This is a genomic window from Vaginisenegalia massiliensis (assembly GCF_900604935.1).
Lineage (GTDB): Bacteria > Bacillota > Bacilli > Lactobacillales > Aerococcaceae > Vaginisenegalia > Vaginisenegalia massiliensis.
In genome coordinates this window covers 115,343-230,685 of record NZ_UWPC01000002.1, presented here as the reverse complement: position 1 = coordinate 230,685, position 115,343 = coordinate 115,343, and the positions used below count along the sequence as shown (strand labels likewise).

The 115,343-nt window shown below is 38.5% G+C and carries 108 protein-coding genes, 1 other RNA gene and 2 pseudogenes (2 of these 111 running past the window's edge); 13 read left to right on the top strand and 98 right to left on the bottom strand.

Translation table 11 applies throughout. From position 1 onward, the window contains the following. The 3 genes in view from EIH20_RS02125 to EIH20_RS02115 are tightly spaced (at most 26 nt apart) and all read right to left on the bottom strand, a layout consistent with a single transcriptional unit that may run on beyond the window. On the bottom strand, positions 1-605 hold the 5' portion of the coding sequence (locus tag EIH20_RS02125; RefSeq protein ID WP_420894249.1) for a metal ABC transporter substrate-binding lipoprotein. It extends 319 nt beyond the left edge of the window; the window shows 605 of its 924 coding nt (coding positions 1-605); the start codon lies at positions 603-605; its stop codon lies beyond the left edge, outside the window. A 26-nt stretch (positions 606-631) separates the two neighbouring features. Next, on the bottom strand, positions 632-1,471 hold the full coding sequence (locus EIH20_RS02120; RefSeq protein WP_124057715.1) for a metal ABC transporter permease: 840 nt from the start codon (positions 1,469-1,471) through the stop codon (positions 632-634). Further along, the gene (locus tag EIH20_RS02115; protein WP_124057714.1) at positions 1,468-2,190 is read right to left on the bottom strand and encodes a metal ABC transporter ATP-binding protein; all 723 of its coding nucleotides are present in this window, start codon (positions 2,188-2,190) and stop codon (positions 1,468-1,470) included. Before EIH20_RS02115 ends, EIH20_RS02120 begins: the two co-directional genes overlap by 4 nt. Before the next feature lie 139 nt (positions 2,191-2,329). Between EIH20_RS02115 and EIH20_RS02110 the strand changes: the two genes are divergently transcribed. Together EIH20_RS02110 and EIH20_RS02105 are read left to right on the top strand one after the other, a co-directional pair. Then, positions 2,330-2,971 carry a cytochrome c biogenesis CcdA family protein gene (locus EIH20_RS02110; protein WP_124057713.1) on the top strand — a complete coding sequence of 214 codons (642 nt, stop codon included), beginning with the start codon at positions 2,330-2,332 and terminating at the stop codon, positions 2,969-2,971. A gap of 12 nt (positions 2,972-2,983) precedes the next feature. Continuing rightward, on the top strand, positions 2,984-3,622 hold the full coding sequence (locus tag EIH20_RS02105; protein WP_124057712.1) for a TlpA family protein disulfide reductase: 639 nt from the start codon (positions 2,984-2,986) through the stop codon (positions 3,620-3,622). Between the two features lie 131 nt (positions 3,623-3,753). Here the strand turns inward: EIH20_RS02105 and EIH20_RS02100 are convergent, their stop codons facing one another. Then, positions 3,754-4,635 carry a DMT family transporter gene (locus tag EIH20_RS02100; RefSeq protein ID WP_124057711.1) on the bottom strand — a complete coding sequence of 294 codons (882 nt, stop codon included), beginning with the start codon at positions 4,633-4,635 and terminating at the stop codon, positions 3,754-3,756. Between the two features lie 277 nt (positions 4,636-4,912). Between EIH20_RS02100 and EIH20_RS02095 the strand changes: the two genes are divergently transcribed. Next, on the top strand, positions 4,913-5,116 hold the full coding sequence (locus tag EIH20_RS02095) for a hypothetical protein (protein ID WP_124057710.1): 204 nt from the start codon (positions 4,913-4,915) through the stop codon (positions 5,114-5,116). 122 nt (positions 5,117-5,238) lie between these two features. On the opposite strand, the gene rplS is transcribed toward EIH20_RS02095, so the two are convergent. The 33 genes from rplS to EIH20_RS01930 all read right to left on the bottom strand — a co-directional run bounded on the left by rplS (position 5,239) and on the right by EIH20_RS01930 (position 43,764). Continuing rightward, positions 5,239-5,586 carry a 50S ribosomal protein L19 gene (gene rplS, locus EIH20_RS02090; RefSeq protein ID WP_124057709.1) on the bottom strand — a complete coding sequence of 116 codons (348 nt, stop codon included), beginning with the start codon at positions 5,584-5,586 and terminating at the stop codon, positions 5,239-5,241. Between the two features lie 165 nt (positions 5,587-5,751). After that, complete coding sequence (gene trmD, locus EIH20_RS02085) at positions 5,752-6,483, bottom strand: tRNA (guanosine(37)-N1)-methyltransferase TrmD (protein ID WP_124057708.1); 732 nt, start codon at positions 6,481-6,483, stop codon at positions 5,752-5,754. Continuing rightward, positions 6,473-7,000 (bottom strand): ribosome maturation factor RimM, encoded by a 528-nt coding sequence (gene rimM / locus EIH20_RS02080; protein ID WP_124057707.1) that lies wholly within the window; start codon positions 6,998-7,000, stop codon positions 6,473-6,475. The genes trmD and rimM overlap by 11 nt, the downstream gene beginning before the upstream one ends. A gap of 88 nt (positions 7,001-7,088) precedes the next feature. Then, positions 7,089-7,349, bottom strand: coding sequence for a KH domain-containing protein (locus EIH20_RS02075; protein ID WP_124057706.1), 261 nt, complete (start codon positions 7,347-7,349; stop codon positions 7,089-7,091). A 45-nt stretch (positions 7,350-7,394) separates the two neighbouring features. Then, on the bottom strand, positions 7,395-7,667 hold the full coding sequence (rpsP, locus tag EIH20_RS02070; RefSeq protein WP_124057705.1) for a 30S ribosomal protein S16: 273 nt from the start codon (positions 7,665-7,667) through the stop codon (positions 7,395-7,397). 173 nt (positions 7,668-7,840) lie between these two features. Next, entirely contained in the window at positions 7,841-9,793 is a 1,953-nt protein-coding gene (locus EIH20_RS02065; protein WP_124057704.1) for a PTS fructose transporter subunit IIABC, read from the bottom strand. Between the two features lie 10 nt (positions 9,794-9,803). Continuing rightward, positions 9,804-10,733 carry a 1-phosphofructokinase gene (gene pfkB / locus EIH20_RS02060; protein ID WP_124057703.1) on the bottom strand — a complete coding sequence of 310 codons (930 nt, stop codon included), beginning with the start codon at positions 10,731-10,733 and terminating at the stop codon, positions 9,804-9,806. Further along, positions 10,730-11,482: a DeoR/GlpR family DNA-binding transcription regulator gene (locus EIH20_RS02055; RefSeq protein ID WP_124057702.1), complete on the bottom strand. Its 753-nt coding sequence runs from the start codon at positions 11,480-11,482 to the stop codon at positions 10,730-10,732. The genes pfkB and EIH20_RS02055 overlap by 4 nt, the downstream gene beginning before the upstream one ends. A 134-nt stretch (positions 11,483-11,616) precedes the next feature. Further along, on the bottom strand, positions 11,617-12,327 hold the full coding sequence (locus tag EIH20_RS02050) for a DUF937 domain-containing protein (protein WP_124057701.1): 711 nt from the start codon (positions 12,325-12,327) through the stop codon (positions 11,617-11,619). An 89-nt stretch (positions 12,328-12,416) separates the two neighbouring features. After that, positions 12,417-13,880: a signal recognition particle protein gene (gene ffh / locus EIH20_RS02045; protein WP_124057700.1), complete on the bottom strand. Its 1,464-nt coding sequence runs from the start codon at positions 13,878-13,880 to the stop codon at positions 12,417-12,419. Between the two features lie 12 nt (positions 13,881-13,892). Next, the gene (ylxM, locus tag EIH20_RS02040) at positions 13,893-14,216 is read right to left on the bottom strand and encodes a YlxM family DNA-binding protein (RefSeq protein WP_124057699.1); all 324 of its coding nucleotides are present in this window, start codon (positions 14,214-14,216) and stop codon (positions 13,893-13,895) included. 18 nt (positions 14,217-14,234) lie between these two features. After that, positions 14,235-14,597 carry a metal-dependent transcriptional regulator gene (locus tag EIH20_RS02035; RefSeq protein ID WP_124057698.1) on the bottom strand — a complete coding sequence of 121 codons (363 nt, stop codon included), beginning with the start codon at positions 14,595-14,597 and terminating at the stop codon, positions 14,235-14,237. Between the two features lie 203 nt (positions 14,598-14,800). After that, on the bottom strand, positions 14,801-15,967 hold the full coding sequence (gene purK / locus EIH20_RS02030; RefSeq protein WP_241152362.1) for a 5-(carboxyamino)imidazole ribonucleotide synthase: 1,167 nt from the start codon (positions 15,965-15,967) through the stop codon (positions 14,801-14,803). Continuing rightward, on the bottom strand, positions 15,948-16,442 hold the full coding sequence (purE, locus tag EIH20_RS02025) for a 5-(carboxyamino)imidazole ribonucleotide mutase (RefSeq protein WP_124057696.1): 495 nt from the start codon (positions 16,440-16,442) through the stop codon (positions 15,948-15,950). The genes purK and purE overlap by 20 nt, the downstream gene beginning before the upstream one ends. Continuing rightward, entirely contained in the window at positions 16,443-17,729 is a 1,287-nt protein-coding gene (purD, locus tag EIH20_RS02020; protein WP_124057695.1) for a phosphoribosylamine--glycine ligase, read from the bottom strand. It lies immediately after the preceding gene. A gap of 16 nt (positions 17,730-17,745) precedes the next feature. Next, entirely contained in the window at positions 17,746-19,341 is a 1,596-nt protein-coding gene (gene purH, locus EIH20_RS02015; protein WP_124057694.1) for a bifunctional phosphoribosylaminoimidazolecarboxamide formyltransferase/IMP cyclohydrolase, read from the bottom strand. 32 nt (positions 19,342-19,373) lie between these two features. Then, positions 19,374-19,943 carry a phosphoribosylglycinamide formyltransferase gene (purN, locus tag EIH20_RS02010; protein WP_124057693.1) on the bottom strand — a complete coding sequence of 190 codons (570 nt, stop codon included), beginning with the start codon at positions 19,941-19,943 and terminating at the stop codon, positions 19,374-19,376. Beyond that, on the bottom strand, positions 19,940-20,983 hold the full coding sequence (gene purM, locus EIH20_RS02005) for a phosphoribosylformylglycinamidine cyclo-ligase (RefSeq protein ID WP_124057692.1): 1,044 nt from the start codon (positions 20,981-20,983) through the stop codon (positions 19,940-19,942). Before purM ends, purN begins: the two co-directional genes overlap by 4 nt. Then, the gene (gene purF / locus EIH20_RS02000) at positions 20,976-22,478 is read right to left on the bottom strand and encodes an amidophosphoribosyltransferase (protein WP_124057691.1); all 1,503 of its coding nucleotides are present in this window, start codon (positions 22,476-22,478) and stop codon (positions 20,976-20,978) included. The genes purM and purF overlap by 8 nt, the downstream gene beginning before the upstream one ends. After that, complete coding sequence (gene purL, locus EIH20_RS01995; RefSeq protein ID WP_124057690.1) at positions 22,460-24,679, bottom strand: phosphoribosylformylglycinamidine synthase subunit PurL; 2,220 nt, start codon at positions 24,677-24,679, stop codon at positions 22,460-22,462. Before purL ends, purF begins: the two co-directional genes overlap by 19 nt. Before the next feature lie 17 nt (positions 24,680-24,696). Then, positions 24,697-25,374, bottom strand: a complete 678-nt coding sequence (gene purQ / locus EIH20_RS01990) for a phosphoribosylformylglycinamidine synthase subunit PurQ (RefSeq protein WP_124057689.1) — start codon at positions 25,372-25,374, stop codon at positions 24,697-24,699. A gap of 1 nt (position 25,375) precedes the next feature. Continuing rightward, a complete protein-coding gene (gene purS / locus EIH20_RS01985) occupies positions 25,376-25,624 on the bottom strand; it encodes a phosphoribosylformylglycinamidine synthase subunit PurS (RefSeq protein ID WP_124057688.1) in 249 nt (82 codons plus the stop codon). Between the two features lie 29 nt (positions 25,625-25,653). Then, a complete protein-coding gene (gene purC / locus EIH20_RS01980; RefSeq protein WP_124057687.1) occupies positions 25,654-26,364 on the bottom strand; it encodes a phosphoribosylaminoimidazolesuccinocarboxamide synthase in 711 nt (236 codons plus the stop codon). Positions 26,365-26,578: 214 nt separating this feature from the next. Then, positions 26,579-27,610, bottom strand: coding sequence for a signal recognition particle-docking protein FtsY (gene ftsY, locus EIH20_RS01975; RefSeq protein ID WP_124057686.1), 1,032 nt, complete (start codon positions 27,608-27,610; stop codon positions 26,579-26,581). A 4-nt stretch (positions 27,611-27,614) separates the two neighbouring features. Continuing rightward, positions 27,615-28,439, bottom strand: coding sequence for a Cof-type HAD-IIB family hydrolase (locus EIH20_RS01970; protein ID WP_124057685.1), 825 nt, complete (start codon positions 28,437-28,439; stop codon positions 27,615-27,617). 12 nt (positions 28,440-28,451) lie between these two features. Further along, on the bottom strand, positions 28,452-32,006 hold the full coding sequence (gene smc, locus EIH20_RS01965; RefSeq protein ID WP_420894248.1) for a chromosome segregation protein SMC: 3,555 nt from the start codon (positions 32,004-32,006) through the stop codon (positions 28,452-28,454). Further along, positions 31,987-32,709, bottom strand: a complete 723-nt coding sequence (gene rnc / locus EIH20_RS01960; RefSeq protein WP_124057683.1) for a ribonuclease III — start codon at positions 32,707-32,709, stop codon at positions 31,987-31,989. Before rnc ends, smc begins: the two co-directional genes overlap by 20 nt. A 210-nt stretch (positions 32,710-32,919) precedes the next feature. Beyond that, positions 32,920-34,665 carry an oligopeptide ABC transporter substrate-binding protein gene (locus EIH20_RS01955; protein WP_124057682.1) on the bottom strand — a complete coding sequence of 582 codons (1,746 nt, stop codon included), beginning with the start codon at positions 34,663-34,665 and terminating at the stop codon, positions 32,920-32,922. A 217-nt stretch (positions 34,666-34,882) separates the two neighbouring features. Further along, the gene (locus EIH20_RS01950; protein ID WP_124057681.1) at positions 34,883-36,628 is read right to left on the bottom strand and encodes an oligopeptide ABC transporter substrate-binding protein; all 1,746 of its coding nucleotides are present in this window, start codon (positions 36,626-36,628) and stop codon (positions 34,883-34,885) included. A 250-nt stretch (positions 36,629-36,878) separates the two neighbouring features. Next, positions 36,879-39,554: a YfhO family protein gene (locus tag EIH20_RS01945; protein ID WP_124057680.1), complete on the bottom strand. Its 2,676-nt coding sequence runs from the start codon at positions 39,552-39,554 to the stop codon at positions 36,879-36,881. A 336-nt stretch (positions 39,555-39,890) separates the two neighbouring features. Continuing rightward, the gene (locus tag EIH20_RS01940; protein WP_124057679.1) at positions 39,891-42,509 is read right to left on the bottom strand and encodes a SpaA isopeptide-forming pilin-related protein; all 2,619 of its coding nucleotides are present in this window, start codon (positions 42,507-42,509) and stop codon (positions 39,891-39,893) included. 85 nt (positions 42,510-42,594) lie between these two features. Beyond that, on the bottom strand, positions 42,595-42,834 hold the full coding sequence (locus EIH20_RS01935) for a hypothetical protein (protein ID WP_124057678.1): 240 nt from the start codon (positions 42,832-42,834) through the stop codon (positions 42,595-42,597). A gap of 24 nt (positions 42,835-42,858) precedes the next feature. Continuing rightward, a complete protein-coding gene (locus EIH20_RS01930; protein WP_124057677.1) occupies positions 42,859-43,764 on the bottom strand; it encodes a hypothetical protein in 906 nt (301 codons plus the stop codon). A gap of 521 nt (positions 43,765-44,285) precedes the next feature. Between EIH20_RS01930 and EIH20_RS01925 the strand changes: the two genes are divergently transcribed. Next, positions 44,286-45,809 (top strand): AcpB/EbpR/MafR family transcriptional regulator, encoded by a 1,524-nt coding sequence (locus tag EIH20_RS01925; RefSeq protein WP_124057676.1) that lies wholly within the window; start codon positions 44,286-44,288, stop codon positions 45,807-45,809. Then, positions 45,784-47,301, top strand: coding sequence for an AcpB/EbpR/MafR family transcriptional regulator (locus EIH20_RS01920; protein WP_124057675.1), 1,518 nt, complete (start codon positions 45,784-45,786; stop codon positions 47,299-47,301). The genes EIH20_RS01925 and EIH20_RS01920 overlap by 26 nt, the downstream gene beginning before the upstream one ends. Positions 47,302-47,405: 104 nt before the next feature. On the opposite strand, the gene EIH20_RS01915 is transcribed toward EIH20_RS01920, so the two are convergent. The 15 genes from EIH20_RS01915 to EIH20_RS01850 form a co-directional block, all read right to left on the bottom strand. Next, positions 47,406-49,163: an oligopeptide ABC transporter substrate-binding protein gene (locus tag EIH20_RS01915; protein ID WP_124057674.1), complete on the bottom strand. Its 1,758-nt coding sequence runs from the start codon at positions 49,161-49,163 to the stop codon at positions 47,406-47,408. Positions 49,164-49,385: 222 nt separating this feature from the next. Further along, positions 49,386-50,504, bottom strand: a complete 1,119-nt coding sequence (locus EIH20_RS01910; RefSeq protein WP_124057673.1) for a metal ABC transporter solute-binding protein, Zn/Mn family — start codon at positions 50,502-50,504, stop codon at positions 49,386-49,388. 185 nt (positions 50,505-50,689) lie between these two features. Beyond that, positions 50,690-51,103, bottom strand: coding sequence for a hypothetical protein (locus tag EIH20_RS01905; protein ID WP_124057672.1), 414 nt, complete (start codon positions 51,101-51,103; stop codon positions 50,690-50,692). Further along, entirely contained in the window at positions 51,090-51,263 is a 174-nt protein-coding gene (rpmF, locus tag EIH20_RS01900; protein ID WP_124057671.1) for a 50S ribosomal protein L32, read from the bottom strand. The genes EIH20_RS01905 and rpmF overlap by 14 nt, the downstream gene beginning before the upstream one ends. A gap of 12 nt (positions 51,264-51,275) precedes the next feature. Next, positions 51,276-51,389 (bottom strand): putative metal homeostasis protein, encoded by a 114-nt coding sequence (locus EIH20_RS08530; RefSeq protein WP_164470838.1) that lies wholly within the window; start codon positions 51,387-51,389, stop codon positions 51,276-51,278. Between the two features lie 39 nt (positions 51,390-51,428). Continuing rightward, on the bottom strand, positions 51,429-51,698 hold the full coding sequence (rpsN, locus tag EIH20_RS01895; RefSeq protein ID WP_124057670.1) for a 30S ribosomal protein S14: 270 nt from the start codon (positions 51,696-51,698) through the stop codon (positions 51,429-51,431). Positions 51,699-51,915: 217 nt separating this feature from the next. Further along, positions 51,916-52,842, bottom strand: a complete 927-nt coding sequence (locus EIH20_RS01890; protein WP_124057669.1) for an ABC transporter permease — start codon at positions 52,840-52,842, stop codon at positions 51,916-51,918. Between the two features lie 14 nt (positions 52,843-52,856). Continuing rightward, the gene (gene opp4B / locus EIH20_RS01885; protein ID WP_124057668.1) at positions 52,857-53,819 is read right to left on the bottom strand and encodes an oligopeptide ABC transporter permease; all 963 of its coding nucleotides are present in this window, start codon (positions 53,817-53,819) and stop codon (positions 52,857-52,859) included. A gap of 1 nt (position 53,820) precedes the next feature. Further along, entirely contained in the window at positions 53,821-54,795 is a 975-nt protein-coding gene (locus EIH20_RS01880; RefSeq protein WP_124057667.1) for an ATP-binding cassette domain-containing protein, read from the bottom strand. Between the two features lie 2 nt (positions 54,796-54,797). Next, positions 54,798-55,805 carry an ABC transporter ATP-binding protein gene (locus EIH20_RS01875; RefSeq protein WP_124057666.1) on the bottom strand — a complete coding sequence of 336 codons (1,008 nt, stop codon included), beginning with the start codon at positions 55,803-55,805 and terminating at the stop codon, positions 54,798-54,800. Positions 55,806-55,882: 77 nt separating this feature from the next. Beyond that, positions 55,883-56,125 carry an acyl carrier protein gene (acpP, locus tag EIH20_RS01870; RefSeq protein ID WP_124057665.1) on the bottom strand — a complete coding sequence of 81 codons (243 nt, stop codon included), beginning with the start codon at positions 56,123-56,125 and terminating at the stop codon, positions 55,883-55,885. Positions 56,126-56,266: 141 nt separating this feature from the next. Next, positions 56,267-57,274, bottom strand: a complete 1,008-nt coding sequence (plsX, locus tag EIH20_RS01865) for a phosphate acyltransferase PlsX (protein WP_124057664.1) — start codon at positions 57,272-57,274, stop codon at positions 56,267-56,269. Between the two features lie 13 nt (positions 57,275-57,287). Further along, a complete protein-coding gene (gene recG / locus EIH20_RS01860; RefSeq protein WP_124057663.1) occupies positions 57,288-59,330 on the bottom strand; it encodes an ATP-dependent DNA helicase RecG in 2,043 nt (680 codons plus the stop codon). Positions 59,331-59,398: 68 nt separating this feature from the next. Further along, positions 59,399-61,075, bottom strand: a complete 1,677-nt coding sequence (locus EIH20_RS01855) for a DAK2 domain-containing protein (protein WP_124057662.1) — start codon at positions 61,073-61,075, stop codon at positions 59,399-59,401. A gap of 28 nt (positions 61,076-61,103) precedes the next feature. Beyond that, the gene (locus EIH20_RS01850; protein ID WP_124057661.1) at positions 61,104-61,460 is read right to left on the bottom strand and encodes an Asp23/Gls24 family envelope stress response protein; all 357 of its coding nucleotides are present in this window, start codon (positions 61,458-61,460) and stop codon (positions 61,104-61,106) included. 221 nt (positions 61,461-61,681) lie between these two features. On the opposite strand from EIH20_RS01850, the gene rpmB reads away from it, so the two are divergent. Further along, positions 61,682-61,870: a 50S ribosomal protein L28 gene (gene rpmB / locus EIH20_RS01845; protein ID WP_124057660.1), complete on the top strand. Its 189-nt coding sequence runs from the start codon at positions 61,682-61,684 to the stop codon at positions 61,868-61,870. An 86-nt stretch (positions 61,871-61,956) separates the two neighbouring features. On the opposite strand, the gene EIH20_RS01840 is transcribed toward rpmB, so the two are convergent. From EIH20_RS01840 to EIH20_RS01745, 20 genes are all read right to left on the bottom strand, one after another. Continuing rightward, positions 61,957-62,652 (bottom strand): thiamine diphosphokinase, encoded by a 696-nt coding sequence (locus EIH20_RS01840; RefSeq protein WP_124057659.1) that lies wholly within the window; start codon positions 62,650-62,652, stop codon positions 61,957-61,959. Continuing rightward, a complete protein-coding gene (gene rpe, locus EIH20_RS01835) occupies positions 62,652-63,293 on the bottom strand; it encodes a ribulose-phosphate 3-epimerase (protein ID WP_124057658.1) in 642 nt (213 codons plus the stop codon). The genes EIH20_RS01840 and rpe overlap by 1 nt, the downstream gene beginning before the upstream one ends. Before the next feature lie 19 nt (positions 63,294-63,312). Next, the gene (gene rsgA, locus EIH20_RS01830) at positions 63,313-64,266 is read right to left on the bottom strand and encodes a ribosome small subunit-dependent GTPase A (RefSeq protein WP_124057657.1); all 954 of its coding nucleotides are present in this window, start codon (positions 64,264-64,266) and stop codon (positions 63,313-63,315) included. Between the two features lie 62 nt (positions 64,267-64,328). Continuing rightward, complete coding sequence (gene pknB, locus EIH20_RS01825) at positions 64,329-66,305, bottom strand: Stk1 family PASTA domain-containing Ser/Thr kinase (protein ID WP_241152361.1); 1,977 nt, start codon at positions 66,303-66,305, stop codon at positions 64,329-64,331. Further along, positions 66,305-67,066, bottom strand: coding sequence for a Stp1/IreP family PP2C-type Ser/Thr phosphatase (locus EIH20_RS01820; protein ID WP_124057655.1), 762 nt, complete (start codon positions 67,064-67,066; stop codon positions 66,305-66,307). The genes pknB and EIH20_RS01820 overlap by 1 nt, the downstream gene beginning before the upstream one ends. 20 nt (positions 67,067-67,086) lie before the next feature. Continuing rightward, positions 67,087-68,457, bottom strand: coding sequence for a 16S rRNA (cytosine(967)-C(5))-methyltransferase RsmB (gene rsmB, locus EIH20_RS01815; RefSeq protein WP_124057654.1), 1,371 nt, complete (start codon positions 68,455-68,457; stop codon positions 67,087-67,089). Between the two features lie 11 nt (positions 68,458-68,468). Next, positions 68,469-69,437, bottom strand: coding sequence for a methionyl-tRNA formyltransferase (fmt, locus tag EIH20_RS01810; RefSeq protein WP_124057653.1), 969 nt, complete (start codon positions 69,435-69,437; stop codon positions 68,469-68,471). Positions 69,438-69,448: 11 nt separating this feature from the next. After that, on the bottom strand, positions 69,449-71,863 hold the full coding sequence (gene priA, locus EIH20_RS01805; protein ID WP_124057652.1) for a primosomal protein N': 2,415 nt from the start codon (positions 71,861-71,863) through the stop codon (positions 69,449-69,451). 117 nt (positions 71,864-71,980) lie between these two features. After that, positions 71,981-72,175: a DNA-directed RNA polymerase subunit omega gene (gene rpoZ / locus EIH20_RS01800; protein WP_124057651.1), complete on the bottom strand. Its 195-nt coding sequence runs from the start codon at positions 72,173-72,175 to the stop codon at positions 71,981-71,983. Then, positions 72,175-72,813 (bottom strand): guanylate kinase, encoded by a 639-nt coding sequence (gene gmk, locus EIH20_RS01795; protein WP_124057650.1) that lies wholly within the window; start codon positions 72,811-72,813, stop codon positions 72,175-72,177. Before gmk ends, rpoZ begins: the two co-directional genes overlap by 1 nt. A 112-nt stretch (positions 72,814-72,925) precedes the next feature. Beyond that, positions 72,926-74,020: an LCP family glycopolymer transferase gene (locus tag EIH20_RS01790; RefSeq protein WP_124057649.1), complete on the bottom strand. Its 1,095-nt coding sequence runs from the start codon at positions 74,018-74,020 to the stop codon at positions 72,926-72,928. A 356-nt stretch (positions 74,021-74,376) separates the two neighbouring features. Next, the gene (locus tag EIH20_RS01785) at positions 74,377-75,009 is read right to left on the bottom strand and encodes a V-type ATP synthase subunit D (protein WP_124057648.1); all 633 of its coding nucleotides are present in this window, start codon (positions 75,007-75,009) and stop codon (positions 74,377-74,379) included. Positions 75,010-75,011: 2 nt separating this feature from the next. Continuing rightward, positions 75,012-76,397, bottom strand: a complete 1,386-nt coding sequence (locus EIH20_RS01780) for a V-type ATP synthase subunit B (RefSeq protein WP_124057647.1) — start codon at positions 76,395-76,397, stop codon at positions 75,012-75,014. Beyond that, positions 76,384-78,174, bottom strand: coding sequence for a V-type ATP synthase subunit A (locus EIH20_RS01775; RefSeq protein WP_124057646.1), 1,791 nt, complete (start codon positions 78,172-78,174; stop codon positions 76,384-76,386). Before EIH20_RS01775 ends, EIH20_RS01780 begins: the two co-directional genes overlap by 14 nt. A 17-nt stretch (positions 78,175-78,191) precedes the next feature. Next, a complete protein-coding gene (locus tag EIH20_RS01770) occupies positions 78,192-78,512 on the bottom strand; it encodes a V-type ATP synthase subunit F (protein WP_124057645.1) in 321 nt (106 codons plus the stop codon). After that, entirely contained in the window at positions 78,499-79,512 is a 1,014-nt protein-coding gene (locus EIH20_RS01765) for a V-type ATPase subunit (RefSeq protein ID WP_124057644.1), read from the bottom strand. Before EIH20_RS01765 ends, EIH20_RS01770 begins: the two co-directional genes overlap by 14 nt. Before the next feature lie 14 nt (positions 79,513-79,526). Further along, positions 79,527-80,099 carry a hypothetical protein gene (locus EIH20_RS01760; RefSeq protein ID WP_124057643.1) on the bottom strand — a complete coding sequence of 191 codons (573 nt, stop codon included), beginning with the start codon at positions 80,097-80,099 and terminating at the stop codon, positions 79,527-79,529. A gap of 15 nt (positions 80,100-80,114) precedes the next feature. Continuing rightward, positions 80,115-80,594, bottom strand: a complete 480-nt coding sequence (locus EIH20_RS01755) for a V-type ATP synthase subunit K (protein WP_124057642.1) — start codon at positions 80,592-80,594, stop codon at positions 80,115-80,117. Between the two features lie 4 nt (positions 80,595-80,598). Continuing rightward, a complete protein-coding gene (locus EIH20_RS01750; RefSeq protein WP_124057641.1) occupies positions 80,599-82,602 on the bottom strand; it encodes a V-type ATP synthase subunit I in 2,004 nt (667 codons plus the stop codon). Beyond that, complete coding sequence (locus EIH20_RS01745) at positions 82,592-82,915, bottom strand: hypothetical protein (protein ID WP_124057640.1); 324 nt, start codon at positions 82,913-82,915, stop codon at positions 82,592-82,594. Before EIH20_RS01745 ends, EIH20_RS01750 begins: the two co-directional genes overlap by 11 nt. Positions 82,916-83,221: 306 nt before the next feature. Here EIH20_RS01745 and EIH20_RS01740 point away from each other — a divergent pair, with 306 nt between their 5' ends. Together EIH20_RS01740 and EIH20_RS01735 are read left to right on the top strand one after the other, a co-directional pair. After that, positions 83,222-83,917, top strand: a complete 696-nt coding sequence (locus EIH20_RS01740; protein WP_124057639.1) for a helix-turn-helix transcriptional regulator — start codon at positions 83,222-83,224, stop codon at positions 83,915-83,917. Between the two features lie 192 nt (positions 83,918-84,109). Next, positions 84,110-84,457 (top strand): hypothetical protein, encoded by a 348-nt coding sequence (locus tag EIH20_RS01735; RefSeq protein WP_124057638.1) that lies wholly within the window; start codon positions 84,110-84,112, stop codon positions 84,455-84,457. 49 nt (positions 84,458-84,506) lie between these two features. On the opposite strand, the gene EIH20_RS01730 is transcribed toward EIH20_RS01735, so the two are convergent. From EIH20_RS01730 to uvrB, 6 genes are all read right to left on the bottom strand, one after another. Continuing rightward, entirely contained in the window at positions 84,507-85,106 is a 600-nt protein-coding gene (locus EIH20_RS01730; RefSeq protein ID WP_164470837.1) for an energy-coupled thiamine transporter ThiT, read from the bottom strand. Between the two features lie 11 nt (positions 85,107-85,117). Continuing rightward, on the bottom strand, positions 85,118-86,800 hold the full coding sequence (locus EIH20_RS01725; protein ID WP_124057636.1) for a ribonuclease J: 1,683 nt from the start codon (positions 86,798-86,800) through the stop codon (positions 85,118-85,120). Between the two features lie 244 nt (positions 86,801-87,044). Further along, complete coding sequence (gene pnp, locus EIH20_RS01720; RefSeq protein ID WP_124057635.1) at positions 87,045-89,153, bottom strand: polyribonucleotide nucleotidyltransferase; 2,109 nt, start codon at positions 89,151-89,153, stop codon at positions 87,045-87,047. A 293-nt stretch (positions 89,154-89,446) separates the two neighbouring features. Continuing rightward, positions 89,447-89,716: a 30S ribosomal protein S15 gene (rpsO, locus tag EIH20_RS01715; protein WP_124057634.1), complete on the bottom strand. Its 270-nt coding sequence runs from the start codon at positions 89,714-89,716 to the stop codon at positions 89,447-89,449. Between the two features lie 348 nt (positions 89,717-90,064). Continuing rightward, the gene (locus EIH20_RS01710) at positions 90,065-92,095 is read right to left on the bottom strand and encodes an acyltransferase family protein (RefSeq protein ID WP_124057633.1); all 2,031 of its coding nucleotides are present in this window, start codon (positions 92,093-92,095) and stop codon (positions 90,065-90,067) included. A 112-nt stretch (positions 92,096-92,207) separates the two neighbouring features. Beyond that, entirely contained in the window at positions 92,208-94,199 is a 1,992-nt protein-coding gene (uvrB, locus tag EIH20_RS01705) for an excinuclease ABC subunit UvrB (protein WP_124057632.1), read from the bottom strand. Positions 94,200-94,437: 238 nt separating this feature from the next. Here uvrB and rpsT point away from each other — a divergent pair, with 238 nt between their 5' ends. Then, complete coding sequence (gene rpsT, locus EIH20_RS01700; protein WP_124057631.1) at positions 94,438-94,701, top strand: 30S ribosomal protein S20; 264 nt, start codon at positions 94,438-94,440, stop codon at positions 94,699-94,701. Positions 94,702-94,750: 49 nt separating this feature from the next. Here rpsT and holA read toward each other — a convergent pair whose 3' ends face one another. Further along, positions 94,751-95,767, bottom strand: a complete 1,017-nt coding sequence (gene holA / locus EIH20_RS01695; RefSeq protein WP_124057630.1) for a DNA polymerase III subunit delta — start codon at positions 95,765-95,767, stop codon at positions 94,751-94,753. A gap of 128 nt (positions 95,768-95,895) precedes the next feature. On the opposite strand from holA, the pseudogene EIH20_RS08525 reads away from it, so the two are divergent. Then, positions 95,896-96,621 (top strand): annotated as a pseudogene (locus tag EIH20_RS08525) (gamma-glutamyl-gamma-aminobutyrate hydrolase family protein). Positions 96,622-96,751: 130 nt separating this feature from the next. Here EIH20_RS08525 and EIH20_RS01680 read toward each other — a convergent pair. The 5 genes from EIH20_RS01680 to EIH20_RS01660 all read right to left on the bottom strand — a co-directional run bounded on the left by EIH20_RS01680 (position 96,752) and on the right by EIH20_RS01660 (position 100,931). Further along, positions 96,752-98,026, bottom strand: a complete 1,275-nt coding sequence (locus EIH20_RS01680; RefSeq protein WP_164470836.1) for a sensor histidine kinase — start codon at positions 98,024-98,026, stop codon at positions 96,752-96,754. Positions 98,027-98,094: 68 nt separating this feature from the next. Further along, the gene (locus EIH20_RS01675) at positions 98,095-98,766 is read right to left on the bottom strand and encodes a response regulator transcription factor (RefSeq protein ID WP_124057626.1); all 672 of its coding nucleotides are present in this window, start codon (positions 98,764-98,766) and stop codon (positions 98,095-98,097) included. Positions 98,767-98,768: 2 nt separating this feature from the next. Beyond that, positions 98,769-99,482 (bottom strand): ABC-2 family transporter permease, encoded by a 714-nt coding sequence (locus EIH20_RS01670; RefSeq protein WP_124057625.1) that lies wholly within the window; start codon positions 99,480-99,482, stop codon positions 98,769-98,771. A 4-nt stretch (positions 99,483-99,486) separates the two neighbouring features. Beyond that, complete coding sequence (locus EIH20_RS01665; protein ID WP_124057624.1) at positions 99,487-100,233, bottom strand: lantibiotic immunity ABC transporter MutE/EpiE family permease subunit; 747 nt, start codon at positions 100,231-100,233, stop codon at positions 99,487-99,489. Further along, entirely contained in the window at positions 100,230-100,931 is a 702-nt protein-coding gene (locus tag EIH20_RS01660) for a lantibiotic protection ABC transporter ATP-binding subunit (RefSeq protein WP_124057623.1), read from the bottom strand. The genes EIH20_RS01665 and EIH20_RS01660 overlap by 4 nt, the downstream gene beginning before the upstream one ends. 149 nt (positions 100,932-101,080) lie before the next feature. On the opposite strand from EIH20_RS01660, the pseudogene EIH20_RS08720 reads away from it, so the two are divergent. Next, positions 101,081-101,242: pseudogene (locus EIH20_RS08720) on the top strand (DUF3923 family protein); the annotation flags it as partial. A gap of 206 nt (positions 101,243-101,448) precedes the next feature. Here EIH20_RS08720 and EIH20_RS01650 read toward each other — a convergent pair. From EIH20_RS01650 to EIH20_RS01640, 3 genes are read right to left on the bottom strand one after another with little or no spacing between them, the layout of a single operon-like run. Next, positions 101,449-101,763, bottom strand: coding sequence for a glycine cleavage system H family protein (locus EIH20_RS01650; RefSeq protein WP_124057622.1), 315 nt, complete (start codon positions 101,761-101,763; stop codon positions 101,449-101,451). Positions 101,764-101,777: 14 nt separating this feature from the next. Beyond that, positions 101,778-102,977 carry an FtsW/RodA/SpoVE family cell cycle protein gene (locus tag EIH20_RS01645; RefSeq protein WP_124057621.1) on the bottom strand — a complete coding sequence of 400 codons (1,200 nt, stop codon included), beginning with the start codon at positions 102,975-102,977 and terminating at the stop codon, positions 101,778-101,780. 31 nt (positions 102,978-103,008) lie between these two features. Continuing rightward, complete coding sequence (locus EIH20_RS01640) at positions 103,009-103,965, bottom strand: YihY/virulence factor BrkB family protein (RefSeq protein WP_124057620.1); 957 nt, start codon at positions 103,963-103,965, stop codon at positions 103,009-103,011. Positions 103,966-104,142: 177 nt separating this feature from the next. On the opposite strand from EIH20_RS01640, the gene EIH20_RS01635 reads away from it, so the two are divergent. Beyond that, positions 104,143-104,838: a histidine phosphatase family protein gene (locus EIH20_RS01635; protein ID WP_124057619.1), complete on the top strand. Its 696-nt coding sequence runs from the start codon at positions 104,143-104,145 to the stop codon at positions 104,836-104,838. A 127-nt stretch (positions 104,839-104,965) separates the two neighbouring features. Here the strand turns inward: EIH20_RS01635 and EIH20_RS01630 are convergent, their stop codons facing one another. From EIH20_RS01630 to EIH20_RS01610, 5 genes are all read right to left on the bottom strand, one after another. Beyond that, the gene (locus EIH20_RS01630) at positions 104,966-105,148 is read right to left on the bottom strand and encodes a hypothetical protein (RefSeq protein ID WP_124057618.1); all 183 of its coding nucleotides are present in this window, start codon (positions 105,146-105,148) and stop codon (positions 104,966-104,968) included. Further along, positions 105,141-105,710, bottom strand: a complete 570-nt coding sequence (locus EIH20_RS01625) for a DUF3278 domain-containing protein (RefSeq protein WP_124057617.1) — start codon at positions 105,708-105,710, stop codon at positions 105,141-105,143. Before EIH20_RS01625 ends, EIH20_RS01630 begins: the two co-directional genes overlap by 8 nt. Continuing rightward, positions 105,707-105,901, bottom strand: coding sequence for a helix-turn-helix transcriptional regulator (locus tag EIH20_RS01620; RefSeq protein ID WP_124057616.1), 195 nt, complete (start codon positions 105,899-105,901; stop codon positions 105,707-105,709). The genes EIH20_RS01625 and EIH20_RS01620 overlap by 4 nt, the downstream gene beginning before the upstream one ends. Before the next feature lie 192 nt (positions 105,902-106,093). Beyond that, on the bottom strand, positions 106,094-107,851 hold the full coding sequence (locus EIH20_RS01615; RefSeq protein ID WP_124057615.1) for an ABC transporter ATP-binding protein: 1,758 nt from the start codon (positions 107,849-107,851) through the stop codon (positions 106,094-106,096). Then, positions 107,851-109,599 carry an ABC transporter ATP-binding protein gene (locus EIH20_RS01610; RefSeq protein ID WP_124057614.1) on the bottom strand — a complete coding sequence of 583 codons (1,749 nt, stop codon included), beginning with the start codon at positions 109,597-109,599 and terminating at the stop codon, positions 107,851-107,853. The genes EIH20_RS01615 and EIH20_RS01610 overlap by 1 nt, the downstream gene beginning before the upstream one ends. A gap of 392 nt (positions 109,600-109,991) precedes the next feature. Between EIH20_RS01610 and ssrA the strand changes: the two genes are divergently transcribed. Further along, positions 109,992-110,360, top strand: a transfer-messenger RNA (tmRNA) gene (ssrA, locus tag EIH20_RS01605). A gap of 201 nt (positions 110,361-110,561) precedes the next feature. On the opposite strand, the gene EIH20_RS01600 is transcribed toward ssrA, so the two are convergent. The 6 genes from EIH20_RS01600 to EIH20_RS01575 all read right to left on the bottom strand — a co-directional run. After that, positions 110,562-111,071 carry a hypothetical protein gene (locus tag EIH20_RS01600; RefSeq protein ID WP_124057613.1) on the bottom strand — a complete coding sequence of 170 codons (510 nt, stop codon included), beginning with the start codon at positions 111,069-111,071 and terminating at the stop codon, positions 110,562-110,564. A 134-nt stretch (positions 111,072-111,205) separates the two neighbouring features. Further along, positions 111,206-111,517, bottom strand: a complete 312-nt coding sequence (locus tag EIH20_RS01595; RefSeq protein ID WP_241152360.1) for a type II toxin-antitoxin system HicB family antitoxin — start codon at positions 111,515-111,517, stop codon at positions 111,206-111,208. Between the two features lie 342 nt (positions 111,518-111,859). Further along, the gene (locus EIH20_RS01590) at positions 111,860-112,807 is read right to left on the bottom strand and encodes a hypothetical protein (protein WP_124057612.1); all 948 of its coding nucleotides are present in this window, start codon (positions 112,805-112,807) and stop codon (positions 111,860-111,862) included. Positions 112,808-113,550: 743 nt separating this feature from the next. After that, positions 113,551-114,147, bottom strand: coding sequence for a hypothetical protein (locus EIH20_RS01585; protein ID WP_124057611.1), 597 nt, complete (start codon positions 114,145-114,147; stop codon positions 113,551-113,553). A 130-nt stretch (positions 114,148-114,277) separates the two neighbouring features. Beyond that, positions 114,278-114,970, bottom strand: coding sequence for an SGNH/GDSL hydrolase family protein (locus EIH20_RS01580; protein ID WP_124057610.1), 693 nt, complete (start codon positions 114,968-114,970; stop codon positions 114,278-114,280). A 178-nt stretch (positions 114,971-115,148) separates the two neighbouring features. Continuing rightward, positions 115,149-115,343: the final stretch of a DUF4429 domain-containing protein gene (locus tag EIH20_RS01575; protein ID WP_124057609.1), read on the bottom strand. It continues 252 nt past the right edge of the window; only the last 195 of its 447 coding nucleotides appear in the window; its start codon lies off the right edge, out of view; it ends in the stop codon at positions 115,149-115,151.

The window sequence follows — 115,343 nt, the reverse complement described above, 5'->3', positions numbered from 1 at the left end:
CTCGTTACAATCAGTTTCTTTTCTTGTGGGATAGCGTCAAATTTCCGCTTGGCCTCTTGATCCAGTTTAGCCAACTTAGTCGTATAGTTAGCAAGATTTTTTTCGTAAAAGGCTTTGTTTTTGGGATCTTTAGCCCCTAATTGCTTAGCAATATTACGAGCATAGATAATACCATTCTCAAGATTTAACCAGGCGTGAGGATCTTCTTTGCCTTGCTCATTTTTTCCTTCAAGGTAAATGACCTCAATCCCATCGCTGGCAGCAAAATAATCTTTATTGGCTTTTTTATTAGCATTTTTGACTAATTTAGTAAACCAAGCATTGCCTCCAGTCTCAAGATTGATACCATTATAAAAGATAAGATCCGCTTGACTGGTTTTGGTAATATCTTCCGGAAGGACCTCATATTCATGAGGATCTTGACCCACTGGCACAATGCTATGTAAATCGATTTTATCTTGACCAATATTTTTGGTTATATCAGCCAAAATTGAATTGGTGACAACTACTTTAATTTTGTCGTTTTTTGGGGCAGCGTCAGCCACATCTATTGAACTAACTAAGCCCAAAATTGAAAATAGAGACATAATAAAGGCTAGTTTCATTAAGTTATTCTTCAATAATTTACTCATTAATTATTCACTCTCTTTCTTAAATGTTGTTGTTTGGGAGAAACAAAGAAACTAATAGCAAAACCAAAGGTTGCCGTGAGAACAATACAGGATCCGACAGGAATATTATAAGTGTATCCAATCATCAGACCTAAGATTGAATAGAGGGTTCCTAAACTTGCTGCTAGGATAACCATCCATCTTAAGCTATTCGCATAAAGGTAAGCTGTTGCTGCTGGCGTAATTAACATTGCAACGATTAATATCGTACCTACACTCTGCATAGCTGTTACTGCCACAAGGGTCAAAAGAAACATGAGAAGATAGTGATAAAAACTAACGTTCATTCCTAAGGCTCTAGCCATGATTGGATCAAAAGAAGTTAACAAAAATTCTTTAAAAAACAAGAAAACCACTAGCAAGACTAGACCAGAAACCGCCAATGTAATCCACAAATCGGTATCTTGGACAGCTAAGACATTGCCAAATAAAATATGAAATAAATCAGTCGAGGATTTTGCTACTCCAATCAGGATAACGCCCAAGGCTAAGAAAGATGAAAAGATAATGCCAATAGCAGTATCTCCCTTAATCAAACTATTCCCTTTGATGTATGTTATTAACAAGGAAGCCAAAAGACCAAAAACAATAGCACCTACAAAGAAATTTAAACCTAAGATATAGGAGATGGCGACACCCGGGAGAACGGCATGCGAAATGGCATCCCCCATTAATGACATGCCCCGAAGGATTATAAAGCAACCAATAACCCCCGAAACTAGTCCAATAATTACGGCTGTGATAAATGCATTTTGTAAAAAATGAAAACTCTGCAAGCCTTCAATAAACGGTTGAATCATGCTACATCCCCCTTAACCATAATCTGTTCACCATAGGCTAGAATGAGATTCTTTTGATTAAAAACCGTCTCAGTTAAACCATATGCAATTAATTTATGATTTAAGATTATCAAGTGATCAAAATAGGCTTTCACCTTGCTTAAATCGTGATGAACAATAAGGATGGTTTTACCTTGGCTCTTCAGCTTTTTCAAAGTGTCCATCATAATCGATTCACTAATTGAATCAATTCCCACAAATGGTTCATCTAAAATAATATAATCAGCCTGTTGAACTAAACAACGGGCCAATAATACACGCTGAAATTGACCACCCGACAAGTGACTGATTTGCCGATGAGCATAATCCTGCATCTCTACTAGTTGTAAAGCTTCCGTGACATCTTGCCAATTATGAGGATTTAAGCGATGAAACAAGCCCACACTTGGATAGGTTCCTAAAGCGACACAGTCTTTCACTGTTATTGGAAAAGTCTCATCAATCTCTGCTTTCTGTTGAACATAACCAATATTTGTTAAATATTCCTTTCTTCGTCCCCCTTTTATTTCGATTCGTCCACTATGGTCAACTAAATTAAGTATGGCCTTGATTAACGAAGACTTACCCGCGCCATTTGGACCAATAATGCCTGTAATCGTGGGCCCATTAATTTGTAGATTAATATGCTTTAAAACAGGCTGGCCTTGATACGATATCCCTACATCATGACATTCAATCATATTTCACTCTCCTTTTTAGGTGTGTCTAATTTATGTTGTTAGGTTAACCTAAAAATCATACCCTGTCAAGCCTCTTTCTCTTTCAATATAAAAAAAGGTTTGCCATAATAGACTTAAATACAAATCAAAGGAGGTTAAAATGATCTATTTATTAGTTTTTATTGAGGGTATTATGAGTTTTCTCTCCCCTTGTGTTTTACCATTAGTTCCGCTTTACCTGACATATATTGGATCTAGTGCAAAACACAGAAGACCCACCCTTGGCCTTATTTTGCTCTTTTTCCTCGGTTTCACAAGTGTCTTTGTAAGCATGGCCTTTTTGATTCAAACCTTTGCCCGTTTTTTCCTCCTTCAGCGCCAGTTATTAACCTATCTAGCTGCAGCAATTTTAGCTTTAATAGGCATTGACTTAATGACTGATCATCGACTAGCTAATCACATTCATCCCTTCTTTCATCCTCAACTCAAAACTAATCATCCCTTTATCGTCGGAATGTTATTTTCTCTGACTTGGACCCCTTGTGTTGGACCCTACTTAGCAAGTGTTTTTAGCCTGACTCACCTTAAGTCTCACCAAATTGAAGCAGCTTTGCTTTTACTTATTTACTGTTTAGGCTTGGGCCTTCCCTTCTGTTTATCAGGTTTCATTCTCGATGAATTAATAGGTCTTTTCAAACGTCACCAGCGTTTTCTACATATTACGAACCGCTTGATTGGCCTTATTCTAATGCTGATTGCTTATTTTTTGATAAGTGGCTATTTTGCTCGTATTTTAAATTAAAGGAGGAAACACATGAAGAAATTATGGTATTTAGTTGTAGCTCTAGGTCTCATTTTAGTTGGAAGCGCCTTAGTCTACCCGTTACTATCTCCAAATAGTCCTCAACCAAACCCGATTTTGGAAACTCCCTCTCATGAAACTTCGAAGACTTCGTCAACTAGCTCGCAAGAGTCGCAAGCCAATGATACGAACCAAGTCTTAGAAACGACCCAAACAGCTGCACAAGCAAATCAATTGCCAGACACTCGTATTTGGGATAGTAAAGGAAAATCACATGCTCTAAAGGATCAATTAGATAAACCACTCGTTATTTCCTTTTGGGCCTCTTGGTGCCCACCATGCCAAGAAGAAATGCCTTTATTTCAAGATTATTTTGATCAATACGGTAATCAAATTAACTTTGTTATGTTAAACGCTACTGAGTCAAAACCCAGTGAAACCGTAGAGGTTGCTCAAAAATACATCAACGATCACCAGTTTACCTTTCCAGTCTACTATGATCGTCAACAAGAGAATCAAGTTGCCTATGGTGCGATGGTCCTACCATCCACAATCTTTGTAAATCGTGATGGGCAAGTAACAGCAGCCTATCGCGGACAATTAACAGCAGAAACAATGGATGCTGAACTAAAGAAACTACTAGCAAACTAAACGTTACAAAAGAATGAGGCCAAGCTTTAAGGAAACTCCCTAAAACTTGGCCTCTAAATATTTAACAAAAGCATTAAGCTCTTTCCTACCATGAAAAGCAGTTTATTATGTATAAATGAAATCTAACAAAATTAACGAGGGAGCTTTTCTTTAAGAGGTTTAAGTTCGACAACTAAAATTCCACAGAAAATTAATATTCCCCCAAGAACCATGGTAAATACCACCGGTTCCCCTAGTAAAATTACAGCAGTCAACATGCCAAAGAAGGCTTCAGTTGATAAAATAACAGCAGATTCTCCACTGGTGGTAAATTTTTGAGCCGCTGTTTGTAAACCATATCCCACCAAAGTTGAGATAATTCCAATATAAAGGATAGGCATCAAGGATTCGGCAGTAAAAGTCATATGGGTTTCGCCAAAGATAAAGGCAGCTATCCAGCTTAACAAGGCAGCCGTTCCCATTTGTAAGAGCATAACCACCCAATTTGCCATATCATCGCCATAATGATCGGTATAGAAGATATGAGCACCGAAGAAAACTGCCCCAGCTAATGATAAAACATCCCCAAAGTTAAACGCTAATTCACCAGCTCCACCAGCAAACGAAGTAAAGCCAATTCCAATTAAAGAAATCAAAGCCCCTAATAAAGCATTCTTAGATAAATTTTGTCGTAAAACTAACCAACTAATAAAGGGTACTAAAACGACATTCACAGCGGTTAAGAAAGAGTTTTTAGAAGTTGTCGTAAATTCCAAACCTTTGGTTTGAAAGAAGTAGGCAGAAAAAAGAATGCCACCAATTGTTACACCTTTTATAAAGTCCTGTTTAGAAATTTGTTTAAGACGACCAGCATTCATTAATAAGAGTAAAAAGAAGGCAATCGTAAAACGTAAAGCAATCACCTGAAAGGTTGTAAAATACTGCAAAGCCATTGAAGAAAAGGTAAAACCCGATCCCCAAATAATCGCAGTTAATAAGAGTCCCAATTTACCGATTAAATTTTTATTTTTCATAAATACCTCCATTTATTATGCTTAATTTCATTATAGTAAATAAAAATTTAGCTCACAATTTTCATGCATTAAATGTGAAGAATTTGATATTTGTTAGGCATAATCGGAAAAATAAGTAGTCTATTATCTAAATTTACCTACCGAATGTTCAAATATAAAATAGAAAATTAACGTTGTAATAAGATTAGTAAATATTTTCCGATTTTGATTTTCTTTAAGTATATTGCTTGTGAAATATTCTTTCTCTTTTTATAATGGGCACATGGAAGGTGATAAGATGAAATATAGAGTACAGTTCATTTTTAATAATGGTCGGGGGCCCTTGCAAACTCAAATTCACCACATTCCCAACAGGAACGACTTAATTAAATTAGATGGCTCACTGGGAACAACCTTCATCGTAAAATATATCGAGTATACGGTAAATTCTGAGGAGATTGTCATTTACCTAGAACCTTTTACTCAGGAGTATTTTGCATAAAGCCGACTTATTTGTCCCATACGATTATTTATTCAAAAATATTAATTTAATCACAAAAACTACACAAAAAAAGACTTACAAACAGCTCATTAGAGCCATTTGTAAGTCTTATTTTAATTTGATTATCTACCGCGTTCTTTAATACGAGCCGCTTTACCAGATAGGCTACGGATGTAGTAAAGTTTAGCACGACGTACGCGACCTTTACGAGTCACTTCGATCTTAGCCACACGTGGAGTGTGTACTGGGAAAGTACGTTCAACACCGACACCATTAGAAATCTTACGTACAGTGTAAGTTTCGCTGATTCCAGCGCCACGACGTTTGATAACTAATCCTTCAAAGATTTGAACACGTTCACGTTCGCCTTCGACGATTAACGCGTGAACACGAACTGTATCTCCAGGGCGGAATTCAGGGATATCGTTGCGTAATTGAACTGAAGTAATTTTGTCAATAACGTTACTCATTTTATCTTTCTCCTTCCAACAAACATTCATGCATAGTCTTTCTATACAGCGGAATATCGTTAATTAGGGTCTATTAGACCACTCAAATATTATACCAAAATCAAATCACATGTAAAGGTCTTTTACTTGATTTGATAAATTATTTTTCATTTGCTGTCCGCCAGATTAATTAAGACCTTCTTCTTGCCTAATTTCAATTAAATAAGCTTGGTCCTCTTGCGTAAGCTGAGCCATGGCTAACAAATCAGGCCGTCTTAATAAAGTTCTACGTAGGGCTTCTTTTCGTTGCCAACGCTGAATACGTTCATGGTGGCCAGAAAATAATATTTCTGGAACTTCTTGATCACGAAAAATTCGTGGTCTTGTATATTGAGGATGTTCCAAAAGATTATTTTGATGAGATTCATGGACGATGGATTCGGCATTACCGACCACCTCAGGAATTAAACGGACGGTCGCATCAATCATCACCATTGCCGGTAATTCCCCGTTGGTTAAGACAAAGTCTCCTAATGAAACCTCTTTAGTAACATATGATCGGATTCGTTCGTCAAAGCCTTCATAATGTCCGCAAACAAAAATTAAGTGGTCTTTCTGTGACCAGTCTTCAGCCATAGCTTGATCAAAAGGCTGGCCAGTTGGGTCAACTAAAATAATTTCAGTTTGGGGACTAGGTGCTAACTCTTCCAACATGCGAACGATAGGTTCAACTTGTAAAAGCATCCCTGCCCCACCACCGAAAGGATAATCATCCACATGTCCATGCTTATTAACTGCAAACTGGCGAAAATTATGAGTTGCAAAAGAGAGTAAGTCCTTTTCTTGGGCGCGTTTCATAAATGAATGATTCATCGGTTCAAACATTTCAGGGAATAAAGTCAAAACATCAATTTTCATCGTCGACTAACCCTTCCATTAATTCGACATGGACTTGACCATTTTCAAGATCAACCTGTTTGACAACCTGGCTAATATAAGGTAACAAGATATCTTTGCACTTCGGTTTAGCCGCTTTAACAACCCAGACGTCATTAGAACCTAATTGAATGATATCTTTAATCGTTCCCAATAAGCGATTATTTTCATCAAACACAGACAAGCCAATAATCTGGTGTTGATAAAACTCGTCCTCCTCTAATTCGTGTTGTTGTGTCTCATCAATCGCCAACCACATACCCTTATAGGCTTCAACTAAGTTGATATTATGATAACCAACAAAACTTAACAAATAAGCTCCTTTATGAACTTGAGCTTGGTCTACTGTTACTTGATCCACCAACTGATTTTCTTGGACTATATAAAGTGTTTGACCAGGCTGGAAACGTTCTTCTGCAAAGTCAGTATCCACAAGAACTTTTACTTGTCCTTTAATACCAAAGGTATTCACGATTTTACCAATGCGATAATAGGTCATCTACATCCCTCTTTTCTTATAATCATTCCTAGTATAACAAGTCTAGTCACACTAGACTACAAAAAAACCGAGCAAAGGCTCGGTTCAATTAGTCTTCAACTGTTTCATTCTCATCTGCAATCACAAGACGAACCCGTTTAGGCCCTTTGACACGAACAGAATAGATAATAGTACGAATAGCGCGAGCTACGCGGCCTTTCTTACCAATCACACGGCCAATGTCTTCTGGATTAAGATGTAAATGATATTCAATAAATTCGTCTGACTCAACTTGTTCAATCGTCAAATCTTCTGAATGAATAATTAAAGGTTCCACAATGGTTCTAATTAAAGCTTCGATATTTGGCATAACAGTCATCCTCATTTCAAAGACCTTATTGCAACATCATTGGACTTATTTAGCTGATTTGCTTTCGTGGAATTTCTTCATGATTCCTTTACTTGATAACAAGTTACGAACAGTATCAGATGGTTGAGCACCATTTGCTAACCATTTTAAAGCTAAAGTTTCTTCAACTTCTAAAGTAGCTGGTTCAGTTAATGGGTTATAAGTACCAATTTTTTCGATGATACGTCCATCACGTGGAGAACGTGCATCTGCAACTACAATTCTGTAGAAAGGTGCTTTCTTAGAACCCATCCGTTTTAAACGAATTTTTACTGCCATTTATCATTCACCTCCATCAATTTCTTCAACGTTAGTATCATACCACGCCTTTATTTATGTGTAAAGCCTTTTTCCTTTACAGAATTAAAAATTTTAGTGAATGACGGTGAATTAATTGAATCCATTAGGTCTACAACAAGATAAATAGGTTATAAGTCTCCTTCCTAGCAGACTTAGTCCTTATGACGCATAGTCAAAATTAGCAATCCTGCACCCATTAATCCACCAATTAACCAAGCGAGCACAAACATTAAAGGGTTAGTGACACCCTTAGCCGCTACAGCAAAGATTCCACCGTGAGGAACTAAACTTACGCAACCAAAGACCATGCTTAAAGCACCGGCAACACCTGACCCAAAGGCTAAAGGAGGAATTACTTTTAATGGATTAGAAGCAGCAAATGGGATGGCACCTTCGGTAATAAAGGCCGCACCCATTACATAATTGACCAATGCACTATTACGTTGCTCTTGTGGCCAAAGATTTTTCTTAAGTGTGGCTGATAAAGCGATGGCAAGCGGTGGCACCATTCCGCCGACCATAACGGCTGCCATAACATTTGACCCAGCTCCGTTGGCAGCTGTTACTAAAGCTGTCCCACTAACATAGGCCGCTTTATTAATCGGCCCCCCCATATCAATTGACATCATGGCTGCTACGACAAAACCTAAGACAAAGGTCCATTCACTCGGGATAGAGCTAATTCCTTGCGTTAAACCGTTCATCACTGCTCCCATCGGCCCATTGATAACAAAGAGCATCAAGCTACCCATGATTAATACTCCAAGCACAGGATAGATAAAGATTGGCTTCAATCCTTCTAGCGATTTTGGCAACCAAGCAAAAGCTTTCTTTAAGACATAAACTATGCCTCCAGCTAAGAAACCAGCCACTAAAGCTCCTAGGAAGCCAGATGGCACAGAACCTTTAAAAATACCTACTCCGCCACCAAAATCAGCGATGACACTTGGATTAGCAAAGATACCGCCCATCAAACCAATCACTAAACCAGGACGGTCAGCTAAAGAGTGACCAATATAGCCTGCCAGAATAGGCAGCATCATGGTAAAGCTCAATTTACCCATGGTAAAGATACTTTGAGCTAATGGACTATAGGACTTATCTGCTGGATCAAATGATTTAATACCCCAGAAGAAAGATAAAGCGATCAAGATTCCACCAGCTACCACGAAAGGTAACATATGAGAAATACCATTCATCAGATGTTTATAGAACTGGCGTCCAAGACTTGCCTCTTCATTTTTATCTTGATCTAGCACTTGATCTAATTTGGCATGATAAATGGCTGGTTGACCCGTTGCAGCCCGTTCGATAAGTTCATCCGCTTTATTGATGCCATCCGCTACCTTGGTCATAATAAGTGGTTTCCCATCAAAACGAGCCATTTCAACTTGCTTATCAGCGGCAACAATAATGGCATGAGCTTTTTCAATATCTTCTCGGGTTAACCGGTTGCCGATACCGGATTGACCATTGGTTTCTACTTTAATCTGGTAACCTGCTTTTTGTGCCGCTTGTTTTAATTTTTCTTCGGCCATAAAGGTATGAGCAATACCCGTTGGACAAGCCGTTACAGCTAATAGATAAATCGGCTTTTTCTCTGCACTAACGCTAGGCGTAACCGCCTGGACGGTCGTTTCTTCACTCTTATCATCCTCTTCAAACTCTCGAATAATGTTAAGGACGTCCACGCCATTTTCTGCCTTCAACAAAGCTTTTTTTGCTTCAGGTTTCAGCAACACTTTTGATAAGTTAGCCAAAGCTTCCAAATGTTGTCCTCCTTCTGCAGGAGCAGCAATCATGAAAATTAATTGGGCTGGTTGTCCATCAAATGACTGCCACTCAATTCCCTTTGTCGAACGGCCCATGACGATTGCTGCACGTTGTATACTCATGTCTTGGGCATGTGGTATAGCGATTTGATCACCTACACCAGTCGTTGACTGTTCTTCCCGAGCTTCTAACTTTGCAACATATGCCTCTTTATCACTGACGAGACCTGCTTGAACTAAGTAATCAGCCAGATATCCCAGACATTCCTTTTTACTAAGTGATGGCAAGTTTAACACAATTAATTGCTCATCAAACAACTCAGATAATTTCATTGGTTTACTCCTATCTTTCTCCTTTAATTTCCGATACACTGATTTGATTTTCTAATTGCTGAATGAAATCAGCTTGACCAATTCCTACTGAGAAGGCCGTCGCACTACCAGCGGCGGCTCCGCGGCGTAAAGCTGTTTCAAAATTTTTGGTATCCAAGTAACTAGCCATGAAGCCAGCCAACATGGAATCTCCCGCTCCGACTGAATTAAGTACTTGACCGGTTGGGACCGATGACTGGTACATCAGTCCCTCCTCGGTGATTAAGACTGCTCCTTGTCCACCTCTTGATACCAGTACATGTCGAGCACCTTTCTCTTGTAAAGCCCGACCATAATAGATGATTTCGTCGATTGCCTTGATTTCAACCCCAAAAATCTCACCTAATTCATGATGATTGGGTTTAATAATAAATGGATGGTGTGGCAAACAAGCGGTCAACAAAGCTAAATTTGTATCTAAAATCAAATATGCTTGCCTTTGCCAGCACAAAGCCGCTATTTTTTGATAGGCATCGGCTGCCATCCCCGGTGCGGCATTACCTGCCAAAAAAACTAGGTCCCCGGCTTCTAACCGCTCATTAAAATACTGATAAAAACGATCAAAGTTTTCCGGACTTATCTCTGGTCCATTCCCATTGATTTCCGTTTCAGTATCGGCATGCAATTTACAATTTATGCGAGTAATGCCTTCTATTTGAATAAAGTCAGGTTCAACGCCTTCTTTTCTTAATTCTGATTCAATAAATTGACCGGTAAAACCAGCTAGAAATCCTGTTGCAACAGAATCTTTGCCTAAGCGTTTCAACAAGACAGACATATTAATACCCTTGCCACCGGCTACATAGCCTTCGTGACTTGATCGGTTGAGCTGTCCTAATTGAAAATGTTGACCAGTCAAGACAACATCAACTGCAGGATTGAACGTTATAGTATAAATCATGCCAAAGCCTCCAGTAATGTGGTAAAATGCGAAAATTCTTTCTTCAATTTATTATCCAAATGATCTGTCACAATGGTGACTTCATCTAAATTACCTACCTTACAAAAGTTCACTTTATTGAATTTTGTATGGTCAACTAGCACGATAGCTCGACTAGCATGTTTCAAGGCTGTTTGTTTAATAGCCGCTTCTTCATCGTCAGCTGTCGTTAAGCCAAGTTCTGGATGGATCCCATTCATGCCAAGAAAGGCTTTATCAAAGCGATACTGTTGAATTTGAGCTTGGGCCATATTACCGACAATCGCTTGCGTTCCTTGTTTGACTGTTCCACCAAGTAACAAGGTATGGTAGCCCGCCCTGGACAATATTTCTGCTTGTCGGAGACCATTTGTCACAACTATGCTTGGCTTTTGCTCAAGAAAATCAATGAGACGCAGAGTCGTTGTTCCAGCATCTAAAAATATGACCTCACCATTTTTGATGAAACTTGCGGCTCTTTTCGCAATCATTATTTTTTCTTGATTATTTTGACTGACTTTTTCATCATAACTTGGCTCAGAATCCAAACGATAATTCAATTTCGCCCCGCCGTGAACTCGAGTCAACAAACCTCTTTCCTCTAATTGGGACAGATCTCGACGGATAGTAGATTCAGAAACGTTCATCTCTTCCATCAGCTCTTGTAGTTTAACCGTTCTTTCTTCGTTGAGCTTGCGTAAAATATATTCTTCGCGATCAGGTGTAAGCATTTTCACCCCTCCTTTTTAGTCATGATAACGCAAATGCATAACGGTTTCAATATAAAACGGTCAAAAACATTCAAAAACATGCAAAAAAAAAAAAAAAAAAGAACCTCCATTAAATTGGAGATCCCTAATAAATCTTATTTAAGTAAGTCTAAAATCTTACCTAGCAAGCCACGATTAGTATTGGTTGGTGCTTCTTGACTTGGAATCGGTTGAACAGGAGACTGTACTTGTCCGCCCGCTTGCCCCGGATTAAGACTGGTTGTCCCACCGGTTCCTAACATACTTTCTAAAATACTTCCTAACAAGCCACCTTCATTAATACTTGCATTCGGATCTTGAGCTTTTTGTAGTTTTTCATTTAATTGATCTTTGATTTGATCAGCTTCACGAGCAACTCCATCGTTATCTAAACCTTTTTGTTTTTTGTTTGAAGCAATCATCTTAATAACGACTGGCGCTAATAAAAGTAAAACGCGCTTAACAGCTGCTGGTGTAATTCCTAGGGTATTAGCAATCTGATCAATGATTGAACCTTTATTTTCGCCAAAGATATGACCTAACATTTTGTCACTGTCTTCTGGATCAACTTGATTAGTTAATTCACCCAAGCTTGAAACTTGGCCAGCATCAGTATGTTGATCTAAGGCTTGAGAGAAGCTATTCAAGGCTTGTGGATCTTGATTGCGCTTAGAAATAGCATCAAGGATAAGCGGCAAAGCTAAGCCCATAATTTTACCTACATTACCTTTATCAAGGCCAGTGTGGTTAGCAATAGCATCAAGATCATTTGAATCTGAGTTTTGTAATAAGTCGACTAAACCATTGAAATTATCAAAAATGTTCATCTAAAAAACTCCCTTCTTCAATATACCCAAAGTATACTGACAAGAGAGTTTTATTACAATTTATATGCTTTACAAATGAACAAGTTATCTTAGCGTTTCTTCTTCATTTTCTTCAATTTTCGTTGTAATTTCTTAGCTTCATTGCGCTGGGCTAATTGCTCTGGCGTTAGAAAAGCCGTATCGTTAAAGCTTCCCATACCGCCACCTTGCATCTGGTTCATCTGATTCATCAATTTCTTCATACCGCCCATTTTGCCATTAGAAACTTGACTCATCATATCGCGGGATTGATTAAATTGTTTAATCATACGGTTGACATCTGCCAGAGTTTGCCCACAACCAGCTGCAATCCGTTTGCGCCGATTTTGCGAAATAACATCTGGGTTCTCCCGTTCATAAGGAGTCATAGACTGAACGATCGCACGAACGCGTCGCATATCTTTCTCATCAACATTTAGTTGATCGATTCCTTGGATTTTATTCATACCTGGAATCATTTTGATGATATCTTTGATTGATCCCATCTTATTCATTTGATCTAATTGCTCAATGAAATCATTAAAATCAAAGTTATTGGCTTTAATTTTTTCTGCGACTTCTTGGGCTTTCTTTTCATCAAAATCCTTTTGAGCCTTCTCAATCAAGGTCATCATGTCGCCCATACCAAGAATTCTTGACGACATTCGATCTGGATAGAATGGCTCTAGGGCATCTAATTTTTCACCTTGACCAGTAAATTTGATTGGCTTATCGGTTATAGAACGAATAGATAGGGCGGCCCCGCCACGAGTATCGCCGTCCAATTTGGTCATAATGACACCAGTAATGGACAAAGCTTCATTAAAACTTTGTGCCACATTGACCGCATCTTGACCGGTCATTGCATCAACCGTTAAGAGAATTTCATCGGGCTGAACAGCTGCCTTGATTTGCTTAAGTTCATTCATCAAGACTTCATCAACATGAAGTCGCCCAGCCGTATCAATAATCACTAAATCATGACCATGTAAACGCGCATAATCAACGGCTTCTTTTGCAATATCGACTGGATTCGCTTGCGTCCCACGGCTAAAAACTTCAAAACCAAGTTGTTGACCAATGGTATTTAATTGATCAATGGCAGCTGGACGATACACGTCACCTGCAACTAATAATGGTTTCTTTTTATGTTCTTCATAGATATATTTAGCTAATTTACCGACCGTGGTCGTTTTACCAGCCCCTTGTAAACCGGCCATCATAATGATGGTTGGCGGTTTGGTCGCAAAATTAAGCGGTACTTGTTCACCACCCATTAAGGCCGTTAATTCTTCATCGACTATTTTGAGTACTTGTTGGGCTGGCGTTAAAGAAGCTAAAACGTCCGAACCCAAGGCCCGTTCATTAACTTTCTTAACAAAAGTTTTGACTACTTGGAAATTCACATCGGCTTCGAGTAAGGCTAAGCGAATTTCCCGCATCATTTGTTTTAAGTCGGCTTCTGTAATTGTACCACTAGCCCCGACTTGGCTAATTGCACCTTGTAATCGATCTGATAATCCTTCAAATGCCATGCGTTAATTCTCCTATTCGTCCATTTCTTTTAGCTTACGCCAAATGCTTTCTTGTTCTGAATGATTTAACAAGGGTTTTAATTGATCCAAAAGTTTTTGCCTTTGCAATTGTTTGTTTAAAAGACCTAAAGTTGCTTCATACTCTTCTAATGCCAACTCTGTTCGTTTAATGGTATCGTGAACAGCCTGTCGGCTTATATTAAACTGTTCAGCAATCTCGGCTAATGATTGATCTTCTTCATAATAAAGACTCAAAATTGTCTGCTGTTTGTCCGTCAGTAAGCTTTGATAGAAGGCCAACAATTGGTTCATGCGAATAAATTTTGCTAATGACATGTTGGTCCTCCTCTCTTATTAACCAGGATATTCAATATATGTGGCAATTCGGTCAGCCAATTCGCTCGGCGTTGAGTGTTCGAGGACTTCAGCTAATTCATGCACTTGATCAGCTTGATAGCCCAATTTCTTTTCTAGAAAGTATTCCCAAATTTCATGACGTCTCAATAAATCTTTAGCCATTATTAAGCCTTTGTCAGTTAATTTGGCCCCATGATAAGGTTTATATTCGACTAACTGTTCTAGAGCTAGCTTCGACAGCATCTCACTCACTGATGGCGGAGCCACTTTAAGCCCATTTGCAATCACTTTATTAGCAACAGTCTCTTCTAGACCGGTTTCATAGATAAATTTAACATAATCTTCTCTACTTTGTGACATCCCTATCACCTCATTGGCTAAGATACATACGCCTTATTTTAGCATGTTTATGGTCACTTAACAAATTATCTTTGATAGAGACCCATTAGCCTGAACAATCCCTTGTTTTCCAAAATAAAAAACTACCGAATACCCTAGTCTATGAAGTAAACTTCAGGAAAGAGATAGGATTCGGTAGTAGTCATTCATTCTTATAGAATTAATTATTTGGAATAGTATTTTTGTGACCAATCTTTTAAGAATGGTGATTCATCACGGAGATTTTGAAGTTTCTCCACTTGATCAGCCAAAATGGTGAAGTGACCCATTTTACGCTGAAATTTAGCCTGTCCTTTATTGTATAAATGAAAGACAGCTTGAGGAAATTGATCCATTGTCGTCGCTAATTGTGGCATATGTTGCCCCATAATATTCACCATTAAGGACGGACTTAAGAGTTTTACCGGAACAAGTGGACGTCCAGTAATGGCTAAAATATGTTGATCGTATTGGGATACATTACACGCTTCCATGGTGTAATGGCCCGTATTATGAGGTCTTGGTGCTAGTTCGTTGACGACTATTCGATCGCCTTCAACAAAGAACTCGATTCCAAGAACACCAATTAATTGACTTGCCTGAGCAATCATCTTAGCAACTTCCTGGGCTTTTTGAGCCATCTCACCGGCGATCGGTGCAGGAGCTAGCCCACAAGCCAACACTCCCGCTTCATGTTGGTTTTGTGAAACAGGGAAACACTCACAGTTTCCGTACACGTCGCGGGCAACCATTACCGAAACTTCATAATCAAAGGGACTAAAGGCTTCAAGAATACATTCGGCTTGCAATAACTCATCCAGCTCAGCCCGTTTTTCTAGTAGATCAGTTTGGCTTTGTAACTTCATTTGCCCTTTACCGTCATAACCTAAGCGGGTCGTTTTTAAAATAGCTGGTAAGCCCAAACTAGCTACGGCCTCTTCCAGTTGAGTAAAATCAGATACTAAACGAAAATCAACCACCGGTGCTCCAATAGAAGCTAACCATTCTTTCTCTTTAATACGATGTTGGGCAGTTAAAAGCAACTGAGTCCCTTGAGGTAGATAGGCTTTATCAGCTAATTCAGCTAACAAGGGCCCGTTAATGTTTTCAAATTCATAAGTGACCACATCGACTTGCCCAGCAAAGTCTAAAAGAGCTTGGCGATCATCAAAACTGGCACAAACATGGTCGTGAGAAACAGAAAAAGCACAAGCCTGAGGATTAGGATCAAATGTAACCACACGATAACCCATCTTTTGGGCTGATTGAGCTAACATTTTACCTAATTGTCCAGCGCCAATGATCCCGATACTCGCTCCAGGTAACAATTGTTTATATGCCAAGTTGATCACTACTTTCTTTTGCTAGTTGATTTTGTTCTTGACGGTAAGCTTCAAGATTAGCCTCAATTTGTGAATCATGTAAAGCTAAAATCCGAGCAGCTGTCAGAGCTGCATTCTTAGCACCAGCTGGTCCAATAGCCATGGTTGCTACTGGCACCCCACCCGGCATTTGGACAATCGATAATAAAGAATCAATCCCATTTAAAGTTGAACTTTTGATAGGAACACCAATCACTGGCAAAGTCGTTTTAGCCGCAATCATTCCTGGTAAGTGAGCTGCTCCACCAGCAGCAGCAATGATAACTTCTATGCCTTTATCCCGTGCAGATTCAGCAAAATGGAACATTTCATCGGGCATGCGATGAGCAGACACTACGGCTTTTTGATAGGTCACTTGAAGTTGGTCGAGCATCTGACAACACCCTTGCATCTGTTGCCAATCCGATTGGCTCCCCATCACAACGGCTACTTTTGCTTGAGTCATTTAGTGGTCTCCTTTCAATCTTTGCACCGCTTTAAGGCCAATATCCTTTCGATAGAAGCTTTTATCTACCTTGACTTGTTCTAGCAAGCTATATACTTCTTGGCGACACGCTTCTAAGTCAGCTTGACGTGAAGTAATCATTAAAATTCGGCCTCCATTAGTGACCAGTTTTCCATTGACTTGAGTAACGCCGGCAAAACACACTTGATGTTGAGGAAAATCAGTCGGTAATTCGATGGCCATACCTTTTTCATAAGAACCTGGATACCCTTGGGCAGCCAAGACAACACCTAGGCAAGCATCTGTTGATAATTTAACGTCAAGATCCGCTTTTGCCAAGTGGGCTTCGATTAATTGGTCAAAAGGTGTATCTATTAAAGGTAATAAAATTTGGGTCTCTGGATCACCAAAACGTGCATTAAATTCAATAACTTTAGGACCCTTGGCCGTTTGCATCAAACCTGCATATAAAACGCCGGTATAGGCTACGTCTTCAGCCACCATCTGTTTTAATAATGGTTGAAGCACTTGATTGATGACTTGTTCTTTCAAGGTTGAATCAACCCACGAAACTGGAGAATAAGCCCCCATTCCACCGGTATTCAAGCCTTGATCATTATCGTAAGCTCGTTTAAAGTCTTGAGCTACCCCAACTGGGATGATTTGCTCTTCATTGACTAATGCAAAGAAAGAAAACTCTTCGCCAGTCAGGAATTCTTCAATAACGACTGATGACTGGCCTTCTTGCATCATCGACTGCAAAGTAGATTCAGCCACTTCTAAACTTTCAGCAATAATAACACCCTTACCTGCAGCCAAACCATCTTGTTTAATAACAATCGGTAAATCTTGTTCATATAAATAAGCTAAAGCTTGGTGATATTCTTGAGCTTGAAAGGCTTGATAGCGAGCAGTTGGTACCCCTGCTCGATCCATTAATCCCTTAGCAAAGGCTTTAGAGCCTTCTAATTGAGCCGCTTTTTGTCTAGGACCCACGATATCTAAACCTTCAAAACGAAAATAATCCACGATACCTTGACTTAAAGGAACTTCTGGTCCGACAAAGGTATAGGCTACGTCTTGACTTTTAGCAAATTGAACGAGGCTAGCAAAATCAAGCATGTCTAAAGATTGACAGCTAATTTTAGAAAAATATCCTTCTTTAATTAATTCCATGCCAGGATTACCGGGTACAACAAAGACTTGGTCGACACTGTCACTCTTGGCAAAAGCCAAAGCAAGAGCATGTTCCCGACCTCCTGAACCAATGACCATTACTTTTTTCATAGTAAGTCCACTCCTCTTAATGACGGAAGTGCCGAATGTGCGTTTTCATCATTCGCATTCCATGTTGATTAGCAAAATCAATCGACTCTTGATCACGAACAGAACCACCTGGTTGAGCAATCGCATCAATTTTGGCTTCATGAGCTAGTTCTGCTGTATCAGCCATTGGAAGGAAGGCATCACTGGCCATGACCATGGTCTGACGTAACGACTCATCCTTAGCCAATGCCGCATCAATCGCAATTTTAGCTGAACCTACGCGGTTCATTTGACCAGCACCAATACCTAAAGTCATATATTCATTACAAATAACAATAGCATTGGATTTAACATATTTACATACTTTCATACCAAAGTTCATGGCCCTTAACTCCGCTTGACTAGGGACAGCTTCAGTCATTACTTCCCACGATGATGGTACATGGTCTAATTGATGCGCCTCTAGTTCATTTGAAACATCGGCACTTTGGACTAATAAACCGCCCGCTACTGATACGCAGTCTTCCTGTTCGCCATTTGATGAAGTAAAGTCAACAGTTAATAAGCGTAGGTTTTTCTTACTCTGTAGTAAAGTCAATGCCTCCGCTTCAAACTCTGGTGCAATAATAATTTCTAAGAAAATCCCAGCCATCTTTTGCGCTAGTTCTAGTGTCACTGGTCGGTTGACTACAACTATACCCCCATAAATCGACACGGGATCAGCTTGGAAACAACGGTCGAAAGCTTGTTCAATATTTGAGCCTACAGCCACACCACATGGATTCATATGTTTTACTGCCACCGCACATGGATCAGAGAATTCTTGAGCAATCTTCATCGCCGCATCAGCATCTTTAATATTATTATAGGAAAGTTCTTTACCATTTAACTGATTCGCTTTAGCTAATGAATAGGCTGGAGCAAAAATACTGGTATAGAACGTAGCTTGTTGATGACTATTCTCACCATACCGTAAAGCCTGACTATCAGAATAGGCTAAAGTTTTATGGGACCAATCATAGGCAGTGAAATCTTCGGCCGTTGCTTCTTGACCTAATAGATATTGGCTAATCATAGCATCATATTGAGCCGTAAGCTGATAGACTTTTCGAGCTAAATATTGACGAAAAGCTAAACTGGTCTTGCCTTTTTGATTTAATTGATCGATTAAAGTTGGATAATCACGAGGATCCGTAACGACTGTCACCGACTGATAATTTTTGGCAGCCGATCGTAGCATTGACGGTCCACCGATATCAATGTTCTCGATGGCATCTGCTAAACTCGCTTCCGGTTTAAGAATGGTCTCCTTAAACGGATATAGGTTTACAATGACATAATCAATCGGTTGAATTTCATGCTTTTTCATGGCCGCCATATGGTTGGCATTATCGCGCAAACCCAATAATCCCCCATGAATTTTGGGATGAAGCGTTTTGACCCGACCATCCATCATTTCTGGAAAACCAGTGACTGAATCAACAGATTGAACTGGCAAGCCCGCCTCTTCTAAAACCCGATAGGTTCCTCCTGTTGAAATCAAATGAATACCTTGCTTAATCAAAGCATAGGCTAGCTCTTGAATTCCACTTTTATCGGAGACACTAATTAAGGCATATTTTGGAGAATTCACTTAAACACAACCTTTCACATTACATAAATAAATTAACTTTGTTGACTCATCCTTTGAATCACTTGAGGATATATTCTATGCTCAAGTTGATGAATCTGACTTTCTAGTTGGTCTAATGACCAGGAAGGATCAATACTGAATCGTTCTTGATGAATGATTGGTCCGGAATCGATTCCTTCGTCAACCCAATGAATTGTTATGCCAGTTTCCTTGTCCCCAGCCTTGAATGCATCTTCAATACCATGACGACCTGGATGAAGGGGCAATAAGGAAGGATGGATATTCATAATTTTTTGCGGGTAAGCTGCCAATAAAGTTGGGCCAATGACACGCATATAACCCGCTAAAACTATCATTTCGACCTGTTCTTGTTCTAGGAAATTTAGAATCTTATTTTCATAGTCTTGACGATCTGGACACATTTTAGGTGATAAAACGAGCGTTGGAATCTTTTTGAAAGCCTTTAAACGTTCCAAGACATAGGCTTTGGGATTATCACAGAAAAAGGCTGCCACTTCAACCGTTAATTCTCCTGCTGAGATAGCTTCTAATATCGCTTGAACATTCGACCCATTCCCTGAAGCGAATAGTGCGATTCTCATGCTTCCACCTCAGTGAAATTCAAAACGATATTAGCTTGCTCAGTAGTGGTTTTGCGAGTCATATGACCTAATTTAACGGCTTGAGGCAAGCTAGCTAAGACTGTATCAACATTTTCAGGAGCGACTGCAATCACCATACCCACTCCCATATTAAAGACTTGATACATTTCCTCTTCAGGAATGTTACCAAGTTCTTGCATAGTCGAGAAAATTAAGGGTTTCTCCCATGATGTTACCTGAACATGAGCACAGAGGTCTTCATTGAACATACGAGGAACATTTTCATAAAAACCGCCGCCTGTAATATGAGCCATTCCATGAATCAAGCCTTGTTTAACAAGAGGCATGAGATCTTTAACATAAATTTTTGTTGGAGTTAACAACGCATCAATCAGTTTAGTTCCGTCACTCAAGCATTGATCGAATGACCATTGATGATCTTTAAAGAAAATTTTACGTACCAAAGAGAAGCCATTTGAATGAACACCACTACTAGGTAGACCAATTAAGATGTCCCCCTCTTTGACTCCTTGTCGATCTAAGAGAGCTGATTTGTCAGCAATTCCCACACAAAATCCAGCTAAATCAAACTCATCTTTAGCATAAAGATCAGGCATTTCCGCCGTTTCCCCACCAATTAGGGCCGCTCCAGCTTGAACACATCCTTCAGCCACACCAGCCACTAATTGTTCAATTTGACTTGGATCATTATGACCCACTGCTAAATAATCTAAGAAAAATAAAGGTTCGGCTCCTTGAGCTAAGACATCGTTCACACACATAGCCACACAGTCAATCCCAACCGTATTCAAGATTCCCGCTTGTTGAGCTAACAAGATTTTGGTCCCCACTCCGTCGGTCCCTGATACAAGAACAGGTTCTTTATAAGAATGACTTGCTAACGAGAATAAACCACCAAAGCCACCTACTTGCGACATCACTTCTTGACGCTTAGTACGATCAATATGTTTTTTCATCCGTTCAACAGCTTCATAGCCTTGTTCGATATTTACACCAGATGCTTCATAGGCATTACTCATCAACATTCTCTCCTCTTAATACCCGACGTTGAATGTCGGTTAATTGTTCTTCAAACCGTTCTTGGTAATCACATAAAGGAGCTGGATAATCGCCAGTAAAGGCATCCACGCAAAGGCCCTTATGCGGTGCATCAAATTGAGTTCCAATCGCCTCAACCAAGCCATCAACTGTCATAAAACCAAGTGAGTCACAACCTAAATAGTCGCGCATTTCCGGCACGGTCATATTGGCTGCTAATAATTCACTAGAGGTGGACATATCGATTCCATAGAAATTTGGAAAACGTAACGGTGGACTTGAAATCCGCAAATGAATCTCACGAGCACCTGCTTCCCGTAATAATTTAATTAAACGACGAGAGGTCGTTCCGCGAACGATTGAATCATCAACTAAGACAATGGACTTGTCTTTTACTACTCCGACCACCGCTGATAACTTCTTGCGAACCCCTTGTTCGCGAAGTTCTTGAGTCGGTTCAATAAAAGTCCGAGCTACATATTGATTCTTCACTAAGCCCATTTCATAAGGTAAACCAGACTCTTCTGCATATCCAGAAGCTGCAGATAGGGATGAATTAGGCACTCCGATGACCATATCCGCTTGTGGACATGGTCGCTCTTGAGCTAATTTACGACCTAAAGATTTACGAGCTGAGTGAACATTAATGCCTGCAATATCCGAATCAGGACGGGCAAAATAAATATATTCCATAGATTCTAAAGCTACTTGTGTTTTGGCTGAATATTGGTGCAAAGTATAACCTTCATCGGTAATTGAAACATAATGTCCCGCATGAATATTGCGGACAAATTCTGCCCCAATACTATGTAAAGCACAGGTTTCACTAGAAATAACATAGGCGCCACTACGCATTTGACCTAAAACTAAGGGTCTGAATGAGTTAGGATCTACTACCCCAATTAATTCATCATTAGTCAAAATCACATAGTTAAAGCCGCCTCGTAATTGTCGAAGCGCATCTTCTAATTTGCCATGAAAATCTAAAGCACTCGAGTGACGAATTAAATGGACTAAAACTTCTGAGTCTGAAGAGGACTGGAAGACAGCCCCTTCTTTTTCAAGATGTCGGCGCAAAGTTTTAGCATTCGTTAAATTTCCATTATGAGCCAAGGAAATATCTTGGTCATAAAAGTGGAACATAAATGGTTGAACATTTACCAGACTATTTGTCGCTCCACTGGTTGAATAGCGCACGTGGCCAATAGCCCGATTACCGGTCAAGTTAGCTAAGTTTTCAGGGTTTTTAAAGACCGAATTTAATAAGCCATGACCCCGGTAGTTTTTAAATTCAGTAGCTGTAGCCGTTGTGATACCGGCACCTTCTTGTCCCCGGTGTTGTAAAGCATGAAGACCAAAGTATGTGACAGTATTGGCTTCTGGGTGATTCCAGACCCCAAAGACACCACATTCTTCATTAAGACTTTTCTTTTCTTCTTCAAATTCACGTCTTGGTTTTAACTGTTCAAATGGCATGCTAATGCCCCTTTCCAATCAGCTTCAATCTCAGCCTTATTAAAGCTTAGACTTGAATCGTTTGATTTAACTTGGATTTGACCATCTTTTGTTACATGGCCTAGTTTGGTGCAAGTTACTTCAGACATAGCTGCTTCAAAATCAGCTGCTTGTTCTGCTTTCACAGTGACTAAATAACGACCTTGACTTTCACTAAATAATTGAGCATCGGTCATGTTAAGTTCTACATCGAAGCCAAATTCAGTATCAAAGGCCATTTGCATTAAGCCGACCAAAAGACCACCCTCTGATAAATCATGGGCTGCTGTTAAATAGCCTTGCAAATTAGCTTGGTAAACGGCTTGTTGATGTTGAAATTCAGTTTCTAAATCATAATTCAAAACGCCGGCAATTTGACCCGTTTGGAATTTCTGAATCATCGATCCAGCAAAATCATCACCCGTTTGACCCACTAAGTAGATCAATTCGTCAGCCGCTTTGAAGCCTTGGGTTAAAATGTGGTCAATATCTTTAATTAAGCCGACCATACCGATGGTTGGTGTTGGATATACAGCTCCCGTTTGGTTTTCATTATAAAGAGAGACGTTTCCTGAAATAACTGGAGCATTAAATTTGCGACAAGCTGCAGCAATACCTTTAGCAGATTGCATTAACTCATAGAAAATTTCTGGTTTTTCTGGATTACCAAAGTTCAAGCAGTCGGTAATAGCTAAAGGATAACCACCGGATGCCGTAATATTACGAGCCGCTTCGGCGACAGCAATTTGTCCACCTAATTCTGGATTCAAATAGATATAGCGCGCATTACAGTCAGTCGTCATCGCTAAGGCTTTGCGTGTTCCCCGAACCCGAACGACAGCTGCATCTGAACCTGGTCCAACTACAGTATTGGTCCGAACCATTGAATCATAGGTGCGATAAACAGACGCTTTACTTGCTAAATCTGGTGTTTTTAAGAGATCAAATAGACAGGTTTTTAAATCCGAAATAGTTGGAACAAAAGCTTCTTCTTGAGCGAAACGAGCCAAGCGTTCAGGAGCGATTTGTGGATTTTCATAGACAGGAGCATCCTCAGCCAATGAATCAACTGGTACGTCGCAGACTAACTCGCCCCCTTGGAAAACTTTGTAACGGTGCCCTTCGACAACCTTGCCGCAAACAACAGCATCTAAATCATAACGGTTAAAGAGGGCTTCGACTTCTTTTTCAGAACCTTCTTTCACACAAATAAGCATCCGTTCTTGTGATTCAGACAGCAGAATTTCATATGGTGTCATGTTGGTTTCTCGCTGAGGAACCAAATCTAAATACAATTCAAGCCCTGAATTAGCTTTTGAAGCCATTTCTGAACTTGATGATACTAAACCAGCCGCTCCCATATCTTGGATGCCGACTAACACATCACTATGATTTTGAATTAAGTCTAAGCAAGCTTCCATTAATAATTTTTCCATAAATGGATCGCCGACTTGAATGGCTGAACGTTGACCAGAATTTTCTTCTGAGAATTCAGCCGAAGCAAAGGTTGCCCCATGGATACCATCACGACCTGTTTTAGCTCCCACGTACATGATTGAGTTATTGATTCCTTGAGCGCGACCTTTTTGAATATCCTTATGATCGATTAAGCCTACACACATGGCATTGACTAGCGGATTCCCTTCATAGCAAGCATCAAATTTTGTTTCGCCACCTACAGTAGGAATACCGATACAATTACCATAGCCACCAATACCTTCGACAACACCAGACACAATGTATTTTGTTCGAGCATCATCTAATTGTCCAAAACGCAATGAATCTAGCATCGCAATAGGACGAGCACCCATCGAGAAGATATCCCGAATAATACCGCCAACCCCAGTCGCTGCTCCTTCATAAGGTTCTACCGCTGAAGGGTGATTATGACTTTCCATTTTGAAAACAACGGCTTGTTGATCGCCAATATCGACAATCCCAGCCCCTTCACCAGGCCCTTGAAGGACATGATCTCCTTCCGTATGGAACTGACGAAGAACGGGTTTAGAATTCTTATAAGAACAATGCTCACTCCACATAACAGAGAAAACCCCTAATTCGGTGTAGTTTGGCATCCGACCTAATATTTTACAAATTAAATCATATTCAGAATCTTTAAGACCCCACTCTTGATATAATTTGCCGTCTTTCATTTCTTGAGCTGTTTTTGCTTGTAATTGCATAGTCTTCTCCCTTCGACCTAGGCTTTTTCTTGTAATGATTCGACTAATGATTTAAATAATTTTAAGCCATCTTCGAAACCTAAAATCGCTTCGCTGGCCCGTTCAGGGTGTGGCATCATACCTAAAACATTGCCCGCCTTGTTGGTAATACCAGCAATATTAGCTAAAGAACCATTTGGATTGGTTCCTTCTTGATAACGAAATACAATCTGACCATTGGCTTCCATCTCTGCAAGGGTCGCCTCATCACAATAATAGTTACCCTCAGCATGAGCAATCGGCAAGGTAATTTCTTGGCCTGCTTCATAGAGACGAGTAAAGATAGTTTGATTATTTTCTACTACTAATGGTTGCGGTTGGCAGACAAAGTGTAGACTTTCATTACGACGCAAAGCACCTGGTAAAAGACCCGCTTCGGTCAAAATTTGAAATCCATTACAGGTACCAAAGACGGGTGTCCCTTGGTTGGCCTTCTCGATGATAGTCTCCATAACTGGGGCAAAGCGAGCAATAGCGCCGCAACGCAAATAGTCTCCATAAGAAAAACCACCAGGAATGAGAATAGCATCATAGTCATCTAAATTCGTTTGACGATAATCAACATAGTCGACGGGACACTCTAAGACGGAGTGCATCACTTCGTATAAATCTATGTCACAGTTAGAACCCGGAAATACAATGACTGCGAATTTCACATTAAGCCTCCTCAATTTCGTAACGATAGGTTTCCATAGTCACATTAGCTAATAATTTATCTGAAACTTCTTCGATCGCTGCGGCCACTTTAGTTGGGTCTTGATCTTCGACCATGATTTCAAAATATTTACCAATTCGGACTGATTGAATAGAATCATAACCCATATGATGAATCGCTTTTTTTACAGCTTCCCCTTTTGGATCTAAAATGGACTCTTTATAGGTAACATACACTTTTGCTAAATACATATTATTCGCTCCTTTATTTTATTAATGATTTATTTAGTTAAATAGCTTCTTAAACGTTGGGCCACTTCTTGGTAAACTGGAATGATATCACCTAAGTCGTGACGGAAATTATCTTTATCCATCTTTTGTTGACTAGCTTTATCCCAAATACGGCAGGTGTCAGGAGAAATCTCATCACCTAAAATCAATTGACCTTCTGAATCCCAACCAAACTCAAATTTCATATCGATTAAATCTAAATCAATCGCATCAAACAACTCGATCAATGCTTGATTAATTTTCAAAGCAAAGGCCTCTAATTCGTCTGATGTTTCTAATTCTAAAATACCTAAAGCAGATAATTGACTGGCATTGACAAACGGATCATTTAATTCGTCATTTTTATAGTAATACTCAACCGTTGGATGTTTTAATGGGCTTCCCTCAGCTTGATCAAACTTCTTAGCTAATGACCCAGCCAAACGATTGCGGACAACGACTTCAACTGGAACCATTTTTAGGGCTTTCACTACTTGACTGACTTCATCCACTTGGCGGATAAATTGAGTCGGGATACCTTTCTCATTAAGGTAAGCAAAAATTAGACTTGTAATTTCGTTATTCAAGGCACCTTTACCAGCAATCTGTGATTTCTTCTTACCGTTTAAGGCAGTTGCTTGATTCGAATACACAACTAGAATTTCATTTGCTTGATCGGTCGCATATAAGGCCTTCGCCTTGCCTTCATACAATTTTTCCAAAGAATCGTCCCCTTTAAATATTTTTGACTTCTCCTATACCTTACCACCGGCCTTAAAACTTCTCAACAACTTGTTGAACTTTTGATTAAAAAAATTTTTTATTGTTCGTGTTTTTGTGAATGAACCTTATTTGAAACGGTTATCATCTAAAAATCAGTATGATCCTTTTGTTAAAAACGAATAATAGCAAAAAAAGAATGCTTAACCCTAAAGGTTAACCATTCTTTTGTACTTCAAGAACATCCCGGACCAAATTATACATATATTGTTCCGGATTAAATTGTTGTAAATCAGTCGCTTTTTCACCTAAACCAATATACTTCACTGGCACATCAAGTTCATGACGAATAGAGAGGACAACGCCCCCTTTTGCTGTTCCATCTAATTTAGTAAGAACCAAACCGGTAATTTCTGTAGCCTGATTAAATTGTTTCGCTTGAATCAAAGCATTTTGACCCGTTGTCGCATCTAAAACTAATAAGACTTCTTGAACGCCGTTTGGATTCTCGCGTTCAATTATCCGTTTAATCTTAGCTAATTCATCCATCAAATTCAGCTTAGTTTGTAAACGACCAGCCGTATCCACCAAAAGATAATCATAAGATTGCTCATTCGCTTGTTTAACCGCATCAAATACAACAGCAGCCGGATCTCCTTGATCAGGTCCTGTCACAACAGGAATATCTAAACGCTGACCCCAAACGTTTAATTGCTCAACGGCTCCAGCCCGGAAAGTATCAGCTGCCGCCATAAGCACTTTGTGGCCTTCTTGTTTTAATTGGTAGGCAATTTTTCCCACTGAGGTTGTCTTGCCAACCCCATTCACCCCAACAAAGAGAATGACTGTAGGACCATTGGGATTAGTTTTAAGCTGAGCCAATTGGGTCCCATCTTTTTCGTAGATTTGGACCATCTTTTCGATAACTACTTCTTTAACTTCTTCAGGTTTAAAAATGTGGCGTTCTTCAATTTCATCTCGAATTGCATCGGTTAAAGCCATGGTCATATCGAAGCCAACATCCGCTCCGATAAAAGCTTCTTCCAAATCTTCATAAAAATCTTCATCGACTTCACGAAAACCAGAAAACAACGCATTTAACCGTTGCGAAAAGTTTTGTCGGGTCTTCTCCATCCCTTTATCATAGGTATCAAAGACAATCTTACTCTCTTGATCTTTCGCTTCTAATTGATGAACAACTTCATCTTCACCGGTAAAAGCACGTTTAATACGATCAAATAATCCCATAGTCTTACCTTCTTTCTTTTGGCATAAAATGGTAGATGGCTTGGGCTACCCCATTTTGGTCATTTGTTGTCGTAACATAATCGGCCACCTTTTTTAAGGAATCAATTGCATTTCCCATCGCGACCCCGATACCAGCATACTCGATCATGGTCTGATCATTAGCTTGATCACCGAAGGTCATCATCTCTTCCGCCTTAATTCCTAATAAGTCCCCAAGTTTTGCTAAACCAAAGGCCTTAGTTACGCCAGCAGGCATGATTTCTAATAAGGTATTTTGTGATTTATAAACCGCAAAGTCAGCTTTTAACTGCGGATCAATTAAAGGAATTCGGGCATCCAAATAATCTGGCTCTGCACAGACAACAAATTTATTAAAAAGATGGTCTGGCCTAAAATCCACTTGATAATCAAGGGTACGGGTAGCCAAATCTTTAAATCGACCGACATAGCGTGAAGGACTCGCCTCCGGATAAACTAAGGGCTCATACACATAATCGCCATCGATAATATTTAATGGGAGATCCAAGCGTTTCATCTCTTGATCCCATAATAACATATCCGCTTGCGAAATGGTGGAACGAGCTAAGACTTGGCCGGTATCGGCTTTTTGGACTTGGCCACCATTAAACGTAATGATATAGTCATCGCCAGAATTTAAACCAATAGAGCTAACAAATTCCTTCATAGTGTGATAAGGCCGTCCCGTACATAAGACGATTTTTACACCTAAGTCATGAGCATAGTGCAAGGCCGCTACATTTTCGGCAGAAATTTGTTTATCTGAATTTAGTAAAGTGCCATCTAAATCAATGGCCATTAATTTAATCATGTCTTTCTCCTTTTATTCAACAATGGCTTCACTTAAGCGAACGGATGCCAATTTGGATACGCCTGATTTTTCCATTGTCACCCCGTAAAGGACATCGGCATGTTCCATTGTTCCTTTCCGGTGGGTAATAACGATAAATTGAGTGTTTTCAGTAAAGTTTTGTAGATATTGACCATAGCGATAGACATTAGCATCATCTAGGGCCGCTTCCACCTCATCCAACACACAGAAAGGAACGGGTTTGGTCTCCAGAATGGCAAAGAGTAAGGCAATAGCAGTGAAAGCCCGTTCTCCTCCCGACAAGAGGGCCAAATGTTGTTTTCGTTTACCAGGCGGTTGAGCAATGATATCCACCCCACTGGTGAGCAAATCGTCCGGATCAGTTAATTCCAAGGAAGCTTGACCTCCACCGAATAATTTCTTAAAAGTCAGTTGGAATTGACGATTTATTTGTTCGAAGGTGGTGCTAAAGCGCTTAATGACTTCTTGATCCATTTCTGTCATAGTTTCTTGTAATTCATGAATCGCCGTCAGCAAATCATCTTCCTGTTCTTTCAATAAATCAAACCGGTCAGCTAATACTTGATAGTCTTCAATGGCTGCTAAGTTAATCGGACCTAACTGCTCAATCTCTCGTTTCAAGCTTTTGACCTCTTGCGAGGCTGTTTTTGCTTGTTCAATCGGCAGGGCTTCTTTAACAGCCGCTTCATAGCTCAATTGATATTCCTGATTTAAATAGTCCAAATGGTTATCGATTAAAGCATCAAATTTCTCAATAGTCGCTTCCAACTTGGCTTGTAATTGATAAGCCTGTTGATGGCGCTGATTTAAGTCGCGCTCTTGAGCTTCAAATTGGCGAAGTCCTTGATTGAGTTCTTCACGTTGTTGACGTAAAGTCATAACGGCTTGAGTCAACTGCTCATAGACGGCTTCTTGGTCGGTGATTTGTTGCTTCAATTGCTCAATTTCTTGAGCTAAGTTAGCCAAATCAGTCGCACTAGTGGCTTGATTCTCCTGATAGATTTGGTCATATTCCTTAATCTGTTGGATTTGAGTCTGCAGATTTTCAAGAGTTTCTTGACTTTGCTTACATTCTAATTCTTTAACCGCTAGTTTAGTGGTCAAATCATGAATGGTTTGCGTCAAAAGCTCAGCTTGCGTCTGCCGCTCTTCTTGACTAAGATTCAATTGATTCAAATCATCGGTCAATTGCATAATAGCTGTTTCCGCTTGAGTTAATGCTTGCTCAGCTTGCTTTTGAGCTTCAATCTGGTCCTTCAATCGTTGCTCAAGAGTTAAGCGTTCATCTTCTTGGATGATGGTCTGATTCTGATTCTGCTTCATCTTCTGCTCAACCAAAACTAAATTCTGTTGCGCTTGACGATAATCTTGTTCCAAAACAGCAAAGGCAATACGATGTTTTTCTGCTTGTTCCTTAGAAGATGCTTCTTCTTGCTTAATAACTTGCCAATCAGCTTCCAATTGACTTAACTGTTCTTGAGCTAGCTTTAATTCTTTGGCCAAGTTTTTAAGTTGATTTTGCCGAGCTAACATGGTTGACCCTTGTTGTTTGTTACGCCCACCCGTTAAAGCCCCTCCAGGCATCAAGATTTCACCATCAAGAGTCACGATTTTCACTTGATGCTTGACTTGTTTAGCCATGGCTTGAGCCTGGTCCAAATTGTGGCAGACTACCGTTGTTGCCAAGAGATTGGCCATCACTTCATTCAATTCACTTGAAAAGTCAATCAAGTCAACAGCTAAACCGATATAACCTGGTTGGTTCTCAACTGTATGCGCTAGGGTTGGATTAAGTTGCCGCGCTTTAATATGCGGTAAAGGCAGGAAGGTTGCCCTACCTAAACGATGGTCTTTCAAATATTGAATAGCGGATTTGGCTGCTTGGTCAGACTCGACCACAATATGTTGCAAGGCAGCTCCTAAAGCAATTTCAATAGCGAGTTGATACTTACTAGGTACCTCAATCAAATCAGCGATTGGACCAACGATGCCTCTAAAATCTTGACTCTGCTTCATGATGGCCTTAACGCCCGCATAATAGCCTTCATAATCCTCTTGCATCTGATTCATGGACTGAACTTTTGTTTCGAGGAACTGTGTTTGCCGCTCCTGTTTAAAGATCTGACTTTGTAGATTCTCGCGTTGTAGGCGCAGACTTTCTTCTTGAGTCATTAATTGACTTAGAGATTGCTTATCTTTTTGCCACTGATCAGCCAATTGGTCCACTTTGGCTTTCAGCTCTTGCCATTCCGCTTTGGTGGCGGTCACCTGTCCTTGTTGACTCTTTGCAGCCTGTTCAAGTTGGTCAAGACGAGCTTGCAAGGTCTCGATTTGTTGAAGACTATGCTGAATTTGATTATTGCTAGTCGCTTTTAGTTGATATTGGTCGATGAGTTGCGCGCGCAATTGCTCAATTTGATCGGCCGAAAGATGAACTAACTTGTCCTGTTCTTGCTTTAATTGTCGCAGTTCAATCTTGTATTGATTTAATTCTTGCACTCGTTGACTTAATTCTTGATTTAAATCGTTTTCTTGGGCTGTCAATTGGGTCAGACGACTCTGTTGCCGCTCATATTCAGCTTGCTTATCTTGTTGCGAACTTGCATTAAAGGCTTGGCGCTGTTCAAGCATTTGCACTTGGGCTTTAACTTGCTCGATTTGGCGGCCTAAGCTTTGAGCCTTTTCATTCTTGTCATCCAATTCTTGCACAGTAATATCTAAAGCAGCTTGACTGGCCTTTAAATCGGCTTCTAATTCTTCTAAAGCTTGATCTACTTGACTAATATCTTTTAAAAGACTATCCAAATCATTTTGAGCCTTTTGCCAATCTTGCTGATAGAGTGTAATTTGATAACAGTATAAGGAAATTTCCAATTGACGTAACTGATCATGCTTTTCTTGATAGATTAAAGCGGCTTCTTTTTGCTTTTTAAGCGGTTTTAGTTGTCCTTCTAACTCATGGAGAATATCTTTAACCCGGCTTAAGTGATCAGAAGACCGTACTAATTTACGTTCGGCTTCCACTTTACGATATTGATATTTCTGCACCCCGGCTGCTTCCTCAAAGATTGAACGCCGTTCTTCAGGCTTATTCAAGAAAATGGTCTCAACTTTACCTTGCGAAATCATCGCAAAACTATTCCGACCTAATCCTGAGTCAAGCAAAAGATCAACGATATCTTTCAGGCGAACCGCCTCATTATTAATATAATAGTGACTTTCCCCGTTTCGATTGTAAGAACGGGTAATCGCAATCTCACTAAAATCATAATCTAAATAACGATCTTCGTTATTCAAAACTAAAGTCACTTTAGCCAAATTGACGGCTTTTCGATCTTGTGTCCCATTGAAGATGACATCTTCCATGCGACTTCCCCGTAAACTTTTAGCTGATTGTTCACCTAATACCCAACGAATAGCTTCTGATAAATTACTTTTTCCCGAACCGTTGGGACCGACAACTGCGGTCATTCCTTGGTCAAATTCAATCACCGTTTTATCAGCAAAAGACTTGAACCCTGTCATTTCAATTCTGGCTAGATACATGATAATTACCTTTCTCATCTACAAAATTTAAGGCTGTTTGAGCCGCCTTCATCTCAGCTATTTTTTTACTTCTGCCTTGGCCCTTAGCTAATAGGACTTGATTCACATATAAACCAACGGTAAACAGCTGATCATGAGCAGGTCCCTCTTGATTTTCAACTTGATATTGAATATTGACAGACCCTTTTTGCTGGACACGTTCTTGAAACAAAGTCTTATAGTCTTGATTGACTTGGGTCAAAAGTTGACGATGATTCTTTAACATCAAGTCAAATAGCCAGGTTTGTACACATTCCAAGCCTTGGTCTAAATATATGGCACCTAAGAAAGCTTCAAAACAATCTGAAATGATGGAATCACGTTGTTTGCCACCTGTGGCTAATTCGCCTTTGCCTAGTCGAATATAATCATCAAAATGCACCGATCGAGCTAGATAGGCTAAACTAGGTTCACATACCAATTGGGCACGTAAACGCGTCAATTTGCCTTCTGGATCATTAGGATATTCATGGTATAAAAAGGCACTCACCACCAACTCTAGCACCGCATCGCCAAGAAACTCCAAGCGTTCGTTACTTACCAGTTTTGAATTATGGGCTTCATTAACATACGACGTATGCTGAAAAGCCGTTTCAACGAGTCGAGGGTGATTCAGTTTGATACCTAAAAGGTGTTCAACATGGAATATAATACTTTGTTTCATTGGATTATCCTCGTTTCTTCTAAAAACATCTCATATTTAATATTAGCATAAAATCAAGGCCGTATAAAACATTAATTCTGCTGTCAAAGGCCAATCATGTCCGCAAAACGCTACGCTCTAAAAGTAACCAACTCCTTGCTACAATAATTAGACCAACAAAAAAGATGTATGTACGCAAGCGTACATACACCTTTAGAATTTGCAAATCGATTATTTACTAATTGGTTTATCAGCCAACAATTCGATTTCAGAAAGTGGTAAGTCACTACCTGTTGTGATATCCCATTGTGAAACGCGGTTATTAACAGCGTACACTTCATAGCGGAATAAAGTTGGAATGATTGGTAACTCAGACATAATGAATTTTTGCCAATTGTTATAAGCTTGTTGACGATAAGCGTGGTCGAATGATTTGTCAGACGTAATTTCAGCTAACAACTTATCATTCTCTTTGCTTGCGTAGCGAGCATGGTTGAAGTTAGAATGTGGTCCGAATTGACCAGTAGGGGTTGGGTCACCACCAATACCGATGGCAGCTTGGAAGATATCAATATTCGGATCGTCTGCTTGAACGCGGTCGTAGAATGCATTCATCTCTAAAAGACGACCATCCGTTAATTCAACATTCACGCCAATTTGTTTCCATGATTCCATGTAGTATTGGGCTAGGGCATCGGCTGTTTCGCCACCTGACATAGAGGCAAATTTTAATTTAAATGATTTGCCTTTAGGATCTTCAACAAATCCGTCACCGTCTTTATCCTTGAAACCAGCTTTAGCTAAAATTTGTTGAGCTTTTTCTGGATTATAGGCGTATGGTTTTAAATCCTTATCGTTATACGCCGTAAAGTTTGGTGTGATTGGTGAGTTAGCCGCTTGACGTAAACCATAGTAGAATTTTTCGCCAACCGCTTGATTATCCACCGCATATGCCATCGCTTGACGCAACGCTTTGTTAGCTAATACTTTCTTTGGATCTGGGACAACTTGTCCTGTCTTGCTATCCCATTTACCTAATTTAAAACCAATATAGGTATAGGCTTCAGCCATTTTACCAGCTAACTTAAAGTTTTTTCCTGTTTTAAAAGTATCATATTGGTCAGTCGGCATTTCTGCGATATCATAGTTGCCAGCTTTCATTTCAGCTGCAATAGCATCAGGATTAACCACATCAATTACAACTGAAGAGATTTTTGGTTTGCCCTTATAATAATATTCGTTGGCTTCCAAAGTCACTGATTCACCAGGAGTCACCGATTTCACGCGGAAAGGTCCAAAACCAACTGGATTCTTGCGTACATATGGACTATCTTCTAATTTCGCAATGTCTTCTTTTTCTAACACGTGTTTGGGTTCGATATAACTAGATACTGCCCCACCTGCTTGCAACATACCATTATGGAATTTGTGATAAGAAATGGTGAGTATATGGTCATCAACACGTTTTAAGCCAGAAATTTCTTTCGCTTTGCCTTCGTGATATTCTTTCATACCCACAACGTTTTCAAAATCTTCGTTATAACGTACACCCGTATAGTCTTTTGAACCAATGACATAGTAAGGGTAAATGACATCATCGATCGTGATGGCTTGACCATCATCCCACTTAGCATCACTAGGAATAGTGATGGTTACTTGTTTATTTTCTTTATCGAATTTAACTTTAGCAAAGCCAGAGTCATCGATTAAGTAGTTTTCATCATAGCCATAGAGGCCTTCATTAAAGAATTTGATAATGTTGGCGTCGGGATTATTATCAGATAATAGCGAAGAAAAGACGCCTGAGAAAGGATCTCCAACCAAGGCATACTTCAGTTGCCCACCTTTAATGGCTTTACCTTTATTGGTCACAATTGGATTTAATTTAACCCCTGCTGCAGAAACATGGCCAACTGGTAGTGCCACACTAGATGCAAGTAAGAGTGCTGTTGTTAATTTGATTAACGTTTTTTTCATAAAATTCCCCCTGTTGAGCTAAAGAGTTAGTGTTAGTCTACATTCTAATACGAAATTATTCCTTTTACAATATTTTATTATCTTAATGTAAGGATTTTTTCATAATTTTCTCATAAGTTTCATTATTTAGTGATCTATGCACCCACTTCAGCACAAAAAAAGAGTACATTTAGCCAGATAGGCTAAATGTACTCTTTTTAATATAGACTACGGATTATTATTTAATCGGTTTATCACTTAATAATTCAATTTCACTTAATGGTAAATCAGAACCTGTCTTAACATCCCATTGTGATACCCGGTTGTTAACAGCTGTTAACTCATAACGATATAAGGTAGGGATAACAGGTAATTCTTCCATTACATATTTTTGCCAATCTTGGAAAGCTTTAACACGGAAATCTTTCTCAAACGATTTATCTGACATGATAGCTTCAATCAACTTATCATTTTCTTCAGTTGCCCAACGTGATTGATTGAATTTAGCGCGACGTCCGAATTGTCCTTCTGGATTAGGGTCGCCACCGGTTGTCATAGCTGCTTGGAAGACATCGATTTTAGGATCATCCGCATCTAAACGATCATAGAATGAATTCATTTCTAATAAACGACCGTCGGTTAATTCAACATTCAAGCCAATTTGTTTCCATGATTCCACGAAATATTGAGCTAATGGTTCAGCTGTTTCGCCCCCTTGCATAGCAGCAAAACTTAATTTGAATGGTTTGCCTTTTGGATCTTCGACAAATCCGTCACCGTCTTTATCCTTGAACCCAGCTTTAGCTAAAATTTGTTTAGATTTTTCTGGATCACACTTGAACGGTTTGATTGATTTATCATTATATTCCGTAAAGTTTGGTGTGATTGGTGAGTTAGCTGGTAAACGAAGACCAAAGTAGAATTTTTCACCCATCGCTTTAGTATCAATCGCATAAGCCATGGCTTGACGAACCGCTTTATTTGAAACAGGTTTGTTTGGGTCCATCTTCACTTCTTTGTTCTCAGCATCCCATTTACCCATCATAAAGCCAATGTAAGTGTAGACATTAGCTAAATTACCTGCCACTTTGAAGTTCTTAGCATCCTTAAATGTTTGATATTGATCTGCTGGTAAAGTCGCGATATCGTAATTTCCGGCTTTCATTTCTTGAACAATTGAATCTTGATTGACTACATCAATAACAAGAGAATCCATTTTTGGTTTACCCTTGTAATAGTACTCATTAGCTTCTAAAGTTACCGACTCACCCGGTACAATCGTCTTCACCTTGAATGGTCCAAAACCAACTGGTTTTTTCCGAACCGCTTCACTATCTTGTAAATCCTTCACCGGAATATCTTTCAGGATATGAGCAGGTTCAATAAAGCTACAGATTGAACCCCCTGCTTGGGTCATAGAATTCGAAAAATTCTTATACGTGATTTTTAAAGTATAATCATCGACCCGTTCTAAACCAGAAATTTCTTTGGCTTTACCTGAGTGATATTCATCCATACCTACCACGTTAGCAAAAGCTTCATTGTAGCGCACACCTGTGTAGTCTGGGTGCCCAATGATAAGGTAAGGTTGAATCACATCGTCAATGGTTAATGGTTGTCCGTCATCCCATTTAGTATCTTTGGGAATGGTAATCGTCACTTGTTTATTTTCTTTATCGAAGGCAACTTTACCAAAACCTGAATCATCAATGTGGAAGTTTTCATCATAACCAATTAGGCCTGGATTAAAGAAATCAATAATTCTTCCGTCTGGATCTGCATCATATAAACTTGGGCTTAGGACTCCTGGGAAAGGATCACCAACTAATGCATAGCGTAGTTGTCCTCCCTTGATGGCTTTCCCTTTATTCTCAATTAACGTTTGGAATTTTGGTGTTTCGGCTTTCACAATCGGTGTTAGGCTACCTGCCCCAACCGCTAAAATTGTTGCAGCTGTGGTTAACTTAATTAATCCTTTATTCATAATGACACCCCTAACTAATTTGTGATGCTTTTGCATCCGCTTTCATAATAAACTTATGCGTAATAATTTGCAATTATAATAATAAGTTCTTCTCGAATTCTTACTGTTCTCTCATTCTTTTCACTAACTATTCATTTATTCCTACTCTAAAAATTAACAAAAGGAAACCGAATAATCTACTTTCTGCCTAACAAGAAAATAGATTATTCGGCCTTTTATTGATTCAATATCAGAATTAAGTAAAGAATCCTCACCAAAGTGGATCAGAATCTTCATAAGTCACATACATTTCTTTTTCAAGATAACGCAACAAGAAAAGTAAAGCTAAGGCCACAAGACTCACCACAAGGCCTAAATAAAAGCCGCGAGGGACGAAAGTCATCTTAATCTCATGTTGACCTGCGCTAATTGGGAAAGCTAAAAGACTAGACCAGATCTCTTGAGTCTTAACCGTCTTGCCATCCACTTTTACCTGCCAACCTTTGTCATATGGAATGGATGTATAGAGCCACTTACTATCATCGCTAATTTTAATCTGCCCTTTTAGCGAATTATTGGTCCATTTTTCAAGCTGTAAACCTTGTTTTTGTTTTGCTTGGATTAAAGCATTCACATGGTCTAAATTGAGACTCGTTAATTGCAAACCAGTTAAGTTCAATTCAGTATCGCGATTAATTTCAATTTCTAGAGAGAGATTTTGCCCAGCTTGATTTGCACAGACATTAAATAATTGGGTCGAACCGAATTTCTTACGATACTTTAATTCTTGCTGATTTAAGATTAAGCGTGTGTCGTTGTTAATCGTCGATAGATCTTTAGGTACAGCTAGGTAAATCGGTTGAGGATTATTTACTTTAAAATTAAAGATGATTTTACCTGGACGACTCGCATCTTGGCGCTTGTAAAAGACTTGACGAGCAGTATCTTCCCGCTTGGTTAGATTATCTAACTGCAAGGTAACATTTGGCACCGGCGTGAAGAAGGCCTCTTTATTACTAATCATGGCTTGAGCAATCTTATTCTGATTTTCTACTGGTTCGTTCTTTTTCAATTCAAGCTTAGCCGTTAGGTCATTAATACCAAACGCAATAGGGAGCGTCTGACCCACTTTATATGTTGAAAAACGATCAGTACTTGAAACAAAATGATTATCATTGATTACTTCAGAACGATTAACATCTGATGGGAAAATATAAGTCTTATCAGATTCCTCTGTATCCTTAGGTGTATAAGGATCATTATCGACAAAATATTTAACCGCAAACAAAGCGTCTGTTAACGGCGTTCCATAATAATAGATGGCCGCATCAATCCCTGAGTTACCCAGGTTTTCAAATAATTCCCGTGTACTTACCTCTAAACTTGAAGAAAAGTTCGTTAGACCAGGATAACGGAACATAAGCGGATCATTCTTACTCCGATAGAAGGTCTTAGAAATACGATAAAATTCTTTTTGTTGTGGTCGAATAGGCGCAATGGCTTCATCAATCACATTCAAGGCATTTTGGAAGCGATAGGCATTATTGTGAACAATTCGATTTTGCGAGAGATATGCATTCGTTCCAAGTTCGCCAAATGTTATAGCCAAAATCAAAAGCCAGGTCCATACTTTTTGATTGAATTGATAAATTAGGCAAGCAAATGCAACCAATAAACCTACTGAAACCCATATCTGCCAAGAAGATAAGAAAGAGAAAGTCTTCATCGACACAATAATATACCACAAAGCTGCAAAACAGAGAACAAATGCTAGAGAAGTCGATTTCTTTTCCCAATTTTTTAAACCATCAAAAGCTAAAAGCAACATAAAACACACCATAATCCATGAAAATCGATAAAAGAAGCCCGCTGGATTTTGACCCATATGCCAGATTTTACTTGTAAATTCATGACAAATAGAAAAGAAGAAGACAACAAAAACGCCCAAGGCAGCCCATTTACGCTGACGACTAATTTCTTTAGTTAAAAAGTAAGATAACAAACCAAGCAAACCAATCGTTCCAACATAGATATTTGGTAAATTAGGTCCTGCTGGCCAAGAGGTGTTATCAAAAGCTCCTAACATGAGCTTAGCTAGGATATCAAGCGGTTGAATTTGCAACTTCCAATCAAAAACCATTTTTGCCCCATCAGCCCCTTTGGAGTCTAACAGGTTCATTACGTTTGGTAAGAACAAGAAGCTAATCAAACCTACAGCCAAGATTGAATACAAACCAATCCGAACTAGCTGGCTAAATATATCATAGAATTCCCACTCTTCTTCGCCCTGTTTGCAAGCTAAATAGAAACAAGAATAGATGACGATAAAGAGACAGATCATATAACCCATATAGAATTGAATAAACAAGGTCAAACTTAAAATAAAAATATATCGATAAGGCCGACGTCCATCAATGACTTCTTCCAGTGCAACCAATACTAGCGGTAAAAGCCATAATGCATCATAGAAAATAGGTACCATTTGATAGGAAACGCTAAAACCATTTAAGGCAAATACCGTTGATAAGATAATCACTAATAGTGGGTTATTCATCCCATCACGACGTTTAATCAAATAGTAAGCAAAGGACAAACCAATCGCTCCATAACGAGTTAATAGCGAAAGGAATATAGCCATCGAAGCATATTTAACCGGAAAAACGAGATAAAACAAATTAAATGGACTCAGCATATAGTAAGCCCACGTTCCTGTCATATTGCCTCCAAGTGACTTAGAAAACGAATAAAATAAAGACGCAAAATCGGCTGTAAAAACTGTCTTTCTAAAGTACAAATACATATCAATAAACTGCTGATTAAAATCAATGGTTAACAATGATTTTAAGCCAAAAGGATAATATTCATTAGCAAACCATGATCCTAGCATAATTATTATCGGTGCCATAAAGGCCATTAGATAAACTTTCTTCTTATTAAATTCCCACATCGTTAGTTGATATCCTTCCCTAATCCTATATTTCAATAAGTTGAGCGTTCACTTTCTAGATCGTCTATCCTATCTAAAAGCGAAATCAATCTCGATTATTACCAAGTTTAACATTTCTATTAATACATTCATTATATCATCGGAACAAGGCGCGGGACAATCCCTCCTATTCATTCCCCGATTCAAAATATGTTGCATTTCTTAATCTTCTCGCTTAATCAAGAAAGTTATGCTTTTCAATAAGAACGATTTTCCTTTTATTTGAAGCTTAAAAAAAGACCAGATTCATAAAGAAATCTGGCCTTTAATATTCAAATAATCGAATCTAAATCAGGCTTATTCAGCTTTTTTAGATGATATATTTTTTAAAACAATGATTAGTCCAAGTACCATCATCGTTGATGCAATGGCTACCACTGCATTTTGAGCCGTTTCACCAGTAGATGGTAAGTTAGCTCCACCGCTGCCACCTGATGAAGGTGTGCTTGATTTTTTACTTGGTACTACTGTAGTAGTGGTATCTTCTACTGTTGTCGTAGTAGATTCCTCAGTAGTAGTAGTTTCTTCTGTTGTTGTTGTTTCTTCCGAAGTGGTTGTTGTTTCCTCTACTGTTGTAGTAGTTTCTTCAACAATTTTATCGTTAGTGACAACTAATACATTATTAGATGCTACACCATCTTTGATAGTGAATTCTACAACGGCTGATCCTGTGTATCCTGCTGGTGCTGCTGTTTCGACAAAGCGATATTTACCATCAGGTAAACCGCTAATTTCAATAACACCTGAAGCATCTGTTACTAAACCTGATGCGTAAGTTGTATATGGACCGTATTGTGGTTCTGTCGTTTCAGTTGCACTTGTTTCACTTGCAATTGAAGTTGCTGCCGTTTCAATAACAGTTGTTGCAGCTTCTAAAGCAGCAATTTGATCTTGAATAGTTACGATTTGGTTTTGAAGAGTTGAATAAGCTGGGTTTGGACTTTCAACTGGTGTAGAAATTTCAGTTGAACCAGTTACCGCTTCAGAAATAATTGAACCATCTTCTGAAGTTACAGCTGGTTCAGCAATAAAGGTAGAAATAGTCACTTCATTGCTTGTAATAGTTGCTGGTGTTGAAACTAATTGCGCTTGAAGGTCAGCTAATTGTGCTTTCAAATCAGCCATTTGAGCTGAATTATCTACTACTGTTGCAGCTTCAAAAGTAGTTGCGCTAGTTTCAGAAGCAACAGTTGTATCCACACTCGATGTTGAATCTTCTAGTTTCTTAGCTTGTTCTAAGCTGAAGACAGCGCCTTGTAAAGCTGAACCAGATTGTGAATCTTTCTTAACTAACTTAACTGAAGCATTAGTTGGACCATCATTTGGAGCGACATAGGTTGTTGTTGTCGTCTCTGGAGCAACGGTTGTCGTTGTTGTTTCAGTTGTCGTCGTTGGAGCTTCCGTTGTCGTTGTTGTTTCAGTTGTCGTCGTTGGAGCTTCCGTTGTCGTTGTGGTTTCTGTTGTTGTCGTTGGAGCTTCTGTTGTCGTTGTGGTTTCTGTTGTTGTCGTTGGAGCTTCCGTTGTCGTTGTTGTTTCTGTTGTTGTCGTTGGAGCTTCCGTTGTCGTTGTGGTTTCTGTTGTTGTCGTTGGAGCTTCCGTTGTCGTTGTGGTTTCTGTTGTTGTCGTTGGAGCTTCCGTTGTCGTTGTGGTTTCTGTTGTTGTCGTTGGAGCTTCTGTTGTCGTTGTTGTTTCTGTTGTTGTCGTTGGAACTTCCGTTGTCGTTGTTGTTTCTGTTGTTGTCGTTGTTGAACTTAATTCATCAACCATCGTAATGGTATTACCTTTATCAACAGTTCCATCTGGCAATACCGTGAAAGTAATTGATGATGCAAGATCGTAACCAATTGGTGCCAAGGTTTCAACTAAAGTATAAGTACCTGGTTGTAAAGTCACGTTATATGGAGTACTTGAAGAAACCCAAGACACACTAAATCCATTATCACCTGTTAATGTTAATGACGCACCTGGTAATTCTTGACTATTAGCCGCATCCACTTTCGAAATTGTTACTGACGCTTCTGGAGCAACGGTTGTTGTTGTTGTTTCTGTTGTGGTAGTAGTTTCAGTCGTCGTTGTTGCTTCGGTAGTCGTCGTTGTTTCAGTTGTAGTAGTCGCACTTAATTGGTCAACCATTGTAATGGTATTACCACCTGCAACACTTCCATCTGGAGCTACTGTGAAGGTAATAGAAGAAGCAATTTCATATCCGGCTGGCGCAGCATCCTCTGTTAATGTGTACGTACCTGGTTGTAGTGTCACAACATGTGGCGTTGTTGAAGACGTCCAAGTTTCAGAGAAACCATTATCACCTGTTAAAGTAAGAGTAGCTCCTGGCAATTCTTGACTATTAGCCGCATCGACTTTTGAAATATTAACTGTCACTTCTATTGTTGTGGTAGTCGTTTCAGTTGTGGTCGTTGTTTCTGTTGTTGTTGTAGATTCTGTTGTGGTCGTTGTTTCCGTTGTAGTCGTTGAGTCAGAAGTGGTTGTAATCACTTCACCTGTAACGGCATCGACGAATTTAGCTCCAACTAAGTTTTGATAAGCTTCATCAACTTGTCCAGAAGGAACTGTATATTTAAATAGATCAAGTGTAGCTTGTGCTGGAATATCTTTCACTAAAGATTCAAATTGCGCAGTAGAAGCATCGTATTGGCCGGTTAATAATTTATATGCGACAATGCCATTTCCATCAATAAAAACGTGGTTTGTTTGAGAAGCCTGAGTATAAGTTAGACCGTCTGTAAAGTACCAAACAGCAGCTTGTGTTGCATCTCTCATTTGTTGATCGCTTAAACCTAAGGCCGTTTGTAACTCCTTATTAGTATTTTGATTGTTTAATCCATTATAAATTGCCTTTAATACTCCAGCTTGGAGTTCATCAGCAGTTAAACCATTCGGTATTGGACTTGCCACTACATTATTAGCAAAATTGGCAGCTGTTCCTTGTACCTTTGTATACAGTGGGTAAACTGTATTGGCATCCGCTGCTACTCCTCCATTAATTGGTGTAGGAACCCCCCCTCGTTACATTAAAACAGTATACAATTTTATCTGTGGCAGCATTTGGATCTACACCAGTTTCTTTGACATATAAGGCAATGGATTGATTAGTTCCATCATTTAAATCATACCCCTGATATTCTCCAGCAGCTTCAACTGTTGAGGTACCCACAATTGAAAGGCCTAATAAAATGGCAATCGTGAATAACCATTTGTAAAATCTCCATGATTTTGTCATAATAAATTTTTTCCTCCCCAATTATTAATCTTTGTTTGTTGCAGAATCATCAGACTTATTTTTGTCTTTTTTAGTATCTTCTTTTTCCATTTTATCTTTATTAGTTTCCGACTCGTTTTTATGAATTTTGTAGAATTCATTCGAATCATTAACAAGATAATCATTCATAGCTTCAATGGTAAATGATATTTCATTTTTAGCAGCTTCTGCCATTGCTTTGGTCGTAATATAATCTAATTTACCCTTAACGATGGCAAAATATTCCATTGTTGGATTTTTTATGTCACCGCTCGGCATTGAAATCACACCGTAAGCATGATTATTGACTACTGTTGTTCCAAATCCGGATACAATCACTTCTTTTGTTTTAAGCTGTTTAAAATCAAACGGTTTTTTAACGAGTGATTTAACTACGTTTTGATCCAATAAATTCTTTTCTTTAAATAATGCCGAATTATTATAGACACCAGCAAAAATCAACTGATTTTTTTCATAAAACAAGGCAATTTGTGCTGATCCTGGCTCTTTACTTATTTTTTTATTAAAAGGATCTTTGGTTGTATAGGTATATATCTTAACCAAACTATCCTTACCTAGCTTCTTCTCAATTGCTTTTCCCCGCAATAGCTTAAGACTATCTACTCTCTTAATTGAAGATCCTTTTGCCTTTGGTGTTGGCAAATAATTAAATTCAACTTTATCAATTAAGTTTTTATAGTCTAACCAAGCTGATTTAAAGGCTTGATTAGCAAACATTGGCTTAACAACGGGTTCAAATTGCTGAATATTAAATTGTTGAACCTGGGCTGTTTTAGTTAGCTCTTGTTTAGTCGTGGAGCTAGCACCCCCTTTAGCTGATTCTTGATTAGAACAAGCGCCGAGTAGTGTTACGGTCATAAAAATCATAAGTAATTTAAATAAGTGTTTCACCCTCATCCTCCTTTCCTACGTATTCTTTGCTATGACCTTGCAAAAAAGTGCTTATTGTTTTACTTGAAATTGCTCAATTAATAGTCTTGCTATCAACCACTCCTAATTATCAAAAAACTATCGAATATTTAGAAATCAGTTTGAATTATGATAATCCAAGTAAGAAAGCAATCAGTCTTGTCTGAAATAAAAAAAGAAAGACCGATAAAAGTGGAACCCTTTACACATTATTTAAAAATAATCATTAAAATGTTCAAATTTTCTTATTTCCGTACTATAATAATAGACAAAATTATCCAAGTTATTTTTTAAACATGTTCCAATTCGGATTAAAATCTTAGAAAACAATTTATGAACACGAAAATATGACATTTAAAACCAACAATTGTTTTAAAACAAAATAAAGGTCCGAAATCATTTTAACATTATTCATTTTAATAAATGTTCCAACATTTAATTGATTCTTGAAAAATTTGAAATAGAATGAGAAATCTATGTATATAATTTGAGGAGGTCAGCTCTTGCGTGAATTGCTAACGAAAACAGAACTAAGACAACTGCGGCTTTTAGAAATTTTGTCATCTGATGAACAACATTTTGTTCTTAAGAAAATCGCTAAAGATTTAAAATGTTCTACTCGAATTTTGCTGAATGATTTTGATTTTTTAGCCAAAGAGTTAGACTATATAAACTTGACCAAACGAAATGCTGAATATAGCTTTCGGTTTGCTGATCACATATCCCCAACAACCATTTATCAAAGTTTTATTAAACGTTCCCTTGCTTTTAAATTCTTAGAGGGACTACTCTACTATGAAAATATGTCGATTCAGGATTGGGCTCAAGAATTAAATGTATCTTCTTCAACTCTTTATCGAACATTGAACAAAGTCAGTGAATATTTACAAAATCAATACAGAATTACAATTACAACCAATCCAATTCAGTTAATGGGTGATGAACGCTTAATTCGTAAGCTCTACTACACTTACATAACAGAAACATATACCCCAATGGAATGGCCCTTCTCCACTATTAACTTAGATAAGTTTTACAATAATTGCTTTCAACTCTATTCTTTACTGAGTCCGGACAATGAATTTTCTAATTTTAATTTCTTTATTAAACTTATCGCGGTAAATTATTTACGAATTCAAAATCAACATTTAGTTGCACCCCAAAAAACTAATTCATCATTTAATTCACTAATAAAAAAATTGCCAGACTTATCAACCCTTTTAATCAATACCTTTGATTTAAGTAAAGCGGATTTCTATTATCAGCTATTCTATCCTTATTTTGATCACGGGTTTATTATTGATCGACAGCTTATTGATGAATCCAATATTCTAGCTAAAGAGACGCATAAACAATGTGAGATAATTACCCATTTTCTAAATGATTTACAAACTGATTTAGCGTTTAAACTTGATGATATAGACACTCTCACATTAAAATTATCCAACTTAATATATTGGGAAAATAATAATATTTCCTTGAATACAATCCTTTCACAACAAGAAGATGCCCTTGTTCACTATTTTAGTTTACGTTTCCCTATTGAATATAACCTTTTAAAGAATAAATTAACTAAATTACTTAGTGAATTAAATCTAGATCATAAACCTAATCTTTTAAAGCGTTTTTTCTTTACTCTTCTCTTAAACGGCCACCATTTTTACCGACGTTTATTTGACTTATCTGCTCCGATTAAAGTATTGATTTTTAATAGTGAATCAACTACTACTAACGAATGGTTACTCAACTATTTGAAATATGAATTAACTGATCAATTAGAAATAAGCCTTTATAATTTACCTTATTTTTCTTATGACTCTGCAAAGCTTAAGGAATTTGACATCATCTTAAGTCATTATGACATTCCTGAAATTAATCACCCAAATTTCCGATGTATTAATATTTTACCTACTGACCCTGATATCGAAGAAATTTTAACCCTTATCTATGACATTAATCGATCAGGGCATAGTCAATTATCCTCTAGAAAGGATGACATAAATGAAAAACCTACTCAATCGTTATGAGCGTCGGCAGATTACTATCTGTGAATACTTCTTCAAACTTGATGAGCCTGTTTTTATTGAACAAGTTCTTCAAGATCTTAGTATATCTGAAAAAACATTCCTTGCTGATGTTGATCAATTGCATGAGCAGTTCCCATTTATGGAAATCGAGCGAATCAATCAATATTGCTCTTTGAAAATGGATAGGTCTAATGACTTTAAAAAAATTTACCATTACTTTTTAACTGAGAGCCCTGCTTTTCATTTACTAAATTATTTATTTTTTCAAGTATCTTTGATACTAACCGATATTGAAGAAATGTTACTCATTAGTCGCACTTCTTTATATCGTTTAATCAAAAAGATTAATCAGTATTTCCAAGATAATGGATTCAACTTACAGATTAGTAACAATCCTTGCCAAATTTTAGGCAATGAAGGTCACTATCGCTTATTTTATCAACGCTATTTTTCCGAGATCTTATCACCTACAAATAATCCACTTCAAGAAATCATTCCTTCCAATTTTTATGATTTTTATAATCAATGCCTAAGACAAATCAACTATCAACCCAATTTTAGTCAATATAATCAATTAATGATTGCTATTTTGATTAATGTTCATCGAATTAGTCAAGGATATAATGTTGAAGCTAGTTCTTGGCCTCAAATGAGTACAAGTCGAAAAGATAGACAAAATCTATCTTCAATTAAAGAATATTTTGCTACTCATTATAAGCTTGATCCTAAAAAACTCACTGGCTTTGATATGTTCTTTCCTTATTTTGATAATTATTTTGCTCCTAATAACATCTATCTTACAAAATTATTATCTGATCATGGAAAAATTGCTAAGCAAAATCAATTTATGAAAGAGATTATTCTAGACACTTGTGATGAATTCAAACTAGACTGTCCCAATTTGGAAGACGTACTACTTGCTATTCATAACTCTACCTGCCACCATTATTATTTCCCCGTAAATCAAGACTTCATCTTAAATTATCGTCTACCATATTTTAAAGTCATTCAAACAAACTTCCCTAAATTTTATCATTACATCTATCATAAGGTAGCAGAATATATTAATTTCTGTCAGTTTAATGCTAACGTTCAGCTCATTCACCATTTCATGGATGAAATCTTTACCATATGGAAAGATCTCTATTATCATTTAAATCATTTTAACAAGCCGATAAAATTAATCATTCTAAAAGGCTACCATGACGGCATGATTGATCTTATCCACGACATTTTATCGTGTGAATTCTCCAATCAAATTCAAATTTCTTTTTATGACGGGCCTAACTATTTTGAATCGCTTTATTTACCTGACCGTCTCAAGTCTTATGATTTAGTATTGGCTCCTTTCAGAATGCCTAAAGACTTACACCCTCACTGCATCTCTACTAATTATTTCTTGGACAAAACTGATTACGAAAACATTTTTAATGAAATTGTGAAAATTAGAAAAGAACGTAACGCTAAACGATATCAGTATCAGCTGACATAAATTCAAATTAAATTGATCCACATAAAACACCAAATAACCCCCCGCTTATTAACTTAGTTAATAAACGGGGGGTTATTATGTTTAGGATAAATAGTGTTTTTTAATTATTCAGCTGCTGGTTTATCAGCTAATAATTCTACTGTTTCCCAATCGGTTTCAGAACCGAATTTAATATTGTAGTTAGATACGCGTTTGTTTACTGCTGTTACTTCATAACGGAATAATGTTGGGATAATTGGTAATTCTTCTTGGAAGTAATCTTGCCATTTGAAGAAAGCTTCTTTCTTATAGGCAGGATCAAATGATTTATCAGATGCAATATCCGCTAATAATTGGTCGTTTTCTTTAGAAGAGAAGCGTGAATAGTTGAATTGAGCAATACGACTGTATAAACCAGCTGGATCTGGGTCACCACCAGTAGACCATGCAGCTTGGAAGACATCTACATTTGGATCATCTTTCTCTACACGTTCATAGAAAGCATTCATTTCCATTAAACGGCCATCCACTAATTCAACGTTGATACCCACTTGTTTCCAAGCTTCTAAATAGTATTGCGCTAATGGTTCAGCTGTTTCGCCACCAGACATAGACGCAAATTTAAGTTTGAATGCTTTTCCTTTTGGATCTTCAACGAATCCATCGCCATCTTTATCTTTGAAGCCTGCTTTAGCTAAAACTTGTTTAGCCTTTTCAGGGTCATACTTATAAGCTTTAGCATCTTTATTATAGTAGTCTTTATAAACAGGAACGATAGGAGAGTTAGCAGAGATACGTAAGCCATTATAGAATTTTTCACCTACGGCATTGTTATCAATTGCATAAGCCATCGCTTGACGTAAGGCTTTATTAGCTGTGACTTTCTTAGGATCCATCACGTTTTCGCCTTTTTTAGCGTCCCATTTACCCATTTTGAAACCAATGTAAGTATAAGCATTTGAAACTTGACCTAAGTTAGTAAAATTCTTAGCATCTTTAAATGTTTCATATTCATCCGTTGGTAATTTGGCAATATCATATTTACCAGCCTTCATTTCAGCAACAGCTGAAGTTGGAGACACTACGTCAATGACAACGCCGTCTAATTTAGGTTTACCTTTGTAGTAGTATTCATTAGCAACCAACTCTACTGACTCACCAGGTACAACTGATTTAACTTTAAATGGACCGAAGCCAACTGGGTTCTTACGAACATAAGGGCTGTCTTCTAATTTGGCAATGTCTTCTTTTTCTAAAATATGTTTAGGTGCTACATATTCAGAAACACCACCACCTGCTTGCATCATTGAGTTGTTGAAATTCTTATAGTGAACTTTCAAGGTATAATCATCTACACGCTCTAAACCAGAAATTTCTTTGGCTTCGCCTTTGTGATATTCAGTCATACCTTCAATGTTTTCGAAACGTTCATCATAACGTACTCCAGTATAATCTTTCGAGCCGACTACATAATATGGGAAAATAACATCATCGATTGTTAATGGTTGGCCATCATCCCATTTAGTATTTTCTGGAATTTTGATAGTTGCTGTCTTTTCATCTTTATTGAATTCTACTTTAGCAAAACCAGAATCATCAATTACAAAGTTTTCATCGTAACCATAAAGTGATGGATTAAAGAAAGCTTCAATGTCAGCATCAGGTTTTGAATCTGATAACATTGGACTCATCACACCTTCAAATGGATCGCCTACTAAAGCATATTTTAAGACGCCACCTTTGATGGCTGTCCCTTCATTTTTCACTTCAGTGTTAAATTTAGGGGCTGCAGCGTAGACAGGAGCTAATGACCCAACAGTAGCTGAACCTAGGGTTAAAGTAGCGGCCAATAAGGAAGCACGTTTAATTAAAAGTTTACTCATGATATCCCTCCGAAAATTCATTGATTTTTAATATCTAATCTTATTCTAATAATAATTCATTCCATCTCATAATGCAAGCGTATTCTTGAATTAAATTAAAAATTTAATGAGAGAATTTTGTATTTATGATAATAATTTTTATCTTTGATAATTTTACTATATTGAACGAGGTATTTGAAATCAGAGAAATAAAAAAAGCCATCATAAGATGGCTTTCGCAGATTATTTAGTTAATTGTTCAAGGTTGGCACGCATCACACTTAAGTAATCTTCCCCTTTTGCCATTTCTTCTTGGCTTAAGGTTTCTAAAGTACGAAGTGGGCGAAGTTCAGCACCTGATGCTTGAGCAACTGTTTTAGCAATGGCTTGATCTAAACTTGGTTCAACAAAAATTGTTTTCACTTTATGATCTTTAACAAATTTTTGCATTTCAGCCAATGTCGCAGCACTCGGTTCTTGAGTAGTTGAAATTCCGGTAATGGATTCTTGAGTCAATCCATAAGCATGTGCCATATAACCAAAGGCCGCATGTTGCACAACAATTGTTTTATTGTCCAACTTAGCTAACTTTTCTTTATACTCTTTATCTAATTGAGTTAAATCTTCTACTAATTTTTGGGTATTAGCTTCATAGCTTTTAGCATTATCAGGATCAATTTCCACTAAGGCTTTTTTGATGACTTCCGCTTGTTTAGCATAAGTCATTGGATCTGTCCAAGTATGAGGATCGTATTCATGATGGTGTCCAGCTTCACCTTCTTCATGAGCGTGGTCTTCTCCCTCGTGAGCATGATCTTCGCCTTCATGAGCGTGGTCTTCACCTTCATGAGCGTGGTCTTCACCTTCATGAGCGTGGTCTTCACCTTCGTGAGCGTGGTCTTCACCTTCGTGAGCATGGTCTTCACCTTCGTGAGCGTGATCTTCACCTTCGTGAGCGTGGTCTTCGCCTTCGTGGGCATGATCATGACCGGCTCCTTTTAGTAAGTCAATCCCTTGTGTTGACATGACAACTTTGGTTTTGTTGGTGTCCAATGATTTTGTTACATCTGCTACGAAATGTTCCATTTCATCACTTTGATAAACAAAGGCATCAGCTTCTTGAATTCTAGCAACATCTTTGGCACTTGTTTCATAATCATGAGCATCCTGATTAGCTTCAAGTAACATGGTGACATCCATCTTATCGCCGGCAATACGTTGTGTTAAATAGTAAACAGGATAGAAAGTTGTAACAACTTGCTTCTTATCGCTTGCTTGTACTTTTGCTAATCCATGACCAAAGCTTCCAAAGGTTAAGAAAGCAACAGCCAATAAAATAATATTGAATTTTTTAAACGTCATTCATATTCTCCTTTTGTAATGATTATCTTTAAACCGTATGTAATCATAACGGTTTAATATGAATTTGTCAACTATTCTATTTTCATCCGTCTTTATTATAGAAGAGATCATGATTGGAATTGGCAGCATATTATTTTTCTTTCAAGTGAACAATCCAAACTTAAGGAAAACAATAATATATAAACTTATTCCCCATTAATTTTACGATCTTCAAAGTAAACCTGCAGCTGATAAAGAGCATCATCACTTAATAAGTTGGCTTGAATTTCAAGTTGCAACATCTGATACAAATGTTCATCCATCTCCCAATATCCATTAACATATTCAAAATGACAGGCATCATATTCATTAAAAAAAGGATATAAATTCAAAAATTCAGAAAAAGACATGTTTTCAACTTCTTGATAAACCTTGATGAATTCTTCTTGTATAGCCAATTGAGTTGGCAATCCATTTGATTCAAGAATTCCTTGATCGATCAAATCAGAAAATAATTGACGCCTAGACAATAATGGGTTCTTTCGACTTAACTGGTCATAAATTTGATTGAAAGCTTCCAAATACAATGATTGAGAAACTAAAGCTTTATTCTTTTTCAAGAACCTGACGTCCTTTGTAGGTTCCATCAGTCGAAATATAGTGTGAACGATGATATGCCCCAGTTAAGGCGTCTATGCTAATATTAGGTGTTTTTAATTTTTTATGTGTGCGTCTTGCATTTTTCTTTGCTTTTGATGTTCGGCGCTTTGGCACTGCCATAAAGTTTTCCTCCTATTTCTTTTTATTTCGTTTATAATCTTGGATTATTTTTTTAGCACGGCGTTTAGTTTTGATATTGGTAGATTTCAAACGACGATATGCACTCGAAATATCTTGTTTTTCCATAAAGTAAATTCCCTTTCTATCAATCTTTCATAATTGTAATTACCAACTTGCCTTTTTGACACCTGGTATCAGACCTTTAGCCGCTAATTGACGGAATTTTACCCGTGATAAACCAAATTTACGCATATACGCCCGAGGACGACCGTCTAGTTGGTCACGTAATTTAAGCCGATTTGGATTTGAATCACGAGGCAATTTTCGCAAAGCATCATAATCACCCTTTTCCTTTAATTCACGTCGCAATTCAGCATATTGTTCTACGAGTTTCTTTTGTTTTTCATATTTTACTTTCTTTGATTTCTTTGCCATTATATCTCTCCTCTATCTATAAAATGTAAATGTTACGATTAACATTATGCATGATATCAATTCTAATTAACCTTGTCAAGAATATATTTCTATCTATTCAAATACAGCCGATAATACCATAGCATTATTTCGATATTTTCTTCCCAAAAAGAAAAAGTCGAACTTTATTCTAAATAACATTTAGAATAAAGTTCAACTTTAAATATTGCTTATTTAACTAACCTAGACGGCGCTTAGAATCGGCTGCCCGACCTAAAGCTTGACCAATATAGTTAATACATAACATCATAACTAAAACTAATAAGGCAGCTGGTAACCAAACCCACTTTTTATTTTCAATAATATCTGGACTTGAAGCATAACCGATTAAAGTACCAAGTGATGGTGTTCCTACTGGTAAACCAAAACCTAAGAAACTTAAACCCGTTTCAACCCCAATATTACCAGCAAAGTTTAGAATAAAGTTAGTAATAAAGAGTGAACTCAAATTTGGTAGTAAACCAAAGAACATAATTTTCCAGTCTGGTGTACCCATTGTTTTAGAAGCAGCGATATAGTCTTTCGAGGCTTCACTCAAAGTAGCTGTCCGGAAAAGACGGGTAATTCCTGACCAAGAAAAAGCCGTCAAGACCCAAATCAAAGTCCAAATAGTAAACTTATGAACGATAGTCACAACTACAATGATAATCATAATTACTGGTAATACCATGATGAAGTCAACAATACGCATTAAAATATCGTCAATCACACCACCATAGTAACCAGAGATGATCCCTAATGCTACCCCAATGATAATTGAGAAGATAGTAATACATACACCAATAAAGACTGAATTTCGCGTTCCAACCACTAATAGGGCCAAAATATCACGACCACCTTCATCGGAACCAAGGATGTAACCACCTTGACCTGGTGCTGTATAACGGTTGAAAATATCTACTCTCGTTAACTTATCTAAGTCCATGAAGAAAGGCGCACATACGGCTACAACAAAAATTCCTACTAAGATAATTAAAGCAAATAAAGCAAGCTTATCTTTCATAAACTCACGTTTAATAACTTCAAATCCCATCGGTGGTAGAGATTTTTCTTCTGAGACAATTTCTTCCGTTGTTTGGATGATATCTACTTTATTATTTTCCATTCTCCACTCACCTCCTAATCAATTCTGATCCGTGGATCGACAAATACCATAATGATATCAGATAGTAAGGTACCTAAAAGTGTCATTAAACCAAACAAGAGAACTAAAGCTGTCATAACTGAGTAATCACGCCCAGTAATCGACGTTAAGAATAATTGTCCCATTCCTTGGTAAGTAAAGATACGTTCGGTAATAATTGATCCTGAAATCAAGCCGGTGATTGTATAACCCATGAAGGCCGCAATCGGTAAGAGTGAGTTGCGGAAAATATGACGACGGAAGACAACGTTTTCAGGTACCCCTTTAGCCTTAGCCGTACGCACATAATCTTGTGTCTTAGCATCAATAACACCGGTTCTAAGATATTGAATAATCCCTGTTGTTCCTAAGAATCCTAAGACAAGAGCAGGAAGAATCATATGTTCAAGTCGAGACATCATATATTGAATCGTACCCGGTGTTACGCCTGATCCAACTGTTCCCCGAGTTGGGAATAAGTTTAGTGTGTAACCGAAGAACCATAATGATAATAAACCTAACACGAAGGTTGGAATAGAATACGAGAAGAATGTATAGAAGTTTACCGCTTTATCAAAGAATGAATTTTGATAACGACCAGCAAACAAGCCTAATGGCAAAGCAATTGCATAAGTAATAATAACCGTTAGAAGGGATAACCATAAAGTTGGCCAAATCCGTTGACCAATGATGGATAATACAGGTTGTTTATGCGCCCACGAACGACCAAAGTCACCCACTAAAGCTTTGGAAGCCCAGTCAATGTAACGTTCATGGACGGGTTTATTCAACCCTAATTTTTCCCGCATAGCCGCAATTTGTTCTGGTGAAATGTTTGGGTCAATCATCCCAGTTAAAGCATCCCCTGGCATCAAGCTAGCTAAAGCGAAGACGAGAATACTTAAGATGATAATTTGCGGAATCATGAGTAAAATACGACGTAAGATTGTTTTCCACATATTATTCTGCCCCCTCTACTGCTTTGTGTAATTCTGGAAGTACTTGATCTTTAATGGCCACTTTATGAGTTGGTGAGATTGGCACAAGATCATAAACGCGACCTGTTTCTGAATAATATTTCGCTGAATTTTGTTGGTAATCCTTCTCAACTTTCAAACGAACTAATTTATTTTGGTCACGATTGTTTGGATCCACTTGAGGAATCGCAGATAATAAACGTTTGGTATAGATATGTTGAGGATTAGAATAGATATCTTCACGCGTACCATATTCAGTGAAACGACCGCGATACATAATAGCTAATTCATCACACATATGACGCACAACACCAAGGTCATGAGAGATAAATAAGAATGATGTATTATATTCTGCTTGAATACGTTTCATGAAGTTTAAGACTTGCGCTTGTACTGATAAGTCCAGAGCTGATACAGGTTCATCGGCAATAATCAATTTAGGATTAATTGCCACTGCCCGAGCTACCCCAATCCGTTGACGTTGACCACCGGAGAATTCGTGAGGGAACTTGTTAACAGCTTCTTCACTTAAACCAACAATGCTCAATAACTCATTGATTTTTTTCTTTTCTTCATCTGGTGTGAAGTTAGTGAAATTACGTAAAGGTTCAGCTAAGATATCGCCAATCCGTTTCTTAGGGTTAAAACTTGATAAAGAATCTTGGAAAATCATTTGTACATTCCGTCGATATTCAGAACGACGATTGCGAGCTTCTTTTGAGACTTCTTGTCCTTGATAATAGATATTACCTGAGGTGATTTTTTCTAAACCGATAATGGATTTACCAATCGTTGATTTACCTGATCCAGACTCACCTACTAAACCGTAAGTCTTTCCTTCTTCAAAAGATAAAGAAACGCCATCTACTGCATAAACATAATCCGTAATTCGGTTAAAGAAGCCACTCCGAATGGGATAGTGCACTTTTAAGTCTTCAATTCGAATAAATTCTGACATGACTATTCCTCCCCTTCAAAATGGAAATTCTTGTAACAAGTACAGCGAACGAAGTGACCAGGACTTACTTCATGAAGTTGTGGGTCTTCTTCGTGTTCAGATGCATCAATCCAAGGAATCCGAGGAGCAAAACGGCAGCCCTTGTGTGGCATCTTAGTTAAGGTTGGTACCACCCCTTGAATAACATGAAGTTCACCGCTTTCGTCAGCAATATCATTAGATTGCGGAATCGAACGTAGTAAAGAACGTGTATAAGGGTGTTGTGGATTATTAAAGATTTCATGAACTGGGGCAATTTCAACAAACTGACCTGCATACATTACCGCAACTCGGTCAGCTGTTTCTGCTACAACACCTAAATCGTGGGTAATTAAAATAATACCTGATTCAGTTTCAGTTTGGATTTCATTAAGTAGATCTAAGATTTGAGCTTGAATGGTTACATCCAAAGCCGTTGTTGGTTCATCGGCGATGATAATTGGTGGCTTACAAGCTAGGGCGATAGCGATAATGACCCGTTGACGCATTCCACCTGATAATTCATGTGGATATTGTTTAGCCATCCGTTGAGGATTAGCAATTCCCACTTGATCTAAAAGTTCAAGAACCCGTTCATGACGTTGCTCTTTGTTTAATTTTGTATGATAGAATAATGACTCTTCAATTTGAGCTTCGATGGTCATCAATGGGTTTAAAGATGCCAATGGATCTTGGAAAATCATACCAATCTCATTACCACGAATCTTGGTATACTGTTCTTCGGTTAAATCAACCAAATTTTGCCCTTTATATAAGATTTCACCTGAAATTTTTGTATTCAAACGATTGTGTAAACCTACGATGGCTGTTGCCAAAGTACTTTTACCACATCCTGATTCACCAACAATGGCTAATTTTTCATTCTTAGATAAGGTAAACGATACACCATCAACCGCATCATAGAAATCATCTTTAATTCTAAATGCGGTATGTAAATCATTTACTTCAAGTAAGATTTTATCCGTTTCCATTATATTGCCCCCGTTCATTTCTTAATAAAGCAAAAACACTACTCATAGAAATAAGCAGTGTTAATGCCGTTCATTTCTTAGTTATTCTTGAGTTCATTGATATATGCTACTGCGTCACCGACATTAGTCAATGATTCAATACGGTCATCAGCAAATTGGATATCAAAGGCATCTTCTAATTCCATCACTAGTTCAACTACATCTAATGAATCAGCGCCTAAATCCTCAAAAGTCATCTCTGCTGTTACTTTATCAGCTTGAACTCCAAAACGGTCGACAATCATCTCTTTAACTGTATCGAATGTTGATTTCTCGCTCATCCTGTGCCCTCCGTTCTTGAATTATTGTGTTCTATACCGTCACTCTTCTTATTTTACATACTATTTTGACACTTGTCTATGTTTTTAAAATAAAAAATTACAATATTATGAGAGCTCTTCACCTATTACTCATGTAACCGCTTATTCAAGCGCTTTATTTTCGAAATGCTGAACAACCTCTTCTGTGAATCCGGATTCAACGACTTGACGAGCTTGGCGAATCGCATTGAAAATGGCAATTTCATTAGAAGACCCATGCGCTTTTATGACGGGAGCTTTTACTCCAAGGAGGACAGCTCCGCCGGCTTTCGTATCGTCAAATTTATCCTTCAATTGTTTTAAACTTGGCTTCATGAGGAGAGCTCCTAATTTAGTTAATGGGCCACTCTGCATCACTTGCTCCTTAATCGCTGAAAAAATCATCTTAGCTGTTCCCTCAAGTGTTTTTAAAACAGCGTTACCGGTAAAACCATCGGCCACGGTAATATCTATTTGCCCATTCAACAAGCTTTTAGCTTCCACATTGCCGACAAAGTTTAGCTCATTATCCGCTTCTAACAAACCAAAAGCCGCTTTTGTTAAATCATTCCCTTTGTTAGCTTCAGTCCCATTATTAATCAAGCCAATACGAGGTTGATCTATTTTCATGACCGTTTTAGCGTAATAATTGGCTAAGGTCGCAAATTGATGAAGGTTGAGTGGTTTGCAATCAGCATTGGCTCCCGCATCCATTAGGATTAAATAGGGTTGGTCAGCCCGACCAGTTGGAATAAGTGGCATCAATCCTGGGCGATCGATATGCTTAATGCGTCCTACGACAAGTAAACCACAGGCTAACAAAGCTCCCGTGTTTCCCGCTGAAATAAGGGCATCAAATTCTTGATTTTTTACTGCATTAGCCGCCATAACCATTGAAGCTTCTTTCTTACGGCGGACAGCCATCACAGGTTCGTCATCACTTTGTATTTTCTCATTTGTATGACGGATGGTGATCCGGTCCTCATTGCTTAAATAAGGTCTAATTTGTTCCTGATCACCAAAAAGACAAATCTCGATATCATTAAAGCTTTGAATGGCTAATTGAGCCCCTTTGACCGTGGCTTCAGGGGCATGATCGCCACCCATAGCATCAAGTGCAATTTTAATCATGGTCTAACTCCTTTTATAGTTCGATAATTTCTGTTTGAATCCATTCAGCTAAAGTCTGATTTTCTTGAGGACTCAATTGATTCGGTTGCGACAATAAGGCTTTTACTTCTGCTTGAGCTATTTGTAATACCGTCTGATCTTCTATCGGATTAGCATAATGGAACTGTGGTAGGCCACTTTGTTGACGTCCAAGGACGTCACCCATTCCTCTGATTTTTAAGTCTTCTTGACTGATAAGGAAACCATCTTGATGACGCACCATTATTTCCATCCGTGCTTTGGCTTGTTGTGTAGTAGGATTAGCAATCAAATAACAGTAACTAGGCAAATGGCTTCTTCCTACCCGGCCTCTCAACTGGTGCAGTTGGGCCAAACCAAAACGTTCAGCCGATTGAATCACCATAATGGTTGCGTTTGGCACATCCACCCCAACCTCAACCATGGTTGTCGCAACCAAGATAGATAAATCATGTTCCATAAAGGCTTGCATAACTTCTTGTTGTTGCGCCTTGTCCAATTGACCATGTAAGGTTCCTACTTGAAAATGCGAGAACAAAGAGGTTAACTTCTCCTTTACTTCCATAACATTCTCGATTTGTTCCATATGTTCAGAACTTTCTATGAGGGGTAAGACATAATAGACTTGGTGACCTGCTGCCAATTCGCGCGCCATAGCTTGATAAACCTGGTTAAGTTGATCATCATTCACTAGATAGGTTTGAATCGGCTGACGACCCGACGGTAATTGATCTAAAGTCGATACACTGAGTTCCCCGAACAAGGACAAAGCCAAAGTTCTAGGTATTGGTGTGGCTGTCATCTGGAGCAAATTGAGAGGCTGATCCTTCGTCCCTTTGTTGATGAGAGCCTGCCGTTGACCAACGCCAAAACGGTGTTGTTCATCGATCACAACATAACCCAAATTTTTAAATTGAATGGTCTCTTGAATCAAGGCATGCGTCCCTATCACCAGTCGAATTCGACCACTCACTAATCCTTGAATGACCTCTTGCTTAGCTTTACTTGGCATGGCACTGACTAAAAGTTCTGCATGAAAGCCTTGAGGCTCAAAAAGTCGATTGAAATTATCTTGATGCTGTTTAGCTAATATTTCTGTCGGAACCATCAAGACAGTTTGATAACCGCTAATCACCGCTGCCATCATCGTGATAAAAGCCACCAACGTCTTCCCTGAACCAACATCCCCTTGTAACATCCGTTTCATCGGATAGGGAGCCATCAAATCATAACAAATTTCATTGACTGCTTGTTTTTGAGCAGGTGTGAGTTGATAAGGCAAACCAGCAATGATGGTCTTTAATTGTTCTACATTATAATGAATTCGGAGACCATTAAGCTGATGTTGGCGTTGGCTAGCTAGCTGCAAACGTAACTGATAAAGAAAGAATTCCTGAAAAATTATCTTCCGTTTGGCTTGTTGACTTAGGGCTTCATTGTCAGGAAAATGCATCTGCCTTAAAGATTGATTCAATGGCATTAAACGGTACTTATGATTAAGATAATCAGGGACAACCTCTGGAATAAGAGGGCCATACTGCTCGAGAGCTTGGCGTATTGTTTGAACTAGTGTGGATTGTTTTAGTCCTTTTACGGTTGAATAAACCGGCTCAAAGTGGTCTCCTTCACTTTGAGCTTTGATTAATTTCATTCCCAAAAGGCTTTGGTTGTTGGCTTGCCATTTGCCATAAATGGCTTGAGTTTGGCCAACTTCTAGTTGTTGCTTAAGATAGGGTTGATTAAAGAAAATAACCTGAATAATATCATGATCACTCACTGCTAATTTAAAGGATAGCCGATTCTTCTTACGCCCAAAATAGGCTACCACAGGAGGGGTTACGATTGTCCCCTTCAAGGTCACTTTTTCCTGATCAAGAATCGTCGCCAAATCTCGTTCTTGGATATCTTCATAGCGAAAAGGAAAATGAAATAACAAATCCTTGACTGTGAATAATCCCAACTGTTGAAATAGTCTCAAACGAGCGGGTCCAATACCGCTAAGATTAGCCAGTGAATCTAGCCAAGACTTTTCTGTCATCTTTCCCCTCCTTTCCAGAAATAAGACAGAAAAAAGTGCCACGTGAGTAGGCACTTTTTTAACTCGACTTATTCGACCGAAATGAGATATTGATAAACGGGTTGATCACCTTGAATAAACTCAATCTCAAGATCTTCGTGGTTTTCTTCAAGTTGGTTAGCCACTTCTTGAGCTTGCTCAAGTGATCCATCCTGGCCAACAATGAGAGTAATTAATTCACTATCTTCATCGAGCATCGCTTCTAAAGTGTGTAATAGAGCTGAAGTCAATTCAGGTTCAGACAAAACGATTTTACCATTAACAATTCCCATAAAATCATCTTTTTTAATTTGAACGCCATCGATCTCAGTATCACGAATCGAGTAAGTGATTTGCCCGCTCGTCACGGTATCTTTCATCTCAGTCATGGCCACTTGATTATCTTCAAGAGTCATTTCTGGATTAAAGGCTAACATCGACGCCAATCCTTGAGGAATTGTCGTAGTTGCGACCACTTTAGCGGGTGTTTCGATAACTTGAGTGGCTTGTTCAGCTGCCATGATAATATTTTTATTATTTGGTAAGATCAAAATATTTTCAGCATTTACGCGTTCAATGGCTTTAACAAAGTCCTCTGTCGAAGGATTCATCGTTTGGCCACCTTCTAGCACTTCGTCAACTCCGATTGACTTGAATGTTGAAATAACGCCTTGACCTGCAGCCACAGCAATAATTGCAAAAGGTTTCTTCTCAGCTGGGAGCTTAGTTTGTAGTTGTTTCATAGAAGCTTCTTGGGATTCTAGTCCACGAACTTGTTCGCGCATATTATCCACTTTTATCTTAATGAGCTCACCAAATTCTTGACCCAATTGCATCACCCGACCAGGGTTTTCCGTATGGACATGGACTTTGACAATTTCATCGTCAGCTACAACTAATAAGGAGTCTCCCATTTCATTCAAAGTGTTACGGAAACCATCGTAATCAAATTCATGTTTCACGGTTGGTCCTTGACCAATCCGAACCATAATTTCTGTACAATAACCAAACGTAATATCATCCATCGACATAGGATTTTCATTTAAGTCGTCGAAGATCGCATGTGAATGGGCTTCGTTCTTAGTTGAATGATCTAAAGAGATAACTTTCTCACCAGTTAAAGAAGATAGGAAGCCTTCGTAAATACACAACAACCCTTTACCGCCAGAATCCACTACCCCAACTTGTTTAAGAACAGGCAATAATTCGGGTGTTTTTTCAAGGGCAAGTGACGCTCCTTTAACAATCGACTTCATCACTTCGATAATATCATCGTGTTTTTCAGCCTTCTTCTGACCCCGAATGGCTGATTCGCGCGCAACTGTTAAAATCGTTCCCTCAACTGGTTTCATCACAGCTTTATAGGCTGATTCGACACCGCCATTAAAAGCCGCCGCAAAATCAATGGCTGATAATTCTTCTTTATCCTTTATGGCTTGAGAGAAACCACGGAAAATCTGGGAAAGAATGACTCCTGAATTACCTCGAGCCCCCATCAATAATCCTTTAGCTAAACTAGCAGCTAATTCTCCCACATGATTTGAGTCAGATTTTTTTAGATTTTCAACTCCAGAAACAAAGGTCATATTCATGTTAGTTCCTGTATCTCCATCTGGCACCGGAAATACATTTAAGGAATTAATTAAATCTACATTTTCGGTTAAGCGTTCTGCCCCAGCAATTAACATCTGCTTAAATTCAGCCGCTTGCAAGCTTGTCACTTTCAAATTTTGTCCTCCTCATTAAAGGTTGATTCTAGTCAACCTTTACTCCTTTAACATGTACATTGACATATTTTGTTTCAAAACCTAATAATTGTTCAACTTGGTATTTAACGGCTTGTTGAATATTCTGACAAATCACGGAAATTTTTGTTCCATAAGACACAAGGATGTAAACATCAACCGCCACATCGTCGCCACTTTTACTAATGACAACGCCCTTAGCATAATTTTCTTTCTTTAAAACTTCATTTAAATTATCGCGGAGCAAATTCTTGCTCACCATACCAACTACACCATAGTTATCAGTGACAGCTGCCCCAACGACAGTAGCAATCACATCATTGGTCAAACTAATGATGCCTTCAGGTGTTTGCACTTTAACTGACATATAAATTCCTCCTCATTAAAGTATCATATCTATGATAGTTTAACATAAAAGCGCAAAGCACGCATTAAGAATGTGGGCTCCACCTTCGGTTAGCCAGACCCAACAAAAAAATCCTAAATTTTATTGTAAAGTATCTTGCCTTGTCAGATAAAATATGTTAGATTGTTAAAGTATGAAAAAGCAGAGACAACGGCTCCTGCAAGAAAAAGGAGGAATGGACCATGGCTAAAGAATGTTACTTCACTGAACGTAAAGCTAAATCAGGCAACACTCGTTCAAAAGCAATGAACAAATCAAAACGTACTTTCCGTGCTAACTTACAAAAAGTTCGTATCTTAGTTGACGGCGAACCTAAGAAAGTTTGGGTTTCTGCTCGTGCCCTTAAGAGCGGTAAAGTTGAACGCGTTTAATTCGAACAAGACAAATAAAATAGTCAAAAGTTAAACAGGTATCATGTCCTATGAACTAAGGACATGATACCTGTTTTTTTGTTTTATTATTCTGGTTCTAACACTTTATCTTCTTGTGCTAATATCACCATCATTAAGCCTGAAGTAAAACTCACTTCGACTGGTTGTCCAAGAAATTCATTGCTAATGAGAGCTCGAGGATAAGAATAGTCTGTACTAGCTAATGGGTATTTAGCCCCTCTTATTTGTAAAGCTTGCATGGGTGTCATACTAATTAAAGATAGATAATCATATTTATCATTTGGTTTGAGCTGGTGGAGCCCTGGCTTGAGAAAGGTCACCCGATTATGAGGATGATAGAGGGTCAAACGATCAATAATGTCTTGGTAACGCGGTTGATAAGCCAACCAAATATTCGCTAACAAATGATCCAAACGGCCTACTTGATACCCTACCGCTCCAAATAAGTGAAACTTAGCGTCAGGAGCCGCCATATGAGCCCAAGCTAGAGCGAGTTCCATATCTGTATCATCTTTTGCCGAAGGAAAGGAATGAACCTCGGTCGTATGATGGATAATAAACTCTCGTTCATTCTCTGATACCGAATCAAAATCACCGAAAGCATGGTCCAAATGGTAGCCAGATTGCGTTAAAACTAAACTCCCCCGGTCAACACCTATTAAAAAGAAGGAATCCGCCAATTGATTGATTAATTCAGCTATTTGGTCTAAGGGGGGGTGGCTGGCTCCCCCACACACAATGACATGCTTAATATTATTCATTACCGTAAAGATTCTACCGCTGCTTGACGGTCTTCAGCATTAAATATATAGGAGCCTGCTACTAAGACGTCAGCTCCAGCCTCTATACATTGACGTCCTGACTTATCGTTAACGCCGCCATCTACTTCTATTTCAAAATCTAGGCCTGCTTGATCACGCATTTGTTTTAATTGACTGATTTTCGTCAACATGGATTCAATAAAAGCCTGACCACCAAAACCTGGATTAACCGTCATAATCAAGACCATATCAACCATATCCAAAACGGGTTCCACAGCCGTTAAAGGTGTTCCAGGATTCAAGACTACCCCTGCTTTAACTCCCGCTGCTTTAATTTGTTGTAGGACCCGATGTAAATGTTGGGTCGCTTCCGCATGAACCGTGATAATATCGGCCCCAGCTTTAACAACATCATCAATATAACGCTCTGGATTTTGGACCATCATATGGCAATCAAAAATCAATTGGGATTGCGCACGAATGGCTTTAAAAACCATAGGTCCAAATGAAATATTAGGCACAAAGGTTCCGTCCATAATGTCAATATGAAGATATTCCACTCCATAGGACTCAATTTCTTGAATTTCACTTGCTAAATGCGCAAAATCAGCGCTCAACATCGATGGGGCAATCTTTACCATTGGGGTTTCCTCATTTCTATTATTTTTTCCGATACATCGGTTTACGTTGTTCGATTTTTTCATAAATTTGACAGTAGTTTTGATAGCGACTGGAGGCGATTTGCCCTGACTCCAGGGCCTCTTTGACTTTACAGCCCGGTTCATTTAAATGGCTGCACATGCGAAAACGACAGTGCGGACGCAAGTTGCGCATTTCGGGAAAATAATCGCTCAACTCTTCCTTATCAATGTGATCAAATTCAATGGCTGAGAAACCAGGTGTATCCGCCATTAAGGCTTGATTCAATTGGTATAAAGTAACCTGACGCGTCGTATGCTTACCTCGGTTTAAATAGTCAGAAATTTGGGCCGTTTCTAGATCCAAATCTGGCAATAGTGCATTCAACAGAGTGGACTTACCAACACCGGACTGCCCCATAATGACATACAAACCTTGCGTAATATGTTGCTTTAACTCTTCAAGTCTTTGGCTACTTCCATCTAAAACAAGCACCTCATAATCAAGAGCTTGATAAACTTGTTTGATTTCTGCAATCAGTTTATCAGCTGCTTCTTGGCCTTGTTGTTGAATTAATAGGTCCTCTTTTGTTAAAACAATTAAAGGTTGAATGCCTTTTGCTTCCACCGAAACCAAGAAATAATCCAATAAATTATAGGAAAAATCAGGTTCTACTAGTGCTGTTACAACTAAGGCATGGTCTACATTAGCAATCGTGGGTCGGATTAACTCATTGTGGCGTGGCAAGATCTCTATCATCCGTCCTTCTGAACCCGGATGCTGTGGATCATATTCAAAAACAACTTGATCTCCAACTAATGGTTTAAATTTTTGATGCCGAAAATTTCCACGGGGCTTGGTCACAAAAGACGCGTTTTGAGCCCAAACATAATAAAAACCACTGACGGCATTATGTATGATGCCTCTTTCTTGAACAAATTGGGTTTGCTGTAGATCTTGATCGTGTTTCTTCAACGCTTACCTCCTTATAAGAAAAGACTAAACCTCATATCACTATGAGGGTTAGCCTAGCTGTGTTAATTAGGATACACTTCATTACTTTCGGCAATAATCTCACCGTCACGAAGAATTCGGTATTGGCCAACACCATCGGTCGGGATATACAGCATTAACTGAACAGTACGTGATTCGGTAATTTCAAATTCATCAGCTACATTGGTAATTTTATTCTTCTTATCACCAATAAAGACCTGAATTTTGTTTGGCAACGGCTTTTTCTTTTGTGTATCTTGTTCACTGTATCTTGGTAAATATTCAATCGGAATATTCACTGTTGCACTTGCCACTTGTTCTTTTTCTGGTCCTTTAGAAACCACCACACTAATAGCTTGACCAGCTGTTAGAGGGGTACCACTTTCAGGGGATTGGGAAATGACTTGTCCTTTAGGAATAAAGTCGCTAAATTCATAAGTTGGTTCAACTGTTAAACCATATTCTTCAGCAAAAGTATTCACCATCTCTTCTGAAAGATTGTAAAAATCTTGCATTTGAATCGAATCGCTAGCATTACCCACTGTTAAGGTGATAGGGGTATCACTAGGAACCACTTTTGAACCTGCTGGAACATTCTGATCAAGAATGACACCCACTTTATCTGGTGTGGTCGCCATGCCCCGGCGCTCAACAATAAAACCAGCTTCGGTTAAGGAAGAACGAATCGTTTCATAATCTTTACCTACATAGTTAGCTAATTCAACTTGCTCTTTACCATCACTAACCACGATATCAATTTTTGAATTTTTAGCCACCCGCTTACCGCTTTTCGGATTAGATTCAATTATTTGACCAGGTGTGATGGTATCATGCCATGCTTGCTTAACTGCTCCAACTTGTAAATTGTCCTTAGCCAATAATTCTTTCGCTTCTTGCAAACTTTTGCCTGATAGATCTGGGACAGAAACATGAGAAGTCATCTGAATGACACCAAAGGCAAAGCCGCCGATAACGGCTAAAGTTAGTAAAAGACCCATTAATTTCCAAATCCATGAAAAATGTTGTTTCTTAGGCGTAATCGGCTTAACCGTATCATAACGCGGATACTGATCATCAAGAGGTTCTGGTGCTTGCAAAACAGGTTTCGAACCATTCTTGCTTGGAATCGGCTTAATTGGTTGAAGAATCACGGTATCTTGCAAATCTTTACGTGGTTGAAAAAGTTCTTCATTCATCCGATTAGGATTGAGCGAAGTACTCAAGTCGTTTAGCATCTCTTGAACAGTCTTATAGCGATCTTTAGGATCTTTGGCTGTAGCTTTTAATACCACATTCTCTAAAGCTTGAGGCACATACTCCATCTTAGTCTTAATTCTTGGGAAGGACTCTTGGAAGTGTTTTAGAGCCACTGAAACGGCTGATTCACCATCAAATGGTACTGAACCGGTAATCAACTCAAATAGAACTACACCCAAGGCATAAATATCTGACTTAGTAGTCGCATTTGCTCCCCTAGCTTGTTCAGGTGAAAGATAATGAACCGATCCCAATAAGGTGTTTGTTTGGGTAATCGATGTATCTGTTAAAGCGATCGCAATCCCGAAGTCTGTGATCTTCACTTCATTCTTATCAGTAATCAAAATATTTTGCGGTTTAATATCACGGTGGATAATCCGATGTCTGTGGGCCACTTCGATCGCCGATAGAATCTGACTCATAATTGAAACAACCAGTTCCAAATTCAATGGCGCATTTTCTTTAATATAAGTCTTTAAATCGGTCCCTTTGACATATTCCATTACGATATACTGTTGGTCTTGCTCTTCGTCAACATCATATATTTCAACAATATTATGATGGAGTAATTGACTGGCAGACATGGCTTCACGTTGGAATCGACGAATGGCATCTTGATTGTCTTGGAAGTCAAATCGCAAGACTTTGACGGCTACATCACGATCCAAGATCAAATCATGAGCTAAGAACACATTCGCCATACCGCCTTGACCAATTGTATTGGTAATCTGGTAGCGACCAGATAATTTTTCTCCAATTTCCATTATTCAGCAACCTCCTCAATCTCATCAAGAGTTAAATCAGTTACTAAGACAACGGTGATATTATCTGCCCCGCCGGCTTCATTCGCCGCATCAATTAACAATTGACCAAAGTCACCTTGCTTTCGTGATTGGGCAAAATACTGAATCAAGTCTTCCTCTGAGACCATATTGGTTAATCCATCTGAACATAACATCAAAATTTCAATTTGATCAAGTGAAATCCAATTGAATTCAGCTTCAACTTCATCAGTTCCACCAATTGAACGGGTCACAACATTACGGCGTGGATGATTGACCCCTTCTTCAGGTGTTATTTCTCCCGTCTTGATCAATTCGTTAACCAAAGAATGATCCTCAGTAATTTGGCGCAAATGGCCATCATGATAGACATAAGCCCGGCTATCGCCAACATGACCAATCAAAACTTGATTATCAACTTTAATAGCAACGACTAAAGTCGTTCCCATACCTTCTAAGCTAGCTTTTTCAAGTGATTTTTCATAAATAAAATGGTTAACTTCGACAATAGTTTGGTTCAACCAATTTTGTAAGGTCTCAGCAGTCATTGCCTCAGTAAGAGATGTGAACTTTTGACCAATAAATTCAGTCGTCAATTTGCTTGCTACGTCGCCTGCTTGGTGGCCACCAACTCCATCACATAATACAAAAATAGTTTGCTGGAACTGATTAGTAAAGTAATCAGCATAATCTTGATTGGTTGTTCGCCGTTTACCAATACTAGAATGGATTTTAATCTTCATGCTTTCACCTCAATAAGGGTTCATTTTTCTTTGATTAATCGACAGATAAAGAATCCATCGGTGTGATATTGATGAGGCCACATTCGAATCTGACCCTCTTCATTTAAACAACCCTTGGGGAGAATTTCCTCTTGTGTGATCGGTTCAATATTAAATTCAGGCTCTTCCTTTACAAAGTTAGCAATTAATTCTTCATTTTCTTCGCGAGTCAGAGTACAAGTTGAATAGATAATGCGTCCGCCCGGTTTTACAAATTGGGCTAGGTGACGCAATAAATCTTTTTGGATCGCAACTAAGGCTAAAACATCCTCATAGGATTTTTGATATTTTATTTCTGGTTTACGCCGCATCAAGCCTAATCCTGAACATGGCGCATCTATGTATATAATATCATAAAACACACCAGGCTGCGGCATAAATTTCCGCGCATCAATGGCTTGAAAGCTAAATTTATCCGCTAAAGATAATCGTTCTGCATGCTCTTTAACTTTTTGTAATTTCGCTGCTGAGAGATCTAAGGCTGTCACATAACCTTGAGAGTTTAGTAAAGAAGCAATATGGGTTGCCTTACCTCCTGGCGCTGAACAAGCATCAAGAATCTGTTCATCTCCTTGAATTTTCCCTAGGGGTGCCACCAGCATCGAGGATTCATCTTGGATTGTTAACCAGCCAGCCTCAAAAGCATGACTATTCACGACATTCTGGTTGACACAGCGAATAGCTGATGGAGAGATAGCCCCTTCTTCCACTACAAATCCTTCTAATTCTAAGGATCGTAAAATCGCCTCTTTTGTTGTGTGCCCAGTGTTTAAGCGAGCGGATACGATAGGATTCCACAGAAGACTTTCCAATACGGCCTTGGTTTTTTCGTGGGACTGGTGACAAGCTGTAAAGATTGTCTCAACAATCCATTCTTGGAGGCTATATAAAATAGCATAGCGTTTAATTGGATCATCAATGGCTAAAATATTACGTTGCCCCTGACGTTGGAGCGATCGCAAAACGGCATTTACAAAACCACCCAATTTATCATGGCCATTCCATTTAGCGATGCTCACGGCTTCATTGATAATAGCGTGTTCTGGTATCCGATCTAAATAAAACATCTGATAAGCTGATAGGCGCAACAATGAAGCGACCCAATCTTCCAATTTCTTGCCTCTGATTAAGTCAGCCAAATGATAATCCAATTGTTTCCGATATTGGATCGTTCCATAGACCAGTTGGACCAAGAGACGATTGTCCTGTTCGTTAAGTTCTGATTGATTCATAAAGCGATCAATTAATACATTTGAATATTCTGCTTGATATTCAACCTGATTTATAATTTTTAAAGCTTGCCAACGTACATTGCTAGCTAATTTTTTTGCCGCTATATTTTTTATCTTCATCTTTTCTTCCTTTAATTAGCTTGATCAGTGGCCGAACAAAACCGTTGACCAATCAAGTGCTGGCCTGATTGCGTCTTCAAATAGTCAGACAAGAGGGTTCTTTTTTTACCGCTTTCTTGCCATTCTAGAACAGCATAGAAGCTATCTTGACCACATTGAACAATAAGGGTTTGGTCTTTAATCGCTACAATCGTTCCGGGTAATTGACCCTGTGCGTCACGATAATGTACGGGATGTCCTTGCCAAATTTTTACCCGTTCCTGATTCAAATAGGTATGAGTTGAAGGAAACGGACAAAAAGCACGCACATGCCGATCGACTGCTTGGGCTGATAATTGCCAATTAATTTCTTCTTGTTCCCGCGTAATGACAGGGGCAAAAGACACCTGTTCAGGGTCTTGACTCGTAGCCACGATTTGATTTTCGATAAAGCGCGGAAGGATATCTAACAAGAGCCGTCGGCCTAGTAAGGCTAGTTTGTCAAATAAATCTTGAACATTATCTGTCGCTTGAATTGGGATACTCCGTTGAGCCAACACATCACCGGCATCCATTTCATCGGTCATATACATTATTGAAACTCCTGTTTCACTTTCCCCTTGCCAGATTGCATAATGAATCGGCGCTCCTCCACGATATTTTGGGAGTAAGGAAGCATGGACATTAATCGCTTTACCATCGACTGCGGTTAATAAGCTATTGGGTACAAATTGACCATAGGCAGCCGTAATAATCATATCCGCATCCAAATCAATTAAAGTCTGCAAATCAGGTGATTGACTTAATTTTTCGGGTTGGTAAACCGGGATACCTTTACTTTGCGCCAGAACTTTTACCGGTGGTGGTGTGAGCACCCTTTTACGTCCAACCGGACGATCTGGCTGGGTAACGACTGCTACTACCTGATAGTCGCTTGCCAGTAGACCCTCTAATATTTCAACAGCAAAATAAGGTGTTCCCATAAAGATGATATCCGTCATTGTCATCCTCCTTAAATTATAAATAGCGGTTCGTGGTCTATAGTTAAATAGACGCCTTGTTTAGCCAGCTGTTGTCCTAGTGTCATCAAGTCCAGAATCTCCTCTTTAACAGCCACTTTATCTTTATATTTTAACATGATTTGAAAATAATACTTGTTATTAATTTTAGCTATCGCCGCTTGACTCGGTCCTAGGATAATAAGCCGGCCGGCTTTAGTTTCTATGCTATCACTTAATTTAGCTTTGAGATCATAAATAACACGATGAGCCAGAGCTTGCTTATTAGATGCGACACTGAGTTGAGTCGTAAAGAAATAAGGCGGATAATTGGCCGCGTGTCGCTGCTGCATCTCGCGATAAAAGAATTGCTCATAGTCCTGTGTTTTTGCCAATTGCATGACATAGTGATCTGGATTATAGGTTTGAATAATCACTTCCCCTTTCAAAGCTCCCCGACCTGTTCGTCCTGCGACTTGGGTTAGGAGTTGAAAGGTTTTCTCACTGGCTCTAAAGTCAGGTAGATTAAGAGAAGTATCAGCATTGATCACCCCTACTAAGGTCACTCGTTCAAAGTCTAAACCTTTAGCAATCATCTGCGTTCCTAAGAGAATATCAGCTTCTTGGCGACCAAAGGCTGATAACAAGTGTTCATGTTGCCCTTTACGCCGTGTCGTGTCGACATCCATCCGTAGTATGCGGGCTTGCGGGAAGAATTCAGACAGACTTTCGCTCACCTTCTGCGTTCCTAAACCAAAAGACCGTAGGTGATTCCCCTGACAGTGAGGACATTGGCTCGGAACAGGTGCTTGAAAATCACAGTAGTGACACTTCATCCGCTTATCTGCTTTATGGTAAGTTAAGGAAATATCACAGCGTGGGCACTGTAAGACAGATCCACACTCGCGACACATCATGTAGGATGCATAGCCGCGCCGATTTAAAAGTAAGACGACTTGTTCTTGCCGATCTAGTCGAGTTTGAATCGCCGCTAATAACTGTGGCGAAAAGATAGTTTGCTCTTGATTAGTAGCTACTTGAGTCATGTCCACAATCTCCACCGGTGGCAGAGCTTGCTGATTGACCCGTTGATCTAAGCGAATCAAATGGTAACGACCAACTTGAGCCCGAGCCCGGCTTTCCAATGAAGGTGTCGCTGACCCAAGAATGAGTGGACATGAGTGATAATGACTCCGCCACAAAGCTACTTCGCGTGCATGGTAACGCGGATTATCACTTTGTTTGTAAGTGGTTTCGTGCTCTTCATCCATAATAATTAAGCCTAAATTGGCGACGGGCGCAAAAATAGAAGACCTTGCCCCAACAACTATTTGTGCTTGGCCACGTGCAATTCTTCGCCATTCATCATATTTTTCAGCAGTCGATAGTCCTGAGTGTAGGACCGCCACTCCAGTCTGAAAACGCCCCTTAACTCGGTTGACCATTTGAGGAGTTAGAGCAATTTCAGGCACTAAAAGAATGGCCCCTTTGCCCATTTGCAAAGCTTGGGCCATTAATTGTAAGTAAATTTCTGTTTTGCCTGACCCCGTCACTCCTTCTAATAAAAACGTGTCTTCTCTGGCTTCTTGAACAGCAGGTAAAATACGTTGATAAGCTTCAGACTGAGCATCTTTTAGAGTTTTGATTGGTTGCAAAGGTACCGATTGTCCTTGGAACGGATCGCGATAAACGGCTTGTTCAAAACTTGTTAACCACCCCTTATCAATGGCAGTCATAATGGTTGCGCGACTAACCTGGCTAGCCTCCATTACCTGTTTTTGTGAGGCAGTAAGCGGTAAATTATTTTGACATAACCACTCAAGCAAACGTCGTTGTTGATGACTTCGTGCTGAAAGTTTAGTAAGAAGTTCTTGATATTGGCTAAGAGATAACGTCGTTTTAAGCATTTTAATGACCTTATTACTTGTCTGATCAATCAGTCGATAATCTAAACGAAGAATATCTTGGTCAAGCAATTCTTTAATTTCACCGACACTCAATTGATCCTCTAAATATACCTTGTCAAATTCATTAGCCTGGCCTAGTGCAGGATAACGCTCTTGCCACAAGTTCAGTTTCTGAACCGTAAAAAGAGTCAGATATTTTACTTTCAGCATGTTAGGCAACATGGTCTGTAAGATTGAAATTTGAAAGGCTTGTAAATCCTCCGCTAAAAAAGCACTCAATTCTATTAACTCCTGATTGAGAAAGGATTCATAATCTAACACTTGGCTGATGGGCTTTAGATTACCTGAATAGGTGCTTGTTTGTTCAATCCCAACCACAAAAGCCAGTAATTGACGCGTTCCGAAGGGAACTTTAACCCGAGAACCTAAAGCGATGAGGGATTGCCAAGATTCAGGAACAAGATAATCAAATGGCCGATTTACCTGTGAACTTGGAATATCGACAATAACTTTAACAATCATAGGATCCCTCCTTTAACTTAGCTATATTATAAGCTATTTTAACATGCTTGCGCCTGTATTAAACAAAGAAAAACTCTTTTGAAAATTGAATGCAATCTTCAAAAGAGTCTATTCAGCTTATTCTTCAATCTTTAAAAGGCCATCGGCTACTTCTTCTAAAGCTTTACCAACGGATTTTACAGATTGGTATTTATCTAATTGGTAGTTCTTATTCAACTGCATATCGTGTGAACGTTTGCTAGCTAAAACAATTAAACTGTACTTAGAAGGTACTTTTTCAATCAATTTGTCAATTGATGGATATAACATCATTATTCTTCATCTCCCTTTTGAAAGTAATTATGGATATCAGCATTAATTTGGTCGATGACACGGTCCACTTTTAAATGTTCGCTTAAAATAATGGAATTAATTTTAGCTACAGCTTGTTCAACTTGATCGTTCACCACAACATAATCATAATGTTGCATTAAGTTGATTTCTTCACGAGCCATTTGCATACGCTCGAAGATAATCGCATCATCGTCAGTTCCCCGACCACAAATTCGCGATTCAAGCTCTTGCAAACTAGGAGGCGCAAGAAAAATGAAGATACCCTCTGGCATGGCTTGACGAACTTTTAAAGCACCTTGGACTTCAATTTCAAGGAAAACATCATTACCTTTAGCTAAATTTTCTTCAATTCTTGCAATAGGTGTCCCATAATAATTGCCTACATACTCTGCATACTCTAACAAGGCATCAGTTTCAATTAGCTTCTCAAACTCTTCTCGCGAGACAAAATAATAGTCTTTACCATCAATTTCACCAGGCCGACTTTGCCGAGTTGTAGCTGAGACAGAGTAGACGTAATTAAACGGATTATTTTTAAATATGGCACTGCGAACTGTTCCTTTACCTACGCCTGATGGCCCAGATAGGACAATTAATAATCCTCTCGTTGCTACCATTTTCACTCTCCCTCACTTTATTTCCACTGATTTATATAGGCATTATCTTATCACACTATGGCATATCTTAAAAGTGATATTTAATATTCTAATACTATCTTAATCTAAAACCTTAGTTTAATTCCAATTCATTTTTCAATTGACTCTTGATCATATTCAATGATGATTCATCAATCAATTCAACTGAACCCGCTTCATTATTAGCCGTCGTTCCTTGTAATTGATAGGTCTCTAAATTATTAAGAGCCGAACGATAATTTTGGGCCATAGCCACAATTTCATCGAATGACATATCGGTAGTCACATTACCTTCTAAAGATTCTAAAACACCTTTATAACTTACTAAGGATTCAATATCAGAGGCTGATTTAAGGATGGCTTTAATTAATTCACGTTGTCGTTCTTGACGTCCATAGTCGCCACCAGTGTCATAACGGTTACGAGAATAAGCTAAGGCCATCGGTCCATCCATTCTCGTTTCTTGTCCGGCAACGAAACTATATTGATCTTGAGTAAATGATTCTGGTGGAATAACAGTTATCCCACCTACTGCATCAACAATTTGTTCAAATCCTTGCATATTAACACAAACTGTATAGTCAATCGGCACGTCAATTAATTCCTGAATGGTATTAACCGCCATAGAAGTGCCTCCGTAGGCATAAGCGGCATTAATTTTCTCAGTCGTTCCATGTCCAGCAATTTCAGTATACGTATCACGTGGAATCGATGTTAAGGTCGTACGATTCGTATTCGGATTGACCGTAGCGATCACAATCGTGTCTGACCGTCCTTGTTCTACGCGTCCTAGCTCACCCGTATCAATTCCTAATAATAAAACAGTAAACGGTTCTTTCCCCTTCTTAACGTCGACTTGCTTACCACGCAAATTCACTTGATCAGCAGAACGATCCATATGAAGGGAGTCAGTAATGGTCCGTTGTGCATCATTGAATACTAAATAGGCAAAGGCTCCCCCTGCCATTAAAAGCAAGATAAGTGGAACCAATATAAAGAAAAGACAGCCGCGCTTTTTTTTCTTACGGCGCTTATGTTTTTTCTTAGCTGGTTGCTCATCATATTCAACATATTCTGCTTCACGGAAAACGGGCTCTTGAATTGGAGCTGATTCCATTCGTTCTCTCTTAGATTTATTTTTGCCGAATTTTTCTCTGCGCGTCATGCGTGGAGTTTCGTTTTCAGTCACACTGATTCCCCCTATGTTTCATTAGAAAAAAGTTAATAATATATAAATAATACATTCTATATAATAGCAAATATTAACTCTAAACAGCAAGCTAATATCACAAAAGTCTTGATTCCTTCAAATATACACACATTAAAATAGAAAGGCGCACTAAACTAAAGCAAAACCTGTCACAAAAAAATCCGCAACCTGATTTCAGACTGACCTTTACCCAAAATATAATGAGATATAGGACGGATTCACTGGACAAAGTCACGACAATCAAGTAAATCCTTTTCATCAATCAAGTTACGGCATCTTTTAATTTGTTCGAAACTAGAAAATTGAACTATGTTTTAGCAAATAAGAAGTAGCGACTAGGCGCCACCCATATCTTTAACTTTCATTATTCGAATGACACTCGCCCGTTCGGCTTCTTCTAATTTCATTTCAATATAGTAAATGGTTTCTTCTAATTGTGGAATGATGCGATATTCTAATCCGTTCACCCGTCGACGGGTTTTTTCGATTTCATCAGCAAGTAACTGGCAAGTTTTTTCGATTTCCGCTAGGCGCAACATGTCGGCTAAAGCACCTTCATAAGCTTGAATCGATTGGTCCATCCTGCTATTGGAACTTAGATAAGAATAGGGAATTTCTGAGCCCGCATTATACTCGGTGATTTCGGTATGCATCTTAGGGACTCTTACTGACATTATATTGTCTACTCGAATACGTAAATCAACTTGCTTTGATGGAACAGCAAAGAGTTCCTGCACCATCGCATCATTTTCTGTTGATTTAGCTAAGACAAATTGTTGCATCCCCGCTACCAAATGATCTTCAACTTGCTTACGTAAATTATTATTTTCCCGGATTAAGGCGATAAATTGGCGCATCAATTCATCTTGTTTATCCTTAAGTAATTTGTGACCCCGAGTCGCAGTTGTCAAGCGCGCTTTAAGGTTGCTCAACTCCATCCGCGTCGGTTTAACGTTTAGACGAGTCATGCTTATCCCTCCTTATTAGGGAGATATTCATTGATCATGTCATCTTTAATCCGTTTTAATTCAGTCCGTGGCAAGATATTCAAGAGCTCCCAACCTAAGTCAAGCGTTTCTTGAATAGTACGGTTGGTATAGAAACCTTGGTTAATATACTCTTCCTCGAAACGATTGGTAAATTCTAAGTAAAGTTTATCGGTATCCGATAAAGCCGATTCACCGAGTACGACCGCTAATTCTTTAGCTTGTTTACCTTGCGCATAGGCCGCAAACAATTGGTTCATGGTTGGGGCATGGTCTTTCCGCGTCTTACCTTCACCAGAACCTTTATCCTTCAACCGGGATAAGGACGGCAACACATTAATCGGTGGACGATAACCTGAATTATACAACTCACGAGATAGAATAATTTGACCTTCGGTAATATAGCCGGTTAAGTCGGGAATTGGATGAGTAATATCGTCTTCTGGCATCGTTAAAATTGGAATTTGGGTGACTGATCCCGTCTTACCAATTAAACGCCCTGCCCGTTCATAAATCGTCGATAAGTTAGTGTAGAGGTAACCCGGATAACCCCGGCGTCCTGGCACTTCACGACGAGCAGCAGATACTTCCCGTAAAGCTTCACAATAGTTAGTCATGTCCGTCATAATAACTAAGACATGCATACCTTTTTCATAAGCTAAGTATTCAGCTGTTGTTAAAGCAATCTTAGGTGTCGCAATCCGTTCGATAGCTGGATCGTTAGCTAAGTTAATGAATAAAACGGACCGATCAATAGCTCCAGATTGTTTCAAATCATTCATAAAGAATTCAGCTTCTTCGAAAGTGATTCCCATAGCTGCGAAGACAACCGCGAACTTCTCATCCGAATTCAATACGGTCGCTTGACGAGCAATTTGCGCCGCTAATTCCTTGTGTGGTAAACCAGAACCAGAAAAAATCGGTAATTTTTGTCCACGAACTAAGGTATTGAGATGGTCAATAGCAGAGATTCCCGTCTGAATGAATTCATCCGGATAGTCCCTTGCCACGGGATTAATCGGCTGCCCATCGACATCTAAATATTTTTGGGCAATGATTTCCGGTCCTCCGTCTATTACTTTACCCATTCCATTAAAGATACGGCCAACCATATCTTCAGATACAGCAAGTTGAAGAGGACGACCTGTAAAGCGAACTTTGGTCTTTTCAAGGTTAATTCCTGAAGACCCTTCAAACAATTGAACCATAGCCCGGTCTTCTTGAACCTCTAAAACCTGACCTTGACGCACTTGACCATCGTGCATTTGAATTTCAACTAATTCGTTATATTGAACGCCCTCAACGTCTTCAACCATCATTAAGGGACCCACTACTTCACCAACGGTTCGATACTCTTTAATGACTGCCATGTGCTTCACCCCCATTGGCTAAAACAGTTTTCATTTGTTGATCAATTTGGCCATACAAGTCTTTGATTTGGCTTAAATTTTCTTCAGCAACGAACTTACTCCGGGCAATCTTATCGCGGAGTTCCACAGTGCCGTCAATGATTTCATTATAGTAAGCACCTAACTTAAGAGCTTCCATCGCTTGTTCTTCAAAATGTAAAATATTATTTAACATAGCTACTTGCTTAGTAAATGACGTATAAGTGTCCACTTCATCGAAAGCATTCTGTTGTAAGTAATCCTCACGGATCATCTTAGCCGCATTCATCGTCACCCGATCACGATCAGATAAAGAGTCAATACCGACTAAACGAACAATTTCGTCTAGTTCACTTTCTTTTTGCAGAATATTCATCGCACGAATCACTTTATCTGCCCATTCAATTTTTTCTTGTTGATTAATATATTGACCCACTTCATCCGAATATAGGGAATAAGAAGATAGCCAGTTAATCGATGGGAAGTGACGTTTTTGAGCAAGTTGAGCATCTAAGCCCCAGAAAACTTTAACAATACGTAAGGTATTTTGAGTAACAGGTTCTGAAGTATCTCCACCTGGCGGTGATACAGCCCCAATTGCCGTAATGGTCCCTTCTAAGCCTTCGCTACCTAATACTTCAACTCGACCTGACCGTTCATAATATTCTGCAATACGCGAACCTAAATAAGCTGGATAACCTTCATCACCCGGCATTTCTTCTAAACGACCCGACATTTCCCGCAAAGCCTCAGCCCAACGAGAAGTCGAATCCGCCATAATGGCCACTGAGTAGCCCATGTCACGGAAGTACTCAGCAATCGTAATCCCTGTATAAATCGACGCTTCCCGAGCAGCTACTGGCATATTAGATGTATTAGCGATTAACACCGTTCGTTCCATAATCGATTGGCCCGTATTCGGATCAATTAATTCAGGAAATTCATTCAGAACGTCGGTCATTTCGTTACCCCGTTCACCACAACCAACATAGACTACAATATCCACATTGGCAAACTTGGCGATTTGGTGTTGAACCACGGTTTTACCTGCACCGAAAGGTCCTGGTACAGCTGCTGCTCCCCCTTTAGTTACTGGGAAGAAGGTATCAATAACTCGTTGACCAGTTACTAGTGGTTCTTGAGGTGCTAATTTACGTTTAAATGGTCGTCCTTTACGAACAGGCCATAATTGCATTAACTTTCCTTGATAAACCTGGCCATCTTCAAGTTCTAACTCATAGGCTACCGCATCTACGGTAAAGTTTCCCGATTCAATTTTGGTTAATTTACCTTCAACGCCATTAGGAACCATAATCCGGTGCTCAACCACTGATGTTTCTTGCACCACTCCGACCACATCGCCGGTAGTAACCCAATCCCCAACTTGTTTACGAGCTTCGAAAGCCCACTCTTTTTGTCGATCAAGGACATCGACATTGGTCCCCCGAACTAAGAAATCACTCTGGGTAGCTGTCTTAAAGGTATCCAACGGCCGTTGAATTCCATCAAACATTTGCGAAATAATACCCGGTCCTAGTTCAACAGATAAAGGATGTCCTGTTGTTACGACAGGTTCTCCTGGTGCAATTCCTGATGTTTCTTCATAAACTTGAATGGAGGCCTTGTCTTGACGCATCTCGATGATTTCCCCAATCAGACCCAAATGGCCAACATGACAAATGTCTTGAATATTAGCCTCTTGCATACCAGATGCTACTACAAGGGGACCCGATACTTTAATAATTTTACCTTGACTCAATCCATTCCCTCCTTATCTTATAAAATATTTTGTCCAACCGCTTTTTCGACATTATCTTGCACGCGCTGTAAGCCTATCCCTAGGGATCCATGATGCGTCGGAATCAAGATTAAAGCCGGTGTTGGAACCGTATCATAATAGGCAATCGTTTCAGGTATTAATTGGGCATAATCTTCAGTCAAATAGATTATGCCATAGTCTTCTTTGGCTAGGCGATCAATGGTCGTCCGCGCTTCTTGGCCCGTCGTAACCGGATGAATCTGTAGGCCAACCAAACGGAATGGCAAGATAGCATCGCGATTGCCGACCACGCCTATTTTAAGCTCATGATTCGCCATAAACAGGTTTCATCCTTTCTATTAATTGGTCTTGACTTAAACTATTGGCCTTGCCGGTTAAAATCAAACGTAAATTGCTGACTTCCATCTCTTTACCATAAAGATAGCGTAAAAGCGGCATAGGCCCCATGCTATCGAGTTTAGAACGGTCCAACAAGGCTTGCAAGAAGCGATCACGAACTCGTTCTAGTTCACTAGCCGTTACAGTTGCTTGTTTCATTCGATTAATCGACTCATCAAATTGATGGCCAAAATCAATCAAGTTCATTGGACTAAACCAAGTGGCTAACAGATCATCTTGAACAAAACGGTTTAAGTCGGCCATCTCTTGTTGAGAACTATTTGACATCACTTTGTAGGTAAAAGAATTAGGTTTACCTTGTTCATTTGCGCGTTTGGCAGCAATGATATTATAAAAGTCAATCATGGCATTGACTAATTCACTAATAGGCGGATGGTCTATTGCCTGTTCAATCTTTCTTAAATGATGGAAATAAGCGTAATCCATTCCTAAATCAATGGCTTTTAGATCTCGATATTCTTGGTAATCCCGCCAAGCATCCTGAACTTCATCAACGAGAATTGGATCACAAGCTGATGATTGTAAAGACGAGACTAAATAGGTTAAATCTGCCATGTCATATGCTCCAATTGGAATGAGCAACGAAGACAAATCGAAATCAGTTGCCCGAGCTTTCAATAAGCATTTCAAATTATGGTAGGTGTATTTTAAAGCGAAAATATCCACTACCCTCTTATCAGGTGCCTCTTGATAAGCAAATTGATATTCTTGGGCTAATGCCGTCATTAAAGCTTTTTCAATTTGGTCGGGTTTACTTAAATCAGCCGCTGAAATATGATAGTTTGAATTAGCTAGTTGCAAGGATAATGTCTCATTGTCGCTCGCTGCTAACATCTGCTTCAACTGTTCACCCGTTAAGAAAGTTCGTTCTCTGACGCTAATTGAGGTGTTTACCTGTGAAAATTCACTAGCGTTCATATTCGTCCCCTCCTTTAGGCTTCTTCAAATACTTGATTGGCTAATTTCAAGCTTGTATCTTGTCGTGTATCATTAATTAAACTTTGATATAGATAGTTGTACTCGACTTTACCATCACTTAAGACAAATCCGGCTTGACCTTTAATCGGTTCCGGATTCACGCTTAAATGTGGATATCGACTTAAATCTATGTCAGTAAAGGCATCTTTTGTCTGCTCACCTAGGATTAAATCTAGGGGCTGATCTTTATATTGAGATATCACACGCTCAAAGAAGGCTATATGTTCTGAAGAACTCCACTCAGTCATCATCGTTAAAGCGCCCTCGAACAATTGGTTCAAGACTTCTTGTTTGCTTTTTAGCGAAGATTGACGCTCTTGATTCTTTAATTGTTGAAGTTGACGTTGATGTTGATTAGTGACTTCATTCAATTGATGTTGACGCCGATTAGCCCGTTCAGCAAGTAAGTCATGCTCTTGTTGTTGGAAAGCAAGTTCATGTTCTTTGACAGCTGCTGCTAATTTAGCTTGGCCTTGCTCACGAGCTTGCGCTAAAAGAGTTTCTTTTAAGGCATTTAAATCGCTCATGCTTACTGGTCCTTTCTATTTAATGGCTGCTTGTAACATGAAGGAAATAACAAAGGCTAAGATAGCGTAGGTTTCAACCATGGCTGCTAAGATAATCCCTTTGGTATTATGCTCTGGGCGTTTAGCCAAGATTTGTAAACCTGATAAGGCTACTTGACCTTGATATTTAGCTGACCACAAACCAACAAAACCAACTGGTAATGCAGCAAATAAGCACGCTAAGCCGTTATTTACTGTCATTTCAGGAGTAATTTTTAAGAATAATAAGAAACCAATTACGAAACCATATAAACCTTGCGTACCAGGTAGAAGTTGTAAGATTAAGGCTTGGGCGAATTTATCGGGTTCTTCTTTCAAGAGCGAAGCGGCTCCTTGTCCGACAATTCCTACACCCATAGCTGAACCGATTCCTGAAAAAGTCACAGCTACAGCAACACCTAACAAACCAAAGAATGCACCACCAAATTGTGAAAAATATCCTGCTAATTGTTCCATATTTTTATTCCTCCATCGCTTTATTTTGAATGACATTAATATATTTATCTGATGATCGAAGCGGAGAAAAGGCATGTCCGCCTCCTTCATAGAATTTACCAAAGAATTCGACAAACATTAACCGAGCTCCATGAACATAACCTGACAAGATTGATAGGAAGATGTTCAAGAGATGTAAAATAATAAAAAGAATAATCCCAAGAGTCAAACGTGGAATGGGCGGCAAGAATTGAATAATCATATTAAAGGCTGCCCCAATCGATCCACCGGATAAGCCTAAAGCCATCAATCGCGTATAGGATACAATATCCCCTACGTAGGAACTAATTCCATAAAGACTATATAAACCTGTCCCCAAGCCGATAGGTCCTTTTGCTTGAATCACTGACGCAATCAAGATGCCAATCGCATTTAAAATAGCTAACCATTTACCGATTGGACCCATAAAGCCATACTGTGGGAATTGCTTAGCTAACACTAATAAGAGAAGGCCTACAAGGATAAAAATCCAAGAGAACCCATCTAAATAGGCGGGAACATAGTCTTTGTGTTTTACTTTTTGGTAACCGTTCAGGAAGAGCCCTGTCAAGATTTGAATAAAACCGAAGGTAACCGAAAGGACTAGGACCGTTGTGACGTCTTTACTTGGGTCAATTAATTGAACCGGTAGCACTGTCCCAAAGAAGGAGCCATAAATTAAACCCCAAACCATAGTCGAAACACCTAAAATAGCAAAGAATCGAGCATATTTTTTAGCCTTAGCATCTAATTTAAAAAGCTTCAGAGCCAAGAGCGGTAAAAGAGTCATTAGAATACCATACCCTAAATCCGCCACCATCATCCCAAAGAAAGTAATGTAAAAAGGAGTTAAAAACGGCGTTGGATCTAATTCAGAATATTTAGGTAAGGCATACATTTCTGTCACCAATTCAAACGGTTCCACTAAAGGATGATTCTTCAATTTAATAGGAACTTGATCAGTCTGACTCTCTTCAACGGGAGTCAAACGAATAGTCACGGCTTCCTTAAATTGAGCTTGAATCGATTGGACAAAGGTTTGGCTTTCTGATTCTTCTATCCATCCTTCAACAGCTACTAGATGTTGAGTCCGCCCCACCATTTGTTTGACACTTTGGCGTGAGTATAAGTTGGTAACATACTCCACTTGCAATTTAAGTGCTTGCAAATCTTGTTGGGCTGCTTGTAATTGTCCCTCAATTTGTTTGACCTCTGCTTTAAGATCTTGACTACGTTGATCAATTTCTTTGACGCGTTGAGCAGGCAATATCGGTAAATCATACTTAAATAGCTCAAATTCATGATCTTGCAATTCTTTGAGCAAAGCATCGCTTTGACCGCCTCTAAAGAAAACAACTAAGCCATACTCTTTATCATCAACATAGATAACCTTGTGATCGAGGTCAGGATGTTCCTTAATGAATTTAATATAAGGATCCTCTTGCGTAGAAGGAACTTTACCAATCACAGCTTGAATATGTTTAAAATTCTTCAAGGCTTGAGGCGTCACATCAAGCGTCCGCCATTTTACTAAAATATCACGCTCTTCTTGCAAATGAACCTTCTCTTCAGCAAGATTTTGTAATTGTTTAGTGAGTTGATTGGCCTTTTCAACAATCGGCTCTTCATCGTAACTTAAACCATGGGCTTCAATTTGATCAAAGGAATAATCAGGCTTTCCTTGTTTTAGTTGTTGCCACATACTTGGTTTGGGTACATAGGCTTCGAATTGTTGAATAGCACTTTCAAGGCGACTCTGACGTTTAAGCAGATAATGCAAAGCCTCCTCATCAGTCAGTTCAATACCTTGGCGGTCATCTTTTTGCTTAATCCGTGGTTCTGCCAGAGTTTGATCTATGGCTTGCCATTCATCTTCTTGGGCCAAGTTCATCACTTGGACCCGTTCTAAGACTTGCACGGCTTTAAGCAGGGCTTCAAGATGGTCTTTAGGCGCAATCATGGTCACTTTCATCATCGGACTAATTGCCATATTTCTCTACCACCTCTTCCACTATTTGACGTATCAAATCTGCTTTGCGATCTGTTAAGGCCGCATCAATCTTTGCTTGATTGTCTGCGATGGTTTGATCCACCTTCATTTGCAAGTCCTGACGTTCTTGCTGATAGTTCACTTCTAAGTTTGCTACTTGCACTTGCGTTTCTTGATCATATTGGTCAGCGACCTTGGTCAATTTCTCTTGAATTGATGCTTGCGATGCTGCAATCTGTTGATCGTAATCTTGCAAAATGTGATTAACTTCTTCTTCAATTAATTGCATCTCATCTAATGTTGTATTGGCCATCGTTTCAACACCTCCTTGCAAATCAAAGTACTCCTTCAGTATAACAAAGTATGCCCTTTTCCAACAGTCAAACCCCTTGTTATTTTCAGTAGAAAGGAGTAAAGCTGACTAGCTTTTTAAATTAAATATTTAAAATAAATTATATACCTTTATATTCCCCATTCAATAATTTTCTGCAATATTCTAATAAATAAACTAGGTAAATTTAGCATAATGAAAAGGTTTGCTAAATTTTAAGTGATTTTTCTCTCATATTATGATAAATTGATTATAAATAACTGAAAATAATGAATGGAGGATCCTTCCATGGACAAATATCGTTTAGAGAATTACATAAATTTAACTAAATTTCTCGGTGCAACCTTGGGACCCAATTATGAGATTATTCTCCATATTTTAGAAGGCAACGAGTCTCATATTGCTTCCATCGTTAATAATCATATCAGTGGCCGGACGACGGATTCTCCACTCACCGGTTTCGCTTTAGAATTAATGCGTAACAAAGCTTATTACGACAATGACTATATTGCGAACTATAAAGCCAAGGTAAAAGGACACGATGCTATTTTAGGATCTACCTTTTACTTAAAAGATGAAGAAGGCAACTTAGAAGGAATGCTTTGTATTAACAATGACTATTCAAAATATCAGCAACTTTCTAAAGACATCATGAACTTAATTAATTCTCAAGCTCCAGTGACAAGTAGCGGACCAGGTGAAATTCCTCAATTCCATACTGAAGGTCAAGCGGAAGGCGAAGAAGAGTTTGTTGAAATTTTATCGAATAGTATGAAAGATATTATCGGCGAAGTAATCGATCCCGATATTCTTGAAGGAACCCTTAGTTTAAGCCAAGAAGCTAAAATAGATATCGTTGAAAAACTAGAACGTAAAGGTATCTTCCAATTAAAAGGGGCCGTATCCCAAGTAGCCGAAATGTTAAACGTATCTGAACCAAGTATCTACCGTTACTTAAAGATTGTTAATAAACGAAACAAATAAAATTTATCCAATTCAAATCAAATTTTTATTTACGCAGTTTCTTTGCCCTAGCTTATGCTAGGGCTTTTTTGTGCTTATCAAAAAAATTTGAATTCACTTGTTGACAAACGGAACATTTGTTCGTATACTATAAACACAAACAGATGTTCGCCTGTAATAATATATACTCATTATATAAAGGAGCTTGATCATATGGAATTGCCTGTTAACTTTTCTTCCTCTAATCGCCTTGTCAAACATATTCATCATGCCTTCAAACCCTTCTTTCAAGAGGAGGAAGAAAGTAAAGTTCAACGCTTCATCATGCCCCTTCATCAAGTTGAGCAAAAACTTCATCACCACTATGTTTCTCAAAAGCCTTTAAAAATTTGTTTTGAATTCTATGAAGATGATAATCAGATTCAACAATCTCATCGGCTTGTCACCGTCGTTTCTACTGTTCAAGCTGATCGACGCATTGCGGTAAAAGAGCTAGACTCTAACCGCCATTATTTACTTTTGTTAGACCAAATACTAAGTGTATCTGCCAATATTGCTTAGTATCTAAAAAGAATAGCCAACCCGTCCTATCCGGGTTGGCTATTCTTTTTTAATCATTTAATAAAGAAGACGTTTCACGTCGTGATAAGTATTTACTGCGTTTAGGTATTAATAAACTCGCTTTAGCTTTAGCCATCATACATAAGATTAGCGTCCCTATAACAAAAGACAGACCCATCTGGATCCATAAATTAGGATCTGACCAATTGAAGGCTTCCGTTTGAGCGAGTGATAAGCGGCTAATGGGGCCTTTAACTACTCCTGCTAAAAGACTTGCCAAGAACGAACCTGTTCCGATATTCAAGAATGTGGATGAATAACGACGGTTATTCAGCGTCTTTTGCGTATATTTAGCAAAGAGACCTGCCACTCCCGCCAACATGAGCGGAAGGATGGTGCTAATCACCCAAATTTGCCAATGAGTGGCCTGTCCTTGAAATAACCCTACCACTAGACCCGATAGTCCTCCTAGGAAGACACCAGTAGCCCAACCATGGCGGAGGGCCACCCAGATAACGGGTAGAATAGAAATTAACCCTAGATAATTGGACACGTGCTTATCAGCAAGTTGAGTCACATATGACAGTATCACTACACAGAAAAGACTTATTACAATATCAATCATCAAACGTTTGCTTCTAGCATTCATCGACATTCCTCCTATTGTTCTTGGGGTTTGTAGTTAGAAGCCTCCATGATAATCGGCAATACTACAGGACGTCGTTTGGTTTCTTTGAACAAATATTTTCCAATCTGTTCACGTAAATCAGCTTTTAGTTCAGACCAATCAAAGGCATCACTCGCCAAATGTTTTTCAAGAACTTCTAAGGTCATGTCCGAGCAAGCTTCAATTAAGTCAGTCGAAGCTTTCATATAAACAAAACCACGTGATGTAATTTGCGGTCCCACTAAGACGGTCTTTAAACGACGTGAAATCGTTGCGACCACCACGAAAATACCATCTTCACTTAAGATGCGGCGATCACGTAAAACAACATTACCGATATCACCCACACCAATACCATCAACAAGCACATTGCCGGCAACAACTTTATTAGTCATCGTCATTTGACCTTTATGATAATCAATCACATCACCTAAGGCTGGTAAAAAGATCTGATCCGCTTGGTAGCCCACTTGACTAGCTAATTCAGCATGGGCTGCTAGCATACGATATTCCCCATTGACAGGAATAAAGTATTTAGGCTTCATAAAGTTCAGCATTAATTTCAAATCATGAGGCGTTCCGTGACCCGATGTTTTATAGTTATCGGTAATGGTTTGAACCGAAGCCCCTACCCGATAAATCATATCCTTAGTGCGGGCCATGGTTGTTTCCATGGCAATCGATGGAGTAGAAGCAAAGAGAACCAAGTCCCCTTCTTTCAAAGCTACTTGTGGATGACGGTTAGTCGCCATCAATTGTAAACTCTTAATCGGTTCACCAGTATTACCTGTCTCTAAAACGATGACTTTATCATCTGCCATTGTCTTCAATTTGGCAATATCGCCAATGACATTCTTACTAGGTATGCGAATCTTATCAAGTTTGATGGCCGTGTCAACAATATCATATAGCTCTTCACCAGCGATAAAAATAGTTCGACCAGAAGCATGAGCTGCATCAAGGACTTGTTGGATACGAATAATATTTGAACCCACACAAGCTACAATAATTCGGCCTTCTGCATTACGGAATATTTCAGTCATATCTTCGGAAATCTTCAAGTCACTCACATTTTCTACGGGACTTTCCGCTTCAGCAGAATCACTTAATAATGCTAAGACACCCGCTTCACCAATATCGGTTAAACGACCAAAATCCGTTTGATATAAATCATTGGAACTTGGATCAAACTTAAAGTCACCTGTATAGACGATGGCTCCTTTACTGGTATTCAAAACAATACCGACGGAATCAGGAATGGTATGGGTCGTTTTGAAGAAACTTACCGTAACATTATCAAACTCAATTTCAGTTTCTTCATCAATTTTGTAGAAATTCTCTAAGCGGTCTTCCAAGCCTTGTGACTTAGCCGAGATACTAGCTAATTGAATGGTCAATTCTGTACCAAAAACGGGTACATCTACTAACTCTAACAAATAAGGTAAAGCTCCGACTGCATCTGCATGTCCATGGGTTAAGAAAATACCCACTACTCGCTCAGCATTCTCTTCTAAATAAGAAAAATCAGGAATGACAACATCAATACCTAATAATTCATCTTCGGGAAAGACTAAACCACAATCCAAAACAAAGATTGACTCATCAACCTCTACTACAAACAAATTTTTGCCGTTTTCACGGACACCCCCTAAAGGGATAATCTTTATATCAGTCATTTTACACCTCAATTTAATCTCTTGTCGCTTGATATCGACATATTCTCTGATATTATAGCATAGTTTCCCTCTAATAAAAAACCAGAGTTCTTCGTCCTTGTCCTAGTTTAAGCTTAAACCATTAATACAATAAAGTAATCATTTTCAGGTTACTGAAAGATTCTTTGCGGGCCATTTCTAACAACAAAGACCGTTTTGCTTTTGCAAAACGGTCTTTCTACACTTAGACACTTATCGTTCAATCTTAAGCTTGTTCTTTTTCAATAAGAGCTTTGCGTGATAAGTTAATCCGCCCTTGTTTGTCAATCTCAATCACTTTGACTTGGACTTTATCGCCTAATTTCAGAACATCTTCCACCTGGTTAACCCGGCGGTGTTCCAACTCAGAAATATGCACTAGGCCATCTTTACCTGGTAAAATTTCTACGAACGCGCCAAATTTTTCAATTCGTTTCACAACGCCTTCATATACTTCGCCAACCTTAGCTTCTTTAACTAAAGCTTCAATCATCGCTTTGGCTTTGTCAATCATGACTTGATCTGTTGAAGCGATGCTTACGATACCTGTTTGGTCAATGTCAATCTTCACACCTGTTTGGTCAATGATTGAGTTGATAGTTTCCCCACCACGGCCAATGACTACTTTGATTTTCTCTGGATCAATCATAATAAGGTCGATTTTCGGTGCATATGGGCTTAACTCTTTGCGAGGTTCAGGTAAGACATCGGTAATGACTTTAAGGATTTCAAGACGTGCTTTTTGCGCTTGATCCAAAGCTTCAGTCAAGATAGCTTCCGTAATTCCTTGAATCTTAATGTCCATTTGTAAAGCCGTAATCCCTTCAGTGGTCCCCGCTACTTTAAAGTCCATATCCCCTAGATGGTCTTCTAGACCTTGAATATCGGTTAATACAGTATAGTCTAGGCCTTCCATCACTAAGCCCATAGCGATACCGGCTACAGGAGCCTTAATTGGCACACCTGCATCCATCAAGGCCAAAGTTCCTGCACAGATAGAAGCTTGCGAAGACGAACCATTCGATTCCAAAACTTCGGAAACTAAACGAATCATATATGGGAAATCTTCTGGAGATGGAATAACTTGTTTTAAAGCCCGTTCGCCAAGCGCTCCATGACCAATCTCACGGCGACCTGGACTTCCTACCCGTCCAGTTTCACCAACAGAGAAGTTAGGGAAATTGTAATGATGAATAAAGCGTTTCTTGTCTTCGCTACCTAAGCCATCAATCACTTGATATTCGCCTAAAGGAGCTAAAGTTGCTGCGGTCAAGGCTTGGGTTTGTCCACGAGTGAATAAACCAGAACCATGAACCCGTGGAAGTAAACCAGCCTCCGCATCTAATGGCCGAATCTCATCGATTTTACGACCATCAGGACGCACACGTTCCTTGGTAATTAAACGACGGACTTCATCTTTCTCTAAATCATGTAAAGCTGCTGAAACATCTTTAAGGAAAGCTTCTTTCTCTGCTTCATCTTGGAATTTTTCTTCAAAGTAGGTCATCGCTTCAGCCATCACTTCTTCAACCGCCGCTTCACGAGCCTTTTTCTCAACTGTTTGAATAGCTGTTACCATCTTCATCTTGTATAGTTCTTGCACTTGAGCTTGAATTTCAGGACGGATGGCAGCAATGGTTAATTCGAATTTTTCTTTACCGACGGCAGCAACTACTTCGTTTTGGAATGCCACTAATTCTTTAATCGCTTCATGCCCAAATAATAAAGCTTCCAACATATCTTTTTCAGACACTTCTTTAGCCGAAGACTCAACCATGTTGATGGCTGTTGCCGTACCCGCTACAGTTAATTCAATATCGGTTAACTCCATTTGTTCTTCGCTCGGGTTGATGATTAACTGACCATCCACACGACCCACATTTACACCTGCAACTGGACCATCAAAAGGAATATCTGAAACGGCTAAAGCCAATGAAGCCCCTAACATAGCTGCCATTTCAGGTGAATTATTAGGATCAACCGAAAGAACCGTATTGGTTACTTGAATTTCATTTCGAACTCCCTCAGGGAACATCGGACGTAATGGTCGGTCAATTAAACGGCTAGTTAATGTCGCATTCTCAGACGGACGCCCTTCTCGCTTAATAAAACCACCAGGAACTTTTCCTACCGCGTACATTTTCTCTACATAATGCACTGTTAACGGGAAGAAATCACCTGTTGTTGGATTTTTTGAGGCAACAGCAGCTGATAATACAACGGTATCCCCATAACGTACCAAGACCGCACCATTGGCTTGCTTAGCTAATTGGCCAATCTCAACTGATAAAGGACGACCACCTAAAGTCGTCGAAAAAACTTGCTTACTTGACATAAAAACGCTCCTTTTATCATTAAATTCACGGAGTACTACTAAACAAATATCAACCAACAAAGTGATAACGTGCGGTTAGCTTCGAATCACTTCTCCAAAAGACGTAAAGCAAGCAAACGCTTGGTGCGTACTTTTGGAAAGTGGAGGTTGAAGCTGCACGTTAGAACTGGACTCCAAACAAAGTGAGGAAGCTCGTTCTTATTCTTGGCTCATACTTGTATAGTAGCAGTCTCCTTACCCTATCATACCACAAAAAAATAAGGATGGCAGTCTGCCATCCTTAATTGACGGAATTAACGACGTAAACCTAAACGTTGAATTAATTCACGATAACGTTGAATATCTTTGTCACGCAAGTATGCTAACAAATTACGACGGTGACCTACTTTTTTCATAAGTCCACGGTATGAATGGAAATCTTTCTTGTGTGTACGAATGTGATCGTTTAACACATTGATTTCTTCAGTCAAAACAGCAATTTGTACTTCTGGAGAACCAGTATCTCCTTCGTGGGTAGCATATTCACGAATAATTTCGTTTTTGCGTTCTTTTGATAATGACATTCCCTTCACCTCTTTCTTAAAGATATGCCTGCTGCCTAGTAAAACGTTGGTGACTCGTCAAACAAAGCACAGGTCAGATTTGTGTAGCCGAACATCGATAAAAGCAACAAACGACCACTGGTCATTAATATACCGCAATCCCCTCGTTATTTCAAGAAGATTTTGCGCAAATTTGAGCATAATAAAAATTTTTTCTAACAGCTGTTCCATTTTCAACATAACAGGGGCCAAATAAGCAAAATGATCTATGAATTAAATAATGACTCATCGAAAACAATAGCAAGAAAACTTAAAAACGGATCACCCTTCCCTTTTTGGAATGTGATCCGAATTTATAGTTGTTCTTATTTATTGTTGTTTTTGGTTGAGAGCTTCCATCATAGTCCGGGCTACTAAACCAACGAACTCGTTACAGCCTTCAACACTAAAGTGAATGTCGTCTTCCGCATACCACTCTGGATGACCTTGTGAGTAGGAGTACCAATCTACCACGTGGGCATTCGAATATTTATCCGCTGTATCTTGGATAATCTTATTCACACTGGCAAGATGATCAACAGCCGAGTTAGTATTGACCCAGAAGACTTGACGGTCACCAGCGATTTTCATAAATTCATCGACTGATTCTTGGTCTAGGCCGAGATTGGTACCAAGGATAACCACCACGTTTTCAGCCACTTGACCTGATTGCACATATTCTTGGAAAATCGGTAAGGCATCCCAGATCTGCAAGCTCACCTTGCCATAGAAGTCACCTTTAGTAAAGGCCGTCACCAAGAAGTCGCCCGTCCGTCTTGCCTGTGAGTCACCGAAAAGAAAGACCGGTGTCTTAGCGGCAAAGGCAATTTCATATGGTGACATGACAGCTGCCATTTCAGGGCTTTTCTCACGTAAAGCATCTACTTCTTGACGATTCTCTTCAATCGCTCTCTGTAACTCAGCCATATTACTTTCGCTTGCTGACAACATGTTATCGATTAATTGGCGCCCCGTTTGTTGTTCTTTCTGAATAAAACTTGATTGATATTTCTTATCCAAACCAGCCAATTGATCATGAACTTCGATTAACGGAACTGCTTGCGGAAAAACTTTCTCCATCTTATGACTGGTCAAATATTCTTGATATTCTAATTGGAACAAGGCTGGTCGTTGATGATTACGCAAATTAGCCGCCCCAGCTAGGAAAAGAATAAAAATCACACAAGAAACAAGAAATTTACCAAAATCGGCATCCATTTTAAAATTTGGCTTAATATGGTCTTTCAACTTAGCCCAGTCTTGTTTGAAATTCAAAGAAGGACCAAACCAGATTCCCCACTGGTCTTTCTCAACTAAACGATAGAATAAATCGCCTATAAGCCAAATTAGGACCAATGCAATCAAGACAGCCAAACGATTATCCTGGATGAGTCGAATATTCTTCGATACAAAGACTGTCACCGGATAATACCAAAGATAATATGAGTAAGATCGTTTGCCGAGATAGGTCAAAGGCTTGAAACTCAAGCCTTTACGAATAATGGGAATTCCAATTACGATCGCAAAGACCACTAATAAACTCAACATATTAAAGGTTGGCATCCAGACTAAATACGTAAAAGCTTCCTTATCTAAGGCATTCAAACAAAGCCATAACATACTTATAAAGGACAAGGTACCCATAATCGTATAGAACATGAGTTTGTTGACCATGTTATGAAAGAAATTGAGTACCGTCGGTGTAAAATAAGCCACCGAAATACCGGCTGCAAATGAAGCAAAACGTGTTTCCAATCCATAGTAAACCCGAGATGGATCTTGACCTGGTTTGAAGAGAAAGGCTACTAGAACATGCGAAGCAAACATCAACAAGAGCCAAAAAATGGCCTTTTGGGGCACATTCATTTTTAGTCGTTTGGTCAAATAGAATAAGGGAATGGCCACTAGGAAGAACTGAAGATACAAGGCACTATACCACAGGTGGGTAAATGGCGAGGCATCAGCCATCTTCACAAAATAAGATCGACCGGCTAAAATTTGATAGAAATTATTCACAAATAAGCTACTCGACCAGACATCATTGCCAATAAAATGCAATTCCACGGGATTAAAGACAAACAAGCCCGCTAATAAAATCATCATAAAGAAAACGAGCGGCACAAATAAACGAATAAAGGTATGACGGAGATAGTGACCTAGTTTAGCCCAGTCAAATGTATCGGTTCCTGCCCCAATGGCTTCTAATTTCCGCACATAAAAATAACCGGCCAACACGAAAAAGGTGTTCACCATTAAGAAACCACCTGGCACCTGTTTAGGTAGCAAATGGTACAATACAACTAATAGGATAGCTAAGCCTTTTAAGCCATCAAAACTGCTGATCCGTTTCTTTTGCTTCATCTTCTCACTCTTTCATGCATTACATGTACAGCCATTATAGTGGATTATTCTTATTTTGACACAAAGATTCCTAAAAAAATTGTGTTTTTTTTGTGAAGAAAATCCACTCTTTCTATTTCATATTAAAGCGGGCTTTTAATTCTAGAATCATGTCTCTTAATTGAGCAGCCGTCTCGAAATTCAAATCTTTGGCCGCTTGCTTCATCTCCATGGTTAAGCGCTCCATCTGCTCTTCTTTTTGCTGACGAGATAGTTGCTTAAAGGTAGCGACCACGTTACTTGCTTTCTCTTCGCCTTCAACTTCATGGGTAATTCGAATTAAATCACGAATTTCTTTCTTGATGGTTTTCGGTGTGATGCCATGTTCTTTATTGTAAGCCATTTGAACTTGGCGTCGTCGTTCCGTTTCATCTAAAGCATATTGCATCGATTTAGTAATTGTGTCGGCATACATAATAACGCGCCCTTCCGCGTTCCGAGCGGCCCGGCCGATGGTTTGAATCAAGGATCGCTCACTGCGCAAGAAGCCCTCTTTATCGGCGTCTAAGATAGCCACTAAAGAAACTTCCGGTACATCGAGCCCTTCCCTAAGGAGGTTAATTCCGACTAAAACATCAAAGACACCCAAACGCAAATCACGAATAATTTCGGTTCGCTCTAGAGTTTTAATATCGCTATGAAGGTACTTCACTTTAATATCAAGCTCTTTTAGATAATCGGTCAAGTCTTCCGACATCTTTTTGGTTAATGTGGTGATAAAAACCCGTTCTTGCCGTTCAACGCGTAGATTGATTTCTTTAATTAAATCATCAATTTGACCTTGAATAGGACGTACTTCCACCACTGGATCCAACAAGCCAGTTGGCCGAATAATCTGCTCTACCACTTCGTGATTGGTATGGTCTAATTCATAAGGTCCCGGTGTTGCGGAAATATATAGAATCTGATTGACTCGTTCTTCAAACTCTTCCAAACGCAATGGCCGATTGTCCAAGGCACTTGGCAAACGGAAACCATAGTCAATCAATTGCTGTTTACGAGCTTGGTCCCCGTTAAACATCCCTCGTATTTGCGACATGGTAATATGCGATTCATCGACTACCACCAAATAATCATCAGGGAAGAAATCCAACAACGTATATGGTGCTTGTCCTGGTAAACGTCCATCCATATGACGAGAATAATTTTCAATTCCTGAGCAGTAACCCATCTCAAGTAACATTTCGATATCATAGTTGGTCCGTTGTTCTAAACGTTGGGCCTCAAGAAGTTTATTTTCTGCTCGTAGTTCAGCCAGTCTCTCTTCCAATTCAGCGCGAATCGATTCCACCGCCGATAATACTTGATCGTTATTCGCAACAAAGTGAGTGGCTGGATAGATTGGATAATGATCCACATCCATCTTAATTTCGCCAGTCAAAACATCAACTATGCGAATCCGGTCAATCTCATCACCAAAGAATTCAATTCGCAAGACTTCACTGTCCCGCGAAGCCGTGAAAATCTCTAATACATCCCCTCGAACTCGGAAAGTCCCCCGTTGAAAGTCAATATCATTACGGACAAACTGCATCTCAACTAAGCGAGACAAGATAGCTTGCCGGCTTACCTCTTGCCCTTTTCGAACGGATAAGACATGTTCCTTATAGTTCTTAGGATCGACCAATCCATAAATACATGACACCGAAGCCACAACAATAACATCTCGTCGTTCTAACAAGGCTGACGATGCTGAGTGACGCAACTTATCAATCTCATCATTGACGCTAGACTCTTTCTCGATATAGGTATCAGATGAAGGAACATAAGCCTCAGGTTGATAGTAATCATAATAAGAGACAAAATACTCAACCGCATTATTCGGAAAGAATTCCAATAACTCACTATAGAGTTGACCTGCCAGAGTTTTATTATGAGCTAAGACAAGGGTTGGTTTTTGCACTTCTTGAATCACATTGGCTACGGTAAAGGTCTTACCAGTCCCTGTTGCCCCTAGCAAAACTTGTTCCCGTTTGCCAGCTTCAATACCAGCCACTAATTCTTTAATGGCTTGAGGTTGGTCCCCACTGGGTTGATAAGGGGAAACGACTTTAAATTCGGTCATCTTTACATCATCCTAACTGTTCAACAAATTTGTCTAGCGACTTTCTCATCTTTTATCATACCGAAGAATTGGCTAAAAGACTAGCAAACCGACTATCGCTCAAGCGAAAAATCAGAATTAGTTGGGGAACTTTTCATCTTTTTATTGCCAGACCTTCCATCTTTCATGTATAATGTTTCTTGTTGACTAAGTTCAAACGAACTTCATACACAATTATAAATGAAAGAGGTGACTCAGCATGGCAAATAACGCATCAGCAATCAAACGTATCCGTCAAACCGCTACTAAAACTGACGCTAACCGTGCCCACGTCGCAGGTATGCGTACAGCGATTAAACGTTTCCGTTCAGCAGTTGAAAATGGCGAAGAAAATGTAGCAGAATTATTAAACGTTGCTATTAAAGAAATCGACAGCGCTGCATCAAAAGGTTTAATTCACTCTAATAAAGCAGCTCGTGACAAATCACGTTTAAGCAAATTAATGAACAAGAAAGAAGCTTAATGTCTTCTAACTAAATAAGCCCTTCAGCTAAGCTGGAGGGCTTATTTTTTTATAGATGAACGGATTTAGTAAGTAAGAGATAGAAATACGTTTCTTTAATACCTATCCCGGTCTTCATTTGATAATCAGCCTCGATTAGTTCTTGATAAAAATCGACCAAGCGACTTAATTCAATGGACCGCCCCGCTTGTAAGGCTAATTTAACTCGGTAAGGGTGGATACTCAATTGTTTAGCCATATCCGATTCTAATAAACCGGTTTGGGCAAGAATTTTCGTTTGAATCATCAAGCGAAATTGAGCCACAATTAAAGCATGCAAGGCGATTGGTTCATGTTTCATCAAGAGTAGATCCTGATATATTTGGGCCGCTGCTTGAACTTGATGGGCTAACAAGGCATTGGTCAACTCAAAGACATCCGTCTCCAAGGTGCGAGGCACCAATTGACGCACTACTTCTAAGGTCACCGTCTTTCCTGAACTGGCATAAGCGCGGAGCTTGGATAATTCATTCATGGCATCGGTGAGCTGATAATGGACACGAACAAGGAGTTCATTGACCGCTTCTCGACTCATCTCCATATTTTCATATTCCATATAGGTAGATATATAGCGACTTACTTGCTTGGCATCCAAAGGACTTACATCAACAAAACAAGTCTTGGCTTGCATGGCTTTAGTTAGTTTCTTGCGTTTATCCAATTGATCTTGGTTCATCATAAAAATTAAGACACTTGCCTCGTTAGGTTGGTCTAAATAAGCCATAAGCCGAGCTTGTTGACTGTCGCTTAATTTTTGCTTAGGTTGAGCCGTAAGGAAACTCGCATTTTCAGCAATAATAATGCGACGATCAGCAAAGAAGGAATACATCTCCGCTTCATCGAGAACTTGGTCAAGACTGACTTCGTCTAAGTCTAATTTTGTCACATCGGCCTCCTGCTCTTGATGGCAAAGATCCAGTAAGGTATGGAGAAAATCTTGTTGTAAAAATATTTCTGAGCCCCATATGCAATAAATAGGAGCTAAATTCTCTGCACTAAGGGCTTGTTTAGCTTGCTGATAATCCAACTTAATCCCTCCTTCAATAGGTTTATTATACCTTATTCGACTTTATTTGCCTTCACTAAATTATGCTTTACTTTTCATCAAGGGTCAATTAGAATCAAGCTAATCTAAATGATGAAAGAAGGTATTTTATGCGCCCAGTCATCGGCATTTGTTGCAGTAGCCAACTGCTAAAAAATGATCAATATGATCCCTTCCCGATTAACTATTCGCCACGTGGGTTTAGTCAAGCAGTCCAACTAGCTGGCGGTCTCCCCCTTTTGATTCCAATAAGTCCTGAACAAGATGCAGCCGATTATATCCACCTTTTAGATGGCCTCATTCTAGCAGGCTGACACGATGTCAGCCCCCACTATTATCAGCAAAAGCCAAATCTAAAGCTAGGAGCCACTCATCCAGAACGAGATCAGATTGAATTCGCCCTCCTTGACCAGGCAATCCAACAAGGCAAAGCCATTCTCGGTGTTTGCCGAGGACACCAATTAATCAACCTCTATTTTGGTGGCAGTCTCTATCAAGACCTCAGCGAAAACCCTCAGTTTAAGATTCAACACTTGCAAAATACGCAACCGATTTACCCGACTCATTCGGTTACTATCCAATCGGATTCCCATTTGAGTCACATTCTACCAAAAGAATTGCAGGTGAATTCCATCCATCACCAAGCGATTAAAGACTTAGGTCAATCCTTAAAAGTGAGTGCCTTGAGTCCTGATGGCTTAATCGAGGCTACCGAATCACTAACCGATCAGCACTCGATTGTCACAGTTCAATGGCACCCTGAATTGACTTACGATCGCTTGGCTTCTAGTCTTGGGCTATTCCAAGATTTAGTTGCTCGGAGTCAGATTGGGTAATTGGTTATCAAAATAGTCTATTTATATAATTCATAAAATTTATAATTAATATAATAATACCCCACACAAGCCTATTAGGAAGTGTGAGGTATTAATTTTATTTAGGGAATAACAGGTCTTTAAAAGGAGGTTATTCTAAACTACTTATATTTTTATCAAAATGAATTTTGACTTTCGCACCAATAATTTTATTATTTTTGACACGGTTATTTATTATCAATTGTCCTTTGTTTTTCTTCAACCAATAATTTGATAAATATAATCCCATTCCTTGGTGAAAGTCTTCCGCTTTTCTAGAAGAAAATACTTGCTTCCCAATCAAATCTAAGCACTTTTCAGGAAAACCGGGACCTTCATCCTCTATATTAATTTCATAGTATAATGGGGCATCAATAAATTGTATGCTAATTGTTGAACCAGAATAGCTAAAATCGAGAGCATTATTCACAATATTAGTTAAAGAATTCCAGATCTCAATAGGGTTTATCTGTACACTTGATGTTTCTACTTTTTTAATCTTAATTATGACATCTCTATTTAAAGCCATTTGTTTCATTTCTGTAATCCATTTTGTTAACAGTTCAAGATTGAAATCAACTATATTCTGATGTTCATCCTGAGGAGAATTGACCAGATACAATAGCTCCTCCATTCGGTTAACACCTTTTTGCAACTGTATGGCGGCTCTATTCTTATCGTCTTCATTTTCAGATTCCAAAAACAAATCCAGGTTTCCCTTCACTAAAGTAATTGGAGTCCGAATGTCGTGAGAAAGAGTTTGCAATAGGATTTTTTGTTCATCTTGAATTTTCCATTGTTTCTTCAGTGATTGAACTAACCCCTCTTTTACATTATTTAATGAATCTAGCACACGTTGAACTTCTATTATTTTTGAAGATGGAACAATCATTTCTAAATTAAGTTTTTCAATTTCCTGATTAACTTCTGTGATTTTTTTTAGTTCGCGTTTTATTTTATTCGAAAATAGTCGTGTTATTAATACAAAAGTTAACAACCAAATAAGAAAAAAAGACAGAAAAAATACAAACTCAGCATTAGGTAAATAGTAACGCAAAACTGGCGACTTAAAGTCTGCCTGTAGTTGATATTTAACATAATATACTTGCTTACTATTGCCTATCTTTCGATAGATGTTCGGACCGAAAAGTTGCCCTTCTACAATAGTGTCATTCAGTCTCATATTTTCAAATTTCTGAATTTCTTGTCTAGAAAAACAAGATGTATTGACGTCTTTCTTTTTTTGATTCATAACATTAAGTGTATTTGGAAAAGCAGATTCATCAATTTTCTGATTTTTTATTTTTTCTTCTATTCGATCCACTATTTTTTCTGAATAATTTGCAGAAAGAATAAAACCAGATTGAATTCCAATATTAAAAATCATTAAAATAATAAATGCATTGAGTAGAAATATCATAACAATGCTAGTAGCGTAGTAATATAACACTCTTTTTAAGGAATAATTTCCCATTTATAGCCTATCCCCCACACTGTACGAATTGGATTTACTCCATACTGTCTAAATTGTTGTCGAATTTGTTTAATTCTTTCTGTTATGGAAGTTTGATAATCACCTTGACCATCCATACCATATAAAAAATTGTAAATGGATTCTTTAGTAAAAGTTTGTTCCTTATTTTTCATTAACAACTCGCAAATCAGATACTCGGACATTGTTAGATTTATAGCAAACTCATCAACATAGAATTGTTTTGCTTTTAAATCACAAGCAATTGGTCCGTCAATTAATCGCGAGCGTTTGACCCTTTGTTCACGACGCAAGTGTGCATCCACCCTAGCTCTTAATTCATTATTTGAAAATGGTTTTACAATATAATCATCTGCACCAATACTTAATCCCATTACTATATCTTCTTCAAAATCACGCGCAGTTAAAAAAATAACAGGTGCATCAATTAAATACCGTTTTTGAGATAAAAATTCAAATCCATTTTGGCTTGGCATCATTACATCTAAAATGATTAACTCTGCAATCAATAATTCATTATCTGAGACTTTTAAAGGTGAATTAACCAACTTTACTATATGACCCTGACGAACTAATACAGCTTCTATAAGTTCTAATAAATCTTCGTCATCATCAATCACAAGTATGTAGCTCATTTCTACTCCTCCAATTCTCTTGGACCTTGCCATTCATTATACCAAATTGAAGTTAATACTAAACTGGTGATAACAACCACACTATTTATCAGTGCTAAATTCATATAACTTTGATATTCATCATAAACTAATTTTGATGGCCAAACCCAGGGTAAATATTTCCAGATTCCAATACCTAATTCTGTTGAACTTAAAAGAATGGCGGATAATGTGAAAAAGGCTGATAGAAATACCGAAAAAGAAGTCCCCAAACTTACACTCACTATCATATATAGAACTATGACTTCTAAAAGATAAAATATTTGAATAGCACTATTAAAAATTAAAACTATGTCTACCTGCCAAAATCCAAGCATCTTTCCCACACAAATATAAAGCCCGTAAGATAAACTTATCTCGAATATTACAATACCTAAAATATAGATAAAGTGACTTAACCACATCTTGATCCTACTTACACCAATTCTTAATTCATAGGCATAAAAAGTTATCAATTCATGTTCAAAATGAATAGGAATTGCGATACCTAAACAAAATAATGTCGAAATAGATAATATATATTCAAAGTATCTTTGCAACAATTCATCTTGGATTCTTGACCATGTTATTTTGATTAGAATAATCATTCCAATTAATAAAAAGGGTAACAATAGATAGGCTAAGCGTTCGATTCCTCTCTTAGATTTAATAAAATGACTTTTGAGTATGTTTAACACTTTATCACTCCTTGTCTTTTTGCCATAGGCCAAGAAAAATAAATAGACAGAATACACCTATACTCAAAATTATGCCAATAAATAAATTATTTAAATCTAAAAATGGATGATTACTTGGTAAAAATGTTCCATTTGGATGAACTTTCGCAGTCACTGCCATCAATCTCATAGTGTAAGCCCAAGGATAAAAGACCCAAAAAGATTTAACTGCCATTAGAGCAGCAGGAATAAAATTCAGTACTAAAGCTAGGACATAGACTAATGCAGAGGGAACCCGTTTTACTAGTACTAAGCATATACCCACTGTAGGTAAAGAACCTATAGTTAAGCATAAACAAGACAAAATTAGTTGACTAAGATTTAAATACGATTTAATTATCAACGTATTCATTAAAAAAATTAATAAACCCGATAAGCTGATGATAAAAAACAACTGTATTACTAAAATTATACTTTTCGCAAGAAAAGTTTGCAGATTTGAAATATTATGGCTTTTATACAACATTTGATGAATTGGCTTTTCACGAGACCAGATATTCACTACCAATATAGCAATCAAAATAGGCAAAATTAAAGTTGGAAACCAATTAAAGGCAACAGCCATTAAGTAACTTTTCCCTTCTGGATTCTCACCCATAAGCAATGTCATCGAATAACAAAACAAAACAAATATGATTGGACCTAACCATAAAAGTCGATGACTTGATGTGCGTTTCATTTTCAACCATTCTATTTTGATTAAATTTATCATAGTCCTTGCTCCTTGTTGATTAAATTCATAAATAAAGCTTCTAATTCCGTTTCATCTCCAGATTTGTTTCCTTCATATATTACTTTTCCGTTGTATATGATGCCTATTTTATCGGCTACATGTTGTACTTCACTTAACATATGACTTGATAAAATGACAGTAATCCCTTTTTTAGGAAAATTTGCAATCAATTCTCTCAATTCTTTAATCCCTATTGGATCTAATCCATTAGTTGGCTCATCTAATATTAATAAGTCAGGATTATTTAATAAAGCCATCGCTATACCAAGACGTTGTTTCATCCCTAATGAAAAATTTTTAACAATTTTATTACCTGTATTGGTCAAATTTACGTCGTGCAACACTTGCTCTATACGCTCAGGTTTTATGTTTAATAATTTAGCCAAGACTAATAAATTCTCATGAGCTGTTAAATTTGGATAAACAGCCGGCCCTTCAATCATGGCACCCATTTTATGAAGATGATCCTTAGACCATACTTGGTTATCAATTTTTATCTGTCCTGAATCCGCCTTTAAAACGCCCGTTAATATTTTTAAAGTTGTCGATTTTCCGGAACCATTAGGTCCTAATAATCCATATACCGTATTATTTTCAACATTAAGCGTAATATCTGTTAATACTGGGATGTTTTTGAATTTTTTCTTTATCCCAACCATTTCTACTTTATTCGTCATACTAATCCCTCCTATACTGACAATATATTCTTTAAATCTAACTAAAATATAATGACAGAGATTAGCTAAACCTTGAGATATTTTGGGACTGTAATATACTAAAAAATAATTATTATTGAAAGGAGCATTTTTTTGTTCATTGGAAATTCACCACAATTGTAGAATTCATTATTTTTATATTTAGCAACTTTTTTCTATGGTTTAGAGAAACGGATGGTTCAGGAACAGTAAATACACTTGAAGTTAAATTAATATCCATTTCCTTTTGGTGTCTATTTTTCTTAATTTTATTTGTTATTCAATTTGTTTGATTCAAAACCATAAAGAATAAAACAAAATAGATCTATTCTCGTTTTGATTGCTATCGACCAAGGTTTTAAACTTCTCAGACCTTTTTCCATTATTAATTAAGATCAAATATCCCTCAACAAGGCCAAAATTCTCCTAAGAAATTCTTCATTTATTGATATAAACAAAAAAAACGACCCATCAGGTCGTTTTTTGTTTATATCAAATACTAGAGTAGATTTGTATCCACTTGGGTCATCTTGACCAACCAATTAGCTGATGAGTCCGTTTCATTCAAGAGGCTAGGTTTGCCTTCAGCCGCTTGGTTGCGTTCCACAATTTGCCCACTTAAAGGTGAGGCTACTTCAATAGATGCCTTAGAGGCTTCTAGAACTAAGAGCGTATCGTCAACTTCAATCTTTCCCAATGGAGCAATACTAGCATAGGCTATATCCCCTGCCTCATCTTGCAAACTTGGAGTCAAGCCAATCGTAACAATCTCACCGTCTTGTTCAAGCCATAGTTGCTGAGTCTGTTTAATCATTGATTGCCTACTTTCTAATCGATGCCAAAGGCATCATTGTTACTAAACATATAAGAACGGTGGTGATACTTCATAGAAAGAATGAGGCCTACACCGATCATATTACTTAAGAGAGCCGATCCCCCTTGGGAAACAAAAGGAAGAGGTACCCCAGTAATCGGAAGCAACCCAATAGTCATACCAATGTTTTCTAAGATATGGAACATAATCATAGAAATAACACCGGTTGAGATATAGGTATAAAATTCATTTTTGGTTTCAAAACAAGTTTGGACCATTTGATAAATCAACATGAAGTAAATTAAAAGTAAGCCTGTTGAACCCAAGAAACCAAAATTCTCACCAATTGTCGTAAAAATAAAGTCCGATTCACGAACCGGCACGGTCACTTCCGAGACTCCAAACCCTTTACCAGCTAACTGGCCTGAACCAACGGCTTTAATCGATTGAGCCAATTGATAAGCATTACCTTGAGTATCACCGAAAGGATTCAACCAAGCTTCAATCCGACCAATTTGATAGGACTGAATCAAACCAGAGTTGATTAAAAATTCACGTTGGAAAGCAGCTAAATAAATCAGCAAGCCCCCAATAATTGTTCCAGCAGCCGCTACCGGCACAATGATTTTCCAGGAAACACCCGACAAAAGAATTAAACCAACTGTAATAGATAAGATAACAAGGTTGGTTCCTAAGTCGTTCTGCAACTGAATTAAGACCATCGGTGGTAAAGCGAACAAGGCCATCTTACCTAATAACATCCAATCTGACTTAATGGTTCGATGCGTATACTGATTATTATGTTCAGTAATAACCCTTGACATAAAGACAATATAGGCTGGTTTAAAAATTTCCGACGGTTGGAAAGAGAAAGGTCCGAAACGGAACCAAGAACGTGCACCCGTCGACAAGTGCATATCACGGTCATAAAAAAGCAAAACGGCAATCAGCAAGAGAATACCGAAACCGTAAAGGTAAGCCGATAACTTCCAATATTGCTCACTATCAAATTGAATGATAATAATGATGGCCATCGCACCAATCGCGTACCATAAGGCATGGAATAAAGTTGGTCGAATGTCAGCCCCTTCGATTAATGTGGTGGTTGCATAAACACTCAGCAAACCAATGATAGCTAAGATTAAGATGTTTAAGATAATGCCATAATCAATACGAGAATCCGATCCCACGGATTTATTACTAAGCTTGTTCATTAAGAACCGCCTTTCTAGACTTGGGTCTTACTTAATTTGGACGTTTATATACATGATTGGTAAAGCCCGGACGATGTTCGCTATGTTTGACAAAGTGCGGACTGGATGCGAAATAAGAGTCATAGACGCGTGTTTTAGCAACCATCTTCCAGAAAGATATCTCCTTGAAGTCATGCCAAAAGACATTAATATAAGCTCCTATCGCGATTACCATACCATTAAAGTATAGCCAAATCATGACAACAATCAAGACCCCAATCGTTGAATTTCCGGAGGCTTTATTGCCAGCAAAAGCCATATACACGCTGAATAATTGCGAGACCAAAACAAATCCAACTAAAGCAAATGAAGCTCCAGGGATAGCATATTTGAGCGGCCACTTTACATTAGGAATAAAATGGTAGAGAAAGACAAGGAGTGCAAAAAGACCCACGAGCCCTAAGATCCACCCTTGGTTAGAGATAAAATCAAGAATAGCGAGCTCAATATTAAAAGTTTCCAATAGAAAACGATAAATTGTCTCACCAAACAGCACCAAAACAGTAAAAGCGCCAATTAAAAGCACCATAAATAAAGTCGCCACATAAGCAAATAAGCGGGCTAAAATAAAATTTTTACGCACTTTGGCTTTATAAATATCATTGAGAATCCGTTGTAAGGTGTTAAACACATTCGAAGCGGGCCATAAGGAAATCACCAACCCCAAAGAAAAAACACCCGGAGAAGTATTCTTTAAATAGGATTGCAACATAGGTAGAATCACCTTGGCAACATCAGCCGGAATAGCTCCCTTCAAGGCCCCCATAATCTCTGCTTGAGACATAGGTAGGAAGGCAATCACGTTTGCAAAGGCTAAGAGAATCGGAATCGCTGCCCAAATAATAAAGAATGATAATTCAGCAGCATACGAGCCAAAGGCTAATTGGTCACTATTTAATTGAAAAGTTTTACTTAACTTCTCGGTTAGAGTTGGTTGCATGGCTTCCATTAGGATCCTCTCCTTCACTTTTCATATAAAATAGCCTATCATATTCAGTCCCTTTTTGCACATAATCCACTATATAGTCCATTAAATTTCAAACTTTGAATTAATCTGACGATTTCTTCGACAAGCATTGAATTCTTCGTATATAATGAAAGAGTAGTAAATTTGAGGAGGAATAGAATGGCAAACGGTGTAACATTTTACTTTATTCGACATGGTGAAACCTATTTGAACCGCTTCAATCGCTTTCAAGGTTGGGCCAATGCACCTCTTACTCCCGAAGGTGAAATTGATGTTCAACGCAGTGGCCGCGGTTTAGCCGATATCCGCTTTGACGCTGTCTATACGAGTGACTTAATGCGAACGATTGATACGGCTAATATCATTCTCTCAGAAAATAACCACGCAGAAGACCTAGCCATCGTGCCTATGTATGAATTTCGTGAAGTCTTCTTTGGTTACTATGAAGGACTTGAAGCCGGTCCAACTTGGCAAGCCCTTCAAGACGAAGTAAAAATCAAACACGGCCTACCTGCTGGTGACCGGAGTGATGTCGCTCAATTTATGAACTTAATGAAGGAAAAAGATCCTTCTGGCATGGCTGAAAATTATGTAGAATTCTGGAATCGGGTCGAAGCTGGTCTTATTAAGCTACTCAATAAGCACGCCGGCACTAACCAGAATATTCTCGTCGTCTGCCATGGCATGACCATTCGTAACCTACTAGATGGCTTAGTAGCTGACTTCAAACAAGCCGAACCGCTCAAGAATGCCTCCGCTTCTATCGTAAAATATATGGACGGTCAATTCCATCTACTAGCCTACAATCAAGTCGATCACTTTAAAGATATCGCCGAAGCGGCGGAAAATAAATAATACAATCCAACCAAACTAAGCTTAAAACAAAAAGGCCGAATAGACCGTCAGACAGAACTGGCAGCCTATTCGGTTATTTTATTTAGAATAAGATTGCTTATTCTCCAAATCTGAGTTCAACTCAAGCTTATTTCAGTTTATTTGATTGCCGCCAGCGCCCATCACTCGGTAAGCAAAGGGAGATGACCCAAAGATTTAGGCCGATTGATAGATAGAACAAAGGCGGCGGACTTAAAAGATATTCAACTAAACAAACACCCATTAAGGAAAAGGCTACTCCTTTTAAGCCCATGATATGTTCTTTAGTCACGTTCAATCTCCTCCCTCTTTTCGGCGACTTTTTGCTTTTTCTTAAAATAAATAATTTGAAACAAGAACATTAACAGACCGAAGAAAAAAGTTTGCAAGAGACCCACGCGAATATTATGAGCGGATAACAAATAGTCGGTAAACGAGTGTTCTTGTTCAAAATGAGTGGCCATCAGGGCATTATAGACAAACATTAGTCCCCCATATAACAAACTACCGATCAAGGTTGACCGAATCATTTTCTTTTTGATGGCTGGTAGATTCACTTCCTCTAGCTCAAATTCGGTTACTTGACTCTTTTTGCTTTGCCAAATGATATAGACCGACACGCCGAAGATCACCACAAAACTATTAACCATAATATAAATCCATAAAGTCACTTCTGGATTAATGAGAGCGCCAAAGACCGCCATCATGTTAGCTATTAATAAATAAGCCCATAAAAACATAAAAGCTTGATTACCTATGCGGTTAATTTCTTGATAGCGATATTCATCTAAAGGTCCTTGAATGCCATAAAAATGTTTCATAATTTTAATAGACCATGTTTCCTTTTGTTTCATTCTGATTCCTCCCAAAATAACTGATTTAAATCGGTCTGCAAGGTCTTTGCTAGCCGAAGACACAAATCCAAGGATGGATTATACTTATTATTCTCGATTAAATTGACCGTCTGCCTGGCCACGCCAATTTCTTTAGCTAATTGAGTCTGCGATAGCGCCAAGCGTTCGCGATAGTATTTGACTCGATTCATAATATCCTCCTCTTCTGTTTTGTCACATATATGTGACTATAATTTAACATGGCTCATATGAACTGTCAAATATAAATGACACCTATATTATTAAAATTCACTAAAAAAAACCAGCTTTAATTGGAATAGACTTCCAAAAAAGCTGGCAAAACAGTTAAAACCTAAGTCTTAATTATTAAATTCTATTGCGAACTAGGCTGAAGCTTGAGACACCTTGGCTTGAAGGCGATACATCTGGGCATATTGACCATTCAGAGCCATCAGGCTCTCATGATTACCCCGTTCAACAATTTCTCCTTTGTCCAAGACTAAGATTAAATCTGCCGCCTGAATGGTCGATAAACGATGGGCCACAATAAAGGTTGTCCGTCCTTCCTTAACGATATTCATGGCCTGTTGAATCACTTCTTCAGTTTCCGTGTCAATATGCGAGGTGGCTTCATCTAAGATCAAGATTTTGGGTTGACTTGCTAAAGCCCGAGCAAAGGAAATAAGTTGACGCTCACCTGACGATAAGGACTGCCCTTTCTCAATAACGGGCTCGTGGATGCCTTTTTCAAACTTAGCTAACATTGGGCCAGCCCCCACTTTAATCAAGGCTTCTTCCACCATCTGATCACTGATAGCTGGGTCGTTCATATGGACGTTGGAAGCCACCGTCCCAGTAAAAAGATAAGGCTCCTGCAAAACAATCCCCATCTGTTGCCGAACAGACGCTCGTTGACACGCTTGAATATCTTGACCGTCAATCAAGATCTGTCCTTCCTGAGCATCATAGAAACGGAACAAAAGATTAATGATCGATGATTTGCCCGATCCCGTATGACCCACTAAGCCCACTGTTTGACCTTGGTCAACAGAAAAATGTATATCTTTCAAGACCGGATGGCCTTTTTCGTAGGCAAAATGAACCCCTTCAAAGGCCACTTTCCCCTTACTAACTTCTAACTCTTTCCCCGACTGGTCTTCAATCGGTTGATCGAGCAATTCAAGAACCCGTTGACCAGACGTCATGGCCAATTGAAACAAGGCAAATTGACGGACTAGCATAGCTAGAGGCCCAAATAAACGAGAAATATAATTCATTAAGACGAAGAGCGTCCCCGCCGAATATACCATTTTGACTTGATCATATTGAATGCCGATATAGAGCAATAAGCAAAACATAACGATATGTTCCAATAAATCAGCAAATTCCCAAGACAAAGGCGAGTCTAACTGCAACTTCTTAATCCCCGTCTGCATCCAGATCTGGTTTTGCGTTTGGAAATCATCATAGATGGCTTCTTCTTGATTAAAGGCTTGGACAATTGCGACCCCTTGTACGATTTCAGCCGTTTGACTATTGAGTTCACTAACCGTTTCGCGGAAAAGATTATTTAAAGGCGTCGCCTTCTTAGTGTAAATATATTGCCAAAGAATCAGCAAGGGAATTAAGGCCGTCAAGCCAAATCCTACTGGCAAACTGACCCAGCAAGTTGCCAAGTAAATGCCAATCACTTGGATAGCGTTTAACAAGGCTTGGGCCGTAAAATTATGATAGAAGTTCTGCCGTAAAGACTCGGTATCGTTGACTATGCGCGCTGCAATCTTGCCCGCCGGTTTATTATCAAAATAGGAAATCGGTAGCTTTTGCATATGTTCATGAGTCTGATCGCGCAAGATTTTACTTACTCGGTTGGAACCAACCCCCAATAAGTAACTAGCCAGATACCCCAGACCCGCACTCAAGCAAACACCGCCAACATAGTAGGCAAACAAGCGAATCAAGTCACTTTGATTGATAGCCTGTTTATGCCGGACCGCTCGCGAAATAGTATCAATCATGAGCTTACCTAAAGTAGGTAAATAGACCGACAAACCAACCGATACCAACAAAAGAAGGAAACCAAGCAGATAAATACGCCATTCATAACGCAAATAGGCGACTAAGCGTTTAAAAGTTGTCATTATTCTCCCTCCTCTATTTGGCTAGCATCAGCCAAGGTTTGTTGCCGGTATTGTTGATAATACCAGCCCTGTGAAGCTAAGAGTTGATCTGGACGGCCGGCCTCTTTAATTTGACCTTGATCCATTACTAGGACTAAATCCGCATGGGCCACCGCTGAAAGTCGGTGACTTATAATGATAGTCATCTTTTCTTGGCGAATTGTCTGAATATTCTCAATGATGGCTCGTTCAGTCTTGGCATCTACCGCCGACAAGGAATCATCAAGGATTAATAGTTCTGGATCACGTATAAGGGCGCGGGCCATCGAGACCCGTTGCTTTTGTCCACCGGAAATGGCGACCCCTTTCTCCCCAATCATGGTATCCAAGCCATGAGCCATACGGGTAATATCCTTACTGAAGTCAGCCAAACTAATGGCCTGCTCAAATTCTGCTTCACTCGCATTCGCTTTACCAAAGCGGATATTATCGCGGACCGACTTTGAAAAGAGGATATGCTCTTGAGGTACATAACCAATCTGCTGTTCAAGGGCTTGGAAAGCATAGTGGCTGATATCCTGGCCGTTAATTAAGATAGCTCCCTCATGGCTAAGCGGATATTGACAGAGCAACTGGCGAATCAGACTCGTTTTACCTGCCCCGGTTCGTCCCACAATTCCTAGGGTCTGTCCTTGTTCAAGGACAAAGGAAATAGATTGTAAACTAGGCTCCGTTTTCGTTGGATAAGTAAAACTATAATTACGAAATTCTAAGCGCTGGATGGTCTCCAGTTGGCTTTGACCCTGGCGACTCAAACCATCTTGGCTAGTCATTAAGTCTTCGATCTTTTGATGCGAAACTTTGCCTTCTTGATAGACTGCTACCAAATCCGACAACCCCCAAATCACATTGCCTAAAATACCAATATAAATTTGAAAAGAAACGACTTGACCAACACTGAGTTGGTGATGGCTGACCAGATAGCCACCGAAGGCCAAACTAATCGCCGTTGACAAGCCGGTCATCAATTTGGCTAAGTTACTAAAAGACGAGCCAACAATAATCAGGTGGTTGGCCTTATCAAGGACTGACTGGGTCTTTTGGCGAAACTGCCCCTGCTCCAACTCAGCATTCCCATAAGCTCGCATCACCCGAACCCCATCGACCACTTCTAGCACCTCATTAGATAATTGAGCCACAGCTTCACGATTATCTTCGAAATATTTATCGTAAAGCATGCCCAAACGATAAAAGGCATAGCACAAAATAATCAAGGGAATGACGCTAACCAAGGTCAGTTGCCAGGAGATGGCGATACACATAATCGCCAACAACGAGATGGCCCAAGCGATATTAGAAATAATAATCATAAAACCATAACCAATGGTCGTGCCAAAGGAATCAATGTCATTGGTCATCCGCGTCATCAAGTCACCCGACCGAAATTGCTCATAGAACGGCGTGCGGAGTTCTAGCAACCGCCGAAAAATTTTACTACGGATTTCGGCCTGAAATTTGTAGGCCTGTCCAAAGAGCAAAATAACCCAGGTCACATCGACTAGATATAAGAGCAAGGAACTACCGATAAAGATAGCCAACAGCTGATACAAACGATCGATCGACAATGTTTCTTGGACGACCGCGTCGACAAAGCGCTGAATCATCAAGTTCGGCACTAAAGCAATCAGAGATGACGCCAACGAGAAAAGCGTCACGATTGCATAGACGACTGGATGTTGCTTAATATACTTCCATAATGCATTTAACATAAGTACCCTTCTTTCTTCCTTCACCGTAAATTTAGGCACAAAAAAGCCCATGCTCACAAGTCTCGACTCGCAAACATAGGCCTACTTCGTTTCTAAATAAAGCGCGTCACGCTAGACGTGACTTGACTATGCCAAAGTATTTACCGTGAAAGGAGTCTTATTCATGTTGAATTTTGCTACTAAAGTGATAACGTTTAACATGGTGCATGCTCCTTTCTTAAAAATTAATTAATAACTTGTTTATAGAATACAATATCTTACAAAAATTGTAAACTAAAAACTGACAAGTTGATGAGAAATATTTTAATCACTTTAACTCAGCCCTCTCAATTTGACAGGTGGTCTAGTCGTGATATAATAGACTTTACCCTTAATATAGGGTCTATATTAACGGGGATGTCATTGGTTTCGACAGGTATTGTTCGAGCTTTTGATGCGCCAGGAAGGCAGCGACTTCCTAAAAACGCTACAGTTTAAATATAACTGCAAACAATCAAAACAACTCTTTCGCTTTAGCAGCTTAATAACCTGCGGGTGAAGATCGCCCTGGCATCGCCTATGTGCTCAGGTAGCGGTCTCAAATTTAGTAGGCTACGGCTGACCTTTCCGTCTGCAAGTTCAGCAAGAGATTATCAGACTCGCAACAATGGATGCCCGTTTATTGGCTACATTGGCGCTAACTCTAAATAGATAAACTATTGGCGTAGATTCGATTGTGGCGAGATATTTGGACAGGGGTTCGACTCCCCTCATCTCCATAATTTTACCCCTTCAAAATGTTGTTAAACCAACATTTTCATGAAAACAAAAATAATGAAGGGATTCGGACCACTTTTTTAGTACCTTAAATCACTACTAAAAAGGGGGAAATAAGTTTTATCGATAAATTGTACCGGATTAATGTAATATCAAGGTAAAAGAATAGATTTAGTAAAAAAGACTAACTCATTTGAGCTAGTCTTTTATTTAATTATTGAAAAACCTGTAAACTGTAATATTGCTGTTATTGCTGCTAATAATTCGATTAAAGTTACGAATAAATGCCATAAACTATTATCTAAATTTGAATTTTCACCATTTATTTTTTTCTTTTTCTCTTTAACAACTTGCTCGATTCTTTTAAATATTCCAGAATATATAGCAAATAGACCAAAGAAAATAACAAAAAACATACCAAATTTAAAAAAGGTTCTAAAGTAATAAGGTAAACCTTCTCCAAAAGAAAATGTAAGAAAAAACAAAGCTACATTCCCTAAACCTATCCCAAAATCACCGAGAAATCCATTACGTGTTTCATTAATTTTATTATCAAAAGTTGAAATCCAAAATAAACTAAGTATTAAAAAAAGTTTTGAAATTATCTTTGGATATAAGTTCATCACGACAGATGGAAAGAAATATATTAGCCAGGATAAACTAAAAAAAGATAACATAATTCCAAAATTGGTGGCATTATCTGTCTTGTTTTTCATTAATCATCTTCCTTATTTGATTAATCACTATGTATAAATATAGCGATTATTTTTATTTTACGCCAATAGTTTACTTTCTAATGCCTCTATTAAAGTAGCAGAGAAATTGATTCCCTTCTCTTCTGCCATTTTAGCTAAATATTCTGGATAGTTGTATTCTTTTTTACTGTTTTATGGTTCATTTTCGAACGATATTCTTGCAAGTCCAAATTTACTAATACAATCTGTTTTCCTTCACTTAATTTGATATCACTATTTAATGTTCTTGGTTCAGGAATTTCCTCTTTATCGAATAATGCTAATCCTAAAGCGTCTTGAGCGTATTTGAAGGCTTCGTCTAGTGTTTCTCCAAATGTAATAGCTTCTGGTACATCAATGAACTGTACGTTGTACGCATCACCATCATTAGTAAAGATAGCAGGATAAAATACTTTATTATTTTTCATATTTACCACTCCTAAATTTAGCATCAACAAATATCCTTCCTACTGATTAAACAATACGCCTAAGGCGCATTATATTCAATAGATAAAAGAAAAGACTACTAAATTCATAGTAGTCATAATTTTTATAAAAACCTACTTATTCAGCAATGTATTAGCAAAGTAAAAAATAAGAGGCATCATTAACGCTACCATTGCTATTAGCAGAATCACTTTTAAAATTCCATACCATTTGAAATTGTCTTTTTTCGCCTTCGCTAATTTGCTGACTATAGCAAACACTATTAACAAAAAGAATTCTGCAAAGAATAGTATAAACATTGTTGACATAATAATTACACCTAATTAATATCCAATAACTGAATCAAAGCTAGCTACGCCTTGACTAGCAGAATATAAAAATTTGTCAGTATTAAAAGGGTTAGTAACATATAAATCTTTAGAGGTCATATCATATATATCACTTGAAAGCGCATCAAAAGCTGATGTCATTAAAATCCATTCAGTTTTGGATTGCTCATTACCATCTAAAGCGGAACCAACTATTTTTTTAAAAGTATCTACTTGTAAGTCTAAAACATATGCATCTAATGAACTATTATATGTTATAGAAGAACCTTCACCAAAATATTTTTTAGCAGCTTGATTAAGTTTAGCTTCATTGCTTTTTTCTTTATCATAATTATTTGTTTGGCTATTTTTATTAAGTTGTTTATCGTCTTCTGAAGTGTCTGAAGAAGCAATTTCTGAATTATTAAATCTTTGGTCATCTTCTTTTAAAAATAAAAACAAGGTTAGTTTATTAGGTTCTGTTTTTGATTCCAGTGCAACAAAGAGCTCTTTTTCACTTTTTATAAAAAGTATTCTAAAACCATTCTCTTTAGAATCAATATAATACTCTTTTCCTGGGGTAAAAACTTCTAATTCTTTTTTATCTCTTTTAATGTCATTTATTTTATACATGGCGAAACTATTATCATTATAAAAGTTTATAGCATGTGTAGATTGCGAATTTAATTTAGTAACATAACTTTCTTTGAATAAATCTTCAATATTATCTTGTGAATATATCACCTTCATATATTCAAATAAATCTTGATTAATTTCAACATTTAAAAAGTTTTTAATATATTTTTCTTGAGAAGCTTTATCGTCACCAATAGCATCATCTCCAGGGGTTACGCTTAAAGTACCATAAACCTTCCAAGTTTCAAAATCTTCACTTTTGGCAATTACTTCATTATTAGGAATGCAAAATAATAAACATAATAGAACAAACAAAAATTTTTTCAAATTCGTTTCCTCCAAATTAACATTTAGTTAATATTCATTATAAAGCGTTTTTTTTTAATTTATATCCTTATTTTTTATATTTTTTTGTGGTATAATAGAAATGATTTTCGGTTCGATAAAAAGTCCGACTCCCCTCATCTCCATTTTCACATAATAGTCATTTCTACTCGTTAACGAAATGGCTATTTAACAACATTCTTTATAAAAACATTTCTACTTATACCACCTGTTTTCACATGCTCAGGAAGTCAAAGTGGAAGTCAGTTATATAAACCCGTTATTTTGTAAAAACATAGCAATGTGACCCCCGAAAGTAAGTTTTTAACTTTCGGGGGTCACAACATTTTTGGCTACTTCTCTTTGAATAGTCCAAGACTAAATATTAATAAATGAAACGACTGTGTAAAAAATTATAGGCAAAATTAACGCTACCATTGCTATGATCAAAGCAACTTTTAAAATCAAAAACCATTTTGAATAATCTTTATTTGCCTGTTGTAATTTATTTATGATTAACAAAGAAACAAGTAAAAAGATTTCGGCAAAAATTATTATGAATATAGTTGACATAATCGCACCCTTACAAATTAAAATTATTAACTGGATCAAAAAACTTATCTGTCTATGTAAATATTTCCTATAAAATATGCGGTACCCCAAAAATTAGCCTAACCGCTAACTTTTGGGGTATATCAGCTTGATTAATTACTAACAAGTCATTTTTTATTCCTATGCATTGACTCCTATTGATTTTCGCCTTTATCTTTTTCCATGAAGATACCCACTAATTCCGAATCCATTGAGATATTGACAGTTTGAACATATTTTTCATCTTTATCTGGATGAGACCATGGGATAGTGGTACAGACTACATCACCAATTCCTTTAAACTCACGAATGAAGAAGCTGGCATTCTCATAATCTGGATTAAAGCCTAAGTCTCTGACTGTTTTAATAGTGCCATCGAACATGTCGATAGCTTCTTTATTCGTCATCTTAATGTCTTTAAAAATCGTTTCGTTCCAATTTAAGTCACTTTCTTCTATGAAACCATTATTAAAGTTGGCAGCCATAGCAACGCCTTCCGCCCCATGCTTTTTCATAGCTTCTATAAATTTTTCTTGATCTTCAGGAGATATCTTATCCCCAAAGGTCCACTCAACATTTTCTAAACTAATATCATCCGGTGTTACTTTTTCGGTCGATGTACTAATATCTTTTAAGCCAGTCGATTCCGTTTCTCTTGCTTGAATCGTTGGAACTGCTGCTAATGTACCAAATCCAAGTACCCAAACCGTAGCTAAAGACAACACACTTTGCAACCGCTTACTTTTCATCATTTTTTAAGCTCCTTTTTAAATTAATGTAAGTCTCTTAATTTAATTATAGCAAATGTTTTAGGTAAATTATAGCGATATAGCCTACGCACGGGCAATTCTAGCTAATCGCACTCGCATCGATTTGTTAAGCCTATTGGGTAACTTGCTCATAAAGATATTGTCCCATAGCCAGATGCCCTTCTTGATTAGGATGGACACCATCGAAGAGCAGCTGATCGGCATTGGCAGCTTTAATCGGCCCCTCATGGTAAAGATCAATATAATTCAGCTTTAATTCGCTAGCGACTTTTTTCAAGCTGGTGCACAAGTCCTCCATCCGTTTAGGTGACCGACTAGGCGTTGTCGTATAAGGTGGGCTACACAGATAGAACTGGGCTTGGGGAAAATTAGCCTTTAAAAATTGGATGATTTGCTTGAGTGCTCCGATGGTTTGATTAGGTTGATTGCTGTATTGAGTAGAATAACCCATAGCTATATCATTAGTTCCGCCCAATAGAACAATCTTTGTCGCATTTGTAGGCAGCTGAACTTTATGATGCACAACCAGATCATCATACAAGGAAGGAATGCCGCTATGAGCTGGGCTTTGTTGATAGGTTGCCCCACTCACTCCATAGGAAGTCACCTTTAGATTATGCTGACGAAAGACCTCTTGATAACCTACTATTTGTTGACCCTGACTATAAGGCGGACGAGTCCCATCCGCTTCGGTAATAGAATCGCCAATAAAAATGATAGTTGCTTCTTGAGCCTGGACTGAATGACTCAAACACACAACTGAAACACACAAAAAATAAATCAATAAATTAACCCAACGTTTCATAAACCAACCACCTTTTTACAATAATCTTTAACAATACAAAAAACATTATCCTAGGATACCGTAATCAATGCCTTGAATACGAAAAAATACCACTGGAAATCCAGTGGTAGAAGCGAATCATTTTTTCAATTATACCAAAAACAATACTAAAAGTAAAAAAGTAAAAGTTGGAATAAATTTATTTCATTAAATTTTTTTTATAATCTAAAAATTCAGTTTCTGTAATGATACCACTTTCTTTTAGTTTAGCTAATTTAATTAATTCGTCACTTAAAGAAGTCGATTGAGAATTTGAATGCTCATTATAGTTGTCAATATATTCTTTAATTTCTAACATATCCTTATAATATTTTTTCTTGAATAGTACAGTATT

Excerpts from the sequence above, each read along its gene's own strand:
- purD (WP_124057695.1), bottom strand. The coding sequence starts at position 17,729 with ATGAAAAAAGTAATGGTCATTGGTTCAGGAGGTCGGGAACATGCTCTT.
- EIH20_RS02120 (WP_124057715.1), bottom strand. The coding sequence starts at position 1,471 with ATGATTCAACCGTTTATTGAAGGCTTGCAGAGTTTTCATTTTTTACAA.
- fmt (WP_124057653.1), bottom strand. The coding sequence starts at position 69,437 with ATGACGGATATCATCTTTATGGGAACACCTTATTTTGCTGTTGAAATA.
- EIH20_RS01760 (WP_124057643.1), bottom strand. The coding sequence starts at position 80,099 with ATGAGCGATTTAAATGCCTTAAAAGAAACTCTTTTAGCGCAAGCTCGT.
- EIH20_RS01580 (WP_124057610.1), bottom strand. The coding sequence starts at position 114,970 with ATGAAACGTTGGGTTAATTTATTGATTTATTTTTTGTGTGTTTCAGTT.
- recG (WP_124057663.1), bottom strand. The coding sequence starts at position 59,330 with ATGACAGAAAAGTCTTGGCTAGATTCACTGGCTAATCTTAGCGGTATT.
- rsmB (WP_124057654.1), bottom strand. The coding sequence starts at position 68,457 with ATGAAGATAAAAAATATAGCGGCAAAAAAATTAGCTAGCAATGTACGT.
- EIH20_RS01880 (WP_124057667.1), bottom strand. The coding sequence starts at position 54,795 with ATGTCAGAATTTATTCGAATTGAAGACTTAAAAGTGCACTATCCCATT.
- EIH20_RS01745 (WP_124057640.1), bottom strand. The coding sequence starts at position 82,915 with ATGGCCAATACAACATTAGATGAGATGCAATTAATTGAAGAAGAAGTT.
- EIH20_RS01625 (WP_124057617.1), bottom strand. The coding sequence starts at position 105,710 with ATGAAACAAAAGGAAACATGGTCTATTAAAATTATGAAACATTTTTAT.
- EIH20_RS01780 (WP_124057647.1), bottom strand. The coding sequence starts at position 76,397 with ATGGCAGTCATTAAAGAGTATCGAACCGTTGGTGAAGTAGTGGGTCCC.
- EIH20_RS08530 (WP_164470838.1), bottom strand. The coding sequence starts at position 51,389 with ATGGAAAAACAAGATATTTCGAGTGCATATCGTCGTTTGAAATCTACC.
- rnc (WP_124057683.1), bottom strand. The coding sequence starts at position 32,709 with ATGAAACAAAGTATTATATTCCATGTTGAACACCTTTTAGGTATCAAA.
- purF (WP_124057691.1), bottom strand. The coding sequence starts at position 22,478 with ATGCCATTTGAACAGTTAAAACCAAGACGTGAATTTGAAGAAGAAAAG.
- opp4B (WP_124057668.1), bottom strand. The coding sequence starts at position 53,819 with ATGTGGAAAACAATCTTACGTCGTATTTTACTCATGATTCCGCAAATT.
- EIH20_RS01650 (WP_124057622.1), bottom strand. The coding sequence starts at position 101,763 with ATGATTAAACAGACTCAGCAACTATGGCTTGAACAAGACGGTGAGATT.
- rpmB (WP_124057660.1), top strand. The coding sequence starts at position 61,682 with ATGGCTAAAGAATGTTACTTCACTGAACGTAAAGCTAAATCAGGCAAC.
- plsX (WP_124057664.1), bottom strand. The coding sequence starts at position 57,274 with ATGATTAAAATTGCACTTGATGCTATGGGTGGCGATCATGCCCCTGAA.
- rpsT (WP_124057631.1), top strand. The coding sequence starts at position 94,438 with ATGGCAAATAACGCATCAGCAATCAAACGTATCCGTCAAACCGCTACT.
- purN (WP_124057693.1), bottom strand. The coding sequence starts at position 19,943 with ATGAGAATCGCACTATTCGCTTCAGGGAATGGGTCGAATGTTCAAGCG.
- EIH20_RS02050 (WP_124057701.1), bottom strand. The coding sequence starts at position 12,327 with ATGAACATTTTTGATAATTTCAATGGTTTAGTCGACTTATTACAAAAC.
- rpe (WP_124057658.1), bottom strand. The coding sequence starts at position 63,293 with ATGGTAAAGATTGCCCCATCGATGTTGAGCGCTGATTTTGCGCATTTA.
- ftsY (WP_124057686.1), bottom strand. The coding sequence starts at position 27,610 with ATGGGATTATTTGATCGTATTAAACGTGCTTTTACCGGTGAAGATGAA.
- EIH20_RS01635 (WP_124057619.1), top strand. The coding sequence starts at position 104,143 with ATGGCAAACGGTGTAACATTTTACTTTATTCGACATGGTGAAACCTAT.
- purE (WP_124057696.1), bottom strand. The coding sequence starts at position 16,442 with ATGACTCAAGCAAAAGTAGCCGTTGTGATGGGGAGCCAATCGGATTGG.
- gmk (WP_124057650.1), bottom strand. The coding sequence starts at position 72,813 with ATGGTAGCAACGAGAGGATTATTAATTGTCCTATCTGGGCCATCAGGC.
- EIH20_RS01770 (WP_124057645.1), bottom strand. The coding sequence starts at position 78,512 with ATGGCGAATCATGAGCTTAAAATAGGCGTGGTCGGCAATCGCGATGCT.
- EIH20_RS01785 (WP_124057648.1), bottom strand. The coding sequence starts at position 75,009 with ATGACTCGTCTAAACGTTAAACCGACGCGGATGGAGTTGAGCAACCTT.
- rpsN (WP_124057670.1), bottom strand. The coding sequence starts at position 51,698 with ATGGCAAAGAAATCAAAGAAAGTAAAATATGAAAAACAAAAGAAACTC.
- EIH20_RS02095 (WP_124057710.1), top strand. The coding sequence starts at position 4,913 with ATGAAATATAGAGTACAGTTCATTTTTAATAATGGTCGGGGGCCCTTG.
- EIH20_RS01850 (WP_124057661.1), bottom strand. The coding sequence starts at position 61,460 with ATGTCAGTTAAAGTGCAAACACCTGAAGGCATCATTAGTTTGACCAAT.
- pknB (WP_241152361.1), bottom strand. The coding sequence starts at position 66,305 with ATGGAAATTGGAGAAAAATTATCTGGTCGCTACCAGATTACCAATACA.
- EIH20_RS01600 (WP_124057613.1), bottom strand. The coding sequence starts at position 111,071 with ATGAAAAACAAGACAGATAATGCCACCAATTTTGGAATTATGTTATCT.
- EIH20_RS01935 (WP_124057678.1), bottom strand. The coding sequence starts at position 42,834 with ATGACAAAATCATGGAGATTTTACAAATGGTTATTCACGATTGCCATT.
- EIH20_RS02065 (WP_124057704.1), bottom strand. The coding sequence starts at position 9,793 with ATGAAATTATCTGAGTTGTTTGATGAGCAATTAATTGTGTTAAACTTG.
- EIH20_RS01665 (WP_124057624.1), bottom strand. The coding sequence starts at position 100,233 with ATGATAAATTTAATCAAAATAGAATGGTTGAAAATGAAACGCACATCA.
- rpsO (WP_124057634.1), bottom strand. The coding sequence starts at position 89,716 with ATGTCATTATCAAAAGAACGCAAAAACGAAATTATTCGTGAATATGCT.
- EIH20_RS01620 (WP_124057616.1), bottom strand. The coding sequence starts at position 105,901 with ATGAATCGAGTCAAATACTATCGCGAACGCTTGGCGCTATCGCAGACT.
- EIH20_RS02115 (WP_124057714.1), bottom strand. The coding sequence starts at position 2,190 with ATGATTGAATGTCATGATGTAGGGATATCGTATCAAGGCCAGCCTGTT.
- EIH20_RS01890 (WP_124057669.1), bottom strand. The coding sequence starts at position 52,842 with ATGGAAAATAATAAAGTAGATATCATCCAAACAACGGAAGAAATTGTC.
- smc (WP_420894248.1), bottom strand. The coding sequence starts at position 32,006 with ATGTATCTAGCCAGAATTGAAATGACAGGGTTCAAGTCTTTTGCTGAT.
- EIH20_RS01910 (WP_124057673.1), bottom strand. The coding sequence starts at position 50,504 with ATGACGTTTAAAAAATTCAATATTATTTTATTGGCTGTTGCTTTCTTA.
- EIH20_RS01955 (WP_124057682.1), bottom strand. The coding sequence starts at position 34,665 with ATGAAAAAAACGTTAATCAAATTAACAACAGCACTCTTACTTGCATCT.
- EIH20_RS01735 (WP_124057638.1), top strand. The coding sequence starts at position 84,110 with ATGGAATTGCCTGTTAACTTTTCTTCCTCTAATCGCCTTGTCAAACAT.
- pnp (WP_124057635.1), bottom strand. The coding sequence starts at position 89,153 with ATGTCAAGTAAGCAAGTTTTTTCGACGACTTTAGGTGGTCGTCCTTTA.
- EIH20_RS01820 (WP_124057655.1), bottom strand. The coding sequence starts at position 67,066 with ATGAAGATTAAAATCCATTCTAGTATTGGTAAACGGCGAACAACCAAT.
- EIH20_RS02055 (WP_124057702.1), bottom strand. The coding sequence starts at position 11,482 with ATGCTTACACCTGATCGCGAAGAATATATTTTACGCAAGCTCAACGAA.
- EIH20_RS01680 (WP_164470836.1), bottom strand. The coding sequence starts at position 98,026 with ATGATTTTTAATATTGGAATTCAATCTGGTTTTATTCTTTCTGCAAAT.
- EIH20_RS01915 (WP_124057674.1), bottom strand. The coding sequence starts at position 49,163 with ATGAGTAAACTTTTAATTAAACGTGCTTCCTTATTGGCCGCTACTTTA.
- EIH20_RS02075 (WP_124057706.1), bottom strand. The coding sequence starts at position 7,349 with ATGCCAAATATCGAAGCTTTAATTAGAACCATTGTGGAACCTTTAATT.
- EIH20_RS01840 (WP_124057659.1), bottom strand. The coding sequence starts at position 62,652 with ATGAATAATATTAAGCATGTCATTGTGTGTGGGGGAGCCAGCCACCCC.
- ffh (WP_124057700.1), bottom strand. The coding sequence starts at position 13,880 with ATGGCATTTGAAGGATTATCAGATCGATTACAAGGTGCAATTAGCCAA.
- purS (WP_124057688.1), bottom strand. The coding sequence starts at position 25,624 with ATGTATTTAGCAAAAGTGTATGTTACCTATAAAGAGTCCATTTTAGAT.
- rimM (WP_124057707.1), bottom strand. The coding sequence starts at position 7,000 with ATGACCTATTATCGCATTGGTAAAATCGTGAATACCTTTGGTATTAAA.
- EIH20_RS01585 (WP_124057611.1), bottom strand. The coding sequence starts at position 114,147 with ATGATGAAAAGTAAGCGGTTGCAAAGTGTGTTGTCTTTAGCTACGGTT.
- trmD (WP_124057708.1), bottom strand. The coding sequence starts at position 6,483 with ATGAAAATTGATGTTTTGACTTTATTCCCTGAAATGTTTGAACCGATG.
- EIH20_RS01920 (WP_124057675.1), top strand. The coding sequence starts at position 45,784 with ATGAAAAACCTACTCAATCGTTATGAGCGTCGGCAGATTACTATCTGT.
- EIH20_RS01750 (WP_124057641.1), bottom strand. The coding sequence starts at position 82,602 with ATGGCAATTAGTCCGATGATGAAAGTGACCATGATTGCGCCTAAAGAC.
- EIH20_RS01950 (WP_124057681.1), bottom strand. The coding sequence starts at position 36,628 with ATGAATAAAGGATTAATTAAGTTAACCACAGCTGCAACAATTTTAGCG.
- EIH20_RS01675 (WP_124057626.1), bottom strand. The coding sequence starts at position 98,766 with ATGAGCTACATACTTGTGATTGATGATGACGAAGATTTATTAGAACTT.
- EIH20_RS02110 (WP_124057713.1), top strand. The coding sequence starts at position 2,330 with ATGATCTATTTATTAGTTTTTATTGAGGGTATTATGAGTTTTCTCTCC.
- EIH20_RS01730 (WP_164470837.1), bottom strand. The coding sequence starts at position 85,106 with ATGAATGCTAGAAGCAAACGTTTGATGATTGATATTGTAATAAGTCTT.
- EIH20_RS01875 (WP_124057666.1), bottom strand. The coding sequence starts at position 55,805 with ATGGAAACGGATAAAATCTTACTTGAAGTAAATGATTTACATACCGCA.
- EIH20_RS01755 (WP_124057642.1), bottom strand. The coding sequence starts at position 80,594 with ATGGAACAATTAGCAGGATATTTTTCACAATTTGGTGGTGCATTCTTT.
- EIH20_RS02100 (WP_124057711.1), bottom strand. The coding sequence starts at position 4,635 with ATGAAAAATAAAAATTTAATCGGTAAATTGGGACTCTTATTAACTGCG.
- rplS (WP_124057709.1), bottom strand. The coding sequence starts at position 5,586 with ATGAGTAACGTTATTGACAAAATTACTTCAGTTCAATTACGCAACGAT.
- EIH20_RS01945 (WP_124057680.1), bottom strand. The coding sequence starts at position 39,554 with ATGTGGGAATTTAATAAGAAGAAAGTTTATCTAATGGCCTTTATGGCA.
- pfkB (WP_124057703.1), bottom strand. The coding sequence starts at position 10,733 with ATGATTTATACTATAACGTTCAATCCTGCAGTTGATGTTGTCTTGACT.
- purM (WP_124057692.1), bottom strand. The coding sequence starts at position 20,983 with ATGAGTAATGCCTATGAAGCATCTGGTGTAAATATCGAACAAGGCTAT.
- EIH20_RS02105 (WP_124057712.1), top strand. The coding sequence starts at position 2,984 with ATGAAGAAATTATGGTATTTAGTTGTAGCTCTAGGTCTCATTTTAGTT.
- EIH20_RS01725 (WP_124057636.1), bottom strand. The coding sequence starts at position 86,800 with ATGACTGATATAAAGATTATCCCTTTAGGGGGTGTCCGTGAAAACGGC.
- rpsP (WP_124057705.1), bottom strand. The coding sequence starts at position 7,667 with ATGGCAGTAAAAATTCGTTTAAAACGGATGGGTTCTAAGAAAGCACCT.
- EIH20_RS02035 (WP_124057698.1), bottom strand. The coding sequence starts at position 14,597 with ATGTCACAAAGTAGAGAAGATTATGTTAAATTTATCTATGAAACCGGT.
- EIH20_RS01740 (WP_124057639.1), top strand. The coding sequence starts at position 83,222 with ATGGACAAATATCGTTTAGAGAATTACATAAATTTAACTAAATTTCTC.
- acpP (WP_124057665.1), bottom strand. The coding sequence starts at position 56,125 with ATGAGCGAGAAATCAACATTCGATACAGTTAAAGAGATGATTGTCGAC.
- EIH20_RS01610 (WP_124057614.1), bottom strand. The coding sequence starts at position 109,599 with ATGTTAAATGCATTATGGAAGTATATTAAGCAACATCCAGTCGTCTAT.
- ylxM (WP_124057699.1), bottom strand. The coding sequence starts at position 14,216 with ATGTCATTAGCAAAATTTATTCGCATGAACCAATTGTTGGCCTTCTAT.
- EIH20_RS01970 (WP_124057685.1), bottom strand. The coding sequence starts at position 28,439 with ATGATTAAATTAATGGCCATTGATTTAGATGGCACTTTACTAAATTCA.
- EIH20_RS01765 (WP_124057644.1), bottom strand. The coding sequence starts at position 79,512 with ATGAACGCTAGTGAATTTTCACAGGTAAACACCTCAATTAGCGTCAGA.
- EIH20_RS01660 (WP_124057623.1), bottom strand. The coding sequence starts at position 100,931 with ATGACGAATAAAGTAGAAATGGTTGGGATAAAGAAAAAATTCAAAAAC.
- EIH20_RS01645 (WP_124057621.1), bottom strand. The coding sequence starts at position 102,977 with ATGAACAAGCTTAGTAATAAATCCGTGGGATCGGATTCTCGTATTGAT.
- EIH20_RS01640 (WP_124057620.1), bottom strand. The coding sequence starts at position 103,965 with ATGGAAGCCATGCAACCAACTCTAACCGAGAAGTTAAGTAAAACTTTT.
- priA (WP_124057652.1), bottom strand. The coding sequence starts at position 71,863 with ATGATTGTTAAAGTTATTGTCGATATTCCAAGTTCACAGGTAAATCGG.
- rpoZ (WP_124057651.1), bottom strand. The coding sequence starts at position 72,175 with ATGATGTTATATCCATCAATTGACAAATTGATTGAAAAAGTACCTTCT.
- EIH20_RS01615 (WP_124057615.1), bottom strand. The coding sequence starts at position 107,851 with ATGACAACTTTTAAACGCTTAGTCGCCTATTTGCGTTATGAATGGCGT.
- uvrB (WP_124057632.1), bottom strand. The coding sequence starts at position 94,199 with ATGACCGAATTTAAAGTCGTTTCCCCTTATCAACCCAGTGGGGACCAA.
- purL (WP_124057690.1), bottom strand. The coding sequence starts at position 24,679 with ATGCAATTACAAGCAAAAACAGCTCAAGAAATGAAAGACGGCAAATTA.
- rpmF (WP_124057671.1), bottom strand. The coding sequence starts at position 51,263 with ATGGCAGTGCCAAAGCGCCGAACATCAAAAGCAAAGAAAAATGCAAGA.
- EIH20_RS01710 (WP_124057633.1), bottom strand. The coding sequence starts at position 92,095 with ATGAAGCAAAAGAAACGGATCAGCAGTTTTGATGGCTTAAAAGGCTTA.
- EIH20_RS01595 (WP_241152360.1), bottom strand. The coding sequence starts at position 111,517 with ATGAAAAATAATAAAGTATTTTATCCTGCTATCTTTACTAATGATGGT.